This window comes from Pseudoalteromonas sp. SR44-8 (genome assembly GCF_014163635.1).
Classification (GTDB): domain Bacteria; phylum Pseudomonadota; class Gammaproteobacteria; order Enterobacterales; family Alteromonadaceae; genus Pseudoalteromonas; species Pseudoalteromonas rhizosphaerae.
Genome location: NZ_JACJDS010000008.1, coordinates 57,672 through 159,665 on the forward strand (window position 1 = coordinate 57,672; position 101,994 = coordinate 159,665).

The following is a 101,994-nucleotide window of genomic DNA, read 5'->3' on the forward strand; positions in this document are numbered from 1 at the left end:
TGGTCATTTTGAATGTGTGCCAAGTTTTTGTTGATCAGAACCTGTTGCTGAGTCTTTTTTTACCTATGTCATTGTTGTGGTGTGTATTGGTTATATCGCCGTTAGGGCAGCTAGAGAGGCAAACAAATACTATTGAAATTATGGCTTATAGCAAGCAATCACCGCTATTACAAAGTATGGCTAGTTTCAGTGCTGGTTGGGGATTGTTAGCCTTTGCCTGTATAGGAAGTATTGCGCGGTTTGTAGTCATAGCTGAGTGGTTGTTGCTGGTGCAATTGTTTGTGGCTATTTCGTTTATGGTTTCGTTGGCCTATTTTTGCGGTACATTTACGCAGTCAAAACGAATGTTTGAAGTTGTGTTTCTAGTCATTTGGTACATAGGACCTCTGCAAGGTGGACTATATTTAGACTTTTTAGGGGTGAACAGTCAAGCGAGTTGGGATGCAGGAATGCCTTATTACTTTTTGGGTATTGCAGTTGGGTTATTAATGCTAACGGTAAGTATTAGACAGACGCGTTGACTTCTATAGCGAGGTAATGGGAGGGTTGCAATCAATACCTTGCTTTTATTTAGCAAAAGCTGGCTTTGGGTCATTTGCGCTAAAAGCTTAAGTTATTAAGTTAGTTAAATTTTTTTATAAGCAAAAGTAACTCAGCGGTTGCGCTGGCATCAGCGAGTGCTCGGTGATGGCTTGTCAGGTTTAAGTCAAAATGCGCACTGAGGTTACCTAAAGAGTATGATTTTAAACCAGGAAACGCTTTGCGAGATTCAACCACAGTACATAATTTGGGCATTTTAAAGTGGATACCTGCCATTTCACATTCTTTACGAATAAAGCCGTAATCAAAGTTTACATTGTGAGCCACAAAAATAGTGCCTTTTAGTTTATTAAGTAAAGTCTCAGCTATTTCAGTAAAGCGTGGTGCAGTTGCTACCATTGCGTCATTAATACCGGTTAAAGACACTATAAACTTAGGAATGCGCATTTGCGGGTTGATAAGTGTTGACCAAGTATCAATTACTTTGCTGTGTTGCATTTTAACTATGCCAATTTCGGTGATCCGATTGCCGCCTTTTAAACTACCAGTGGTTTCAATGTCGACCACGCTGTAAATACGATTGGGATCATTAACCCATTTTACGGCCGCAATGTGTACATTGAATCCATTATTTTTGAGGCAATCAATCGTTGTTAGCTGATTACGTCTTAATTTATCACCTGGGGCTTTTACTTCTTCAAAATGGAGTTTATTACCATTTAGCACCATCAAATCAGGGTAACCATCTTTAAGCTGCATAAAGCGCATGGTCATATTCTTTAAGTGACTTTTTAGCGCTGCTAATGAGCTATTTAAAATCAGCACTTCTAATGGTTGTAATAGCTCGCTATGCCAGCGAAACAGCCCATTAGCTTGCTCAAAATAACGGGCGGCACTTTTACAAACGTGTTTTAGTAAATCATCCGGTGTTTGCCAGTTTGCTAGTAGTGCTTCAATTTGTTGGTGTTGGGTATGATAAAAGCAGTCGGTTCTCAATGATTGTGGAAACATATCAAACTCATTGCAAGGTGGGGTGGGAGTATCTATATAAAGCTCGCGCCAAAAAACTAAACCAAAAAGGCTCTGCCAAAGCGTATTTTCGGTATAAAAAACAGTTAACCCTTGTTGAGTGTAGTGTTCTGTAACACCTTGCTCTACATCGTTTCGATAAACTTCGTCAATTTCAATAACACATTGCGTATCGGCGAGCATTGCACTTAAGCGAGAGCGAGTTTGCTTGTTAAATTTACGCATTAAAAAGTCATCAGCAAAATACAGTAAATCATCAGTGAGCGGATCTTCGATGATGGTTTCAAGCTGGATTTTTACCCACTCTTTATTACCTTGGCGGTATTGCTCGCGTATTTGTAATTCAGTTGCTTCAGCGCTATTTTCACAGGCATTTAAAAGTGTAAAACACAGCTCAATATTATATTTTTTTAGTTGTTGGTGAAGTCGTAAAAGGAGCTTGTTTTTAAGGTTGACTGCTAATGTACCTTCGGCCGGTTGATTAATAAGCTCAATAGCTAAAGCTTGATATTCGTCATCACTTTGCGCGCTTTTAAATGCCATGCGATAACGATTTAGCGCGTAGTTAGATTGCGCCTCTTCACGTGTATCAAAGCGAGCTAAACTTACTGTATGGTTTTCTCGTGTGGTTCTTAGGCCCAAATCACGCAGTACAAAGCTATTTTGATGGTTAATATCACCAGTGCTTAAGCGGCCTATGTATAGAAATTCAAAGTATTCATACACAGCAAAGCGGTTATTAATAACAAACTGGTTATAAAGGCAGGTTAAATGTTCCGGCTTAGTAGCAAAAAAATCGCAAGTCTGTGCTACCAGTTGTGCTTTAGTGACGCTTTTTTTAATACTAGGTTGGATATCGAAAGGCGCGAGTAGTGCTAGCAATACGGGTTTAGTTAGATGTGCGAGTACGTGTTGATAGTCGGTGTAATTTGGATGACTAATGAGCTGTGCTGTTTTTAGCTCTTCGAGTGCCAGTGCAGGGCTGTCTATTTCATTATAATTAAGCGTGGTGATTGCTACGAGTAAAGGTTTACGAGAATAAATGCGTGCCAGCATGCACTGGCCTTGCTCAGTAAGTCGGTTTACTTTATTAATGAAATCGACGTGTTTTTGCTCTAATAAGTGTCTGCATTGAGTGTCGATAAATGTTATTAGCTCTTTAAAGTGGGCTAAATAATATTTTTCGGGTAATTCTTTTTTCATAACACACACCGTAACTGTATAAAAAAACAGTATCTAGCATTTGCTTTAAGTAATCAAGAGTCGGTTAGTTGTTTTAGAATATCAGCCATAACTTGATTGTTATATTGATGGACGATGCGTTGACTCTTAAAAAGCTGTGGTAATTCAATTAACAAAACGACGATGATTAAAAATACGCCAAAGCTATAAATAGTGAGTATGCCAATTAGCATCAGCGTTAAATTCACCGCACCACGTTGAAATTTACCTAAGTAAAAGTGGTGTAAACCTGCGGCAAAAAACCAATTCAGTACCGCATAAGTATCAGGGTCTTTAACGAGACGCTTTTCTTGCTGGTAAAATAGTTTACGCTGTTCAGGGGACAATGCATTTACTTCTGAACGAAGCTGCTCTTCTTGAGCATTTAGTTGTTCTGATGTCATGGCATTAATAAGCCTCAAGGAAGTGGATCGGATTTTACGGTTACACAGTCGGGGTTATTGCAACGCCGTATTCTTTTTACGCCAATAAACAGACCTTTCACTAGCCCATATTTAGTAATTGCTTGATGAGTAAACTCTGAGCAGGAAGGACTGAAATTACAACTAATATTAAAATGTGCCTTAGCGCCGCCATTTTTTTGATAGCGGCGAATTGCACTAAGCGTCATTGCTTTAAGCACGGTTTCTGCCTAACGTTAAGATCACAGCTTCGCGTGACCAAAATAGCAAAAAACGTTTGCTTTCGATAACCTGAAATACCAGTTGCCAGCCATTTTGTGCTTCATCATTAAGTGTTGCTTCTAGCCTTTTAAGTGGTAACCCGCTCGAACCTAGCAGCAATGTGCCACAGCCACCCTCAACAACATGCAATACTTTATATTCATTAAAATTAGACATCGAGTTTCCTGTAGTTTGTTTTTTTGATAGATAATTCTGTGATTTTAAAAGTGATACCTGAGACTAACCAGATATGATTTTCAACCTAATATAGCTGATTTTTTTCGCATTTACTTAAAAAGCAGCTGTTTTTCGATTTTTTTCGCAACTTTTTTCTAAGCCGATTTATCAACGCTAGGACAGTTACTTAGGGTCACTTAGCTCTCTTCATTTTAGCCTATTCACAGTTTGTCAACCTTGAATTATCAGTTCCATTACTTTAACCTTTATTTTTATTGAACGTTCAATTAATAAAAATATGCCTAAAGTTGGAATGGAACCTGTCCGTCGTCAGCAGCTAATTGACGCTACTATTAGTTCGGTTGCTGAATTTGGCTTACAAGCAACAACCATTAATAGTATCAGTAAAAAAGCAGGATTATCGTCGGGCATTATTAGTCATTATTTTGGTGGTAAGCAGGGCTTGATAGAGGCCACTGTGCGTTATTTATTAACCAATCTAAAACACGAGCTGATCAAACAAGTAACGCCAACAACGACCCCTGAGCAAAGGTTAATGCTGATAATAGAAGCTAACTTTGCCAGATTACAACAGCGCAGCGATACCACTAAAACTTGGTTAAGCTTTTGGGCGCAATCGATGCACGATGTTCAGTTGCATCGCTTACAGAACGTAAATAGCCGACGACTTCTTAGTAATTTAGTCAGCTCATTTAAACAATTGATGGGTGATGATGAAGCCAAACTTGCAGCGCAATTATGTGCGGCAATGATCGATGGCTTATGGTTAAGAGCGGTACTAAGTAAGTCTGATCAAGATCAATTTGCACATTGTGAACAGCTAGCAAAAAACTTTGTATGTTCACTTATCAAACAGTATGGAGCTTAATGTGACAACACCTGTTTATCAAAACTTTATCAATGGTCACTTTTTAAAAAATCAAAGTGGCGAAACATTTGCAGTTAAAAACCCAGCAACAGATGACGTAATTTATTATGTAGAAGTGGCAGATGCGTTTATTCAAAATGCGGCTATTCAAAGTGCTAAACAAGGATTTGCTGCATGGTCAACTATGAGTCCGATTGAACGTAGTCGTATCTTACTAAAAGCGGTTGCATTATTGCGCGAGCGTAATGATTTACTTGCAAAAATAGAAGTGCTAGATACCGGTAAACCATGGCAAGAAGCCGAGTGTGTTGATGTGCAAACTGGCGCTGATGTAATCGAGTATTTTGCAGGGCTAGCACCTGCCCAAGTTGGCCAGCAGCAAATGGTTGGCGAAGATTTTTATTATACCCGTAAAGAGCCGTTAGGGATTTGTGCCGGAATTGGTGCGTGGAACTACCCGCTGCAAATCGCTTGTTGGAAATCCGGCCCAGCTTTGGCTGCCGGAAATGCATTTATTTTTAAACCTTCTGAAGAAACGCCACTTGGCGCAATTAAGCTTGCCGAAATATTCATCGAAGCGGGTGTACCAGCGGGTGTGTTTAACGTGGTGCAAGGTGCAGCAGAAGTCGGCCAGTGGTTAACACAATCAGCTGACATTGAGAAAGTATCGTTTACCGGCGAAGTAGGCACAGGTAAAAAAGTAGTTGCTAGTGCTGCGGGTTCATTAAAAGATGTCACCATGGAACTTGGTGGTAAATCACCACTGCTAGTATTTGATGATGCCGATATTTCACAGGCAGTAAGTGCTGCAATGTTAGGTAATTTTTATACGCAAGGTGAAATTTGCACTAACTGCACCCGTATTTATGTACACAAAAATGTTTATCAGCAATTTATTGATGAGCTTAAAACACGCACTGAAGAAAATATTATAGCGGGCGATCCACTCGATCCTAACGTTAACTTTGGCGCATTAATTTCCAAAAAGCATCAACAATTAGTGATGAGCTATATCGATAAAGGCATCAGCGAAGGTGCAACGTTATTAACGGGTGGTAAAACACTTAGCCCAGCCTCTGCACCCAACGGTTACTTTGTTGCACCGACGGTATTTATTGATTGCACTGATGATATGACGATCGTCAAAGAAGAAATCTTTGGTCCCGTAATGAGCGTATTAACGTTTGATGACGAAGATGATGTAATTCACCGTGCTAACGATACTCACTTAGGCCTTGCTGCAGGCGTGTTTACCAAAGATATTAAGCGCGCACACCGTGTTATTCATCAGCTGCAAGCAGGTATTTGTTGGATCAACAGCTACGGCAATTCGCCAGCAGAAATGCCTGTGGGCGGTTATAAGCAGTCAGGTATCGGTCGTGAAAATGGCATTGAAACACTTGATCATTACACCCAAACTAAATCGATTTATGTCGGTATGACTAATATAGAGAGCCCATTTTAATGACTGCACTAACGTATGATTACATCATAGTGGGTGCAGGGTCGGCGGGCTGTGTACTGGCTAATCGTTTATCCGAAGATAGCCGCAACCGCGTTTTATTATTAGAGACTGGCGGCAGCGATAAAAGCATTTTCATTAAAATGCCTACCGCGCTATCAATTCCGATGAATTCAGATAAATACGCGTGGCAGTTTCATAGTGAAGCTGAACCGCATCTAGATGATCGTCAAATGCACTGCCCGCGTGGCAAAGTGTTAGGTGGCTCATCATCTATCAATGGCATGGTGTATGTACGTGGCCATGCTAAAGACTTTGATGAATGGCAACAACATGGTGCACAAGGGTGGGATTATCAATCCTGTTTACCGTATTTTCAAAAAGCAGAATCATTCTATTTAGGTAAAAACGATTATCGTGGTGATAGCGGCCCTTTGGGTGTGAACAACGGTAACGAAATGGCGAACCCGCTTTATAAAGCCTTTATCAAAGCGGGCCAGCAAGCCGGATATGCAGCCACTGACGATTATAACGCAGCGCAGCAAGAGGGTTTTGGTCCAATGCACATGACCGTTAAAGACGGTGTGCGCAGCTCTGCAAGTCGTGAATATTTAGACCCAGTGAAGTCACGTAAAAACTTAGTTATTGTTACTGGTGCGTTGGCTGAAAAGGTGTTGCTTGAAGGCAAAAAAGCCGTTGGTGTGCAGTACAAAGTTAATGGCGATATTGTTAAAGCAAAGGCCAGTAAAGACGTTATTTTAAGTGCCGGTCCGATTGGTTCACCGCATTTATTGCAACTTTCTGGTATTGGCGACAGCGAAATACTTAAAGCAGCGGGTATCGAGGTTAAGCACCATTTACCCGGGGTTGGGCAAAACCTGCAAGATCACTTGGAGTTTTATTTCCAGTATAAGTGTAAGCAGCCAATTACCTTAAACGGCAAGCTTGGCCTTATTTCAAAGGGCCTTATTGGCGCGCGTTGGTTATTAAACCGCAGCGGTCTTGGGGCGACTAATCATTTTGAATCTTGTGCATTTATTCGCTCAAAACCGGGGGTTGAGTGGCCTGATATTCAATATCACTTTTTACCTGCGGCAATTCGTTATGACGGTAAAAGTGCTTTTGATGGCCATGGTTTTCAGGTCCATGTAGGGCATAACAAGCCTAAAAGCCGCGGTGCAGTAACAATTAAATCGGCTGATCCAACGGTTGCACCTAAGATCCAATTTAACTATTTACAGCATCAAGATGATATTGAAGGGTTTAGAGCCTGTGTGCGTTTAACGCGTGAAATCATTGAGCAAAGTGCGTTTGATGATTACCGCGATGGCGAAATCCAACCAGGTAAAGAGATTCAAACCGATGAACAAATAGATGCTTTTGTACGTCAGGCAGTTGAGAGTGCTTACCATCCTTCATGTTCATGCAAAATGGGTGAAGATGAACTGGCAGTCGTAAACTCAAACACTCAAGTACATGGCATTGAGGGACTTCATGTGGTGGATTCATCAATCTTCCCAACAGTTCCTAACGGAAATTTAAATGCGCCAACCATTATGGTGGCAGAAAAAGCGGCTGATCTAATTTTAGGTAAGCCACCACTTAGTAAATCGCAAGCAAAGGTTGCTGTTGAGTCTCAATGGCAAACTGTGCAGCGTAGTTCGGAGATTTAATAAAGTCACCTGCAGCATACTTTGTGCTGTGGGGCTTGCAGTGGCGCGCATCATAAGTTGTTTGTGGTGCGTTAATGCGAGGCTAAAAACACGGAGACGTAATGATGTATTTTCATTTATTTTGGGGAGGGAATTATGACCTTATGGCTTAGCGCAGGCATTATTTTCACCCTACTAGCAATTGTTGCAATTTTAGTAAAATGGGGCAATGTAAAGTGTGTTGGCGTCACACCGGTAAGAACATTTACCTTTATCGCCATCTTATTTACATCAGGCTTAGATGTTGGCTTGATCATGTTTCCACTCACTGAGTTTGCAGGTTATGCAGACATAAAAGCAAGCCCAGAGTACGCGTTTGCCAATCCACTAGCTATCGAGTTTGGTTATTGGGGCTTTCTGATCTGGGGATTCTATTTCCTTACGTGCTTTTATTTCTGTGTAATAGAACCTAAAGTGAAATTTTTCGAAATTCCTTGGGTTAAATTAATCAATAATGTAGTTATTATTGGTACTTGTGCCTTCACCGCTTTCTTATTGCTCTCTAACCTACCTTGGTATTTACCTAGTCTTGGTGATGGTGAGTCGATTATTCCGTCATTTTATTTAATTGTATTCGCAGCTATTTGCTTTGCGGTGTATTCAAGCACCGATATTAAATATGTACGTTTTCTAAGTATTTCAACTACCTGGTTATTTATAGCACTAATTGGTTTTATGTGGCTTGGCGCATTTATGGGCGAAAATGGCCAAGTGTCAGATTTTACAAATAATTTAACGTTAATTGGTAGTTACTTTGGCAATATCAATCAGTTTGTACTGCCACTCAATGATTACCATGAGTTTTATTTATTTTGGTGGTTTGCGTGGAGTATTATGATTGGTCAATTCACTTCACGTTTTGTCGGTGGATTAAAAACCTATCAAGTATTGGGGGCAATGTTAATTTTCCCTTCAATCCCAATCGCAATTTGGTTTGGCGTGCTTTATCAGTATCACGAAGCAGGCATTGATACACAAGGGATCAAAAATATAGCAATGGTATTTGTTGGCGTAGTGTTTGTGATCAACTCGCTTGATTCACTGATCCGTTTATACACCGACAATATGGGTATGACGGTTAAACGTTTAGGTAAATTTAAATATATTGCGCTAAATGTTGTCGCTCTTTCATTATTAACCCTATTATTTAAGCAGAACTTTCTACAAATCCAGTGGGTCGGAGTGTTAGTGATTGGTTTGTTCTTTGCGTGTGCAGCCTATATTGCCTATAGCAAAGTTAAAACTGTGAGTAACATTGATAGTTCGCCGAAAGACAACAAAATTGACTACACAAAAATTGAATCAGCTAGCTAGATATTAGCTTATACAGTAGCGAAGGAATTAACATGACAACACAAAAAACATTATTAGCAGTCGCATTACCGTTTGCACTTTTTTCAACCTCAGTATTGGCTGATTGGTCAGCAACCGTAACCGGCGCATCAGATTATACCTTTAATGGTGTGAGCCAAACGCAAAACGACCCAGCGTTACAAGGTAGCCTTGATTATTCATTTGGCGAGTCAGGCATGTATGCTGGCACGTGGGCGTCAAACGTTGACTTTGGTGACGACACAAATATTGAATGGGATGCTTACTTCGGTCGCTATGCGCAGTTAAATGAAGCGCTCAGTATTGATTACGGCCTTGCGTATTACAGTTACCATGGGCAAAGCAACTCAAGCGATGGTAACTACTTTGAAGCCTACACTAAATTTGGTTACGCAAGTGAGTTAGGGCAAACAGAGCTTAACTTTTGGTATAGCTGGGATTATTTTGGTACCGGCGCAGGTCATGTGATTTCTATGGTTGCACACACCATTGAACTTGCACCTAATCACGCACTGCGTGCCAGCTTTGATATTTCAAATTCACTCGATGGCGATAAGTTTGCATGGGATACCGATGGTAAATCGTATAACCACTATCGTCTTGCTTATCAAACAAGTTTAGCGGGTTTTGATATTGAGGTAGCGGGCGAGAACACCAGCCTAGATATTGATACTGCAGATGAGCGTATTGTATTGTCTATAGGCCGTACATTCTCACTATAAGTGTTTTAAATTATTTTATTTAAACAGCAAAACGGCCATTAAAAAAATGGCCGTTTTTTATTTGTTATCCTCTTCAATATACCTAAGTATATCGCCTGGTTGACACTCTAGATGCTCACATATGGCATCAAGGGTACTAAAGCGCACAGCCTTCGCTCTGCCAGCTTTTAATACTGATAAATTCTGTGGTGTAATACCAATGGCTTCAGCCAGCTCGCTTGATTTCATTTTACGTGTTGCTAGCATGACATCTAAATCTATTATTATCGGCATCAAATCACAAGCTCTTGTTCTTGTTGTAATTGGTGTGCTTGTTTCATTACCCAAGCTATTACGTAAATTATAAGCCCAGCGAGTAACCCTATAATGTCGGTATCGCTGATGAATATAATACGGGTAAGCTCGTCGCTCGTTATAGTATTGATTAAGGTCACAAGCAAAGCAGGATAAATGGCAGTAATCACAAATTGTAGAAGTAACACACCACCGAGCCATGTGAAGCAACTAATATTTTTAGCGCTAAAAAACAGTCCCTTGCGATAAAGCGAAAACAAACGAAGTAAAATAATATTTATTATGATAAATGGCAGGACTTGGATTAAACCGAGCCAAACTAAAGCATTATAGTGATTTTCTGTTAATTGTTTAGCTGCGTTGCTCCATGAGCCATTGACTTCAAGACCTATCCACATATGAGCGCTACCTTCGACGCCTAAATTTAGCTCTGAGCTAGTGAATAACACCATACTTAGGGTGATCAATATAGTGAATAAGCTGAGTAATAGTAAGGTTAAAATGATATTGCTCATCCAAATTATTTTCTTCATTGTTATAAGCTGCTTGACGTTAATTGAGTTAATAATACCTCATAATGAGGCTTTAATTCAGTTCCATTTAGCGTATCGCCATGGTGTTTTCCAGATGCGATATATAATTGCTTTTGACTGGATGCAGCATGTTTGAATAAAGACTTTGCCAATGATATTGGTGTTTGTGTATCATTTTCACCCGTTATAATTAGCAGCGGTGATTTATATTGTTTTACAATTTTAAGGTTATCAAACTCAAGTAAGCCATCAGAGTAGTTAATAGTGATAAAAGGTTTTGCGTACCAAGGAACTCTAGTGTCGGTCATTTCTTGAACATTAGTAATACTGCCTTCGAGTACTAAGCCATCAATGTTTCTTTTCGTTGTGACATAGCCTGCTATTACGCTTCCTAAAGAGTGTCCATGCAAAATAATTGGTTTGTTGTTAATGCGAGGATTCTGTTTTACGTAATCAAATATACTAAGTGCATCTTGCTTTAGGTTACTAACGGTAGGTGAGCCATCACTTTTTCCATAGCCACGATGATCAAACATCACTATATTTGTTTGTAGTGGCAATAGTGCCTCTAAGGGTTGTTTTGCAGCAATATCAACTCTGAACTGATTTCCCCCAAAGTAGACTATAGTGGCTTTAGCGTTTGCGACGGTTATAAGAGTTCCGCGAAGTTTAATGCCATCAAACGCTGTAATCTCAATAGGGTTTAAATTTGCTGTATTATTAATATTCTGGAGTATGGTTAGATCAATCCCCTGATCTGGTTTAATAAAGTGTGACTCCTTAACTTCTATTGTTGTACATGCCGTTAGGATCAACAGGGTCATCGATAGCAAGAGGTTTAAACAGAGAGCTTTCATTTTAGTTCCTTTAAGTTAAAAAACTAAGATGCCATTAAAATGAACTTTAAACAATAAAAAATTATTGTTTTTCGATAATTTAAAATGCTGTTTATGAGTTTATTCTTCAGCAGCTAGAACTACCATGGGCAAATACTTTTAAATGGGCTGGGCGCCAATCACATGCGCTAAACTTTATTAACGACGAAGTTCAATTCAATGATTGGCCTTAATTACTATAAGTACCTAGCGGTTAAGTGATTTGCTCCCGCCATAGCTGTCGCATAGAGACTCATTAATACAAGCAGAGTTAAGCTGTCACCGTGGTCAAACATATAGTTTGCTAGGCCCATATTTAATCCAAACGTTAAGCATAAAATTACACTTAGTAAGTTTATGTTTTTGCAAATATTACCGATCGCAAAGCTAAGTAGTAAACCAGCAGCACAGGCTAACGAGTAACTTAAAGCATTAACTAGTAACAACTCTTGGTTAGCAAGAGTAAGCGCAGCTGCTGTGCTAAAACACAGTAAAGCTACGAGTGCTGCTAATTTTAAAACACTGTAACTAAGTGCGACTTTTGCGCTGTAGCTAGTGTTGTAAATTGGTAGGGTAAATAACAGCTCCCATGAGTTTTGCTTTTGTACTTTGCTCCATAAACTTAATGTAACAATCGCGAATAAATTCAGCGTTAAAACAAAAATGGCCTGCTCAGTGATATTATAAAATAGATTCGCCACTACACCGAAAAAACATAAAAGTGTAATTAAAATAAGGTATTGAGAGAGTCCAGAGCCAACAAAGTAGCTAAGAGGGAATAACCCTTTATTAATTGAGCTGCCGTAATTTGATAAAAAACCACTGGGAACTGGCGACCAACCAGATTGCAGACCATTACGATAATTTAGTAATGAATCGGGGCGCCATTTGTACGCAGATGTAAAGCTTTTATGAAATAACACGATAGCAATAAAAGCAACGACGTTAACGGGTATTAGCCAAACTGGCAGTTGCTCAATAAGCACACACACTAACGTAGCTATAAAGAAGCTGAAATAGCAAACAGAGGTAAATAAATGGCTGAATGAGCGATTTAAAAACCAGATAATAATGCCAACAAGATTGGCCATCGTGAGCGTTGCTAATAGATTGATATTGCCCGCAATTATGATACTCAAGATAGAAATTAAGTTACTCAATATAATGAATACTTTACCTTGAAACATCACATGTTTACGGTAACCAACAACTAAACTCTGCCATTCAGTGGCTTGCAAGCGAATACTTTGCCAAGCTATCGCGCTGTACATACAAATAATTGAAAACATGATCATTAGTCCGATCAGATCTTCAATACCTGTAGCTATAAGGCATAGTAATGTCGTTATAATTGCAGCGATGAAATAACTGGCACAGCCGACGTCTTTTAACCAAAAACTGACAGCACCTTGATACCATGGACATTTACTGGCTTGCATCATCCATGTAACTCCACAAACAGCTGTTCAAGAGACAGTGTATTGATTGCTAGAGCACCAACAACAGTTTCACCTGTATAGCCATAAATAATGGCACAATTTTGCTGCCTGTTAAGTACCTTGTATGCACTGAGATCAATCGTCGACTCTTTAAAGCTGACTTTTCTAACGGTGTCGCGAATGACATCTAATTCGTCGAGTAACAGTAACTCGCCTTGTTTTATAAGTGCAATGTGGCTGGCGACGCGCTCTATGTCAGAGGTGATATGTGATGAAAATAAAATTCCGGAGCCCGAATCTATTGCTAAATCGAAAAGATCACTCATAAATTCGCGTCTAGCAATTGGGTCTAAGCTCGCCACCGGCTCGTCTAAAATAAGTAGCTGGGGTCTGTAGGCCATGGCCATAATAAGGGCCAAAGTTTGACGCTGGCCGATTGAGAGATCATTAATCGCATCCTTGCTATTCAATTCAAAGCGCGCGAGCCATTTTGCTTCTAATTGCATATCCCAATTTGGGTAAAAACTGCGATGTAATGCCAAAGCGTCAGCAATTTTAAAACCTTCATAACCAAACGTTTGCTGGGCGACATAACCAATTTTTTGTTTACTGCTGGCACTTAATTGATGACTTAATTCACCTAATGCTTGTACTTCACCCTCATCAGGCTTTACTAAACCCAGCGCGCTACGTAATAAGGTTGTTTTACCTGCACCATTTTTACCTAATAAACCAATCACCATGCCAGGCTCAACATTAAGGTTGATGTTGTTTAATATCAGACGTTGGTTGTAATGTTTAGAGACATTTTTATAGCTAAGAAGTGGTTGTGTCATTGTTATAATTCCCACCGTTTTTTTATTAGTTCGGTTAAAGTCGGTTGTGGCACATCGAGTTGTTTGGCTTGCTGAATAAGTTGATCGATAGCTTTAAAAAGTAAGCTCTCTTGTTGATCGGTTTGTTGTGCTGTTTTTTGTGCGACACGGGTTGCTTGGCCACGGCGTCGTTCTAACCAACCTTGATCCACTAATTGACCAATCGCTCTGGAAACTGTCATAGGATTAACAGCAAAGTGATCCGCTATTTTTCTCACGGACGGAAGCTCTTCACCTGCAGCTATTTGCTCACCTACAATTAAACGCACAATTTGTTCATGTAATTGCTTATAAATGGGATCGCCACTATTGGGGTTGACATTAATAAATTCTAGCATTACTCTTTCTCTACTGTATTAATACATTAATACACCGATACACTAAGTAATAAGTTATCACATTAAGTGTAAAATGCAAACAAGGGAAAAGTGATGAAAAGCATATCAAATTGTTTTAATAGACTGATAATTAAAGTGATGATGCCAATTTTAATGGTTGCATCAACTGCGTCATACGCAGAAAATAATCAAAATAACCAACCAAAACTGACGCCATGCTATATGGAAGGGCTGTCTGATCGATTGATGTGTGGCAGTATTGCTCAACCATTGTCAGATGATCCAAGCGAAGGGGAGATTGATATCCACTTTGCAGTTATACCTGCAATCAAGCCCAGTCATCCTGATGAAGCGGTACTTGGTTTTGCCGGTGGCCCGGGACAAGGGGCTATAGATTTAGCGAGAATATTTGACCATAACTTACGTTTTGCTCGCGAAACTCGTGACATAGTCTTGGTTGACCAGCGTGGCACGGGTTATTCACATCAATTGCAATGTGAAAGTGATGACCTAAAAACCCAGTTTGCTTTTAATGATGTGATTGCCGATCTTCAAGCCATGGGAGCAGAAGATACGCAAAAATGTAAAGCAAAGCTCAATATTGATTTGAGCAATTTTACTACGCCTGTTGCGGCAAAGGATTTTGAAGCTGTGCGTGTTGCTCTTGGTTATAAAGGCTTTCATTTATATGGGGTGTCATACGGCACACGTATAGCGCAAGAATACATGCGCCAATTTCCTAATGCTGTTTTAACGAGTACCTTAGATGGCGTTGTGCCAATGCAGCAAAGTCTGGCTGCCATAGGCGGAGCGGTTGATGGTTCACTGGCTGCATTATTCAAGCGCTGCGAAACTGATGCTTTATGCGCAGCCCAATACCCTAACTTAGCAAATAACTTTAATTCATTGCTTACGAGGCTTGAACAACAGCCTGTACAAACACAGGTTAGACACCCACGCACCAATGACCTTATTGATTTTACAATCACTAAAATGAAGCTTTACAGTGCGATACGATTTGCGCTTTACGGCCATGCACAACGTGCGATTGTACCAATGGTTATTGAAAAAGCACTAAGGGGTGACTATTCACCATTGGCTGGCATGATGGCGAATGTTGATTTAACACAATCTTTAGCAATGGGTATGCATAACGCCATCGTTTGTGGTGAAGATTGGCCACGCTTAACAACGCAAACCCGCGCTCAGTACAGTAAAACTTATATGGGCAAAGCAATGATTGCGGGGTTGGATATAGCGTGCCCAATTCTGAATGTAAAAGCCGTTGACGAAACATTTTATCAGCCGCTAAAAACCAGTACGCCAACGTTACTTCTTTCTGGTGGACGCGATCCTGCTACACCTGCAAGTTGGGCCGAGCTTGCGATGGTTGAGATGACAAATGCCACCCACTTAGTTGCACCGACTGCCACCCATGGCATTGGCTCACAAACCTGTGCGCCGAAAATCATTGCCAAGTTTATCGACCAGCAAAGTATGCAAGACATTGACAAAACCTGTATTAATGATGCAAATGACAAACCGTTTTTTATGAATATTAACGGCGTAGCCGTTGCCAATAGCCACCCAGCTGATGCAGCTAACAAGGAGTAAGTGATGATTAAAGTAACCAACCTAAATAAGAAGATTGGCGATGTTAATGCGCTAAATGGTTTAAGTTTTACTGCACAGGACGGCAAGATAACAGGCCTCCTAGGGCCAAATGGCGCAGGTAAAACCACTTGTTTACGCACCGTATTTGGATTGTTAAAGGCTGATAGCGGAAATGCTGAAATTGACGGCATTGATGTTGCCAAAGAGCCGATGGTAGCAAAGCAAAAACTAGGATTGTTTCCTGATCCGTGCGGCTTGTATGAGCGATTAACACCAAGGGAATACATTACTTTTTTTGCCCAGCTCAGTGGTCTCAATGCCAGTGATGCAAAACAAGCGACAATAGATGTGATAAATAAATTAGCTATGAATGATATTGCCGATCGCCGTTGCCAAGGCTTTTCGCAAGGCCAACGGATGAAAACCGCCTTAGCACAAGCCGTGGTTCATAACCCATCAAACATTATTTTAGATGAACCAACCCGTGGGCTTGATGTAATGAGTACCCGCATATTAAGAGAGCTGTTGCTGTTATTAAAGGCGCAAGGGCACTGCGTGTTATTTTCATCGCATGTTATGCAAGAAGTTGCAGCGTTATGTGATCACGTGGTGATCATGGCCAATGGTCAAGTGATTGCACAAGGTTCAGTGGCTGAGCTGTGTGAACATGCAGGTAAAGAGACATTAGAAGAAGCATTTGTCGCCTTAATTGGTAGTGATGAGGGGATTGCAGCATGATTAATTTATTAACAGTGTTATTTAAAAAAGAAGTGATGGATGCCAGCCGTGATAAACGCTCGATAATGGCGGGGCTGTATTATGCGATAGGTGCACCAATTGGTGTGTGCTTATTAATGAGTGTTTTGCTACAGCAATTAGCATCGCCTGAAGCACTAAAAATTAATATTGAAAATAGCGATAGTGCACCAGGACTTATTGCTCACCTTAATAGTCGTGATATTTTTGCCAGTACTGATGCTAATGAGCGTAAAGATATTACTTTATCAATCAGTGATGACTATCAACAAAAAATGAGCGAAGGGCGCCCAGCTACGGTAACGCTAATTGCAGATAAATCTGATGATAAGTTGCGTAAACATATCAACCAAGTTGAAAAAGCAATAGCATTGTACAGCTCTGAAATAGCGAGCCTGAGATTAGTCTCTCGTGGTGTGGATCCGAGTTTGATGCGTGCAATCGCGATTGAAGTACATGATCAAGCTACACCAGATTCAAAAGGTGGCATGATTTTGGGTATTGTCGTATTAACACTTATTTTAGCTTTATTTTACGCGGCGATGAATTTGGCAATTGATACCAGTGCGGGTGAGCGAGAGCGTAATTCTTTATCGTTATTGTTGAGTCATCCATTACATAGTTTACATATTGTGCTTGCTAAAATAGGCGCTATCACCACGTTTTCGATGTTAGGTTTAGTGGTAATTTTAGTTGTCTCTAAGTTTTCGTATGCAATGGTGCCGTGGCAGCAAATGGGCTTTAGCATCACTATTACCCCTGCGTTTATGTTATTTAGTATCGCAATATGCCTACCTATCGCGTTGATGTCGGCAAGCTTACAAGTGTTTGTGTCTTTTATGGCTAAGTCATTTAAAGAAGCGCAATCTTACGTCACTATGGTGTTATTTATCCCAATGGCGTTAAGCATGATAACTACTTATGATATTGCGACAGATAAGGTGCAGTGGTTGCCGATAGCAGCACAGCAGTTTGCATTAATGGAATTTATTAAAGGTAATCCCATTCCTATTCCGCAGTTACTGCTATCAACAGTGATCACACTGGTATTATGTGTAGCCTTTAGTTTTTTAAGCGCACGTATGCTGAAAAGTGAAAAAGTGGTATTTGGCTTGTAAGCTATTGAGTTGGAAATGAATCAGCGACCTAAAAGGCCGCTGATTTATTTTTGAGGGATAACTGAGCTGTTTAGAAGCAGAGTAAGTTATTAATAGCATTTTAAACAAGCAGCTTGGATAAAGTTTATAGCGTACCGTTGGATATAAACTTAGTAATTAGTTGTTGTTTCTTAAATAGAATTGCCACTGTTGCAAAGCAACACCTTGATATTAAGCCCTTATGAAACCGTAAGCTCTGCATTTTGAGGCGGTTTGGGTATCAGTGTTACGCAGCGAGATTTATAATGTCTCGCTGTACTCAGTCATGATCTGTTCAACCCAGTTAGCGATACGCTCATCACTGTGTTCGTATTGGCTGTCTTCATCAAGGGCTAAACCAACGAAGTGTTTGCCATCTTCGGTGAGTGCCTTAGAGGCTTCAAACTCATACGTGCTGTCGTTCGGCCACAATCCTAATAAAGTATATTGTTGGCTACTTATTTCATCATGTAACATACCAAGTGCATCTTGAAACCATTGACCATAACCTTGTTGATCGCCCATGCCAAATAAAGCGATGGTTTTGCCATTGAGATCAACATCTTTAATGTCGTCCCAAATCGACTCCCAATCTTCTTGTAACTCGCCAAAATCCCATGTGGAGATACCAAAGATGATAAAGTCGTAATTTTCTGCATTTTTTAATGGTTCATCTTTGATGTTATGTAGGCTGACAATGTCTTGACCGATAATATCGCGAATTTTTTCTGCTGCTATTTCTGTATAGCATGTGGTAGAACCATAAAATAAACCAATTTGCATCGTATTTATCACTGTGTATTTGCCTGATATGATAGGCTGAAGTTTACCGTAAGGTATTATTAATTGATACCTTGATAACTATGAGAATAACTGTGACCACGTTACCTGATCATGAGTCATTAGACTCAGCCATTACAGATCACGACGAACTACTCGGTAATAGTGATTATCTTGAATCTTTTTTAGATAACCTCTATTTAGAACAACACGTAAGCGATAACACTTTATCTGCGTATCGCAGCGACTTGGATAAATTTTGCCACTTTTTAAAAGGTCAAGATTTGCTCACCGTCAGTGGCCAAGATATTGAAAGCTATTTAGCGCATCGTGTTGATTTAGGTTTAAAGCCTCGCAGTACGGCGCGCAGTATTAGCGCGTTAAAGCGCTTTTACCAATACTTTGTACGTGAAAAACACATTACTGATTCGCCAATGGTAAATATTGCTCAGCCTAAAGCGGGCCTATCATTGCCGAAAACGTTGTCAGAAAATGAAGTAGAAGCACTTTTGGCGGCGCCTAATGTTGAAGAGCCGATGGGCTTGCGCGACAAAGCTATGTTAGAGCTATTATATGCAACGGGTTTACGGGTTAGCGAGTTAGTTGGGTTGCGTATTGAACAAATTAATTTGCGCCAAGCAGTGGTGTTTGTTAAAGGTAAAGGTAATAAAGAGCGTTTGGTGCCGCTTGGCGAAGAGGCTATGTATTGGCTCGAGCAATTTTTAAAAGTGGGGCGCGCGCAAATGATCAAACATGCCACTGATTTTGTGTTTCCGTCAAAGCGTGGAGTCGGTATGACTCGACAAACTTTTTGGCATCGTATTAAACACTATGCTATTTTGGCAGCAGTTGAATCGCCTTTATCGCCCCATACGTTGCGCCATGCGTTCGCAACACACTTACTAAATCATGGTGCTGACCTAAGGGTTGTACAGATGATGTTAGGGCATAGTGATTTATCAACCACACAAATTTATACCCATGTAGCTAATGAACGGTTAAAATTGGTACATCAACAACATCATCCGCGCGCTTAGTGAGAATTTTTTCGTACTTCGGCGGTCTGAGTAGTTAAGAATTATCAGGATATAAGAGAACATTATGAAAAAGTTAGTATTAGCCGGTGCGATATTAGGCACCAGTATAAGTGCGTTTGCCAATGGCGTTGCAGCCATTCCTGATGCCAACGATCCAATCGTGACTAAGTTTGCAGAGCTAGGTGTTACTGTTAAGCAAATTAGCCCAAGCCCAGTGGCCGGTTTAAAAGAGTTGATCACTGATAAAGGCGTGCTGTATGCAAGCGCAGATGGTCAATACTTAATGCAAGGCACCTTGATTGATTTAAATAACCGTAACAATCTAACCGAGCAAGCGCTTAATGGCGTTCGTAAAGAAGGCCTAGCGCAATACGAAGACTCAATGATTGTTTACAAAGCTAAAAATGAGAAACATAGCATAACTGTGTTTACTGATATTAGCTGTGGTTATTGCCGTAAGTTACACCGCGAGCTTGATGATTTACTTGATGCGGGTATTACCGTTAAGTATTTAGCGTTTCCACGTGGTGGTTTACAAGGCTCAGGCTATGCAGATCTAATGAATGTTTGGTGTGCTAAAGATCAACAAGAAGCAATGACAGCAGCAAAATCGGGCGCTGATACAAAAGTAATGGCCGGTTGTCATGCCCCAGTTGCAGAACATTATCAGCTTGGTCAAAGTTTTGGTATTAGCGGTACACCAGCAATTATTTTAGAAGATGGTACGATGATCCCAGGTTATCAGCCTGCGGCCGCATTAGCTGCTGCGTTGGACGCTAATAAATCGTCATAGTATTATGCTTTTTATAAAAAGGCCGTTAAGGCCTTTTTTTGTCTTTATTCCTTAATCTAAAAGTACCGCGCCTGCATGAAAAAATTAATTGTTGCTCGTGATCATCATGATGATTCACACCTGCCAAGTTATTTGCACCCTGTTATTAAACAAATTTATGCCAGCCGCCAAGTTAATCATGCCGATGAGCTAAATAATAGCGCAGCCACTTTACATGACTTCAAATTATTTAAAGACATAGATAAAGCCACCGCTTTACTTCAACATGCTCTGCGAGCGCAAAGTAAAGTGCTGATCGTGGGTGATTTTGATGCCGATGGCGCAACCAGCACCGCTACCTTAATGCAAGGCTTAGCGATGTTTGGTTTTGCTCATTTAGACTATTTAGTGCCAGACAGATTCAGCTTAGGCTATGGTTTAAGTCCCGCGTTGGCCGAGCAAATAGTCACTATGGCACCAGATCTAGTGATCACTGTTGATAATGGTATTTCCTGTATTGCTGGCATCGCAATTGTAAAAGCCGCGGGTATTAAAGTGCTGGTTACCGATCACCACTTGCAAGGCGAACAACTACCCAATGCTGACGCTATCGTTAACCCTAATCGCCATGATTGTGAGTTTCCATCAAAATCAATCGCAGGAGTCGGGGTTGCATTTTATTTATTGATTGCGCTTAGAAGTGCATTGCGTGATGTTGGTCATTTTGCGCAGCAACCACCGCCTAACTTAGCCGATCTGCTTGATATTGTAGCGCTAGGTACGGTTGCTGATGTGGTGGCACTGGATGCCAATAATCGCACCTTAGTTCACCAAGGTCTAGCGCGAATTCGTAGCGGCAAAACACGCCCAGGTATTACAGCGCTGATTGAGGTCGCTAATCGTAACGCAGCGCGTTTAAGCGCCAGTGATTTTGGTTTTTCGCTTGCACCACGCTTAAATGCCGCTGGGCGTTTAGATGATATGAGTTTAGGCATAGCTTGCTTACTTGCTACTGATATCAATCAAGCGCGACGCATAGCCGCTGAGCTGGATAGTTTAAACCATGAGCGTCGAGAGATAGAGCAGGGCATGCAACTTGAAGCACAAGCCGTGCTAGATAAGCTTGCTTTTAGCGATGAACAAACACCTGATGCTATCTGTTTATATCAAGAAGACTGGCATCAAGGTGTGATCGGTATTTTAGCGGGACGTTTAAAAGAGAAATACCACCGCCCAACAGTAATTTTTGCTGGTGGCGACAACGGTGAAATAAAGGGCTCTTGCCGCTCGATTGAAGGCTTGCACATGCGTGACTTGCTTGAGCGCTTAAATACCTTGCATCCACATTTGATCAGTAAATTTGGTGGTCATGCTATGGCGGCCGGTCTGAGCATTAATGAGCAGCACTTTAGTGAGTTTAAACGTGAGTTTGAGCAGGCGGTAAGTGGGCAGTTAAGTGAAGAGCATAAACGCTGTATTATCTTAACCGATGGCGAGCTTGCTGATGACTGCTTTAGCATGGAGTTTGCAAATGTACTCAAACAAGCAGGGCCATGGGGGCAGCAATTTCCAGAACCCGTGTTTGAACACACTTTTGAACTCGTACAGCAGCGCATTGTTGGTGAAAAGCACTTAAAGCTGGTATTAAAACACCGTTCAGGGCGTTTGGTTGATGCTATTGCCTTCGGTATTGATGTGCGCGAGTGGCCTGATACTGAAGCGCGCTTGGTGAAATTGGCCTATCAGCTCGATATCAATGAGTTTAGAGGTAAATTTTCATTACAGTTAATTGTCCGTGAGCTGCAAAAAGTAGCTTAAAAAATATCTATTATCGATGCATAAAGTACTAATAAAACGCACGGTTTTTTGTTAAAATCGGGCGTTTTATTATTTAAAGCGAAATTTAAATAATTATTAGCATAATTTTACCTGGCGATTAGCCGCGTAAACCAGCCATTTTGGAGTAATGTACATGTTTGAAGTGAATCCTGTGATTAATCAAATCAAGGAAATTCGCGAACGTACTGAACTGCTTCGGGGGTACCTTTGACTACGCTCTTAAACAAGAACGTTTAGAAGAAGTTAACGCCGAACTTGAAGATTCAGCCGTATGGAATGAGCCCGAGCGAGCACAAGCACTAGGTCGTGAAAAGTCAGCATTAGAAGCGGTTGTTGAAACTATCGATAATCTAGTAACTGGTACTGACGATGTTGAAGGGTTGCTTGAACTTGCAGTTGAAGCAGAAGATGAAGAGACCTTCAATGAAGCACAAAGCGAACTGACAGACCTCAACGAACAGCTTGAAGGTTTAGAATTTCGTCGCATGTTCTCTGGCGCACATGACGCAAATGATGCTTACCTTGATTTACAATCAGGCTCAGGCGGTACAGAAGCTCAAGACTGGTGTAACATGTTATTACGCATGTATTTACGCTGGGGTGAAGCCAAAGGCTTTAAAGTTGAACTGGTAGAGGCCACTGACGGTGATGTTGCCGGTATTAAAGGCGCAACCGTGCGCTTTGTTGGTGAATACGCGTATGGCTGGTTACGTACAGAAACTGGGGTTCATCGTTTAGTACGTAAAAGCCCATTTGATTCAAGTGGCCGTCGTCATACCTCGTTTGCTTCTGCATTTGTTTATCCAGAAGTTGACGATAATATTGAGATTGATATTAATCCGGCTGATTTACGTATCGACGTATACCGTGCATCAGGCGCGGGTGGTCAGCACGTAAATACCACAGAATCTGCGGTACGTATTACCCACGTACCGACAAATACGGTAGTGCAGTGTCAGAACGAACGCTCTCAACATAAAAATAAAGCACAAGCGATGAAGCAGTTAAAAGCGAAGTTATTTGAGCTTGAGCTACAGCAGCAAAATGCTGAAAAGCAAACCCAAGAAGATGCCAAATCTGACATCGGCTGGGGCAGTCAAATACGTTCATACGTACTTGATGATGCGCGCATTAAAGATTTACGTACCGGCGTTGAAAACCGTAATACCCAATCGGTACTTGACGGCAATTTAGATAAATTTATTGAAGCCAGCTTAAAATCTGGCCTATAACCACCAAGCTAAAAAAGAGCTAAAAAATGACTGATCAAATCCAAGACGAAAATAAGTTAATCGCTGAGCGTCGTGGCAAATTAGACGCTATTCGCGCCAATTGCCCTGCTAACGGTCATCCAAATCAATTCCGTCGTGAGCATTACACGGCAGACTTACAGGCCGAGTTTGGTGATAAGAGTAAAGAAGAATTAGTAGAGCTTAACCATGTTGTGTCTATCGCGGGTCGTATCCTAGCTAAACGCGGACCATTCTTTGTAATTCAAGACATGAAAGGTCGTGTGCAAGCGTATGCATCAAAAGATGTCCAAAAAGATCTGAAAGAAAAATACGGTCAATTAGACACTGGCGATATCATTGGTGTTAAAGGCGCGCTTAATAAATCAGGTAAAGGCGATTTATACGTAGAAATGACAGAGTATCAATTACTGACTAAGTCACTACGTCCACTTCCTGAAAAATTCCATGGCTTATCTGATCAAGAAACTAAATATCGCCAACGTTATGTTGATTTGATCACTAATGAAGCAACCCGTGAAACGTTCCGTATTCGTTCACAAGTAGTTGAAGGTATTCGTCGCTTCTTAGCAGATCGTGACTTTATGGAAGTTGAAACGCCAATGCTACAGGTTATCCCTGGTGGTGCATCTGCGCGTCCATTCGTGACTCATCACAATGCCCTTGATATCGATATGTACTTACGTATTGCACCAGAGCTTTACTTAAAACGTTTAGTGGTAGGTGGTTTTGACCGCGTATTTGAAATTAACCGTAACTTCCGTAACGAAGGGTTATCAACGCGTCACAACCCAGAATTCACTATGATCGAATTCTACCAAGCCTACGCTGATTACATCGACCTGATGAACATCACCGAAGACATGTTGCGTACTGTTGCAACTAACGTATTGGGCAGCCCAATCGTTGTTAATACGACTAAAAACGAGAACGGCGAAGTGGTTGACTCAGTAGAGTATGACTTTGGCCAACCGTTTACCCGTTTAAGTATGGCGGATGCGATTTTAAAATATAATCCTGAGTTTGATGCTGCAGTATTCAATGATCCAGAAAATCACTTTGACGAATTAAAAGCGTACGCAAAGCAAGTGCACGTTAAAATTCCTGAAAATTGTGTTTGGGGCCCAGGTAAGTTCTTATGTGAAATCTTTGAAGAAACAGCAGAGCACATGCTTATTCAACCGACTTTCATCACCGGTTACCCGTGGGAAGTATCACCACTTGCTCGTCGTAACGATGAAAACCCATTTGTTACTGACCGTTTTGAATTCTTTGTTGGTGGCCGTGAGCTTGCAAATGGTTTCTCTGAGCTTAATGATGCACAAGATCAAGCTGAGCGCTTTACTCGCCAAGTGGAAGAAAAAGACGCCGGCGATGATGAAGCAATGCACTACGACGAAGATTACATTCGCGCGCTAGAGTATGGCCTTCCGCCTACGGCAGGTGAGGGGATTGGTATCGACCGTTTAGTGATGCTATTTACTGACTCATCAACAATTAAAGATGTTATCTTGTTCCCGCATATGCGCCCACAAGCTGACTAATGCTATGTTAGATTAAGTTGATATTATAAACGCCGCTTTAATAGCGGCGTTTTTGTGTCTGTAGCGGGTCCCGTCAATGGAAATTATACTGGCAATAATAAAATTTTAATTTTAACGTATTGAATTATGTGAAAATAAAAATTAATTATATAAAATCATCAAAATGAACAAGCATTATTTCTAAATTTAGCTAAACTATTGACTGAAAAAACAGCATAAAGCATGGTTTTTTAAACTCACGTCAATCTAAAGGACTTATATAAACGGATTTTATATGAAAGATAATAAACCTGATTCACCCTCTGAAGTACTCAGTATTGAATTACAACGAGAAACCTATTATCGAGCATGTATTGCTGAATTTCAGCAATTAGGCTACCAAGATCAATATCTCGAACAATTAACTGACGAATTAGTGCCTGTTCTCGGTGTATCCGCTGATATTAAAACCTCTTAATTTGATTAACGATTAAACAAAGTTGACTCTTTTTTGGCTGTTATGGGTGTTCTCTAACCATACAGTTACTTTAAACAAGAAAAGTGTTTGACATATTTTCTGAAATCTTTATTATACGCCCCACAAGACGGAGAGGTGGCCGAGTGGCCGAAGGCGCTCCCCTGCTAAGGGAGTATAGGGTTTGTAGCTCTATCGAGGGTTCGAATCCCTCCTTCTCCGCCATTTATTTTATAAATGGTTATCTTGTAAAGTAAAGAATGGGCGCATAGCTCAGCTGGATAGAGTACTCGGCTACGAACCGAGCGGTCGGAGGTTCGAATCCTCCTGCGCCCACCATCCTTTACACACTCTGCTTAGAGTTTAAATAAGCAAGTAAAAGTGATTGGTTTAGTAAACCAAGCGGTCGGAGGTTCACTCTTTGAAGATACGTCCTGCGCCCACCATCATTTACTTATTAGTAAGAAACTCGAATTAGAGTATAAAAAAGTGGGCGCATAGCTCAGCTGGATAGAGTACTCGGCTACGAACCGAGCGGTCGGAGGTTCGAATCCTCCTGCGCCCACCACTTTTTATTTACTACTGAGAGTTATATTAGTTATTGCATACTAATATGTCAGAGAAGACATTAAAATCAAAATAGAATGTGGGCGCATAGCTCAGCTGGATAGAGTACTCGGCTACGAACCGAGCGGTCGGAGGTTCGAATCCTCCTGCGCCCACCACTTTCTATTAGTGTTAATTTATAAAGAGCCCGACACATGGTCGGTTTTTTTATTTTTAAAATTCGTAATAAGCTTTGTTATTAATTAGCTTAATGCGTCAGTCAAAGTAAGACTTTAAAATCAAAATAGAATGTGGGCGCATAGCTCAGCTGGATAGAGTACTCGGCTACGAACCGAGCGGTCGGAGGTTCGAATCCTCCTGCGCCCACCACTTTCTATTTAAAGGTAACCGACGAGAGTCGGTTTTTTTATGTCTGAAATTTGCCTCATACTTAAAAGTATAAAACCACCAACCGATCGGTCAGAGGTTCACTCTTTGAAGATACGTCCTGCGCTCACCACTTTCTATTACTATTAAAGTTAATAGAAGATAACCGACGAGCGTCGGTTTTTTTATGCCTGAAATTTGCTGTAGGCTCGGGTTTATCCCGCGCTTTTTAAAGTTGATACCACCAACCGAGCGGTCGGAGGTTCACTCTTTGAAGATACGTCCTGCGCCCACCACTTTCTATTACTATTAAAGTTAATAGAAGATAACCGACGAGAGTCGGTTTTTTTATGCCTGAAATTTGCCTCATACTTAAAAGTATAAACCACCAACCGATCGGTCAGAGGTTCACTCTTTGAAGATACGTCCTGCGCTCACCACTTTCTATTACTATTAAAGTTAATAGAAGATAACCGACGAGAGTCGGTTTTTTTATGCCTGAAATTTAATAGATCAAGTGTCAATGAGGTTTGCTTTGAGATATGACAATTGTATGAACTTTTTATGGAGGCCGTTTTTATAGGATAATTTCATTTATTATATGCCTGTTATTTTATCTCATTATGAGTTTTACGATGATCTCTAGAAGACAATTTATTATTAGTGCCAGTACACTCGCTTTTATGGGGCTTTCTCGTAGTACTTTTGGCAAAGTACCATTTCTTGACGTGAGTGAGCATTTAAGTGCCTATGGTCCGTTAGTGACTGATCCTAACAAGTTACTCGATTTACCAGCAGGGTTTAGCTATCAAGTTCTATCAAAACTGGGTGATAAAATGGATGATGGCTTTACAGTGCCAGATAAAGCCGATGGTATGGGCTGTATTGCCCTTGATGATGAGCGGGTTGCATTAGTCAGAAACCATGAATTAAAACCAACTGATTTAGCAAAAGCAGATGTTAGCTTACAAACGCATAAAACGTCATTTGCTTATGACACTACTGCGCAAGGTGTTGCTTTGCCAGGAGGCACAAGTCATATTATTTATAATTTAAAAACCGGTAAAAAAGAGCAAGAATATTTGTCACTCACTGGCACGATCCGCAATTGTGCAGGTGGTATTACCCCATGGGGTAGTTGGCTTACTTGCGAAGAGACTGTTCTGACTAAAGCGGATGGCTTTAATAAAGATCACGGCTATATTTTTGAGATACCAGCCAACGCTAAAGGACTAGTAAACCCTGAGCCTCTCAAGGCAATGGGGCGGTTTAACCACGAAGCAGCTGCTGTTGATCCAACAACCGGTATTGTTTATCTGACAGAAGATAAAGGCGATAGTTTATTTTATCGTTTTATTCCTAATGAATACGGTAAGTTGAGTAAAGGCGGTAAACTTCAAGCTATGATGATTAAAGCACAGCCACAGTTTGATACTCGTAATTGGGTTACAGGGGTCATGCCTTTACAACACAATATGGCCGTTGAATGGGTTGATTTGGCGCAACCTGAAAGTCCAAAAGACGATTTAAGAATACGCGGTCACAAACAAGGCGCTGCACTTTTCGCTCGTGGTGAAGGGATACATTGGGGTGAAAAAGAACTTTATTTTTGTTGCACTAATGGTGGTCAAAAGCAGCTTGGTCAAGTGATGAAGTATCAACCATCAGCATTTGAAGGAACAGATAAAGAACATCTAGCTCCAGGACACGTTCAACTATTTGTAGAAAGCACAGATAAGTCGTTATTTAACTTTGGTGATAATCTCACTGTTGCACCTAACGGGCACTTGATCGTTTGTGAAGATCAGTATACCGACGTGGTTGATAACCATTTACGTGGCGTAACACCTAGTGGTGATGTATATAATTTTGCCCGCTTAACAGCGCAAACCGAGTTGGCGGGAGCTTGTTTTTCTGCTGATGGCAACACCTTATTTGTTAATGTGTATTCACCAACAAAAACATTAGCGATCACAGGACCATGGCAGAGTTTTAAAGGCTAACTGGTGATTATTTAATGCTTATATACAAGTGCACTATGGCTATTTAGTAGTGCTAAGTGAGTTAATTTAAAATGCAGCCTTGCTGATCCGCTTCATACCTTAAAGTATAAACCGGATCAGCAAAGTGTTTAGCTCAATTATTAGTAACAATAACCAAACTAAAATAACAGGCTGAAGTTTAGGCGCAGGGTACGCGGCTCAATCGGGTGGAAGTGATGATCTTCAACGCCTTCAATAGGTTCGCCAGCTAAGCGTGACGTGTAAAAGTAGTCAATATCGTGATCCGTACTATCAAATATATTTAATAGCTCAAGGCTCACTTTCCAATGCGTTTGTTGATAACTTACTAAACCATTTACGACTGTAAGCGGCTCTGAGCGTTTATCGCCATCACTACTGAGTATACGTTTGCCAATGTGGCGTACGCGCAGTGAAGACTGCCACTGCTGGGTAATATGCCAATTAATGCCAGTACTGGCAACCACAGGCACTGCGCCTTCAATTCGATCGTCATTTGAATCGATATCTAAGCGTGAATGTGTAAATGAGGCCTCGGCGTCTAAACTCAAGGCATCATTAAGCCAATAATACGCACTGAGCTCTAAACCGTAACGTTTTGATGCATCACTGGCTTCAGTGTTACCCGCATCACCCACAAATAATAATTCAGAATCTAAGCTTAGCCACCATAATGCCGCTGATAAATTAAACCGTTGTTGATCAAAGTAGCGTAAACCCAGCTCTGCGCCATTGCTTTGCACCAGTAAATCAACCTTATCAGCAGACTCAAGTGTCACAGGATCTTGTTTAATGGTCGCTCCACGCGCATCATTTGAATGATACGACTGCCCCCAGTTGGCATAACCGGCTAGGTTGTCATTAAACAGGTAATTTAAGCTGGCTTTAAAGCTAACCAAATCATCATCTGCACTGCCTGAATTAATACTGTTATTGCTATCAACATCTGCGTCAAAGTAATCATAACGCACGCCAAATGTTGCTTCGAGTGCTTGGCTTAAATTTACTTGTGATTGCCAATAGGCTGAGTAGCTGGCTTCGTCTACAGCATCTTCACGCACAGTACTTAAGCGTTGGCGCTGCTTGGTATTGTATAAACCAACTTGATCAATATCATCGCGGCGATATTCCACACCAGCTGTATGCTGGATTAGCATATCTGCAAGAGTATCAGCAAATTGATAACTCAGTGCGCCACCACTAATTGTCCGGCTATCGACTTGTTGGAACTGATCGCCATGAATAGGATCATTTAAAAAGTAAGAGAAGTTAGAAAACAAGTCCATGTCGTAGTTGATCACATAGGCATTGGCTTTAATGTGCTGGTCTTGCCAATTTGCCGATAAACTATAGCGACTAGAGCTGCCGCCTACGGTCGTATCGAGTGAACCTAGCGCACTGATAATACCTTGGTCTACAGCCCGTTGTGGAATTTGATCTGCGGAATTCCAGCTGTTGTCATAAGCCATTGCCGTGACAGATAAATCGCCATCCCATGCTTTACCTACATAGCGTACTAGGGCATTTTTTTTATCTACATCTTCATTGATATCTTGCCAAGGGCCATCATAACCTTGCCACTCACTGGCAATAATAATTTTCCCGTTAGCAATTCCAATTGAGCCTAATGCCATCACGCGTTGGTAATTGTCTTTGCCAATTGTAAAGTCAAGTTGTTGATGTTTTGGATTATCAGCTAGATTAAATTCAGCACTGCCAGCGGTCGAAAAGTCACCTTGAGCGGCGCCATACGCACCTTTTTGATAATCTATAGTCGAAATTGTTTCAGGAATAATAAAGTTAAGGTCGGTGTAGCCTTGACCATGCCCATGGCTGCGCATATTAATTGGCATACCATCAATGCTGGTGGCAAAGTCAGTACCATGATCGAGATTAAAACCGCGAATAAAATATTGATTAGCTTTACCTGAGCCGCTGTGCTGTGTGACGGCCATACCTGGGATCAGTTCTAGCATTTCTGCGCTACGTAACATTGGACGGTTTTCTATTTCACCTTGGCCAATTACGCCACTTGATGCACTAATAGCCTCACCAATAAGTCCCGTGCGGTGTCCGTATATGGTAATTTCTTCAATGTTTGCAAGTACATTGGTAGAGCAAAACAAGCTACCAGATAGAATTAAAAAAGTGCGCATTATCATTTCCTTATAAATAGGTCGAAATGTTTATATTTAATACAATTACGTTTTACGATGTTAATCGGATGCAAATATTTGCTTGCTGTGGAAAATATGTTATTTTCAATAAAATATTCCAAAAATAAAAATCATAAGGAATTTAATTTTGATTGTAATGAAACTGAAAAAAGCGGGGCTGAATGTTTTCAGTGTGAGCTTAGTAACTGGGCTTTTTGGCTGTCAGAGTCAGCCACAGCAAGAGACTGTTGCATCGTTACAAGAGCAACATGAGAAGTTCTATCAACAGGTGATGTTGGCTGCGCCTGTCTTACCGGCTGATTTAACAAATATTCCTATGCAGGCGCATTTAGTTGGTAATCGTGTTGCGCAATCGCACTATAAAACGGCGGCGCAGGTTAATTACAGTCAGTTAGGATGGCAGCAACGCGTGGCAGCAGATTGGCACTATTTTGATATTCCGACATCGCAGGGTAAGTTGTTAGTAATTGATTACCAACAGCAAGGTAACCACCTGGCGTATCGTTATTTAGCAAATGGTACCCAGAATGATTTATATGAGCCATGGAGTTCATCTAAAATTCAAGCTTTTAGCGGTGCAATTGCAAAAGTACGGCAAATAAACCCAGAGCTTGGTGCAGATGCGCTAATAGGTGATAGCAATGTTGCTGATTTGATCACTAGTATTAATAGCTACGAGCATTTTGGCAGCGCTGATGGAAACTCTAATGCAATAGCGAGCTACTTTATTAATGTTGCTGGGCGTGATTATTTAAGTAATTTATTTGCAGATAATTGGCTAAAGCTTAATGATTCTCGCATTATGTTTAAAGGTGCTTATGCTACAGAGATTTTTACTCCTAGCACGATTCGTTGGCAAAGTACTGATAGTGATGTTATTGCTAGCAATATCGCTTATTTTACTGTTAATACCGATGATCCTGCTTATTTAGACTACCGGTGTGATGGCTGTGGTTTAACTGGTAATAAAGCCATGACAACTTTGGCTCAAGCTGAGTGGTTAAAACGTTTAGCAAGCCACACTCGAGAGCCCTTAACTCAGCAGCCTTTACTACAAGCACAAGACATTGATGTGCTATTTAATGGCACCGGCAATACGGATAAAACCGCTAAAGTGGGTGGTATGATGCAAGGGCTCAGTCAAATGATCACTGACTCTTTAGCGCAAGCGCTTGCACCAGACGATACTCGCCCAGCAAAACAAATTTTAGACGAGTTAACGCAGGGGCAATGGCGAGTTTGGCAAAAAATAGGTTGGGGTCCAAGCGAAACACGCTCAACCACAGAAACTGTCATGTTGGCTCATGTTTACTTACCGTTTATTCAAGGTGGACGCGAATTTACCTTAGCGGCACAAAATAGTGTGCCAGGTGCAAGTGAAAAAAACTTAGCCGTGGTTGGCTTAAAAATGCAGGCTAATTTTACGCATGCATTTAAACAGCTACTGATACCGCAAAAGCAATAATAAGTAGCACACAGCACGACTTACCAAGCAAATTGATAATAGGGAACCCACGAATGCGACATACATTTATCGCCCTGAGTATTTCATTAGCAAGTATTATTACCATGGCACCCGTCATTGCGGCGGATAACACGTGGCAATCAGATGTCATCGGCGTCACTCAATCTCAATTAACCCCGCAGCACTGGTTAAGCCAAGTGACAGATAAAACTCTGATGAGTGCAGCGCAAATCGCGGCATTTAATAAACAATTGATTGCTGACAATGAACATATTGTCGATCCACTCGATTTTGCCTCTCAGCTAACTCGTGAGCAGTTAAAGGCATATATACTCAGTATTAGTGCGGTACCAAAAAGCCCGCGTTTTTACCCTAATGGCGTGGCATTAAGTAATAAGCATTTTGCAAAATATCTAGCCAATTTGAATTTAGACGCTGTGACAGATAATAATCAAGTTAGTTATGCCATGGTGGTAAAGCGCTCAGTCCTGCGTACTTTTCCAACGTCGGACCGAGTATTAAATAGTGGCTTAGATAATGACTTAGATCGTTTTCAAGAAAGCGGATTGTTCCCCGGTGATACAGTGGCTATTTTGCATGAAAGTGCCGATAAGAAATGGTTACTTGTGCGCGCTTATAACTATCTAGCATGGGCGCCCAAAGCTGATATTGCGATATCGAATAAAAGCACACTTCGTGAATTTAAAAATAACGATGACTTTTTATTGATAACTGGCGCAAAAGTAAATACCGCTTACGTGCCTAATGATACCACTACATCGCAAGTGCAATTGGACATGGGCGTTCGTCTGCCTTTAATGCCGGCAGATAAAACCCCTCATTTATTAAATGGCCAAAACACCTACGCTAATTATGTTGTGCAACTGCCAACCCGCGGGGAACAAGGTCAGTTAGTTATTAAGCCTGCCTTGATCAGTCGCAGCAGTGATGTGCATTTAGGGTATTTACCTTACACCCAACAGCATTTAATAAAACAAGGGTTTAAATTTTTAGGCGAACGCTACGGTTGGGGACACGACTATAATGGCCGAGACTGCACTGGTTTTGTTGGCGAAATATATAAATCATTTGGTCTATTAATGCCGCGTAATTCAGGTCAGCAGGGGAAGGGAGAGTATGGAACAAATCACCGTTTTGATAAAACCAGCAATGAAAGCGATAAATTAGCGGTAGTTAATAACATGCAAGTGGGCGATTTAATTTATATACCAGGCCATGTAATGATGTACTTAGGTGAACAAGACGGTCAACCGTATGTGATCCATGATGTTAAAGGGTTGGGTTATAACAAGGCTGATGGTAGTTTTTATTCAAGTTCACTTAATGGGGTATCGGTAACGCCTTTATTGCCACTGCGTTTATCGCAAACTCAGAGCTATTTAGACCGTACTTATAATATTAAGCGTATTCGCTAGGAGTTAAAAATGAAGATTACGGCGATACGTTTTGCCAAACTTAAAGTGCCATTAGTTACGCCGTTCAAAACAGCGCTGCGTGAAGTGAGCTATATTGAAGACTTAGTGGTGTTAATTGAAACCGATAAAGGCGAAATTGGCTATGGTGCTGCGGCGTCTACGCCAGTAATAACCGGCGATACTCACCAAAGTATCCTTAGCGTTATTAAACAATTTATAGCGCCAAAACTAATTGGTATGGAAATCGAAAACCTCAATCAAATTTGCCAAGTGATCCAATCAAGTGTGGTGGCAAATTACAGCGCTAAAGCCGCACTCGAGCTGGCTGTTTATGACTTGTGGGGTAAATTATATCAAGCGCCGCTGTATAAATTGCTCGGCGGTGGTAGTCAAACATTACGAACTGATATCACTATTAGCGTTGATAATATTGATAAAATGCTCAGTGATTGTGCTGTGGCTGTAGCGCAAGGTTTTGATATTTTAAAAGTAAAAATTGGCAATGATTTACAGCAAGATATCGAACGAGTGAAGGCGATTTATCAAGGTTTTGGCCAGCAAACGCAAATTCGTTTGGATGTAAATCAGGGCTGGAATGCTAAACAAACGGTGTTTGCTTTACAGCAATTAGAAAGCCACAATGTTGAATTAGAACTTGTTGAACAGCCAGTGAAAAGTGATGATTTTAAAGGTTTAAAGTATATTACTGAGCGGGTAAATACGCCGATCATGGCTGACGAAAGTGCCTTTTCGCCCAAGCAAGTAATTCAATTATTAGAGCAAAATGCTGTTGATATTATCAATATCAAAGTCATGAAAACGGGTGGCTTAAGTCGTGCTATTGAAATTGCCAATATTACTGCACAGTATCAAGCTGATTGTATGATCGGTTGCATGTTAGAAGGCAGTATTGCCGTTGCAGGTGCGGCGCATTTAGCGTCTGCAAAAGCCCAGCAGATCAGTAAAATAGACTTAGACGGTCCAGCGCTTGGCCAATATGATCCGGTGCAAGGCGGTGTGGAATTTAATGGCCCAGCGATCACGTTAAGTGATGGTCCTGGCTTGGGGATTAAAAGTATCGACACATTACAACCGATAAACGATGGAATTTGGCCGTTATGAAAAAAATAATAATAACATTAATCACCACAGCAGCCCTCAGCGGCTGTGCAAATAGTGCAAATAGTGCAAGTACATCAGCAGCTGCAAGTGCTGCAGTTATCCCACAGCAAAGCCAACAGTTAGTGGTGGTGGTTGCAGATGATTGGCAAGCCATTGCCGCACAATTGTATCGATTTGAGCGTGTTGCAGGACAATGGCAACAACAAGGCCAAGGTCACAGTGTGGTACTTGGGCGCACCGGTCTTGCGTGGGGTATTGGTTTACACCCAGCTCAAGCGGGCGAACAAAAACAAGAAGGCGATGGTAAAGCTCCCGCTGGTATTTTTGAACTCGGCACCGCGTTTGGTTATTTAGATTCATTAAAAACCAATATGACCTACCAAGGCATGACTGCTGACGACTATTGTGTTGATGTCAAAGGTTCGCCATTTTATAACCAGCTAGTTAATAAGTCAGTGGTAGGAGAGGCTGCTGTCAAAGACTCGTCTGAGTGGATGCGCCGTGATATTTACAGCCAAGATAACCTTTACAAAAAAGGCTTAGTGGTTAAGCACAATAGTCAAAATGTTGATGGTGCAGGCAGTTGTATCTTTATGCATTTATGGCGCGCAGAAAATAAACCAACTGCCGGTTGTACTGCAATGACTGAGCAGAATATGGATACCTTGTTAGCTTGGTTAGATGAACAGAAAAAACCATTATTAGTGAGCTTGCCTAGCTCACAATATCAACAAAAACAATTGCTTTGGAAGTTACCAGCGATTAAATAGTACGTGTACAGCCACGCGATCGCGTGGCTTTACAAAGTAAATAATAAAATTGTTTTCTTTTTATTAATTTAATGGAATAATATATTCCATTAATTGGTTTGAAATTGGGATAATAAATGAGTGCACAATACACCTTGCTAGATTGGCTCGTATTCGCAAGCTACGGAGCAATTTTATTACTCAGTGGTTGGTGGTTTAACCGTAAGCGCGCCAACTCAAGTAAAGACTTCTTTTTAGGCGGTAATAGTATGCCGACCTGGATGGTGGCTATTTCGGTATTAGCTACTTCACAGTCTGCTGCCACTTTTATTGGTGGACCTGATCAGGGTTATCAAGGTGATTTATCGTATTTAGCGACGAACATTGGCGCATTCATAGCTGCATTTATTGTTTCTATTTTTCTGATCCCTAAGTTTTATCAACAAAAAGTGTACACCGTTTATGAACTGCTTGAAAAGCGCATAGGGCCAAAAGCTAAACGCCGCAGCGGCTTAATGTATTTATTTGGCCGAGTGTTCGCCAGTGGCGCACGTCTATATATGGCCGCGATTGCAGTAGCGATGATTTTATACGGTAATATAGCCGCAGAAAGTGTGATTATAGCGACTTTGTTATTAGCACTTGCGGGTTTGTTGTATACCGTATTTGGTGGTATTCGCAGTGTGATTTATTCTGATGTGCTGCAAAGTGTCGTATATGTCAGTGCTGCGATTGCCGTTATCTGGTGTTTGTTGGTACTGATCCCCGCTGATTTTTCAACTATTTTAGCAACCTTAAATGAGCCAACCCCCGGTGCTGATTCAAAGCTGGCGATTTTCAAATTTGATTTAGATTTTGGCCCAAGTGGGGTGTTCAATATGGCGTCGGTATTAACCGGCTTTGTATTACTTAACATTGCCGCCTTTGGTCTTGATCAAGATATGACACAGCGTCTACTGACGTGTAAGAGTGACAAAGAAGGCAGTAAAGCATTACTACTTTCTATCGTGATGGTTATTCCCGTGATGTTGGTATTTATCTTTATTGGTTTATTACTTTATATCGTTTATCAGCAGCCAGCATTAATGAACAGTGACGGTGCGCAAGTCGTACAAGAATTTAATGGTGAAAAAATCACTATTTTTATGTACTACGTACTTAATGAGGCTCCTGCTGGTGTTAAAGGTTTAGTTAGCGTCGGTATCATTGCCGCGGCCATTTCAACATTAAACTCCGGTTTAAGCTCGATGTCGTCGGTCATTGTACAAGATTTATATCGACCTTATTTAGCAGCTAAAAATAAGCAAGTTGCCGATAACCATTTTGTTAAAGCTGGGCGTATTGGCATGGCGGTTGTGAGCCTATCATTAGCATTAATGGCCATAGTTTGTTATTTCTGGCAGCAATACAGTGATATGCCGCTTCTTAAGTTTGCGCTGAGTGTCATGGTGTTTTCGTACAGTGGTTTACTGGGCGTGTATTTTACAACACTCTTTACTAAACGTGGCAGTGAAGGCTCAGTATTGGCGGCGTTAATTGTCGGCTTTATGATCACTTTATTCATGCAACCATATATCATTGATTGGTTATTGCCAGCAGCAGATCGCTTCTATTTAGGCTTTACTTGGCAGTTATGTATTGGTACTGCGTTGTCGACTTTAGTGTGTTGTTTAGGTAAACCTCAACTTGCCCAGCGCGGCCAGTCAGCTGTAGGAGCTCAATAGGCATGAACATTGACTATATACTTGCTATTGATGGCGGGGGCACCAAAACGCTGGCGAAATTAGTGAATTTACATAGCGCTGAAGAATTTACTGCGCAGGCTGGTGCAGCCTCAGTTTATAACGATTTTAATACGGCGCTTACTAGTTTACAGCAAGTGATCACTAGCGTATGTGCACAAAGTGGCGCTAAGCATAGCCAAATTTTGGCGGTAATGGGACTTGCGGGCGGCTCGTCTAAAGTGTTGGCTGAGCGAGTAACTGCAAGCTTACAGCTAGACTGTGATATTAAATTTGCGCAATTGAGTATTGTAAGTGATGCAATCACCTCATTATATGGTGCAAATCTAGGTCAGCCAGTTGCAATGTTAGCGTTAGGAACGGGCGCTGTAGCAGCAAGATTATCCGCTGATGGAGAAACAAAATTAATTGGCGGCTGGGGTTTTTCGGTTGATGATTTTGGCGGTGGTGCGCGCCTAGGGTTAAGTGCTGTGCAATGCTTGTTAGATGAAATAGATCGCTTTGAGCAACCTAAAAGCCTGCTAACGCAACAGCTGAGTGAACAGGTTGGCCGTGAGCGAGAACAAATATCAAGTTGGTTAATGAAGGCCAAAGCGTTAGATTATGCGCGTTTTAGCCCTTTAATCTTTAGTTTAAAAACACAGTGTATAATAGCCGATACGGTGCTTAGTGAGCATGTTCGACAAGTCGAGAGATTGATTGAAAAATGTCGTGGTCAGAGCCAGTTACCAGTCATAATTATTGGCGGTTTAGCGGACGTAACCATTGCATTATTAAATGAAAATACACAACTGAATTTATCTCCCCGTCAAGGGGATTCGTTAGCCGGTGCGGTGATTTTAGCCAGCGACCGCATTAAACAAATTGAATACACAAGGATTACACAATGAGCCCTGAGTCTAATTTTAATCAGCAGCGTGCACTTTTAGAAGAGCTGAACGGGATTGTGTCAGAAGGACAAAACTTAGATACGTTGGATATAGATTTACTCGATAGTCGCGAAATTTTAACCAAAATAAATTTGGAAGATCAAAAAGTTGCCGCTGCTGTAAAGTTAGTGATCCCAGAGATAGCCAAAGCGGTCGATCATATTGTAACGGCATTTAAGCAAGGCGGTCGTTTAATTTATATTGGTGCCGGCACCAGTGGTCGCTTAGGTATTTTAGATGCTGTGGAATGCGCGCCAACTTACAGTGTCAGCGATCAACAAGTAATGGGAATAATTGCGGGTGGCGAAACGGCTTTTAAAAAAGCAGTTGAAGGTGCCGAAGATAGCTTAAAATTAGGCGTAGAAGATCTTAAAGCCGTTAATCTACAGGCTAAAGATGTCGTGGTAGGGATTGCCGCTAGTGGCCGTACACCTTATGTGCGAGCAGCCATTGAGTATGCAAAATCAATAGGATGTATCACCGTTGGAGTAACCTGTAATCCTAACTCCGCGGTAATGAAACTACCTGATATTGGCATTTGCCCGGTAGTTGGCGCTGAAGCGGTAACTGGTTCAACACGTATGAAATCGGGTACTGCACAAAAGTTAGTATTAAATATGCTCAGCACAGCCAGTATGATCCGCACCGGTAAAGTATATAAAAACTTGATGGTTGATGTGAATGCCAGCAATGAAAAGCTGCATGCTCGTGCGATCCGCATCGTAATGCAAGCAACCGATTGCACTCATCAGCAAGGAGTCGATGCGCTTGCCCAAGCAAAACAAAGTGCTAAATTGGCTATTTTAATCATCTTAACAGGCAAAGATGCCGCCCAAGCTGAGCAAATGTTAACCCAAGCGGATGGTTTTTTACGAAAAGCGGTGGAACTATAAATGTTAATTAGATTATTGGTTATATTACAATGCCTAATTTTTAGCGCATGCGCCCACAACAGCACTGACGATGCAATCTTAACTGATACACCGCAAGTAAATTTAAGTGTTGGCGCTTTACAATATCAGCAGTACCTACCACAACTTGAGGGCAAACGAGTTGGCTTAGTCGTTAATCAAACTTCACAAGTTAATGACACCCATATAGTCGACTTACTGCGTGATAAAGGCGTGAATGTTACTAAAATATTTGCCCCTGAACATGGTTTTCGTGGCGACCACGATGCCGGCGCGCATGTAAAAAGTACGGTGGATACAAAGACCGGTATTGATGTGGTGTCTATTTACGGCAGTAATAAAAAGCCAGATACCACTGTATTAAGCGAATTAGACGTGATTATTTTTGATATTCAAGATGTTGGTGTGCGTTTTTACACTTATATCAGCTCAATGCATTACATGATGGAAGCTGCTGCTGAGAATAACATTGATTTTATTGTACTTGATAGGCCAAACCCGAATATTGCTTATGTTGATGGGCCAGTTTTAGATTTAAAATTTCAGTCTTTCGTTGGCATGCATGAAATTCCTGTATTACATGGTATGACAGTGGGTGAGCTGGCAAAAATGATCAAAGGTGAAGGGTGGATAAATAAAGCTTCGTCACTAAACTTGACGGTTGTTCCTGTGGCGCATTATCGCCGCGATATGACGTATAGTTTACCTGTTCAGCCAAGCCCTAATTTACCAAATGATCAGTCAATTGCGTTGTATCCATCATTATGCTTTTTTGAAGCAACACCAATTACAATTGGCCGTGGTACAGACTTTCCATTTCAAGTGATAGGTTATTCACCGATTGCGTTAGGGGAGTTTAGTTTTACTCCGCGCGCTATTGAGGGAGCATCAATGAACCCTAAATTTAAAGGGATAGAGGTGCAAGGTCTTGATTTACGCGACAGTACAATCAAAGGACTAGATTTAAGTTTATTTATTACAGCCTACAAAACTTTTACGCAAAACGAGCAAACGTTCTTTGAACGTGCAGGCTTTATGGATAAACTTGCAGGCACTGATAAGCTGCGTTTAGCTATCGAAGCCGGCCAAACAGAGCTGCAAATCAAACAAAGCTGGCAACAAGATCTAGCTCGCTTTAAACAGCAACGCGCAGCATATTTGTTATATCAATAAGACTATTTTCATTTATAAACCTTTAAAACGCAGCTTAGGCTGCGTTTTTTTATTGCGCTTAGAAAAGTTCAACTGTATGTTCTATAAATAAAATTTAAAGGAATAATAATGAAAAAAGACATTTGGTATAAAAAGCCGGAAATGATAGTTGCTTTTTCAGCGTTATTGATAAGCGTTGTTACAACAATAATAGGTATTTACTCAACGATGATTGATCGCTCTTATGCAAGGGCTTCGGTTTGGCCGAGAGTTGAGTTGTATAGGAGTTTTTCACCTAAGGATGGGCTATTTAGTTACGGTATAATGAATAACGGCACAGGTCCGGCAATTATTAAATATGCCAAAGTAACCTATAATGAGAAGCCCATTAAGAAATGGTCTGATTTTATAGCTGCAACGAACTTAGTTCAATCACATATCGGTACACGTATTCTACCAAGTCAAGCGAATTTTAGTGCGGTTTCCATAAAAGATAAGGCTTATTTAACAGAAATTCTTAAAATGGATGAACAGGTTGCAATCGAGCTGTGCTATTGCTCTATTTATGACGAATGTTGGCTGGTTGATAGAAGTAATCAACCAATAGAAATAGCACAATGTGAAATTAGCGACGAACAGCGATTTATGCAGTAATACGCGTATTTTTGGAATAAAAAAGGCCACAATTGTGGCCTTACCATGGATGGGGAAATAAGCGCCCATTGAGCGCTTACTTTAATCCATAAGATTAAAACTTAAAGTTAACTGATAACTGCAAGCTACGTGGATTGTAGTAGCTACGCGATTCACCAAATTTCTCTTCAAGTACATACGGGTTTTTGTTATAACCTGTTTGACGATTAAATACGTTGAAGAGATCAGCACGAAATTGTAGTTCCATATCACCAGAGAACTTAAAGTTTTGCGTATAGTTTAAGTCAAGTTGCCAATGGCTAGCAGTGCGACGACTACCAGCAGACTCTGCATAGCGGCTAATATGGCTTGTAGGGTAGCCATATGTTGTTCCATCCCATGCTTCCCATGCTTTACCTGATTGGAATACGAAGTACGCCCCTAAGTTAGCTTCCCAAGGAAGAGTATAGTAACCGTATACTTTTAACAGGTGAGGTTTATCACCTGAGAGTGTGCCATAACGGTTATCCCATGAATAACGACCACGGCCATCACCATAGTAAGATGAACCAATAAAGTTATTCGCATCATTGCTTGTTGTGGTGTTATCTTGGTCAAAGTTGCCATAGTAGTGACTCCATACATATGAAGCGTTTACGTAGCTATTCTCACCCAAGTATTCGGCTTCAATACTCGCTTCCCAGTATTTGGTTTCGCCGCCATCAACCTCTGCAATTACATAAGACGAACCACCAATTTCGTCACGAATATCAGCTAAGTTAGCTACATATAAGCCTTTATCTGCAATGTGTTGTGGTACACCTTCGGCATCAACACCTGAGTAATCAGTTAGGCGCGCATTGTTTGGCATATCCTCCCAAAAGTGCATGCCTTTACGGTGACGAACATGGGCACGTAATACTAAGTCAGAACCAACATACTTAGTGGTTCCGATAGTAAATTCGTTAATACGACGTGGTTTCATATCATCTTGGAATACTTTACCAGATGAACCTTTTCTAGGTGAAGAGGATAAAATATTACCGGCTTCATCGAGTAATAACTCAATTTCGGCACGAGTGTTTCGATCCCATGATGCTGCGCGAGATAATGAACTTGCTTCAGGATTATAAATCGCAAAGTTTGCAAATACGGAATCCTCATCAGAATAAGTCCATGTTGCACCTAAACGAGGTTGTAGCATATCTTTCCAGTCGGTTTGGTACATTTGGTACTTGTGACCGGGGGCAACTTCATAACCGGAAATAGTACCTGATTTAGCTTTTAAGCCTTGACCATACCAAGTGTCTTGGCTTATTAATAGACCTAAGTTATAAGTCCAGTCTCCATGTTCAATCGTGTCGTTTATTTCAAAGTTTAAACTGCGAGTTTTAGAGTTTATCCCTGAAACAGTATTGCCGCCTTCTGTTGCTAAACTCATCTGTTGTACATGGGCTCGGTAAACGGCATCAGCGGGGTCAAAACCTTCGGTGTCTGCATCTGCATCGACTAAACCACCTAAATAAGAAATACGTCCCCAACCATTAGATAGGCGCGTTAGTTGTTCTTCGCCTTCTTCCCATTTAGCACCAAAATGGAGTATATGATAAGTATCGGCCCAATCAAATTCATGCTCTAAGTTTATTTCAAAAGAATCTCTGTAGAAGTTTTGATTATCATAAGTTGCGTATGCACCAACACCGCCACCGCCTTTCATCACTGCGTCTTCAAGATAGCCATAGGTATTAATTAATGCATTTGCGCCAGCATTATATGCGGCGATTTGTGCTTCGCTAAATCCTTCATCTGGGTCATAACTTCTTAAGCTTGGGACAGAGAAATAACCCATTTGAGCTAAGTCATCAATACCAAGTTGGCTTGATAAAGAAGGGATTACACTCAATGGTGTATCAGGTTGTGAGGCTGTTTCTAATTCAAACTTACTATATTGGAACGAAAGTGTGGTTGCTGATCCTAAAATCCATGAACCATCTAAAGTAAAGATATCCTGATCAGCTTTACTACCGACAGATACAGTGTCCATCTCGTAAGCATCAATCGAATCACCTTTAACTTCTTTATCTGAGGTACGTTGTGAGATATTTATCAAAATATCATCAGTTGGTGCCCAGGTTAATTTACCAAAGTATTCTTCGCGGATACTCTCATAATCTTTTACTTCGCCATAGGCTGTGTTTTTGTTTGCTTTGGTCGCTTCAGGACGGTAATAAGAGGTATAAAAATATAATGTATCTTCAATCAGTGGACCGCTTAAACTTGCGGTTAACCAATTTTTATCAAGTTCAAAGCTCTCTGCACCTACTGGCGTTGCAACAAAGGTTTTTGGTTGTATTTTGTATTCTATATTACCGTGAAACTCATCCGTACCAGATTTTGATACTGTGTCAATTGAAAAGCCACCAGAACGATTAAAGCCAACCGCTTTTGCACCACCTCTGTCCATAGTAACAAAGGCAACATCGTGTGTTGATGGCTCTGAAGCTAAGTTTCCATACATCGGCAATGACACATTAACACCATCAAAGCCATATGAGTTATCAACACCTGATCCACCAGCTGATGGGCCCAACGTTGAATTTGCCGAAAGTTCTATACCAGGGACAAGCTTTAAAAGGTCTCGGTAATCTTGACCTACAGGGACATTATTAATTCCCTCTTCACCTAATGAGTTTGTGAGTGCTGATTTACCTTGTCGAAATAATTTACTGCCTGTCACTGTAATTACTTCAACATTATCTTTTTTACCGCCAAGAACAACATTAGCACTTGAGGTTTGCTCTAGCAGTACATCAACAGTTATTGTTTGTGTAACGCCGCTGCTGTCTTCAAAGGTCAGCTCATAAGTGCCTGGTTTTAGTTGCGGGAGATCATAACTGCCATCTTCACGGGTTACCACCGTACGCGCTTTTGGCATGACGTTACTACGTGCAGTAATGGTAATACCCGCTAGTGGTTGGTTTGCTTGCTCGGTTTTTACCTTACCTTTAATGCTACCGTTTAAATTCGCGAATGCAGGAGCACTTGCTAGCGAGGCTGCTATTATAGCGGTGGTTATTGCAGTTTTTGGCACTCGCAGAGCGCGATGTGTGGCCTGCGCTAACGAGCTTATAGTGAAGGTTGGTACCTGTTTTTTCATTGTTTTCCCCGTCCTTATTATAATTAACTTATAGCTCTGAACTTTGTTGATTCCCCAAACAGAGTTATAAACTTTGATCAATTGTTGCTATTCCATTAAACATGCGTTGCTATTAATGGTCAAGAATAAGTTCTTCCTTATTTGCGTTGAATTTATAAATAAAATATATAAAAACTGGTTTCGTTATATTTTTTGTCAATATAAGCGTAAGGCTGGGGGAGTGTTTTCGCGATTTTTAGCGCAGTTAATCATATTTAATATATTGAAATGACATGTTTTTGTGTTTTTCATTCTAAAGAAGGGGGATTTTTTATTGAGTTGGAACAATACTGTTGGAGTTACAATAATAATTATTGTTTATGAACTAAAAAATTTTGGTTGGCATGGAATAAATAAATAATTTATAAATTAGCAAACGAGAGATAGGTTATTTATTGCACGGCTGTTGTTAAAGTGGTTTTTATAATAAGAAAGGCCACAATAGTGGCCTTAATTCTTTAGGATGTCGTTGGTTAGTGATTTCTAAATTCACCAACAACGTCATTTGAATGCTCTAGTAATTTACGACCTTGACGACTCGATTGCGTTAAAGCGATAAATAGAATATCAATAACAAAGTCTTGCGCAGTACGGGCAAGTATCGATGATAAACGGACTGACTCTTCTTCTGCCACAGAGTAAAGCCTAACATTGGCTTGATCAGCAACAGGATTACTACCAAATTTAGTGACAGAGATCACGTAACTGTCGTTCTTCTTAGCCTGCTTTACCACTTCAGCAATTTCTCTGGTGACACCCGATTCACTGATCGCAATAACTAAGTCGCCTTTTGCAAAGGTTGATACATAGGCGAGCTGCGCATGACCATCAGGTTCAGCTATGGCAGGCATGCCTAACTTTTGCAACTTATAGGAGAAGTCTTTAGCCACCAGAGCTGAGCCCCCTAAGCCACAAATTAAAATTCGTTTAGCTGATTTTAACAAGCTAACAGCTTGTTCAATGGCTAGCGCTTCATTGAGGTTTTTTGTTTCAGTAAGCACAGCAAGTTTACTACTGAGTAGCTTTTCTGCTATTTGCTCTAGTGAATCACTTAAGGTGATTTTACCATGCAGTTTTGGTTCTGATGTTTCATCATTGAGTGCATCAATGACAGCCAGCTTAAATGCTGGAAAGCCTTTGTAGCCCAGTTTTTGCGAAAATTTTACAACGCTTGACTGGCTCACGCCGACAACTTTAGCCAGCTCTACAGACGAAAGATTACGAATAGCATTAGCTGAGTTCAATGTGAAGTCGGCTAGCTTAGCTTCGCTGCTCGATAGGGACTGACGTAAGGCTTTAATTTTTACAAATGTAGACATACTACCCGCTTATTTTTATATTTGGCGTATTTATAGCATTAATCGAAATAAATTTGTACTTATTCTAGGTTCAAATGTAACCATCTTTGTTTTTACTCTTGTTCCTTGGCGTACAAAAAATAAATTATTCCCAATAGCCGCAATTAAGTTTTGGAATATTGTTTAAGAATAATTGGAATAATATAGTTTTAATTATCTAATTTTACAACACCAATAGTACGAACTAACAGATTTATTTGCTAGTCGCTTGGGCACTGTTTTATGGTGGGATAAAATATCTTTATTTAATGTTCTTGTTGAAATAAATTATTTACAAATCATTTTACTGTGATAGGGTTTGGTTTATACAACTCAAATCGAGTTGTCCAAACTATAATAACAATATGAGAACTGGGTTTATTTAATGTATTGTTTACTAAAAGCACATACCGCTAATCGTGGTTTTGGAATTGCGCTTATTTACTTTGATCAGCAATGAGAAGGCTATGACGTTTTTATCTTGGTTTAAAAAACTTTGTTTAGTTACAACTGCCGCACTTTTGACTAGTTGCGCTTCAACACCTTACGAGTTTACACAATCTGCCAATTACAGTCATCGTGTTAAGTTTTTAGTCATGCATTACACCGCTATTGATTATGAAAAATCGATGCGTGCTTTAGTCGATGAAGGTGGTTTAAGTGCTCATTATTTATTACCAGAGTTAAATGATCCTAGCTACCCTGAGGATGAATTAAAAGTAATTCAACTAGTTGATGAACATGATAGGGCGTGGCATGCCGGGACAAGCTTTTGGCAAGGCCGCGAAGATTTAAATGATCAATCAATTGGTATCGAAATTGTTAACGTACCAAGCTGTCACTATCCTGAAGTTAAATCTGATGAGCAAATGGAAAATGACGCCTCAAAACTGTGTATTTTCCCCGATTTTGACGCTAAACAAATAGCGTTATTGATCGAGCTCAGTAAAGGTATTTTAGCCCGTAATCCTGATATTGGCCCAACTCAAGTTGTAGGCCACTCCGATATAGCGCCTACACGAAAAAACGATCCAGGTCCGCGCTTTCCATGGTATCAATTGTACCAAGCTGGTATTGGTGCATGGTATGACAGTGACACGGTTGATAAATATTGGCAGCAATTTAGTTTAGTTAAACCATCCATTAGTTTAATGCAAAAAGCGTTACGTGGTTATGGTTATGATGTACACGTGACTAATCAACTTGATCCACAAACCCTTGATACATTAAGTGCCTTTCAAATGCACTTTTTACCTTGGCATGTAAGCGGTAATGCAGATGCGCGCAGCGCTGCGGTATTGTTTGCTTTGATGGAGAAGTACTTTCCGAAAAAAGCAGCTAAGTTAATGTTGCAATATCAACAACAGCAACTTGCCCCAGAACCGATTATTAAGCCTTTAGCAAATGCGCAGGTTGTGCTGCAGGTACCAAATCCTAATCCAAGTTCTCGGGCACTGGTTAATGACCGTGGTACATTTAAAGCTTATAAAGGCCGAGGCGAAATTATCATTGAAAATAACACCGCAACGAGCGCGGATATTTTTATCAATGGTGAAAAAATAAATATTGCTCAGCCACTTATGGCAAATAATAGCTACAAATACAGCTTATCTAAACGGACTCACAACGGCACAAATACGTTCAAGGTTGAAAATGTGCAGCCTGAAGGGGCTAATTTAACATTACGTTTTTCTTACCCAACTTTAGTAACTAAGCCCGTAAAGTCAGTGCAGTTTAATAACGTGGATAAATTGATCAACGAAGAAGTCGCGGCAGGATTTCCCGGTGCCGTACTGGCAGTGATCAAAGATGGTAAGTTAATTAAATTAAGCCACTATGGAGATGCTAAAAAATACCTTGCTGATGGCTCATTATTAGAGCAGCCACAGCAGATGAAAAGCGATACATTATTTGATATTGCCTCTAATTCAAAAATGTTTGCCACAAATTTAGCGTTAATGAAATTAGCCAGTGAAGGTAAAGTTGATGTAGAAAAACCGCTATTTTATTACTTACCTGAGTTTCGTGGGGCGGGCCGTGAGCAGCGGTTAGTCAAAGATTTACTGACCCACAGTGCAGGTTATCCAGCGGTAGTTGATTTTCATCGTAAAGATAATAAGTTTGGTGAGCGATTCTTTTCACAAAATAGCTTACGTACTAAAAACTTATTACTGACAGGCGTGCCATTTGTTGCGGGTCGTAGCGTTAAACATTTATATTCAGATATTGATTACATGTTACTCGGTGTATTAGTGGAGCGACTTTCCGGGCAGTCGCTGGATAATTATGTTGAAGGGCAAATTTATCAACCGCTTGGTTTAACCCACACCGTTTATAATCCATTGCAAAAGGGCTTTATAAAAAACCAAATAGCTGCCACTGAGTTAATGGGAAACACTCGTGACGGACGGATCAGCTTTGATAATGTTCGTACCGACGTTTTACAAGGACAAGTACATGACGAAAAAGCATTTTATTCCTTAGGTGGGGTCGCAGGTCACGCAGGACTTTTTAGTACAGGTCAAGACTTAGCTGTGCTTGCGCAGTTATTGCTGAATCGCGGTGGCTATGGTGATAAGCAAATATTTACCCCGCAAGTATTAGAGCAATTCATTGCCCCGCAAGCCAGCGATGAAAGTTATGGTTTAGGTTGGCGTCGTGCCGGTAACGGTGCTTTACAATGGCATTTTGGCCCGTACGCGAGCCCACAAGCGTATGGTCACACTGGCTGGACGGGCACGGTTACTGTGATTGATCCCGCTTATGACTTGGCGATAATTTTGCTTACCAATGCTCGCCATACCCCGATTGAAGGGAATGAAACAGATTATGAATTTATGGGGAGAAAGTTTGAAACCGGTAAATATGGCTCAATTGTTTCGCTAATTTATGAAGCAATATTAAATAAGCATTGATCTAAATGGCAGTGTTCAGCTTATCGCTAATCGATTTAAGTTGTGTTTATTGACGAACAGATTAAGCTAATGAGTTTGTTCCAGCCTTTATAACAAAGGCCTGATAATAATTAGAGTGAGTCATAGACTCACCACAAAAAAGGTTACAGTATGTCTTGGTATTCAATTTTACCGCCACTAATTGCGATTTTGATCGTATTTTGGCGCAAAGAAGTCATTATGGCGCTACTTGTCGCTGTTGCTTCTTCAGAGTTTTTGCTGGCCTTGCAAGGTAACGGTAATACACTTTTTAATACATTTATAAATACCATAGAGCGCGTGGTGAGCGTAGCAAGTTCGCCAGGTAATAGTCGTATCCTAATTTTTAGTATCTTAATCGGTGCATTACTTGCTTACATACGCGAATCGGGCGGTGTGGCTGCAACAGTAAATGTGTTGATGAACAAAGGTGTGGCAAAGAGCAAACGCCAAGTAGGTTATTTAACCATGTTTTCAGGCATTGCGGTGTTTATAGAATCTAACTTAAGTGTACTGACTGCGGGTATTTTATCGCGGGGTTTATTCGATAAATTTAAAATGAGCCGTGCTCGCTTAGCGTACATTATTGATAGTACCAGTGCTCCTGTGTGTATTTTGATTTTACTTAATGGTTGGGGGGCATACATACTTGGCTTGCTTGGTAATTATGAACTGTCAGAGTCGGCAGTCTCGGTGTTATGGGGCAGCATAGGCTATAACTTTTACGCCATCATCACCTTACTCATTGTGTTTTACACTATCTCGTTTGATAAAGTACACGGCCCGCTTAAAAAGGCTGAAGAGCAATTAGAGCACCAAAAAACAGAGCTGCAAGAAGAAGTAACAGGCACTAAAGCACGTTATATGCTGGTTCCTTTACTTACTTTAATAGGTAGCATGGTCGGCTTTATGTATTGGTCAGGTAATGGTGATATTGCCAGCGGCAGTGGCTCTAAGTCGGTATTGTATGCAACTATTTTAGCTTGCGTTGTCGCCTACTTATTAATGGTAAGCTCTCGTCAATTTACTCACCATAAACTGGTTGATATTGGCTTTAAAGGCATGGGTGAGTTATTACCGTTAGTCGCGATTGTATTACTATCATTGACTCTCGGCGCCAGTTTAAAAGATTTAGGTACTGGCACTTTTGTTGCGGGTTTAGTGGGTGATTACTTACCTATTTACTTAGTCGTACCAGTGTTGTTTGTAACCGGTGCGGTGATCTCTTTCACAACAGGCACCTCATGGGGTACATTTGCAATACTTATCCCGATTGGTGTGCCATTAATTCAAGCGCTTGGTTTACCGCCGTCATTAGTGATTGCGGCAATTTTAGGTGGCGGCGTATTTGGCGACCATTGCTCGCCAATATCAGATACCAGTGCGGTGTCAGCTATTGCCTCCGGCTGTGACTTGCTTACTCACGTTAAAACACAAATGCCGTATGCATTATTCGCGGGTGGCTTAACGTTTGTAGCTTACCTAGTTACGAGCATTATTGTGTTGTAAAGAGTTAGCGAGCTTGCGAGAGTAAAGTTAGCTAGTCAGCGAAAAGCCTGCAAATATGCAGGCTTTTTAGTTTATAGTGCAGCAATAGAACAGCAGCTATTGATGGATTAACTTTTTATATTTGGCAGGGGGTATTTGTAAAATAGCGTTGAACTCATTGTTTAGGTGAGATTGATCGGAAAACCCGCACTCAAGGGCGAGTTGTGCCAAGCTTAGCTGTGGGTTTGCTTTTATAAGTTGTCTGGCTTGCCTGACTCTGTAAATACGTGCTAGGTGTTTGGCAGTGATGCCACAGGTGTTTTTAACGTAGCACTCTAATTGCCGCTTACCTTTAGGAGTGTGCTCGTAAGCAGTACTTAGTGGGGTAAGATTGATTATTTTATGGATCAGTTTTTGTGTGTGCTCAATAGCCTAATGGTGTATTTTTGGTGCATTGAGGTGCGCCGACAACAAATCAATAAACGAATCTAAGTTAGCATATTGGTCAAGCGCCTGTGCTAAACCTGTTAAGGTTGCAGGCGCCACAAGCGAATGATTTACCTTTTGTAAATGGGCAAGTCCAGTGGGTTTAAACCGGATCCCACAAAAAACGGAGTCAGCAGTAAACGTTATTTTTGCTGACTGTGTTGATATGGTTTGCATGAAATAGGGGAATTTAATGGTTTTCCAGCTAAATTAAGACGCCCAGATAGCAAAAATATAACGCCTTTTGCGCCATCGCAGGGGAGCCAACTCTCCCCTGAAGATTGGGCGCTTGCAAACCAAACTGCTTGTACATAATCAGCGATATCGCCCGTTGGGCTGTAAATAGTTTATCGTTCATTAAACTCGACTGTCGGTTTAAACATTTTCACCATACGATTCCAGCTATTTATAGCATTAATTGCTACGGTGAGGGTAACTAAACTTGGTTGATCAAATAATGCTGAAAGTGTTTGGTAAAAGTCATCATCAATGTTCTGTGACAAAGTCAACTTCTCGCAAAGCGCTAATGCAGCACGTTCTTTATCGTTATAAAGTGGCGTGTCTTGCCACGCATTGAGGGCAATAATGCGGTTAATGCTCTCGCCATACTCCAGTGCTTGTTTGCTATGCATGGCTAAACAATACGCGCATTGGTTTAACTGTGACGCTCTTAGTTTTAGCAGCTCCCAAATTGTCACTCCAAAGGTAGCCTCGACTTTCTGTTTGATCAGTGCTTCTTGATCAATCAAGTAGGTCATTAACTCGGGTTCGATATTAACGTAATTCGCTCTTTTCATAATAGTTCCAAATCGATAAATAACTATTAGCTAGTTTATTGACGGATAAATAAAAAGAATTGTAAAAAAACGACTTTTTGATTTGTTTCTAATGTAGTCGTACCTCGCTAAAGACTTGTCATACTATTACACAATAATAAAACGGTATAAGTCGCTGATATATTAATTTACACCCTAAAATTAGCGAATTTCAATACTAATTTAGCTCTTAAGCTTTAAAAATCTCACGTCGATAATGACTGTAGTTTACTTTTATTTAACAATTAGCTTTATTTGTAATATAAATGATCCTAATATAAGTGCGCAAACGATAATTATTAACTGTTTGTACCTAAGTGCAGGATTTGCATTTTACACAACACCATTCAAGGAATGGCATAAATTGGAGCAAAAGAATGAGCGTTATGACAACACTGATACAACGGAAAAAGACTTTGTTTTTACTTCTGTTATCTACTTGTAGCTTTGCTACATTGGCAGAAAATTGTACAACTATGCCCACCTCAGGTGAGGTTTACTCTGTAATTAACCGTGGCTCTAGCTTGGCATTAGATGTAAATACGTCTGATACTAGTGGCGCACCGGATGTAATTAGCTATCAATATTGGGGGGGGACAAACCAGAAGTTTGCTTTTACTAAAGGCAGTGATGGTTACTGGACTATTCGTTCGCAACATAATAACCAAGTACTTGATGTACTCAACTCGTCACAGTCTAATGGTGCTAATATTGTGGTGTATGACGATTGGCAAGGTGACAATCAACGTTGGCAGCTGAAGTTGTCTTCATCGGGAGGCTTTAATATTGTTAATAAACTTACGCAAAAGTCATTAACTGTGGCGGGTTCGCAAAACGGTGCCAATGTGTATCAAAATGATGATGCGGGTGGCAGTTCACAGCGCTGGTATATTAACCCTGTTTCAGGTAGTTGTGGTAGCAGTAGTGGTGGCGGCCAAACAACAGCTGGTTTAATTGGTTTTGCAGCACAACCAGGCAGCGATGGTCTGGCGACCACCACAGGTGGCGGTAATGTATCACCGACGATTGTTACTAGCTGCAGTGCTTTAACAGCCGCATTAAACTCAACATCAACAGCGGTTATTCAAGTTCCTGACAATACAACGATTAACTGCCATACGGCAAACCGAACTGTTGCAGCATGTCCACTCGATTGTGGCACATGGGGCGATTACGGTAAAACCTGGTATCGCTTACCGGTTGGTAACCAAAGTTGTAGTGAATTAGGTAGCAGCTCCAACAACACGGTTAACGTTACACGTAATGACTCTCGTCTTCGTGTTCGCTCAAATAAAACCCTTGAAGGATTGGGGAAAAACTCAAAAATTATCGGCGCAAGCTTAGTGATCAGTAATGATCGAAATATCATCATACGTAATATTTTACTTGAAGATATTAACCCTGCATTAGTTGAAGCGGGGGATGCTATTTCTGTTGATGACAGTAGCCACATCTGGATTGATCATATGGCGTTTAATAAAATTAGTGACGGTTATATTGATATTGGCAATAGCCAAAATGTCACTTTAAGCTGGAACCGCTTTTATGGTTATAATACGCAAGTGTGTGCTAACCAACATTGGTACACTCATTTATTCAAAAACTCACAAGTCACAGCGCATCATAACTTTTGGGACACTGCAGCAGGGCGCAACCCTAAAGTAGATGGTTATAATTCACGTGTACACATGTTTAATAACTATTGGAAAAATATTACTTATTTTGCAATTAGCGCAGGTAATGGCGCTGAAGTATTAGTTGAAAACAATTACTTTGAAAACAGTGCAAAACCACATTGGAACCAAGGCTCAGGCTACTTTAGCGCGTCAGGAAATGTGTATACTGGCGTATCAGCAACTGATCAGTATCGCGACAATGGCGCTAACATCTTTAACGATATTCAGTTATACCCATACAGTTTAGACAATGCCAATAGCTTAGGCAGTCAAGTTGACGGCGGTACAGGGCCGCAGTAATACATCCAAACCATCTAAAAATGCAAAAAGCCCTCAATTAGAGGGCTTCATCACATTGCGTGTATTAATCGTTAGATTTTACTATTAGGCACGATACGGTAAATTCCCATACCATCAATACCCAGATATAAATCGCCATTAGGGTGGGTTGCAATACTGCGCACGCGGCCAGCACCTTCAAATAGCTTGCTGTGACCCGTTACTTTATTACCATCAAGTTCAACCAATACTAAGTGTGCAAACTTCATAGCGCCAACAAGCACATGACCTTGCCACTGCGGGTATTTGCTGCTTGTAACAAACTCCATCCCAGAAGGGGCGATAGACGGCACCCACACCCAATCGGGTTGTTGCATACCTTCGCGGCTTGTTTCATCAGTAATTTTGGTACCAATGTAATTGATGCCATGAGTTACTTCTGGCCAGCCGTAGTTAGCACCCGCTTTAATAATATTGATTTCATCACCACCGCGAGGACCGTGTTCATGACTCCAAATTGCCCCCGTTTCTGGATGCATAGCCATGCCTTGCGGGTTTCTATGGCCGTAAGAGTAAATGCTCTTACGTGCATTTGGCTGGTTTACAAATGGGTTTGATTCAGGGATTGAGCCATCGCTATTAATACGGTGAATTTTTCCTGCATCATACTCTAAGCTTTGTGGGTGAACATCACGCGCGCCGCGATCACCAATCGAAAAGTACAAGTAACCGTCTTTATCAAATTCAATACGCGAGCCGTAATGTTTGCTGGTTGTGGTGTTTGGCGTGCCGTCGAACAGCAGCTGCGAGTCGACTAGTACCATATCTTTTAAGCGCGCACGCATAATGGATGTATTGTAGCCTTCTTCATCGCCTTCATAACCTGAGTAAGAAAAGTAGATCCAGCCATTATCTTTAAAGTTAGGATCAAGCTCGATATCTAATAAGCCGCCTTGACCTTCCGCATGCATGTTAGGCAGCCCTGCAATTTTTTGTTCTAGCAGTTTGCCATTACGAATTAGCCTAAGCTCACCAGCGCGGTCTGTTACTAATAAATCTTTCCCGTTAAGCCACGCCATTCCCCAAGGAATATTTACCCCTTGAGCAACTAATTCAAGCTGATACTTATCAGCGCTTTTAGCGACAGGGATTTCTTGTTCCGCTTGCTGCGCACACGCCTGCAAGGTAGATAAACTGACCATAGCAATAGCTAAACTGGTGTAAAAAGACGTCTTCATGATGACTCCAATTTTTTAAACACGATGTAAATAGAGTAGCGTGTTAATAGTTTAATTGTTATTAACATTTACTAAAGTGCGATTAGTAACAGAAAAAATGAGATAGGAGGGAGTATAGAGGGGTTCAGCAAGTTGCTACTTATACTTTGCGTTGTACTGGGGATGTATTGAAGTTAGAAATAGAATATATTAACAATTTTTACAATCGTATAGGGATTTACCGTGTCAGCTCAGAGCAACTTTCAAAACAATGTAATCGAAAAAATAACAAAACAAAATGCATTGGCAGCCGCATTAGGCACAGTCTTTTGGTGTATACCCATTTTAGTGCTGTGGGTATTTATTTATGAATTAAAGCCAGCAGCAGGCGCTGTTATGCTATGGCTCAGCGGCGCGTTAATAGGTTTAGCTGTTAGGTTTCATGGTCGTGGCTATGAACGATTATTCTCTGTAATAGGTTTTGTGTCTCATGCGTGTATTGTTTTACTCGCATGGGATTTTCAAATAGTGGTCGGCGGCAATGTGCTGTCCGTTATTTTGATTGGCGTTTATGTACTCGGCGCCTGGAGCGCTGCCTATCTATCACGTATCAACATCTCAATGCATGACTATAAAGCATTTGATGCTTATTTTGCGTGCCCTGATTATCTACAACAAAAAAAGTTAAAAAACAGGTGGTTTGTTGTTCTACCTTTGTTGCTAGTGCTGACTTTTGTGGTTGGTTATATTGTTGCCATTGCGGTGCTCATTTTTCAAGAGGTACAGTACATGGAAAATGAAAAAAATCAGCAAGCAGCGCGTGCAGCCGAGTTTCGCGATAAGCACATTGATACCAGTGATGAAGCGCTCGCTGCAATAAGCCAGCATAAAGCACTTACTTATGCTTTTGCTTACTATTCAGGTAGGCAGTTTGATGTTCAAGGGCGCTACTTAGGTAATTACCCGCAAGATAGCTATCAAGCGCAATTAATACTGCGTTATTTAGCAGAGCAAAAAAGCAACCCGCGCGCTCAATTTATACTAGGAAAAATACTCGATAGTAAAACAGGTGACGCACTTATCACGCAAGCAGAAGAGGGCGGCGATACCTTTGCAAGGCTTTACAGTATTTATGAATTTGGTTGTTATATGGACGCTAAAAAAGGCAGGCAGTTACTCACCAGCTTTGCTAAAAATATTGAAGAACAATCAGTAAAAATTGATATCTATGGCATGCTCAGCGATGATTTTAACGACCACTGCCAAGTGTTAGACGACACTGAATTTGATTATCGTTATATAAAAGATTACCAGTTTAAACAGTAGGTCGCCCTTTAGGGCAAAAAGTGAATATCACCACCGAAAGCACAGAGGCGCTTCGCGCTGCACAGAGGTTAAATAGTGGATGTAGGAGATGGCTTTAGCCACGAAGGGTTTAACAGCAGTGATAAGTTAACCTGCGTAGGCGCCAAGCTTGCTGGCGCGCGAGGTTTGGTTGGCTAAAGTGCAACGATAAAACCAATGGGGGCGTTTAAATTGTAGGTCGCCCTTTAGGGCGAGAAAGTGAATATCACCACCGAGAGCACAGAGGGGCTTCGCTACACAGAGGTTAAATATTGGAAGTAGGTGATGGCTTTAGCCACGAAGGATTTAACACCAGTGATAAGTTCACCACCGTAGGCGCTAAGCTTGCTGGCGCGTGTAACTTTTGGTCATTGCTTGCTAACTTGTCGCTTTCAAACTCGCTAACTGTTTAAACAAACCTTATTCAAGGTTTTGTCGCGCTGGCACGACAGCAAAATCGGGGGGCGCTGCTGCCTTTGGGCTTAACCAGCGACGGGAATCACGCTATTTCCTTCAAAGCATAATTGATGTGAATGTAAGCGCCGTTTTTTCGCCAACTTTCACATCCATGTACGCTCTCCAGTTTGACTATCCATGGTCTCTCGTTCATAGCTGCGCTTTTGACCTATGGCGAAGTCACGCTTTATCGCGCATTGCCTAAATGGCTGTACTTAGGATTTGTCGGGAACAAAATCCAGCCTTGCGCGATATTACTCATCAACTACTTATTTTCAGGGCGTGATGACGGGGAGGGTGTTAAACGTGAGATTGGTATTTGGTCTTGGCAAGATGCAAGACCTGTGCATTTGACCCTTTGCATTCCTTCATGAAGCAAGGTCTCTTTGAGTTTTGTTATACCTCAAGATACCAATAACGTGCCTTTATACATTTGCATTTGGCAATGAAAAGCATATTCACCCACTTTAAGTGCTGGCAGCTCAACAGTGTTATTCTCACCCATAGCGAGCGTTTTACTGATATCGAGTGAAGGAAACACCACTGTTTCGGCGCATGGGGCACTGTCTTGTCGATTAAACGTCAGCGTTACTTTTTTACCAGCAGCCACTTTAATATGGGCAGGGGAATAAACCCCGTTATTAACCACTATCGTTATTTTGTTGTTATTACTTTGCACTTGCTTAGGTTTGTATAGCCAAAACCAGTAAATAATAACCGCAATTAACAACGCGCCGAGTATATTGATCATCAACATAATGCTACTCCTATTTATAAAATTACGATTTACTGGGTTTAAAAAAGCGCAGGCGATTGGCGTTTGTGACCACAGTTAGTGATGACAGCGCCATAGCAGCACCTGCAACGACCGGATTGAGTAATATACCAAAGAATGGATATAACAGCCCCGCAGCAATTGGAATACCTGCCACATTGTAAATAAATGCACCAAATAAATTTTGCTTGATATTGACTATAGTGGCGCTACTAACTGCAATGGCATCGCCAAGACTCTGTAATGAACCACGCATTAAGGTGATATCAGCGCTCTCAATCGCCACATCGGTGCCAGTGCCAATAGCAAACCCAACATCGGCCTGTGCCAGTGCCGGCGCATCGTTTATACCATCACCCGTCATACCGACTATTTCACCTTTAGCTTGGCGTTTAGTTACTTCACTGGCTTTGTCATCAGGCATTACTTGGGCAATAAAGTCCTTAATACCGACTTTGTTAGCGACGGCTTTGGCGGTAGCTTGGTTATCGCCGGTCAGCATAACAACATGGATACCTTTGTTTTGTAGACGTTTAATGGCCTCTGCTGAATCGTCTTTTATCGGATCGGCTACCGCTATAATGGCTTGTAGTTGGGTATCAATGGCAAAATACATTGGCGTTTTAGCGGCGCTGGCTAATTGCTCAGCTTGCTCTTTTGCCTCTGCAATACTGATATTATGTTGGCTCATAAGCGCTTCATTGCCAAACAATAAAGTTTGTCCATCAAATGTGCTTGTAACACCTTGCCCCGTGACGGCGTTAAAATCGCTGATTTTTTCAACTGTGATATCTTCATTTTCAGCATAACTTACAATAGCTTGCGCTAAAGGATGCTCAGAGCCGCTTTCAAGACTAGCAGCAAGCTTAAGGACGTGTACTTTATCGCTGTCATTAAAATTAATGATATCGGTAACGGTGGGGTTACCTTCGGTGATCGTGCCGGTTTTATCTAAAATCATGGTGGTTATTTTAGAGGTGGTTTGCAGCGCTTCTCCATTACGGATAAGTATTCCCGATTCAGCGGCTTTACCTATCCCAACCATAATTGACATAGGGGTTGCTAAACCCAGCGCACACGGACAGGCAATGATAAGCACCGTAGTCACAGCCACTACCGCATAAGCAATGCTCGGCTCGGGGCCAAAATTAAGCCAAGCAAGGCCCGCGAGCACCGCAATAATAATTACGGTAGGAACAAATACGCCGGATATTACATCGGCTAAACGCCCTATGGAGGGTTTAGAATTTTGTGCACGTTTAACCATATTAATAATATTGGCAAGTGTGGTTTCGCTACCAATATGGGTGGCTTTAAATAGCAACGTGCCACTTTTATTAATACTGCCTGCAACAACAGTATCGCCCTCACTTTTGTTGACTGGCATTGGCTCACCTGTGAGCATTGACTCATCCACTGAGCTGCTACCTTCAATGACTTCACCATCCACGGGGATTTTTTCACCGGGGCGTACGCGTACATTATCGTCTTTTAATACCTCACTAATAGCTATGTCTTGCTCTTTGTTATCACGCACTACCCGAGCGGTTTTTGGTTGTAAACCGATTAAGCGTTTTATCGCCTCAGATGTGCGGCCACGGGCTTTTACTTCAAAGGCAAGGCCCAAGCTAATTAAACCGATGATCATCGCCGAGGCTTCAAAATAAACATGCCTGGCCACCTCGGGTAATACGCTTGGCGCAATTACTACCACCATAGAATACAACCACGCGGTACCTGTGCCCAACGCAATCAGTGTATCCATATTGGCGGTGTGGTTTTTAAATGACTGCCATGCGCCGTTGTAAAACTGTTTACCCGCAATGGCCATAACCACTAAAGTGACTATACCAACAATAAACCAGCCAATGCGCTGTGTATTGGTGGTGACACTCATATCAAAAATAAGCCCATACAGCATAAGCGGAGCGCCAACGCCTAGTGCCAATACCATATTACGCATTAGCTTCTTATAGTGCGCGTTATCGGTTTTGGCTTTTTCATCTAGCGCGTCTTGCTCCGACTCGCTATTCATTGGCTTAGCCTTGTAGCCAATATTTTCGACTGCTTCAATCAGCTCTGCTGATGGTGCATTGCCTTCAACCTGCACACTGCGATCAGCAAAATTCATTTCAACACGCTGCGCACCAGATACACTTTTTAGCGCTTTTTCTATTTTTGCAACGCAGCTCCCACAGCTAGCGCCTTCAATCATAAAATTTTGCACTGTGTCTTTGCTATTACTCATTGTGCTTCCTCAGAATTAACTTGCTCGTTAAGGGGATCTACAAAGGTTTCAATTAAACTACATATATCGGCACTTACAGCACCATCGCTTGAGTTTTCCCACTGTCTTACCGCTGCTTGCATACGCGTTCTTAGTTTGAGTGTTTCTTGAAATAACCGCTCTGTTTCTGCGAGTCGTTTAGTTATTAATTTTCGTGTCAGTGGGCAAGGGCAATTGCCTTGCTCCGACTGAGCAACTATTTGCTGAATATCTTTAATAGAAAAACCGAGTTGTCGCGCACTGATAATAAATTTTAAGCGTTGTTGATCGTCAGCGGTATACACCTGATAGCCATTGCTTTCGCTGCGAATGGGGTTAAGTAACTTTATACGAGTGTAATGGCGCACTGTATCTTGGGTCACCCCCATAGTTTTAGCTAACTGTTTAACATACATAACTTAACTCCATCGTTATTCAATAATGGCATGATAAACGTATGTGCAACACACAGGTCAACCGCTATTTTAAACTAGGCTGTTTGTTGTTTTGATTTACATATAAAAGTTTTAACGCTTATCAATAGAAGTACTTGAAGGATGCAACAGTAACTATATGGTTAATGTTGATATATGCATGAGCCAGATATTTCGTAGCTGCTTAAGTTCACTATAGTTTAGTTTGCCTCACTACGCGACTTTTAAGTGCGACACTGTATTACGCTGCGCGTTGTACTGATGGCTGTTAAAGCACTTTCTAGGGTTGCTGTAATGGCGACGCGCAAGCGCTAATAAGGTGGCTAAACTTTGTGTAGGAGCTGGCTTTAGCCACGAAGGGTTTAACACCAGTGATAAGTTCACCACCGTAGGCGCTAAGCTTGCTGGCGCGCGAGGTTTGGTTGGCTAAAGTGCAACGATAAAATCAATGGGGCGTTTAAATTGTAGGTCGCCCTTTAGGGCGAAAAAGTGAATATCACCACCGAGAGCACAGAGGGGCTTCGCTACACAGAGGTTAAATATTGGAAGTAGGAGCTGGCTTTAGCCACGAAGGGTTTAATACCAGTGATAAGTTCACCAGCGTAGGCGCTAAGCTTGCTGGCGCGCGTGGTTTGGTTGGCTAAAGTGCAACGATAAAACCAATGGGGGCGTTTAAATTTTAGGTCGCCCTTTAGGGCGAAAAAGTGAATATCACCACCGAGAGCACAGAGGCGCTTCGCTACACAGAGGTTAAATATTGGAAGTAGGAGCTGGCTTTAGCCACGAAGGCTTTAACACCAGTGATAAGTTCATCACCGTAGGCGCTAAGCTTGCTGGCGCGCGAGGTTTGGTTGGCTAAAGTGCAACGATAAAACCAATGGGGGCGTTTAAATTGTAGGTCGCCCTTTAGGGCGAAAAAGTGAATATCACCACCGAGGGCACAGAGGCGCTTTGCTACACAGAGGTTAAATATTGGAAGTAGGAGCTGGCTTTAGCCACGAAGGGTTTAACTCCAATGTAAGGGTTAACCACCGTAGGCGCTGAGCTTGCTTGCGCGCGTGGTTTGGTTGGCTAAAGTGCAACGATAAAACCAATGGGGGCGTTTAAATTGTAGGTCGTCCTTTAGGGTGAAAAAGTGAATATCACCACCGAGAGCACAGAGGCGCTTCGCTACACAGAGGTTAAATATTGAAGTAGAAGATGGCTTTAGCCACGAAGGGTTTAACACCATTGATAAGTTCACCACCGTAGGCGCTAAGCTTGCTGGCGCGCGTGGTTTGGTTGGCTAAAGTGCAACGATAAAATCAATGGGGCGTTTAAATTGTAGGTCGTCCTTTAGGGCGAAAAAGTGAATATCACCACCGAGAGCACAGAGGGGCTTCGCTACACAGAGGTTAAATATTGGAAGTAGGAGCTGGCTTTAGCCGCGATATTTTCCATCCGAGCATCACGCTTATCCTTCAAAACATAATTGATGTGAACGTAAACGGCGAAGATAGGCCAACTTTCACATCCATGTACGCTCCCCAGTTCGGCCATCCGTGGCCTCTCGTTCAAAGCCACGCTTTTCACCCATGGCGAAGTCACGGCTTTCATTTCATCTATGAAATGAATTACTCATCAATTACTTCTTTTCAAGGCGTGATGACGGGGGAAGGGTGTTAAACGTGAGATCGCTTTTCGGTCTTGGCAAGATGCAAAGTGCTGCCGCATTGGTTCCCTTTAATCTAGGGATTGAGTTGGGTTTGACCGCGAGAAGCGCCTTAGGTAGGCTATTGATATAAAATCAATTTGAATTGTTAAGATGAAAGATAATAGAAATATAAAAATTATAGATTTAGCTTCTAAAAACTGGGGGGGTGTAACTACGATTACCTTCTTTGTTTACAGTGTTTTTTGTTATTTTTGGACAATTACTTACTTTAATAGTTGGGATGTTTTTGCTTTTGATTATTTATCAAATACTGATATATATAACTTTACTATAGTATCTAGCGGTCTTCCTTTTTCATTAATACTCATTCTGTTGACACTATTAATGTTTAAAGCGACAAAAGATATTTCTTATGTACTAAAAAGAAAGGTGCGTGCCGAGGGGATTATCTATAGTGACAGGCAAAATGAGTGTGAAGAAGAACCCAATCTACTTTTTGTCAATGCTCTATCTATTATGATTTTAGTGTTAGCGGCATACGCTACTTATAATTATCACGTAAAATCTATTTCATCTAAAATTGAGTTAGCTAAATACAAGATTACAATTAAAAATCGACATGATGTTATGTGTGGCCATATTATCAGTAATGTTGGTGAGAATTTAGTTGTATGGGATTTTAGCTCTGATAATATTGTAGCTGTAAGCAAGAGCGCAGTTGAAAGTTATAGTGAGTTGAAATTGGCTTCTCCTCCGTTTGAATACAAATTGGTATACCCCGATGGTACTTTAACACCTCTTAAACATGGCTGGACTTCACCACCCCCAAGAAATATAAGAATAGAAACTGAAGATAGTAAGAAAGCGTTTCAAGAATGGAAAAATAGTTTCCTAAAGCAATGCTCTAGCTCAGGCAGAACAAATAAATAAGACACCTTTTCTTGTTTTATTCTTTGCTGTTCAACCCAGTATAAAAATAGAGTCAAATATCTTGCTACATAATTCTATTTAGCTGAGCATGTACCCTCAGTATTATAGTCATTAATACTGAGAACTTTTACAAAGTATTATGAAGCAAGTGATTATCCCCTGCACATCTTTACCCCATCCCCTGCATGTTTAAGCGCTATGATCTGGCCTTGGCTGTTGTGGGCCATGGCGAGCATGTCGCCTTTCATTATATTGCTCTCTACGGCGTGTTTGGTTTTTAAGTTATTCAATAGCGAGTCTTTTATTTGAATGAGCACTTCGCTGTGGCAGCTGGCGATGTACCAGTCGTTATCAACTTTTACCAATTGCCCGTATTCAATATAGCGCTGTTGGTGCAGGCGTAGGTCTGCGGCGAGTTTGTCGTCGAGTTGTTGTTTTTGGCTTTTTATTTCACTTGAATAACTGCCCGCATTATCTACTTGGTGTACTTCTATAAAGTGGTAACTGCTTTGCTGTACGGCAAAGGTGTTGTTAAGTGTGTGTTGTTGTTCTGTGTTGTTATCTGTGGTATTAAAAACGGTAAAGCCCAGTACTACTAGAGCACAGGCGAGGCCGGTCATTTGCAGGGGTAATAAAAATCGAGTCGGCTTTTTATTAGCTTTTTGATTCGGCATTTGCGTAAACAATGCCTGTTGTTCTGGCGTCAGTGTGTGGCGTTTTTTACGCTCACTAAAATGCTGGTTAAGTTGCTGCTCAAACTGTTCGTTATGCTTGTTCATGGTAGCCTCCTAATAATGTTTTTAAGTTTTGTTTTGCATAACGTAGCCGCGTTTTTACGGTTTCATGATTGCTTTGGGTGATCTGTTGTATGTCTTCAAGCGAAAAGCCTTCTTGCTGTAAGCTGAGCGCTTCGCGTTGTACAAAGCTTAGTTGCATTAAAGCGTGGTTAAAGGCTTCGTAATCAAAGCTTTGCTGAGTATTAGGTGCTGCAATTGCAGTATCGTCTGCTAATTCTACAAAACGCTGTTGTTTGCGAAACTCATCGATTAACGCATTACGGGCAAGGCGGAACAACCAGGCTTTCGGGTTGTCTTGCGGTTGATAATAATGGCGTTTTTCCATCACTTTTAACCATGTTTGTTGGCTTATATCAAAGGCGAGTTGCTCATTACTTTGCGTGACTAAGTAATGATACAAATCGTTGCCAAACAAGGTAACGAGTTTAGTTAAGTGGCGATTGTCGCCACTTTTTGCGTAGTCAGCCAAGTAGTCGTTACTGGGCTGACTAATAAACCATGACTTTAAGCTTGTAAGCATAGGCACCCTTATCCGTTAATGAGCTTTTATTGCGTTTGGTCTAACTTAAAATCAAGTTGTACACTTTGCCCCGTTTGCATTTGTGCTACGCCATCAATCACTTTTGGGCGGTATTTCCAGCGTTTTATTGCCCGTAGTGCTTCACGGTCGAAAATGCGTTTTGGTTCTGCGTTTGTTACTTGTGCATCTATTACTTCACCGGTTTGAGATACATTAAAGCTTAATTGTACCCAGCCTTCAATGCCTTCTCGTGCGGCAATGGGCGGGTATTTAGGATTTATACGTACTATGGGGGTCGCATCACCGGTTGGTCGCTGTAAGTTAGCTTTTATATCGCCACCTATTTTATCAATACTTATATCTGGCGTTATTGCGGTTGTTACTATATTAGTATCAGTACTTGGCGGTGTACGCGGCGGCACTTTAGGCGGCGTTTGCATTTTAGGTGGCGGCGGCAAGGTTTGCTTGTGCTGCACTTTAGAATCTTCTGGTGCTTGGAATATTTCTACAATGATGCTGTCATCAATAAAGCTTGGCGCGCGTTGCTCGCCACTAATTAAGTACTGCATAAATGCAAATGCCGCAAAGGTCATGGCTGCACCACCAACAATGGCCGTTGATGTTTTTAAAGCATGATTAGTGTGTGGTAAAGCTACTGTTTGCATAAGCAAATCCTCGATAAGTTAAGTGGTATTCATCACTAAAACGTGCGCTAGATTAAAAAGGGGTGAAATATTTTTAAAAAGTTTCGTGTTTGCTTATGGGCATTGGTTACAATGGCGGCTGTGAATTTTGGTTTTTATTTTATTAGGCAGTTATGCAACTTATTCAAATTGATAAAGCTCGTTATCGTAAGCATTTAAACCGCGTTATTATCGGCTGCGGCTTGGCGTTGGCTATTGGCAGTTTAGCAATCTCACAACTACTAATCGCGTTATTCCCTGATGAAAGTGGCAGTCATTTTCATTGGAATTTAATAGGTGTAGTTATTACTAGCCTAACAATTGGCTGGGCGCTGAATAAATACCGCACGCATGATTATATGACCGAAGTGGTGTATGTGTGGGAACTCAAACAAGCATTGAATAAAATCACCCGTAAAATGGCAAAATTAAAAGCGGCGGGGCGAGAGGGGAATCCTCAAGCATTGTTAGCAATTCATTATAGTTATGCGGGCTCGCGGTTATTATGGCAACTAGACGATAACACTATCACCATGGATGAATTAGCTATTAAGCAAGCTGAGCTTGATAATGTGGCGGCTAAGTTTAATGTGACGTTAAACGTTGATGATTATGATGATGTTATTTTAAAGCAATTTTAGTTGCTTTTTTGTTTCTAGAATGTGTAAAGTAGCATTCGCTTTATAATAAAAAACTTAAAAGGAACTTCAATGACATTAAACAAGCTTTGCCTAGGTGCTTTGCTAACGATTTGTACTTTTTCATCTAATGCAAACGATGTTAATTTTTCAATCGGTGGCGGCTACCCTTACTTTGTTATACCAGAGGTATCATTATCAGCAGCACAAGGTACACAGCGCTGGTATGCTAACTATAAAATAGGCTTAGATGATGGTTTTTCTGTCGGGTTTGAACATGCGCTAACGAGCGATAAAAAGCATGCTTTAGGCTTAGTTGTTGGCGCCATTGGTGCACAAGATGATGGTCGTGAGTGTCCGGATGCTGATGATAAAGACATTGGTGAGACATTTGGTAATATTTTTGGCTGTGCGCTATCAGGTATGTTTGATACAGAAACGACCAACGGTGTAGGCGTGAGTTATAGTTACCTTTTTAGTGGTTTAAATGAAGGCGGTTGGCGCGTTCGTTTTGAATTAGGCTACGGTGAAGGCAGCAACAGTAATGAAAAACGCGCTGATGGTGGCGTGAGTATTAGTTACGAATTTTAATAATTGCATTAGCTTATATAGGCTTTAGTGATAAATTAAAGCCTACCTCTACCTTGTAATACATAGTGAGTCATCTGATGTAACTGGTTATTTAATTCCTCTTACTAGCACCGCAAATTCCAACCCTACTTGGTAAATACTACCTGAAAATAGACAACCCACTTGATGGTCGAGCCAGACTTATACCTCTATGCAGCTGTGATTAGTTAGTTGTAAAATCACATTTCATTCAGTTAAATGTAAACGCAGTGGGTGGTGTTTACGTATCACGATGATCAATACGTAATGATGTTAGATAGGAATCATATGAATAAAATTAACCACAGAAAACTATTAAACAGTAAATGGACGGCAGTTTCCCCCGTCAATAAAGAAAAGCATTTTATGATTACGGAAATGGAGTTTGACGAAGAGGGCGTTGTTATCAGCTGTGTTATTGAAGCGGTGATGTCAAAGCGTTCGATGGAAATAAATTGGCATGATTTAAAAGATCAACAGCGCTGGTTACAAGGTTGGAAGTAACCTAGGTATGCAGGTTTTAATTTTATTGGTATCTTATGAATGCATGTTGATGCTAGTGGATGAAATTTAATCATGAAAAAAATACTGATCGTTTGTTTAGGTAATATTTGCCGCTCACCGACTGCGGAGGCGGTGTTAAAGGCTAAAGCATTACAACGTGGATCACAGTTTGAAATTGACTCAGCGGGTACCGCAGGCTACCACATTGGTAATCCCCCCGATAAACGCTCGCAAGCGGCGGCACTTAAACGTGGCTATAGCTTTGAGGGGATACGTTCACGACAAGTCAACGCTCATGACTTTGAGTACTTTGATTTGATCCTCGCTGCAGATAAAGCCAATTTAGCTGATCTAACTGCACTTTGTCCGGCGCATTTGCAGTATAAGCTGTCGTTATTTTTAGCTTATGGAACCTGCGTTGATGAGATCCCCGACCCTTATTATGGTGGCGAAAATGGTTTTGAACAGGTACTTGATTTAATCGAGGATGCCAGTGACAAAATACTCGATACCTTACAAAAATAGCCCAGTCATGTTGGGCTTAAAACGTGTTTATAAACAGTATTACAAACACTGATGTTATTAGTAATTACGTGTATTTACCTGCCAATTTTAAAGTCTAGCTGCACTTGAGCTTTTGCAACCACTGCTTTTCCGTCTTCAAACTTAGGGGCATAACGCCACTTTTCCATTGCTTTAATGGCTTCTTGTTCAAATGCTTCACCACCTTCAGATTTAATGATGGTGATATTTTTTACAAAGCCAGCGGTGTTAACGTCAAATTCCATTTGCACTGAACCATCTTGCCTAAACCTTGCTTTACTATCTGGGTAGTTAGGTTCTTGACGATAAAGTGGGGTTTGTTGCTGGTTTTCTTGCCACGGCACCATTTTAGCTATAGCTAAACAATGTTTGGTCGCTTCGTCACTTTTACCTGTTTTTTCATAAAGGTGAACTAATTTAGAGTGAGCACTAAGCTCTGTTTCATGATCGAAGCTAAGCGCATCATCAAATACACTTACAACTCGATTTAAACGCTCAATCGCTTTAGAATATTGTCTTTTACCTTCTGCAAAAGCGGCAACTAAAAAGTCAGCTTTGATCCGCTCTACTGAGTTCTCAGGTAAGTTTTGGCTGTAAAACTCGTCTGCCTCAAGTAGGTAACGTTTGGCTTGGTTGTATTTCTTCCCTTGAAAGCCATACGCTAATCCTTGTGCAGCAGCCAGTTTCATATCTGCTACTAATTTTGGGACTTTTTGGACTGCAGCGATTTCAATAACTTGTTTGTATAGGGCGTCGGCTCTATTTACCGAATCAGTATTGGTTGCCATACCAAGCAATGCATCGATGAGTTCAATGCTACTTGCTGGATGATTAGCCGCTAAAATAGTGTAAGCCTGCTCAAACAAGGTAAAACGTTTTTGTTTGTTTTCTGCAGGGTATTGATGAAGCTCATTAGCATAGTTTATGGCTAAATTTGCAGTGTTATCTGATTTATCTCCATAGATTTGCTTACCTAGCAAATAGGCTTGTTCAGCTTTATCTTCTGCGCCTTTGCCTTGTTGCTGTGCATTAAGGTATTGCTGGTAAACTATTTTAAATTGACTATGTATAGATTCATCGGCGTGGCTATAACCAGAATAGGCGATGGTAAGACAAAGTAGTAGAGAGGAGGCTTTCATAATGTTCCTTATTATTATGTTTAATTAAATTATACCAAATAGGTACAACCATGTCATTGATTTAGAGTATCGGGTAAGAATTTTGTTTTTGGTGGGGTGGAATTGTCGATTTAGCGCAGGGCAATGCTTGAATTGCGAGTAACTGCCTCAATATAGTTATTACTCATTGCGGTGTTGTATTATTTTCAATGCAGTTTATTTTTGTGATATTATCACGTTTGCATTATCGCATTACTTTTTAATTTTGGATTTGTCGTGGCGCAAGTAAGAGCTAGAGTCCAGCTAAATGTTGGCAAAAACAGTGATATACCCGCAGAAATCGTGTCATTTAGCGATTTAAAAGATGGCCAAGAGCATGTTGCTTTGGTGTTTAATCGTGCTGATAGCGAGCAGTCTGTGCCGCTTATTCGTATGCATTCTGAATGTTTAACCGGTGATGTATTTCATTCATCACGGTGTGATTGTGGTGAACAACTCAACGAATGTATTGAAATGATGCATCAACAAGGTGGTATTTTACTTTATTTACGCCAAGAAGGGCGTGGTATTGGTTTATACAATAAAATTGACGCCTATGTATTGCAATCACAAGGTATGAATACCTATGAAGCAAATAATCATTTGGGCTTTGCTGATGACTTACGTGACTTTTCTGACGCGGTATTAATGCTAGAAGCGATGGGGTTGGCTCATGTAAAGCTGATGACCAATAATCCTAAAAAGCTTAATGCCTTGAAAGATGCAGGTATTGAAGTTGAATCAGTGGTTGGCACGCATGCACACATTAAAGCTGGTTTAGCGGGCAATAAAGCATACCTAGAGACGAAAATTAAGCATGGTGCGCATATGTTAGATATAAAGAAGATTAAAAAACCGTAATTTTAAGCTGTCGTCTATGTAATCCCATCCAACGCCGAGTTATACTCGGCGTGTTTTGTTGTTAATTTAAGAGCAAGTATGTCAATTGAATTACGAGTATTTAAGGCCGATGCAGGGCTGAAATGGTTTAAAGCAGGCTGGCTTATTTTTAAAACTCAGCCTTTTACCTTTATTTTTATGCACTTATTTATAGGTATTATTGGTTTACTATCGCTATTTTTACCTTTCTTACAAATTATAGCAGCCATCGCCACGCCGTTTTTAACTGCGGGGTTTTATCAAGCGGTGATCACCAAACAGCAAGGCGGCAAAATTATGTTGGCCGATATCCTAAAACCGTTTACCGCCAAGGGTAATCGCATGGGGCTGCTACGTTTAGCGCTCTATCAAATGGCGGCCGGTGTATTGATGGCTTTGCTAGCTGGGGGTTTATTTTCCGAAGCGATTGCGATTATGAGTAATCCGAATGTCGATCCTAACATTGCCTTGCAGCAAGTAATTGATAGCATCTCGATGGCAAATGTTGCGCTGTTTTTAATTGCGTTATCGGTGTATTTAACGGCTTTTTCTTATGCGGTGCCGTTGGTTTATTTTAATCAACAAAAACGTATTTTTGAGGTGCTAAAAAGTTCATTTATGGTGTTTTACCACAACATGGCACCATTGAGTGTATATGGGGCAATTATTGCAGGCTTGATGATGCTTTCAATGTTTTTATCATTCTTGCCGCTGTTGGTTTTAATGCCAATTTGCTACATTAGCTTTTTTGTTTCTTATCAAGCTATTTTTATGCCGATCGTACCGCCTGCAGAGGCAGAGCCTGTTGCGCCGCAGCATAATGATCAAAGCGGTCGTTTTGACGCATAATGGCTGAAGAAATGGATGAAGCATTACAAAAGAAGTTAAAAAATTATGTACTTTGGTTACTCGGGCGCCAAGAATATTCGCGTCGAGAGTTAACCCAAAAATTACAGCAAAAAGAGGCGACGCCTGAATTTATCGAAGCTTTATTAGATTGGTGTGAAGAGCACAATTTTATAAATGAGCAGCGTTATGTTGAAGGTTTTGTACGTCGCCACATTGCTAAAAAACATGGCTTAAAACGTATTCAAAGCGAAGCCATGGGCAAAAGGATTGACCGAGCACTGTTAGAAAGTGTGATTGAATCATTCGAAATTGATTGGTTTGGGTTAGCGCAGGATGCGTATTTAAAGAAGTATTCAAATTCACAGGACGACTTCGATCACAAAGAAAAAGCTAAGCGCGTGCGCTACTTAATGTATCGAGGGTTCAGTTACGAACAAATAGATTTTGCAATGCAAGCACAGTAAAAATGGGTGAGACGTTCACATGCAGCACATGACTACCGCACAGATCAGGCAACAGTTTTTAGATTTTTTTGCCTCTAAACAACACCAAATTGTTCCATCAAGCTCGCTTATTCCGGGTAACGATGCGACGTTATTATTTAATAACGCCGGCATGGTGCAATTTAAAGATGTATTTTTAGGCGCCGAAAGCCGCCCTTATAACCGCGCAACTAGCTCACAACGTTGTGTGCGTGCCGGTGGTAAGCATAACGATTTAGAAAATGTAGGCTACACAGCACGCCACCATACATTTTTCGAAATGTTAGGTAACTTCAGCTTTGGTGATTACTTTAAGCAAGACGCGATTAAGTTTGCGTGGGAGTTTTTGACTGACGTTGTAAAACTGCCGAAAGAAAAACTGCTCGTTACTATCTACCATGATGATGAAGAAGCATTTGGTTATTGGGCTAACGAAATTGGTTTGCCTGAAGATCGCATTATTCGTATTGCTACTTCAGATAACTTCTGGTCAATGGGTGATACTGGCCCGTGTGGTCCATGTTCTGAAATTTTTTATGATCATGGCGAAGAAATTTGGGGCGGACCTCCTGGCTCACCTGAAGAAGATGGCGACCGCTTCATTGAAATTTGGAATCTGGTATTTATGCAGTATAACCGTCAAAGCGACGGTACGATGGAGCCGCTTCCTAAGCAGTCTGTTGATACAGGTATGGGTCTTGAGCGCATTGCTGCAATTTTACAAGGCGTGCATTCAAACTACGAAATCGATTTATTCCAAGGCTTAATTAAAGCTGCTGCAGAAGTTACCAATGCACAAGATATGGATGATAAATCACTGCGCGTAGTGGCGGATCATATTCGTTCATGTGCGTTTTTAATTTCTGATGGGGTTATGCCATCAAACGAAGGCCGTGGTTATGTACTGCGTCGTATCATTCGTCGTGCAGTTCGCCACGGTAACAAGCTTGGCGCACAAGGTTCGTTCTTCTATAAGTTAGTTGCTGCGCTAATCGAACAAATGGGTCAAGCGTATCCAGAGCTTGCAAAACAGCAAGAAATCATCGAAAAAGTACTGCGCATTGAAGAAGAGCAGTTTGGCAAAACTCTTGAGCGTGGTTTAGCTATTTTAGAAGAAAGCCTGACTGATTTAACTGGCGATGTGATCCCAGGTGAATTAGTATTCAAATTATATGACACCTATGGTTTCCCTGCCGATTTAACCGCAGATGTAGCGCGTGAGCGCTTTATGACGATTGATGAGCAAGGCTTCCAAGAGTGCATGGCTGTACAGCGTAAAACTGCACAACAAGCTGGTAAATTTGGTGCTGACTATAACCAGCAATTAAAGTCTGACAAACACACTGACTTTAAAGGCTATGACGCAACGCACTATAGTGGCACTGTGATTGAAATGTTCGCGCAAGGTGAAGCTGTATCAGTACTTGAAGATGGCCAACAAGGCATTGTGGTACTAGATCGCACACCGTTTTACGCTGAATCTGGTGGCCAAGTTGGTGACACCGGCACATTAACGGTAGCTGGCGGTGAGTTTACAGTAACTAACACCACTAAACTTGGTAATGCATTCGCGCACCACGGAACAGTGATGGGCCGCATTGGTGTGAATGATAAAGTTGACGCAAACATTGATGATGCGCGCCGTGATCGTGTTAAAAAGAATCATACAGCGACGCATATTTTACACGAAGCACTACGTCAGTTATTGGGCGATCATGTGTCGCAAAAAGGTTCACTCGTAGACCCTGAACGTTTACGTTTTGACTTCTCGCATTTTGAAGCAGTCACGAAAGCTGAACTACGTGAAATTGAGCGAGTTGTGAATGACGAGATCCGTCGTAACTTTGCGCTAAATACTGAGCTGATGGCAATCGATGCCGCCAAAGAAAAAGGCGCAATGGCGTTATTTGGTGAGAAGTACGATGATGAAGTTCGCGTAGTGACTATTGGTGATTACTCTATAGAACTGTGTGGCGGTACTCACGTAAATCGTGCTGGTGATATCGGTTTATTCAAAATAGTTTCTGAGAGCGGTATTGCTGCCGGTGTGCGTCGTATTGAAGCGGTAACGGGTGCTGATGCAATTGCTTATGTAAGTGAGCAAGAGCAACACCTAAACGACGTAGCGGCTCTTGTTAAAGGCGACAGCGCATCAGTACTTGAAAAAGTAACAGCCTTGCTTGAAAAGTCAAAAGGGCTTGAAAAACAAATAGCACAGCTAAGCGACAAGCTAGCCAGTGCTGCGGGTGCATCATTAATTGATTCAATTGTTGAAATTAACGGTGTTAAATTACTTGTGGCAAACGTTGAAGGCACTGAATCAAAAGCCTTACGCGGCATGGTTGATGACCTTAAAAACAAGATTGGCTCAGGTGTTATTGCACTTGGTGTTGCTGATGGCGACAAAGTAAGCTTAATTGCTGGTGTGACTAAAGACTTAACTGGCAAAGTGAAAGCCGGTGAGCTGGTAAATCACATGGCATCACAAGTTGGTGGTAAAGGCGGCGGTCGTCCTGATATGGCGCAAGCTGGTGGCTCTGAGCCGCAAAACTTAACTGCAGCACTTGATAGCGTAACCGCTTGGTTAACTGAGCGTACTTAATAGCTCAGTACGTAAAGTTGATTTAACACTTTAGGAGGCTCAATTGAGTCTCCTAAAGTGTTTATTCTAAATCTGCTTTAACAACTAAGTCACGTCCTAAATTTATGGCTAAAACGGCATACCCTACTAAATACACACTACCGCATTTTTTATTGCCACTGGATTTACCTTAATTACGAAAAAACTCTGAACCATCTCCATAAATTCTTTACAGCGATGATAAAACTAATTTTTATTGAAACTTTTTCTCGATAACTGCATCCAAATAGTTAAGATTAATCATAACTTTGAAAAAATAGGCTATGCTTATATCGACTACCGTTATAGTGCACAGAAAAGATTTTAGTAACTACTTGAAGTATTAGATGACAGCCACCATTATATTAACAGTAAAGAGATTTCTGTTGGTTGCTCAGTTGCTAAAGTCGCCATTGAGGCAGTGAGTATGAAATCATATCCTAGTGTAGTAAGTTTGTTTTTATACATTAACGTAAACACGTATCAAGATCTGATATTAAAATATTAGTTTGAATAGATGAAACATACTTAGAATTGGCAATAGGCGCATTATAAAGAGTTTTTTTAACAGAAAATGAATCGATTTAGAGTTTTTACTTACTATTAAGGCTTATTTTCTTTAATATACAGACGCGGAATCTTTTAATTTATTGGAATACGGGAGCAAGAGAATGCTAATACTAACTCGTCGAGTAGGTGAAACCCTAATGATTGGTGACGAAGTAACTGTCACTGTACTAGGTGTTAAAGGAAATCAAGTACGTATTGGTGTTAATGCACCTAAAGACGTTTCGGTACACCGTGAAGAAATTTACATGCGTATTCAAGCTGAAAAGTCTAACCCGAATCCGGGCAATGCTTAATCAATTTAATTGATATGAAAGAGCCACTATTTAGTGGCTCTTTTTTTTATGTATTCAATAATCTCATCACTCAGTACGCTGTTTGAAACGTACTGCATGCCGCGACGACTTTTTAAAATAATACCGCGAACAGTAAAAATTACTTCATCGATATCTTGCCATGCTAGCTGATAGCTTTTATGTGGGTTTTCGCTTTTAAAACCGCTTTCATCAATAGTTAACGTTGCCTCAGAGCCTGATGCTCGACTAAGCATTTGCCGCGTTACCCACCAAGGCCTGCGATAATAAAAAGCAACACATTCAAGTACTGCGGCCATGATCAAGAAATTTCCTAAATAGTGTTTTTCTAACCAATAAATAGCTGTAAGTCCTAAACTAACCAATAAGACTAAAAAAACATATTTCGGCTTTGCTTGTGCGCTGTAAGGCAGAGACTCATCAAAACATTCGTAAAAGTAGGGTTTATCTAATGTATAAGTGGTACTAAATGACATGATTTACAAATTCAGAATTACTGTGCGGTTATTTTAGCAAGCTTAGTCGAAAAAAGCCGTTCTTTTAAATGTTCATTTGTTTGTTACTATGAGAGCTTAAGATCTATTTGCGTGACAGGGGATGGTGATGTTTAGTTTAATTGGTTTGACTTGGGCGCTGTCCAGTAATGCGTTTTTGGTGATGGGGGATATGCCATATACTCCAATTGATGAAATGAATTTAGCGCCAACAGGGGCTTTGGGTAAAAAAATAAAAACGACTGAGCATGCTTTTTTGATCCATGTTGGCGATATGAAATCAGGTTCTGAGCCTTGTAAAAATGAGTTGCTTGAGAAGAATAAACAGTTACTTACTTCTTTAACTACGCAGCCATTTATTTACACCCCCGGTGACAATGAATGGGCTGATTGCGACCGAAAAAATCTAATTCCTCGTTATGATGAATTAGAGCGCCTGGTATATTTAAAAACCTTGATGTTTGATGATAAATATCTTGAAAAAGCCAATACCTTAGTTGATTTTCAGCAACAGCCTAGCATGCACGAAAATGCGCGTTGGCGCCTTGCTGATGTAGAGTTTATCACGCTGCATATTGCAGGCACCCACAATGGCCGTCGAGAGGTGTTAAAAAGTGATAAACAACTTGCTTATCAACAAGCTGACACAAGAGACGCCAACAACCTTAATTGGTTAGCGCAAGCAAATCCAACAGCCAAAGGTTATGTGATTGCTTTTCAGGCAGATATTTACACCCATCAAACAGTACAACCGGCATGCAGTAAAACTCAGCCAGAACAGTGTGATGGTTTTAAAGTGTATCGCGATGCTTTGGCGGAATTTGCAAACACAGTAAAAAAGCCGGTATTAGTGATCCACGGTGATACAGGCCCTTATTGTCAGCAACCATTATCCGAAAATTTAACGCGGCTCAATGTACCCGGTGATTTTATGTTTAGTGACATTGCCAAAGTGAGTTTGGTGCAACAAGATACAGATGTAACTTGGCAGATCAACAGTTTAAAAAGTGGTAAACCACTCAAGCGGATCTGCCGTTAATTTTCGGCTAAGCCGGCATCTGTCATCAAGTTTTCAAGTTCGTCTTGCAGCTCAAAAAGCTCTGGCTCAATATAACTTAAATCACAATCGCCTTTTAACGCGGTTTCCAGTGCTTCAGCAAGTGTTTTTAGCTTGGGTACGCCAGTGTAGCAGCAAGCACCGTGAAATTTATGAATAATACTTAGCACATGTTCGCAATCTTGGCTGGCGGTCGCTTCTTCAAGTAATCGCAGAGTTTCTGGCACACTGAGCAACAACATATTAAGCATTTCAAGCGCCAGTTCGTTTTTACCGCCGGCACGTTGCAGTGCTAATGGCCAATCTAGTGATGAGCTAACAAAAGGAGGCTCACTAGCAATCAGGTCATTACGGCTTTTGTCACGTCGCAGCGGTGATTGCGGGCTATGATCACTAATAATCTGTTTCAACATATCTTCATCAATAGGTTTAGTTAAATAGCCTTTAAAACCATCGGTAATAAGTTGCTCTTTTTCGCCCGCTAAGGCATGCGCTGTGACAGCAATAATAGGAGTATCTTCGTTTAAGGATGATTCTAGGATCAGTTTACAGGCGGTAATACCGTCCATAATTGGCATTTGAATATCCATAAAAATAATGTCGTATTTATGGCTTTTGCTCAAACTATAGGCTTGTGAGCCATTATGAGCGGTATCAATAGTTTCAATTTGCTCTTCTAGTAAAGTACAAATTAACTTTAAATTGGCATCATTATCATCAACGACTAATACTTTTAGTGGTAATAATTTCTCGTCATTTTCTTCAATATTATGCACGGGATGATCGAGTCGATAAGGTGCTGCAAGCACTTCACAGAGCTTGCGATGGTTGAGCGGTTTACTTAAACACGCATCTGCACCACAGCCAATATAAGCTTCGCGCATATTGTGCGATACCGAATTAAGCATTAAATACAGATAGTCAGTCGATTCACGGACTGCTTTGATATAGCTTTTTAAGCGTTGCATTTCGTCAACTGCGGCAACATGGCCGATAATACAAATATCGTAATTAAACTCTTTATTTAACTCTTGTAAAAAAGTTTCTTGATCAAAGCACGCTGTGACCTTTGTTTGCCACTCGGTGAGTAAAGATAGCACTGCATGATGGGTATGTTCATGGGGTTCTAGGTATAAAATACGTTTATTTGCGAGAGATTTACTTGGCAAGTCGCTATTATAAATATGGCTTGGTAGTCTAAATACGCCATTAAAAGTAAAGCAGGTACCATTACCCGGCGCTGAGTTTAAAGTAATACGGCCACCCATGGTTTCAACTATGTGCTTGGTAATAATTAAGCCAAGGCCTGTGCCACCAAATTTACGGGTAATGCTTGAATCAGCTTGGCCAAAAGGAGTGAACAAAGCATCTTGTTTATCCATTGGAATGCCAACGCCAGTATCGGTTACTGACACTAACACTGAGGTACGTTCTTCATCAAGTAAACGATGGCCAACATCAATTTTAATTGAGCCTTTTTCAGTAAACTTAATTGCATTACTAATCAAGTTGATCAGGACTTGCTTAAACCTGGTTGGATCACCTGTTATGTTGTCAGGCACTAGTGAGTTGATATAAATCGATAGCTCTAATTGTTTTTCATGCGCACTAGGTGCCAGTAGTGTAAGTACTTCGTTTATTGTGTCTCGTAGTTGAAATTGAATGGACTCAAGTTCCATAGCGCCCGCTTCAAGCTTTGAAAAATCTAAAATATCGCTGATGATAGTCATTAAACTATTGGCTGATAGTTCGATGGTATCGAGGTAATCTTTTTGGTGTTTATTAAGCGGTGTTTTATGTAATTGACGAGTAAAGCCAATGACACCATTGAGTGGTGTGCGTAATTCGTGACTCATTTTCGCTAAAAAGTCCGATTTTACGCGGTTGGCGTCTTGGGCATCGGTTTTAGCAATACTGAGCTGAATATTCTGTGTTTCGTATAATTCTAACGACTCGCGCAAGTCACTGGTTGCCTGATCGATGTGCTTTTGCATTTCATCTTTTTGCATCACCATAGTATCAGAAATGGTGTTTAGCCCTTGGCGTAATAACTCAAACTCGCCCATCATCGGAGCGGTTAGGCCGGTTTCTCTTTTCCCTTCGATTAATTTGTCAGTAGCCAGTACTAACTTATTTAATGGGGTCATAAACATATGGCTAAGCCTGATGGCTAAAATAGCCGCTAACACTAAGGCTAAAATAATCACGATACCGCTGACTAATAATGCTTGTTGCTGACCAATAATCGCTTGGTCTTTGTTGAGCTGAATCACCACAGTGCCAAGAGATGTTTGAAACGCTGCATTATTCCATTGAGCGTCTGGCGTTGAGTGATTGATGATCGGCGTAAAAAATGTAATTAGGTGATCGCTGGGCAGTACCTTGGTGTTTTTTCCTGCTTGCAAGTATTCATTGTGCAGTAGATCATCAAAGTCACGGTGATAGTTACTGGTTAATACCAGTTCATTATGCTCGTCAAAAATTGCGATGGTTTTAATTGCTGGAGAGTGTTTATTATGCGCATGGCTGATCAAACGGTTTAGTAGCTGTTTATTTTTTGCTAATAATGGCTGCTCAATGGCAATCGACAGTGGCTCTGAGATAGTCGCACCTTGCTGATATAAAATTTCATCAAGCTCAATGTAACGATTTATTGTAAAATAGCCGCCAAGTAGTAATCCGATAATCACTGTGGGAATAAGTGTTAGCGTTAAAACTGAGTCGCGCAAACCAAGTTTAGTCATAAGTGAACGTTGTTATCATTATTAGTTAGTTAAAGAGTATATACTTATAAGCTAGTAATCAATCACCCTCGTAGAATCAATATTTAAGGTGTTGCCCGATGGCGCAGTTTTTCCAAGCAAAAAAGAAAACCCTTTCTGGGCAGTCGTTAACTTTAGCCATTTCAGGAATGGATCATCAAGGTCGGGGGATTGCCAAGCATAATAATAAAGTGTGCTTTGTTAACGGTGCACTGACAGGTGAAACGGTTAAGGCCAAACTAACCGAAGATAAAGCTCGTTATAGCGCGGCTAAAACGATAAAAGTTGAGCAGGCCAGTGAAGCACGGGTTAAACCGTTTTGCGAACATTATCAACAATGTGGTGGTTGCCAATTACAGCATTTGCGACTTGATCAACAATTAGTTGAAAAGCAAGTGGCGGTGAGCCAGCTGTTTTCAAAGTTTGCCAAGCTTGATGCAATGAACTGGCAAGCCCCGTTATTGAGCGAGCCGACGCACTACCGTCGCAGTGCGCGGTTAGCGGTGATGTTTGATAAAACCGCAAAAAAAATGCGGGTTGGTTATCGCGCGCAAGGTTCTAAACAAATTGTCAGTGTGCAGCAGTGTGCAGTACTGAGTGACGATTTTGCCGCAATTTTTACTGTTTTTGATCAGTTATTAAACCAATATGGCGAACTTCGCAGTGTTAGCCATATACAATTATGCCAAGCAGATGAGCAAAATTTTGTGGTGATCCGCCACACTAAAAGCATCAGTGATAAGCTAAAAGCAACTGTTGAGCAGCAGGGGCTTGACCATCAGTGGCAAATAATATGGCAAGGAGATACTCAGCAAATTAATCACAGCCATTTACCTATGCCGTTTTATAGCTTACCTGAACTTGGACTAAAATTTACGTTTGGGCTGGAAAACTTTATTCAAGTCAATGCGCAGGTAAATCAAGCTATGCTTTCTCAAGCGGTTGACTGGCTGAATTTAAAAGGGGACGAACAGGTACTAGACCTATTTTGTGGGATTGGTAACTTCGCTTTAGCGCTGGCAAACAACGCAAAAAGTGTAATTGGTGTTGAAGGAGTGGCTTCTGCGGTTGCAATGGCGGCGCAAAATGCGCAAACTAACCATATAGCCAATGCTCATTTTCATTGTTTTGATTTAACACAAACAATGCAGCAAGCTCCGTGGTTTAGTAAAGAGTTGAATGTATTAGTACTGGACCCTTCACGTACCGGTGCCTTAGCTATTTTAGAGCAACTGCCTCTGAAGCAATTTAAAACGATTTTATATGTATCTTGCGACCCTGTGACTTTAGCCCGTGACAGCGCAATTATTACGCAAGCTGCATTTTCACTTGAAAAAATAGGGCTAATGAATATGTTTCCACACACGGGGCATATCGAAACGATGGCGTTATTTCAACGGAGGTAGAGCGCATTATGGTAGCTACTCGGCAATCACACCAACACGACAAACCGGGTGATTTTAGCACACGACTTGGTTTACTTAACTTAACGCAAGAAAAGCGCGAACTATTAAGTAAAGCGAATACCCTTTGCGCTGAACTGCATAATCATCAGCAACAAAATATTGCCATGGAAATGGTCGAAATTTTGGTGGAAATGAATCTCGATGCAGACACCCTCGCTACCGCATATATTACGCCGAGTTTTTTGGCTAATCTAATCGACATCGATACAGTAAGCGATGTGATGGGGAGCCATGTGGCAACTCTGCTAACGGGTGTTGCACAAATGGCTACTATTAGCACTTTGGCTCATCAAGGTACTGGCACCGTTCAAGTTGATAATATACGCCGTATGTTATTGGCGATGGTTGAAGATGTGCGCGCTGTGGTTATTAAACTTGCTGAGCAGGTATGTCATTTACGAGAGGTTAAAAACGCCAACGAAGAAGAGCGGGTGATTGCTGCAAAAGAAACCGCTGATATCTTTGCGCCACTTGCTAACCGGTTAGGGATTGGGCAATTAAAGTGGGAGCTGGAAGATCTATCGTTTCGCTATTTGCACCCTGATGTGTATAAAAATATTGCCAAGCAATTGGATGATAAGCGCCTAGGTCGCGAAGCTTATATGGTAGATATGGTTGAGCAAGTTAAAACTAAACTGGCTCAAGCAGGTATTAAAGGCGAGGTATATGGTCGGCCAAAACATATCTACAGTATTTACAAAAAAATGGCGCAAAAGAATTACGAGTTTGACCAGTTATTTGATATTCGCGCCATGCGTATTGTGGTGGATGAATTGCAAGATTGTTACGGTGCGCTGGGGATCGTACACACCAATTGGCGCCATTTAAATAAAGAATTTGATGATTATATTGCCACCCCTAAACAAAATGGTTATCAATCTATTCATACCGTAGTATTTGGCCCAGAAGGCAAAACGGTTGAAATTCAAATTCGTACCCACGCGATGCACCAAGATGCTGAGCTCGGAGTCGCTGCGCACTGGATGTATAAAGAAGGGGCGTTACCTGGGCGTGGTTCTGGGTATGAGCAAAAAATTAGCTGGTTGCGTAAATTATTGCAATGGCAAGAAGAAGTGGTTGATGGCAGCGATTTAGCCGAAGAGCTAAAAAATCAAGTGGTCGAAGATCGGGTGTATATTTTCACCCCTCGTGGCGATATTTTTGATTTACCGCTGGGCGCAACACCACTGGATTTTGCTTATTATATTCACTCAAATGTCGGTCATCGTTGTATTGGTGCAAAAGTATTTGGCAAAATTGTGCCTTTTACCCATCAATTACACACTGGCGATCAGGTTGAAATTTTAACCCAAAAACAACCGAATCCTAGCCGCGATTGGTTAAATCCATCACTGGGATATATTAAATCATCCCGCGCGAGAGCGAAAATACACCACTGGTTTAAACAACTCGATCGCGATAAAAATCTCAGTGCTGGTAAAGAAATTCTAGATAACGAATTGCAAAAGCTCGATTTGACCTACAAAAACTTAGAGCCGGCTATTATTCGCTATAACTTTAAAGAGTTAGATGACTTAATGGTTGCGATTGGCGCCGGCGATGTGCGTTTAAATCAGTTGCTGAATTTTATCACGGATCGCTCTGATGACGAGCCCGTCATCCGCTTTAAGAACCCGACTAAAATCAGCGGTGATAAAAATGGTATCGTGGTTGATGGGGTTGGTAGTTTAATGAGCCATGTGGCTAAATGTTGCCGCCCAGTTCCTGGTGAGTCAATAATCGGTTATATCACGCAAGGGCGTGGCATAGGTGTGCATAGGACTGATTGTGATTCTTTTAATAATCTAAGAACACAACATCCTGAGCGTGTTATTGCGGTTAGTTGGTCAGACGAAATTAACGGCTCTTATGCTCTGTGTATTAAAATTGAAGCAAGTGACAGAGCTGGGCTTATACGTGATATTAGTTCGGTACTGGCCAATGAAAAAGTTAATGTGCTGAATATGAATATGGAAACCGTAGACGACCGCCAATTAGCGTTGTTTACCATGCAAGTGGAAGTACATGATTTATCAAGTACCAATCGATTACTATCAAAATTAGATCAAATCGAAGGCGTGCATGAAGCAAAACGTAGTCATTAGGAATGTAAATGAACCAGACAACTAATACCTCGACGAATACCTTAACTGAGTTATTAGCCATTATGGCTAAATTACGTGATCCAGCAACAGGCTGCCCGTGGGATTTAAAGCAAGACTTTACATCCATCGTACCGCATACCTTAGAAGAAGCATACGAGGTAGCCGATTGCATTGAAAAAGGTGATTTCGGTGAGCTCAAAAATGAACTGGGTGATTTACTCTTTCAAGTGATTTTTTATGCGCAATTGGCACAAGAGCAAGGGTTATTTGATTTTAATGATGTAATGGCTGGGCTAAATAATAAGTTAGTGCGTCGCCATCCACATGTATTTGCCGATCAGCAAGGGCTGACTGAACAACAACTCAGTGAGCAGTGGCAAACCATAAAAGCACAGGAGCGGGCAGCAAAAGCTGAACCGCAGAGCGACACATTATGGCAAGATATACCTGCAAATCTGCCTAGTTTGAGTAAAGCCAAAAAAATTCAGCAGCGGGTTGCAGGATTAGGCTTTGATTGGCCTAGTTATCATGGTGCATTAGATAAAGTGGCTGAAGAAGTTGATGAAGTAAAAGAAGCGCTCGCGGTTGATCCATTTTCAGCACACAGCGCAGAAGAAATCGGCGATTTATTGTTTGCTACAGTTAATGTAGCACGGCATATTAAACGTGACCCAGAGCAATTATTACGTAGCGCCAACGATAAGTTTTCAGCGCGATTTGAAAAAGTACAAGCCTATTTATGTGAGCGTGGGCAATCGCTTGATACAGCAACCCTTGCTGAAATGGATGCCGCATGGGATGCGATAAAAAAGCAGCAGTAAATAATGCGAAACGCTGAGTGCGTTTTTTGTGCAGAGAATTACTAACTTTCGCTGGATTGATGGCAGTGCCTTTGCTATAATTTCGCCCCGTCTTGATTCTATATTTTTCCTTTTAATTCCTGATATTCTAGGGTTCGCATGAGTACAAAATTTATCTTCGTTACCGGCGGGGTTGTTTCCTCGTTGGGTAAAGGTATTGCAGCAGCATCGTTGGCAGCTATTTTAGAGGCCCGTGGTTTAAATGTTACCATTTTAAAGCTGGATCCTTATATCAACGTTGACCCAGGCACAATGAGCCCAATTCAACATGGTGAAGTATTTGTCACCGAAGACGGCGCTGAAACCGATCTTGATTTAGGTCACTATGAACGTTTCATCCGTACCAAAATGACAAGCCGTAACAACTTCACACAAGGTCGTGTATATGAAGATGTGCTGCGTCGTGAGCGTCGTGGTGAGTACCTTGGTGCAACAATTCAGGTTATTCCACATATTACCAACGATATTAAGCAACGTGTTTATGACGGTGCTGAAGGCCATGATGTGGCACTCGTTGAAATTGGTGGAACGGTTGGTGATATTGAGTCACAACCATTCTTAGAAGCAATTCGTCAGCTTGGCACAGAGATTGGCCGTGAGCGCGCATTGTTTATTCACTTAACGTTAGTGCCATTCTTAGGCCCTGCGGGTGAAGTGAAAACCAAACCAACACAGCATTCTGTTAAAGAGTTACGCTCGATTGGTATTCAACCAGATATTCTTATCTGTCGTTCAGATCGTAAATTACCAAATAACGAACGTGCAAAGATTGCTCTTTTCACTAACGTTGAAGAAAAAGCGGTTATTTCATTACCAGATGTAGACAGCATTTATAAAATTCCTGCGCTATTAAAATCGCAAGAGCTTGATAACTTTGTATGTCGTCGCTTCCATCTTGATTGCCCTGAAGCTGATTTAGTTGAGTGGGAACAAGTGTTATACCAAGAGTCAAACCCAACGGGTGAAGTGACTATCGGTATGGTTGGTAAATACATTGAACTACCTGATGCCTATAAATCTGTAAACGAAGCACTTAAACATGCAGGTCTTAAAAATCGTTTAACAGTAAACATTCAATATGTTGATTCACAAGATGTTGAAAGTAAAGGTACTGAGTTACTAGCTAACCTTGATGCTATTTTAGTTCCTGGTGGTTTTGGTGGTCGCGGTGTTGAAGGTAAAATTTTAGCGGCAAAATATGCCCGTGAAAATAAAGTACCTTACCTTGGTATCTGTTTAGGTATGCAAGTTGCGCTAATTGAGTATGCACGTAATGTTGCAGGCTTATTAGATGCAAACTCAACCGAGTTTAATGCTAACTCGTCAAGCCCTGTGGTTGGTTTGATCACCGAATGGTTAGATGCGGAAGGCAACATTGAAACACGTAGCGAAAAATCTGATTTAGGTGGCACTATGCGTTTAGGCGCACAAAAATGTCATTTAACACCAGGCTCAAAAGTACGTGAAGTATATGGTAGTGATGAGATTGTTGAACGTCATCGTCATCGTTACGAAGTAAACAATAATTTTGTTGAACAGCTTGAAAAAGCTGGCTTGAGTTTCACTGGTTTATCGGAAGATAAGAAGCTAGTTGAAATCATCGAGAATAAAGATCACCCGTGGTTTATTGCGGCTCAATTCCACCCGGAATTCACCTCAACACCGCGTGATGGTCATCCGCTATTTGAAGGGTTTGTTGCCGCTGCGCATATTCATCAAAAAGCGTCATCGTAATATGAATAAGCCGTGCACTATGCACGGCTTATTTGTTTTCAAAGCCGACGGCATTAAGGAAAATTAATAAAGTCGGAGTAGACTCACCATTTTGGGAAAAGAGGAATCAAGATGTCAAATATCGTAAAAGTGATCGGTCGCGAAATTATGGATTCGCGTGGTAACCCAACTGTAGAAGCTGATGTTCATTTAGCTGACGGTTCATGGGGCCGCGCTGCTGCACCATCAGGTGCATCAACAGGTACTCGCGAAGCACTAGAATTACGTGATGGTGATAAAGCACGTTACTTAGGTAAAGGTGTATTAAAAGCGGTTGGTTTTATTAATAATGAAATCGCGACAGCCTTAGCTGGCCAAAATGCACTAGAGCAAAGCACTGTTGACCAAGTAATGCTAGATTTAGATGGTACCGAAAATAAAGAAAAATTAGGTGCAAATGCAATCTTAGCAGTGTCATTAGCAACTGCAAAAGCTGCTGCACAATCTAAAAAAGTAGAGCTTTATGAGCACATTGCTGACTTAAACGGTACACCAGGTGTTTATTCTATGCCGTTACCAATGATGAACATCATCAATGGTGGTGAGCATGCTGATAACTCAGTTGATATTCAAGAATTCATGATCCAGCCAGTTGGCGCTGCCAACTTCCGTGAAGCGCTTCGCATGGGTGCAGAAATATTCCACAGCCTTGCCAAAGTACTTAAAGCTGATGGTCATTCAACCGCAGTGGGTGATGAAGGTGGTTTTGCACCAAACCTTGCCTCTAACGAAGCGGCACTTGCAGCAATCAAAGTTGCTGTTGCTAATGCAGGCTACGAGTTAGGCAAAGACATTACTCTAGCACTTGATTGTGCTGCGTCTGAGTTTTACGACAAAGAAGCAAATATCTACGACCTTAAAGGCGAAGGTAAAAAATTCACGTCAGAAGAGTTTAACTACTTCTTAAAAGATCTAACTGAACAGTACCCAATCGTGTCTATCGAAGATGGCCTTGATGAGTCTGATTGGGACGGCTTTGCACACCAAACAAAATTACTTGGCGATAAGATCCAATTAGTTGGTGACGATTTATTCGTTACAAACACTAAGATCTTAAAGCGTGGTATCGACAACGGTATTGCTAACTCAATCTTAATCAAGTTTAACCAAATTGGTTCACTAACTGAAACGTTAGCTGCAATCAAAATGGCTAAAGACGCTGGTTTCACTGCTGTTATTTCTCATCGCTCAGGCGAAACTGAAGATTCAACGATTGCTGATTTAGCAGTGGGTACTGCAGCTGGTCAAATCAAAACAGGTTCATTGAGCCGTTCTGATCGTGTAGCTAAGTACAACCAATTGCTACGTATTGAAGAGCAATTAGGCGCTAAAGCACCTTTTAATGGTCTTAAAGAAGTTAAAGGTCAGTAATTCTTTTATAAGAAGCTGATTTAAACTTTTGAAAAATCCTCGCAAATGCGGGGATTTTTTTGTTTTGTTAGATGATATTTTATGCAATAAGGTTGTAGGTGTGTAAAGTTTAAATTTAATAGGGGTTTAAGGTTCTTTTTTTGTTGTTTAATTGTTATTTTATTGGTGTAAAAAATAACAGTTAGCAGATTATGAAAAATAACAAGATTACTCATCTACTTAATGCAAAGTATCATGGTGAGCTCCCACCACAACAAAGAATTTTAGATTTTGCTCTTACAGATTCCGAATTTGTCTATCATTGGTTATGTCATGTTGTGTCATGCTCAAGCTGTCCACAAGAACTCGCAATTGTTTTGTGTTTAGCTAAGCACCATGAAATTAAAGCGCTTCAGATATTGACTCATTTTTGGCCAAAGAGAATAGTTAACCATGATACAGTTGATAGTTTTGCAAAGCATTTATCGAGTATGCCTAATGTTATAAGGCAATATGCAGAACCTGATTTGATAAATTTGTGGTCTAGCTTAATTACCCCAGCAGTGCCTCAATCTAGTGGGCAATCAACACCCGTGACGATAATAGAAAGTATGCTAACGGAAGAATTGGCCAACGAGATAATTAAGTTTGCTGCGAAGAGTTTAAGTTTAGCTGCTGTCTATGCAGAGGCGTCTACTAGACAGAGAGTTGCAGATATTAGGGATAACGAGCAACTTATAACGCAATTACCTGTAGGTGATATTTCGGTTGCTATACTACAGCGCCTCATGTGCTCTGATGACTATACTGATTTAGCTTATGCTGAACCTATGGTGGTTTACCGTTATGTTAAAGGCCAACAATATAAGTGGCACTATGATTTTATAACTCCCTCAAACGAAGATGCTAAAAATGAGCTAAATTTTTTCGGGCAAAGGCAACGTACACGTATTATTAATTTAAATGAGGGGTTTGGCGGCGGAGAAACGGCCTTTAAAGATTGGAATATAAGCGTAAAAGCTAAACAAGGGCAAATTATTAAGTTCAATAATATGTTTGATAATAAAGTGGACAAAAAGTCAGTACATAGCGGTAAACCAGTGTTATCGGGGGAAAAATGGATATGTACGCTGTGGATGCGAGAGAAGCCATTTTGGCTACGCGCATCTATATGGCATAAAGATTAACATTTAACGGATGATCACAGCTGAAATTGCTGCTTCAAAATCTGCCCTGTAAAGCTGGTTTTTAAATAAAAACCACGGGGTAGGGTTTTAATAATTTGCCCGTTTGGACCGATTGCATCGGTGACTATTCTGCTGTTAGCTGCTTTTGGGCGAATTTGCATCGCATCCCCTAAATGCCCTGAGATCTCATCAATACGTCCCAGTGCAATCAACTCCATTTGCTCTTCCCAGTCTCGCTGTAACTGCGCATCTTGCTCAGCGGAGGGTTGCCATAAAAAGCCACTGCCAATGGTCCTATCAAATGGCACAATGTCTCGCTCGCCTAGAATGGGTAGCCACAAGACATGATTGAGTTTTTTACGCACATTACTTTGCTGCCATGTCATACCTGTGACATTCAATAACGGTGTCACAGACACAAAAGTGGTCTCTAATGGTTTGCCTTTATATGAGATTGGTAACGTTTTAAGTTCAATCCCGAGCTCTTCAAAATCAGGGGTTGGTTTGGAACCTGCCGTTGCACCTAATGCATATTCAATCAATTGTCCCGTCCAGCCTTTTTCCTTTAATAAATGCTCAGGTGTTTTAAACTGATAATGACTTGCTAATTGGCCTAATGTCAGCCCTGAAATGTTGCTAACACGTTGCATTAATTCATTGATTGAATGTGGTTTTATCGGTTTCATAGCGAGTTATTTGGTTGTATAAATTCACTACTCATGATAGCAAAAGAGTTTAACCGTGGATATCTTTGCGTTTGGGTGTTTTTTGTTCAGTGATAGTTTGCTGTGTTTTTAGGCAAGGTGAAACTTGCTGACTTTAAGCTTAATGTATTGAATTTAATGGTTTTTAACTGTTAAATTTGCAAAGCCTTTAAGCTGTGTTGAAAACTTGTTGGGATAAATACATAACTATGAACAATGTTATCCACAGAAACTGTGGAAAAGGCAAGTTATTGGATCTGTTATTGTGGATTTGTTTGCAAAATGAGCTGCATAAACTAAAGTTATGCACAAGCTGTGAGTAAGATGCGTAAAACTCTGAATATTGTTTGCCGTATTGCAGGTAATGTGGAACAATCATTAAAAATCGACTTACAAATGAGGCACTAAGGTGATTGATGCCGAAGGTTTTCGTGCCAATGTCGGAATTGTAATTTGCAATAATCAGGGACAGGTCTTTTGGGCCAGACGTTATGGTCAGCATTCTTGGCAGTTTCCTCAAGGTGGTGTTGATAGTGGCGAAACAGCAGAGCAGACCATGTTTCGTGAATTACACGAAGAAGTCGGCTTGCGTCCTGAAGATGTAGAAATTGTCGCAAGTTCAAAACATTGGTTACGTTATAAATTGCCCAAGCGTTTGATCCGCCGAGACTCCAGTCCGGTGTGTATTGGGCAAAAGCAAAAATGGTTTTTATTGAAACTGCGTTGTAAAGACGAAGACGTCAACTTACTAAAAACACATCATCCGGAATTTGATGATTGGCGGTGGGTAAGTTATTGGTATCCGGTAAGGCAAGTTGTATCGTTTAAACGCGATGTTTATCGCCGTGTTATGAAAGAATTCGCACCCTTTGCGATGCCTTTTAATAAACGTGAACAGTCCAAAGATACTTGGCGCCATAAAGGTAAATAATATAAAGGAGCAGTATTATGCTGGCTACACTCAGAGCTATTGCCGAGTCCGTTTCGCAACAAGCGAGTTTGGATAGTGCGCTAGCATGTTTTGTTGAAATGGTGAAAGATGCCATGAAAACTGAGTGCTGCTCCATTTATTTTGCTGATTACAGTCAAGATAATTTTGTATTAATGGCAACCAGAGGGCTTAATCCCGCAGCCGTGGGTAAGTTTAGAATCGGTTTTACCGAAGGTTTAGTTGGCTTAGTAGCACAACGAGAAGAACCTATTAATATTGCCTTTGCCAAGTCTCACCCCCGTTTTAAACTCTCTCCTGAAGTGGACGAAGAAGGCTTCAACGCATTTTTGTCTGTGCCTGTAGTTCATCAAAAAAAAGTACTGGGCGTTATTGTTGTACAACAGAAAATTGCCCGTGTATTTAGTCAAGATGAAGAGTCTTTTTTAATTACGTTATCTGCGCAACTAGCGTCGCAATTAGCCCATGCAGAAATCAAAGAAGTTCTTCGCCAAGATGAGTTTTCTCATCAGACCTCGGTGCTAAAAGGGGTTTCTAGCGCGCCAGGAATTGCGATAGGGCAGGCGTTTGTTATTCTGCCGAAACTTGACTTTAAATCGATAGAATTAAAAAAAGACGATAACTGTATTGAGCAACGCCGCTTATTTACTCAAGCTGTTGCTGCAACCCGCAAAGAATTTAACACCTTGTCGATGACTCTTAGCGATTCCATCCCTAAAGAAGCGTTGGCAGTATTTGAGGTGTATCAGCAACTACTGGATGCAAAAAGTTTAGGGCAGAATGTTGAAGCACAGCTGCAAGAGGGCTGGTGTGCAAAAAGTGCATTGAAAATAGTGATCGAACGATTGATCTCCCAATTCAATGCCATGCAGGATCCTTATATCAAAGAGCGTGCGGTTGATGTTAAAGATATCGGCCTGCGCGTACTGCATCACCTCGTAAATACTGAACACGCAGTAAAAAGTTATCCTAAAGATACAGTACTGATCGCTAATACTTTAACCCCAGCCATGCTTGCAGAAGTGCCTAAAGGCCATTTAGTTGGCGTGGTGAGTGTTAACGGTGCGGCAAATAGTCATGCGTCAATTTTAACCCGTGCCATGGGGATCCCTGCAATTTGGGGTATTGAAGATTTACCGTTATTGCAGTTTGATGGTAAACCAATGATTTTAGATGCATACGCAGGGCGATTATATATTTCGCCTTCGCAAATGCTACAAGATGAGTATTTACAATTACAGCACCAAGAAAGTCTATTAAACGACAAGTTTGTGGCTGAGCAAGAATGCGATGCAGTGACATTAGATGGCGAGCATATTAGCTTGTTGCTCAATGCTGGTTTGGAACTCAATACTGAAAAAGCTAACACCAAAGTCTGTGATGGCGTTGGCTTATACCGAACTGAAGCCTGGTTTATGCAAAAAGGCCAGTTTCCATCACAAATAGAACAAGAGAATTGGTATCGCGAAGTATTAGCCAGTTATCATCCAGAACCTGTAGTGATGCGTACGCTTGATATTGGTGGTGATAAAGCACTTGATTACTTTGATATTACTGAAGAAAACCCATTTTTAGGCTGGCGGGGTATTCGTGTCACATTGGACCACCCAGAGATCTTTTTAGATCAGCTCAAAGCCATGGTTAGAGCAAATATTGGTTTAGGTAATTTAAAAATTATGCTGCCAATGATAAGCGGTACCGAAGAGGTTGATGAATCTTTAGCGTTGTTAGAGCAAGCCTATTTTGAACTGGAAGAAAAATACCCAGAGCAAGCCATTGAACGCCCAGAGATTGGCGTAATGTTAGAAGTCCCTTCAAGTGTATTTATGCTCCCTGAATGGTCTAAAAAAGTAGATTTTTGTTCTGTGGGTAGTAACGATTTGACGCAATACTTACTTGCCGTCGATCGTTCTAATGCGCGTGTTGCTGATTTATTTAATCCCTATCATCCTGCGGTATTAAGAGTACTGCAAAAAGTTGCAAAAGAGTGTCAGCAATATGAAATGTCCTTTAGTTTATGTGGTGAATTAGGTGGCGATCCTGAAGGTGCAATACTGCTGATTGCGATGGGTTATCGACGCTTGAGTATGAACTACTCATCATTAAGTAAAGTTAAATGGGTATTAAGACGTTTAAAAGCCAGCGATATGGAAGCATTACTGGCGGAGTGTTTAGCACAATCTACTGCAAAACAAGTGCTTAGGTTAACGCGTAATTTTATGATTGAGCATCAACTTGGTGAATTATTTTATACCCCAAATCAGGCTTCTTAGTAGCCTAAACGAGTGCTGTAAAGATTCGATATAATCGATTAGTATATGCATATAATAAATTCAATTTTATAAGAGTGTACGATGCATGATTTAGTTATCCTGATTATCAGCTGCGCGCTATTAGGTTGTGTGGTTGGTTTTTTAGCTGGGTTATTAGGCATTGGCGGCGGATTAATTATTGTGCCAGTACTGAGTTCATTATTAGTGCATTTTAATGTTGTTGCGGTTGATCATGTACTGGTTATTGCTATTGCTACCTCGCTTGCCTCTATTTTATTCACTTCAACGTCATCTGCATTAGCGCACCATAAGAATCAAAATGTGCCATGGGAAATTGCGCCTTGGGTTATGTCTGGCGTTGGACTTGGTGCTCTGATCAGTGGTTTTGCCGCGAGTTTAATTCCAGAACAGTTATTACGCATCGTTTTTGCTGTTAGTGTGGTGTTTATTGCTGCTCGTATGGTGTTGTCTGCTCGTAATAAACCTGTCGCGGTCAAACCTATGCCAAGAGGCCCAATTATTGGCGCTATTAGTGCAGTGATGGGCGGATTATCAGGTTTGATTGGTATTGGTGGCGGCGCATTGATTGTGCCGCTACTACATTATTTTTCAGTTGATATTAAAAAAGCCATAGGCTGCGCGGCAGCATGTGGCATTGTGATTGCGTTATTTGGCTCTGTGGGGTATATCAGCGCTGGTTGGCAAGTAACCGATTTACAACATGGCTTTGCAGGTTTTGTGTATTTACCAGCATTATTAGGTATAGTAATAACTTCGTGGTTTATGGCACCAATTGGAGCCAAAGCAACGCATTATTTACCTGTTTCAACGATAAAAAAAGTGTTCGCGGTGTTACTGGTTATTATCGCGCTTCAAATGGTTTTTAGTTAAGGTTTAATTTTTATGGCTCTTGAATTTCCAGACATCAATCCGATTATTTTCTCTGTCGGTCCTCTCAGCGTACGTTGGTACGGTTTAATGTATTTAATTGGTTTTGCTTTTGCGATGTGGTGGGCAAATAGGCAAGCGGCTAAACCTAACTCGGGGTGGACAAAAGAAGAGGTCAGTGATTTACTGTTCTACGGTATGTTGGGAGTCATTCTGGGTGGTCGGATTGGCTATGTACTGTTTTATCAATTTAGTTATTTTTTAGAAAATCCACTGTATTTATTTAGAATCGATCAAGGTGGTATGTCTTTCCACGGTGGCACTTTAGGGGTGATAACCGCTATTTGTGTGTTTGCCTGGACACGTAAAAAACAGTTACTTGCAGTGGGGGATTTTGTTGCTCCGCTAGTGCCGGTTGGCCTTTTAGCAGGGCGTATTGGTAACTTTATTAACGGCGAATTATGGGGCAGAACTACCGATGTACCATGGGCTATGGTATTCCCAACTGGTGGTCCACTGGCGCGTCACCCATCACAGTTGTATGAGGCATTTTTAGAAGGCCTAGTGCTGTTTATTATTCTGTATGTGTTTACAAAAAAGCCACGTCCAGCGGGCAGCGTAGGCGGATTATTTTTACTAGGCTACGGGGTATTTAGATTTTGCGTTGAGTACGTACGTGAACCCGATGCGCATTTAGGTTTATTTGGCGGCTTTATTTCAATGGGGCAAATATTGTCATTGCCGATGGTCATCGCAGGCCTAGGTTTGATAATATGGGCGTATAAAAAGCCACAGCCAGCTGTTGCCAGCAAAGCTTAATAAAAGAAGTTAACAATGAAACAATATTTAGAATTATGTCAGCGCATCGTTGATGAAGGCGTATGGGTTGAAAATAAACGTACAGGAACTCGTTGCTTAACGGTTATCAATGCCGAGCTTGAGTATGATGTGGCAAATAATAAGTTCCCAATGATCACTACCCGTAAAAGTTACTACAAGGCGGCGATAGCTGAATTGTTAGGTTATTTACGTGGTTATAGTAGCGCTGCGCAATTTCGTGACATAGGTTGCATGACTTGGGATGCTAATGCCAATGAAAACCAAGCATGGTTAAATAATCCGAACCGCCAAGGTGAGGATGACATGGGCCGAGTATATGGCGTACAAGCTCGTGATTGGCAACGCCCTGATGGCACTGCGTTAGATCAGTTGAAAAAAGTCATTGATAATTTAAAAAATGGTGTGGATGACAGAGGCGAGATCATCACTTTTTATAATCCGGGTGAATTTGAGTTAGGGTGTTTGCGCCCATGTATGCACACGCATACTTTTTCGCTTCTTGGCGATACGCTTTATTTAACCTCGTATCAGCGTAGTTGTGATGTGCCACTTGGTTTGAACTTCAATCAAATTCAATGTTTTGTATTGCTTGCACTGGTCGCGCAGATCACTGGCCACAAAGCAGGTAAGGCCTATCATAAAATCGTTAATGCCCATATTTATGAGAACCAACTGGAATTAATGCGCGATGTGCAGTTACAGCGTGAGCCATTTGCATCACCTACGTTGACGATTAATCCAAATATTAAATCACTCGAAGATATCGAAACGTGGGTCACCCGTGATGACTTTGAGGTAAATGGCTATCAATGCCACGATGCAATTAAATACCCGTTTTCAGTGTAACAATTAATAAGCATCATAGTTTTAAGGAGAGAATAATGAAAGCAGTGATCCCAGTTGCAGGACTTGGCACCCGTATGTTGCCAGCTACTAAAGCTATTCCAAAAGAGATGTTACCGATTGTAGATAAACCCTTGATTCAATATGTAGTTAATGAAGCGGTTGCTGCGGGTATTAAAGAAATTGTATTAGTGACTCACTCTAGTAAAAACTCTATTGAAAACCATTTTGATACCAGCTTTGAGTTAGAAGCAACGCTAGAGAAGCGGGTTAAACGTCAGTTACTTGCTGAAGTACAAGCTATTTGTCCAAAAGATGTGACAATTATTCACGTTCGCCAAGGTGAAGCAAAAGGGTTAGGGCACGCAATAAACTGCGCTGCGCCGATTATTGGTAACGAACCGTTTGTGGTTATTTTACCAGACGTAATTATTGATGACGTTGAAAGCGATCTTCAAAAAGATAATTTAGCTGAAATGATTACTCGCTTTAATGCAAACGGCGAAAGCCAAATAATGGTTGAGCCTGTGCCTATGCAGGATGTTGATAAGTTTGGTGTGGTCGATTTAGGCGACGTAAAGCTTGAACAAGGGCAAAGCGCAGCGATCCTTAATATGGTTGAAAAACCTCCTGTGCATAGCGCACCATCAAATTTGGCTGTGGTAGGTCGTTATGTGCTAAGTAAAAATATTTGGCCATTACTTGCAAAAACTCCCGCAGGCGCCGGCGACGAAATTCAGTTAACAGACGCAATTGCTATGTTGATGGAAAAAGAATCTGTTGCTGCTTATGCGATAAAAGGGCGTAGTCATGATTGTGGTAGTAAGTTGGGCTATTTAAAAGCTACTATTGAATTTGCACTGCGTCGTGATGAATTTAAAGATGAACTAAGTGATTTTATTAAAACCTTAGTTTAAGCTCATTTATTGAGCCTAACTTATAAAAGTGCCTTAGTGGCACTTTTTTATTGCTTAAAAATCCTGAAACTGGCACTGACTTTGCTTATAATATGGCATTATTTATTTTTGATGCTAACAGATGATGTGTTTTAAAAAGCAAGCTTGGTATACCACAGTGTTGGTTACAGCAACTGTCTGGCTTAGTGGGTGCAGTAGTATTAATGCTAACTCGGTGGAACAGCAGCCTGCATTAATTTCTGATCAACAAGTCAAAGAGTATGTTCAGCAATGGCACTCGCAACAAGAGAGTATTACTCGTTTAGCTGCGATGGAGGAAGACTTGCAACTATTAATAATGGCACTTTCCTCTCAAACTGATATTGCAGAAAACCCAGCGATGCTTCGCGATGATAATGTTACGGTGGCTCATTATGCTGAAAAAAAACAGACCCCTGATACTGCTAACTCCTCAAAAAAGATCGAAAATCGCCCCCAGCCACTGTATAACAATTCACTGCCAGGCGCGCAACTTGGGCTGTATTTAAAACCGCAAAGAGTGAGAACGCAAATAACAAAGTTACAGCAGCAATATCCACAGGCATTTAGCCAATTAGATTTTGTAATGACTGAGCGTCAAAATAAAGGTGTTACCATGTATGGGTTACGAGTTGGGCCATTTCAAAATTATACTGAGGCCAATCTATTTTGTTCTTTAGCGCAAAGTTTAGGCCAAAAATGCCTGAGTGCTCCGTTTGTTGGTGAGCCACTTTAACTAAGCCAGTTATTTATCTGATTTTTATGTAATTAATCTTAAAGTAATTGTTCTAATTGCCGATAAATCTTATGATAGGGGCTCTTTATGGTAATGCCCCATTTTTATAAGGATTTAATATGAAACGATCTCTTGCTATTATTAGCGCTTTTTCTTTAATTCACTCTTTTCCTACATTAGCGACAAGCGCTGACTTTTCTGCAACAGTTAAAGTACAAAACACTGTTGTTTTAAGTAAGGGGGAAGATCTTAGTTTTGGTACTATACGTGCTGTAGCACAAGCTGATGGCGTCAAATTTGCGACACTGACAATTAACCCCAACCCTAATGCAGCAATTAAAACCACTAAAAATGATGACGGAGATGCTTTAATTTCAGTCATTGAAGAAGGTTCACCTGCTACTTTTACAGTGTCAGATGTAGTACCTAATGCGGCACTTACTATTACTAAACCAGGCACAGGAAGGCTTGAATCTGCATCAAAAGGAGCGGGTGAGCCGCAATTCTCAATTGATGGTTGGAAGTTCTTTATTACTAGTGGACCAAACATAAACACGGCTTATGACGAGACAACGCCAAACTTAATCGCCAGTGAAAAAGGTGAAGTTGAATTTGCTATTGGTGCCACATTGTCTACAGATAACTTAGTAACAACAGTACCTTACAAAGATGTTGAATACACAGGTACTTTCCAAATCGAAGTCGCTTATTAAATCGCTTCTAGTGCGACTTTTACCTTATGCAGTGGCTGTAAGTATTTTAATTTACAGCCCTAACCATTTCGCAAATACCATAGAGCAACAGTCGCTTGATTTTGGCACGTTAGTCATACCAAGTAACAGTAATGTTAGTTCCGTGATAATCAAAGCGAACGGTGACATAAATACTATGGGTAAAATTTATGTACTAGAGAAAGGACGACCTGCTGAGCTATTACTAACCGATTTCCCTGCACATACAGAATTAACTATGCAATTAGTTAATTCTGTAACCTTACAGCACAACGCACAGGGTAGCAGCAGCGCCGATTTTGAAGTACGTCTTAATGGCTTTCCAAAATCTACCATCACTGATGATTTAGGTGAGGCGAAAGTGTTTATAGGCGGCACATTAATAACAAAACCTAGTAGTAAAAGCTATTCCGATGGCGACTACTCCTCAACTACTAACCTAGAAATTTCGATTGACTACTAAGGACTGAGATGTTCAATAAATTAACAGTGATGTGTGTGCTACTAACAGCATTTTTTAGCCAAATGGCCTTGGCAAACTTATTGATTTCACCTACCCGTGTTACTTTTGATGAACGCCAGCGTAGTGCTAAAGTCACGGTGATCAATAATTCTGATGAACAACGTACGTACCGAGTAGTCTGGAGTGAAAAACAAGCTTTACCAGGTGGGGGTTATAATAATTTAGCGCAAGTGACCGAAAACAGTTTATCGCCAATGACACGTTTATCCCCTAAGCAAGTGACCTTAGCAGCAGGTGAAAAACAAACCGTTAAAATTGCTATTCGGAAGCCAAAAGGTTTGCAGCAAGGCGAATACCGCTCGCACTTATTATTTCAAGCTCTACCTAACGAAAATAAAGAGCAAAAATCAGGAATACAGATCAACATGATTATGAGCTTTAGTATTCCCGTTGTTTACCGTGAGCAGCCAGAACAACCTAATGTTACGATCACTCAGGCAAAGATTATAAAAAATGCCAATCAGACCAAGCCAAAAATTCAAGTTCAACTGCAACGACATAACAACTTTAGTAGTTATGGAAAACTCAGCGCTTATATAAAAACAGCATCAGGCGAGAATGAGAAAGTGGCTGAAATTAGCAATTTAAGCCTGTATCCAGAAGTTGATACTACCATTGCAACACTGAGCCTATTTAAAGATAAACAGCTGCCAACACAGGGCAGTATTTTCCTAGATTATCAAGGTGCTGAAGAATATAAAGGGGTTGATTTTGCTTCATACACACTCGCTATTGGGAAATAATCTTAAGCGTTATTAAGCGAATAAAGTGATCCGTATATTTACTCTTGGGCTTTTATTTTTAAGCTCAATGAGTTTTGCTAGTGCTGTGCAAACTGCTGATGTGTTGCGCACACTTAAAGCTATTCAAACTAAATTAAATCAACCGCACCCGAAAGTGAGTGCACAGCAGCCCGTTATAGCCGAACACAGGCAACCTGCAGCACAGCGCATTGCCGCCGGTGAATTTTTACTCTTTTCGCTGCACTTAAACGGTGAATATCTTGGTGAAGCATTTGCGATTAAAAGCGAACAAGGTGTGTTATTGGGGTTATCGGGTTTAGTCGAAATATTACAACTGGCTATTAATGTTGATATTGCAAATGGCACCGCTTCAGGTTGGTTTATCAATGAAGCAAACTTATTTACACTAAATGCTACTGAACCTAAACAATTAATTTTTAATAATCAAGTCGTTACGCTATCTTCGCAGCAACTACTAATTGATGATGATATTTATATTGATGCGGCCGTTTTACAGCGCGCCTTCTCAGTTGCTATTATCCCTGATTATGCGAATTTAACGCTAGAGCTTACAACGGAGCAATTGTTTCCTGTTGCTGCGCAACAACAAAGGCAAAAGCGTTTGTTTAACAACCAGCGTAAAGGGGATAACCAACCTACACAACCTTGGAAGGCTAGTCCCTATCAGGCGGTTTCAATGCCAGTGGCTGATTTACAGCTAAATTATCGTCGTGATAATGATAGCAGCCGTACAAGTTATTCATTATTAGGCGCACAAGATTTTGCGTACCTTTCAGCAGAATATTTTTTAGCAGGACGTGAACAAGATTTATTGACTGACTCTCGGCTGACATTCTCTAAACAAGATGTTAATAACAGCTTACTCGGTGTTTTTGCAGCCAGCGAGTTGGAGTTTGGTGATATCACTGCAACGCAAGTAGGTAGTCGTTATAACGGTCAATATGGCCGTGGTTTTAAGTTTTCAAATTATCAGTTAGATCGCAAAATAGATAACAATCGGATTAATCTCACAGGTGCTATCCAGCCCGGTTGGGATGTTGAGCTTTATCGTAATGGCATTTTAATTGAACAACAGTTAAGCCTTGCAGATGGCCGTTATATATTTGATAGTATTGATTTACTGTATGGTGAAAATAACTTTGAGTTGATCTTTTATGGTCCGCAAGGGCAAGTTGAACGCAAAACAGAATATTACTTTATTGACGGTAATCAATTGGCGCAAGGAGAAGCTGCATACGAAATATCAGTATCAGAACAAGGTAAACAATTACTAGGAAGTGAAAGTAATTCACAACAAAGTGGCTGGTTAGCGGCAGGGCGATACGAACGTGGTTTGACTGATAATATCGCGATTTACACCGGGGCTATGGCGCAAAAGCGTGAGGACGATGAGTTTTATCAATTTGCTTTTGGTACCAATATCAACCTGTTTGAAAGACTGTTGGTTAATTTAGACTACGAGCAAAATAACCAACAACAAAATGAATTAGAACTCACAGCAAGAACTCAACTGGCCGATCAATCACTGCTGTTTACCGTTACAGATCGCTCGGATCAACAGCAAGACTTGCAAAGTTATCAATTCGATATGTCGGGTGAGTTGATGCAAAATCGTTATGGTCGCCTTAATTATCAAAACAACTATTTATTACAGCATTCAAGCTCAGGTCGCGACCTACAACAAGCCTATAATCGTTTTAATTATAGTTATTCAGGCTTCTCTGTGAACAACCTATTGCAATGGCAAAATGTAAATGAGCAAAGCAAAGTATATGGGGCAACCCGTGTGCAAGGACGAATAGGGCGTTTATATAGCCGTTTTGGTTTTGATTATTTATTATCGCCAGACAGTGATATTTTAAGTTACCAAGCTGAATTTAATCGCAGTATTACTGCAAAGTTACAAGCCGAGCTCACACTTAAAAATACCCTAAATGAGAATATCCAATCAGCGGACTTGGGCCTTAATTGGCAAAATGATGATTTTAATTTAAGCAGCACCATTAACTACGACAGTAATGATAATTGGCTTTTTAGTTTATATAGCCGTTTTAGTTTTGGTTATGACGCTGAAAATAACCGCGCCTTTATGTCAAACCGCAGTCTAACCAGTACCGGTAGTCTACTGGTTAAAGTATTTTTAGATCAAAATAACAACGGCATTATGGATCCTGACGAGCAAGGTGTTGCTGGTATAAAAGTAAAAGGGCTGCAAAATTATCGCCAAGCAATAACCGATGAAAATGGCATTGCATTGTTAACCTCAATGCCAGCTAATCGCACCACAGATATTGTGCTCGATAGAGACAGCTTCCCCGATCCGTTTTTTGTGCCTGCCAATGAGGGCTTTTCAATCACGCCAAGAGCAGGATTTATTGAATACATGGATTACCCGCTAAATAACGCCAGCGAAATTGAAGGGGTGGTGTATCAGCAGCAAGGGGAGCACACTTATGTGCAGCCTTATGCAAAAATAACCCTATTAGATCAAAACGATAAAGAAGTTGCCAACACCCAAGCGGCTTATGATGGCTATTATTTGTTTACCGACCTACGGCCAGGGCAGTATCGGGCTGTGGTTGACGATAGCTTTAAAGAACGTAAAGCATTAAAAAACACCCAGCAAGTAACAGTTGATTTATCAGCAAAAGGGGATGTGTTGGTTGGGGTTGATTTTACTTTAAAATCACTCGAAGAAGTGTCGGGGACTATTGTTAATGCGGGGAATTTTTCATCGTTAATGATGTTAAAGGCATACTTACGTTTGATAAGCCCGCGCTTAAAATTACAACAGCAAGACGTGTTTTATATTCATGACCAACAGCAAAGTAAGTACATACTCGCCTTAGCATACGCTAAGCAAGTACAGCCTGAATTTACGGATCTTTGTCAGTCATTAATAAAACAAAGATTGAAGTGTGATATTGAACAACGAACAATACTTCATTAAAGGAATAGCAATGAATATCAAACAATCGTTTAGTGTAATTCAATCAGCCGTATTAATAATGAGTTTAATTATATTATCTGGCTGTACCAGCACGACGGATAGCGCGCAAAAAAGTACCAGCAGCACAGCTGAAACTAATCATGAAACCTATGTGCAGATCACGCAACAAGAGCTACAACAGTTACAAACTAGCTCTACACAGTGGCAAGCAATTAAACCCGATCTCGAACGGTTATTACTGATTGAAAGTGATTTGAATTTATTGATAGCACAGTTAACCGCGATAGCAAATGATGACGAGAATACAGGTAATAAGATCCATTCATCTGCTGCCTTGGCATCACAGCAAGTACCGTTAGATAGGCCTGCGCAATCTATAGCAACACAGTCAAACATAACTAACAACGCGCTTTTTGCGCTGCAAATTATTGCGGTCACTCAACAATCGCAATTAGCTCCAAGCTGGCAAACAATTCAACAAAAAGTACCGAGTTTATTGTCAGATAAATTTACCACCAATGTCGAAACTGCTCAGGTAAAAGGCATGACTTATTACCGCTTAAAAATCGGGGCATACCAATATCAAAAAAACGCCCAAGCTGATTGTGATAAATTAAAGCTACAACAGCTCAACTGCATGGTGACTCACTACACCGATAACCCAATAAAATTATAAATAGGCATAATACTTGCTTTGTTATTGCCATGTTTAGTGAGGATGGCAATTATGCGCCTTTTGTTATGTTTATTATTGCTGAGTCTAACTGCGTGTAGTTTAACGCAAGAAAAACCGCCAGCACCAAGTACCAATGCCCCAAAAGCAACAATGGCACCTTATACTGTGCATCAGTATGTGAGCGACTTGAGTAGTCAATTGAGCCATGTGCAAGGGCCGTTTAAAAGCTCTGCACGGATTGCCGTTACTAGCTTTTACTTAGCCAACGCGCTAGATAGTGAGCTGGCACAAGGGCAGGGCGCTGGGCTGAGTCAGCAAATTCAAGAAAGCTTACTTACTCAGTTTACCCAACTTGGCTATAACACTATTGAATATCGCCTTGAAAAACACCTTAATTTAGCCAGCAACGCAGATGGTATATTAAGTCGCGACATTAGCAAATTACGCCAACGTCAGAATATTGACTTTGTTATCACGGGTACCTTAACACGGCAACAACATGCCTATATAGTTAACGCCCGTATGGTAAATACGCAAGATAGCCGCGTTGTATCTGCCGCCAGTACAGAGATCCCCATAAATGTGATGTGGGGCGATGAAAAAATACAACAGCGCGACGGTTATATTTACCGCAGCGAATACTAATTAGGAGCTCTCATGAAACGCTTAATATTAACTTTATGTTTGCCACTGGGTTTTGGTTGCGCGCAAATGATGGAACCGGGCAAAACAGCACAAACTGATAACTCTGCGCAGTTAGAGGGTGATCAAAGAATGGTTGCTGCTCCTGGGCAAAATAATACATTTTATCAGAACAATATTCCAGTGATGAACGATAGCAGCCAAGTCACAGTCCCAACACGTAAAAATATTAATCATTATGTACGTGGCATAATGCAAGATATGGCTGAAAATTTACAATACGTAAATACCAAAACGCCGCTGGCCGTATCAAGCTTTATTTTTTTAGATGATGATTACAACGACGGCACATTGTTAGGTAATCAAATCGCCGAAAGTTTTATGCACGAGCTACACAGTTTTGGTGTACCGGTGATCGACTTTAAAACCACCGACTACATGCGTGTTACTCCCTCTGGCGACTTTGTATTTAGTCGCGATTATTTAGAGCTAAGTAAAGATCAAAACTTCAACTACGTACTGGCGGGCACTATGGTAAATCACCAAGGTGGTGTATTAGTCAATGCCCGAATTATTGGTTTAACAAGTAAGGCAGTAGTTGGCTCTGCACAAGGGTTTATTCCGCAATCCGTTGTTGATGCACTCGACAGTAGCTATCGCACTGATGGCGTAATGCTAAAACAAGTGAGTAAGTGAGGCCAATGATGAGTAAGCTAATCCACAGCGCTAAATTATTAACCGTAGGGGGTGTGATCAGCATTCTCAGCGCATGCAGTATGACCAATAATACGGCTGAGCCTGTACAAAGTACGACTAGCCGATATGACCTTACTCAAATGCTAAAACAAGTACAAATGAATAGTGCCGAGCCACTTGATAACTCAGCGCAGTTTAGTCCTAACAAACACCATAAAACACTGGTTAATTATGTAGAGCAAATGGCGTTAGACTTAGTCGACACAATGCAAACAGAGCTTGATACCTCGATTGCCGTTACTTCATTTGTAGATTTAGATGCCAGCCTTAATAACAGCAGCCAATTAGGCAACCAGTTATCAGAGAGTTTTATTCATCAACTGCAAAAATTTGGTTATGGTATTGTTGACTTTAAAACCACCGACCAAATAACTATGAACCCACGCGGTGACTTTGTATTTTCACGCGATATAGAGCAGTTAGCGGATCAACGCATCGCCAGTCATGTGTTATCAGGCACCTTGATCTACCGCAGCAACGGTGTTGAAGTAAACGCCCGTATTATTGATATCACCAGCAAACGCGTAGTTGCCAGTAGCAACAAAATACTGCCTTATTACGTACTCAACAACGCCGATATTCACCTACAACGCGCGAGTATTAACTAGCATCGTTATAAAATCCATTTAACTGCTTGATTGTAAATAGGATAAACCGTTATAATTTTGCTATCAGCTATCAGCTATCAGCTATCAGCTATCAGCTATCA

89 protein-coding genes and 5 tRNA genes (1 of these 94 cut by a window edge) are annotated in these 101,994 nt (G+C 41.0%); 67 read left to right on the top strand and 27 right to left on the bottom strand.

Annotated features, from left to right (window positions below; translation table 11 throughout):
• Window positions 1-521 carry the final stretch of a hypothetical protein gene (locus H5183_RS05525; RefSeq protein WP_149981755.1) on the top strand. 1,000 nt of this gene lie to the left of the window's left edge, so only the last 521 of its 1,521 coding nucleotides appear in the window; its start codon lies off the left edge, out of view; it ends in the stop codon at window positions 519-521.
• 100 nt (window positions 522-621) lie between these two features.
• Here the strand turns inward: H5183_RS05525 and H5183_RS05530 are convergent, their stop codons facing one another.
• From H5183_RS05530 to H5183_RS05545, 4 genes are read right to left on the bottom strand one after another with little or no spacing between them, the layout of a single operon-like run.
• A complete protein-coding gene (locus tag H5183_RS05530; RefSeq protein ID WP_182731141.1) occupies window positions 622-2,772 on the bottom strand; it encodes an exonuclease domain-containing protein in 2,151 nt (716 codons plus the stop codon).
• Window positions 2,773-2,825: 53 nt separating this feature from the next.
• A complete protein-coding gene (locus H5183_RS05535; RefSeq protein ID WP_145240800.1) occupies window positions 2,826-3,194 on the bottom strand; it encodes a TM2 domain-containing protein in 369 nt (122 codons plus the stop codon).
• Between the two features lie 14 nt (window positions 3,195-3,208).
• Window positions 3,209-3,421 (bottom strand): membrane protein insertion efficiency factor YidD, encoded by a 213-nt coding sequence (yidD, locus tag H5183_RS05540; RefSeq protein ID WP_220491300.1) that lies wholly within the window; start codon window positions 3,419-3,421, stop codon window positions 3,209-3,211.
• A gap of 4 nt (window positions 3,422-3,425) precedes the next feature.
• Window positions 3,426-3,650: a DUF4177 domain-containing protein gene (locus tag H5183_RS05545; RefSeq protein WP_145240804.1), complete on the bottom strand. Its 225-nt coding sequence runs from the start codon at window positions 3,648-3,650 to the stop codon at window positions 3,426-3,428.
• Between the two features lie 298 nt (window positions 3,651-3,948).
• Between H5183_RS05545 and betI the strand changes: the two genes are divergently transcribed.
• The 5 genes from betI (at window position 3,949) to H5183_RS05570 (ending at window position 9,767) form a co-directional block, all read left to right on the top strand.
• On the top strand, window positions 3,949-4,539 hold the full coding sequence (betI, locus tag H5183_RS05550) for a transcriptional regulator BetI (protein ID WP_145240806.1): 591 nt from the start codon (window positions 3,949-3,951) through the stop codon (window positions 4,537-4,539).
• A 1-nt stretch (window position 4,540) separates the two neighbouring features.
• The gene (betB, locus tag H5183_RS05555) at window positions 4,541-6,004 is read left to right on the top strand and encodes a betaine-aldehyde dehydrogenase (RefSeq protein WP_145240808.1); all 1,464 of its coding nucleotides are present in this window, start codon (window positions 4,541-4,543) and stop codon (window positions 6,002-6,004) included.
• Window positions 6,004-7,674: a choline dehydrogenase gene (gene betA, locus H5183_RS05560; RefSeq protein ID WP_182731142.1), complete on the top strand. Its 1,671-nt coding sequence runs from the start codon at window positions 6,004-6,006 to the stop codon at window positions 7,672-7,674. The genes betB and betA overlap by 1 nt, the downstream gene beginning before the upstream one ends.
• Window positions 7,675-7,809: 135 nt before the next feature.
• On the top strand, window positions 7,810-9,027 hold the full coding sequence (locus H5183_RS05565) for a BCCT family transporter (RefSeq protein ID WP_182731143.1): 1,218 nt from the start codon (window positions 7,810-7,812) through the stop codon (window positions 9,025-9,027).
• Between the two features lie 32 nt (window positions 9,028-9,059).
• The gene (locus tag H5183_RS05570; protein ID WP_145240814.1) at window positions 9,060-9,767 is read left to right on the top strand and encodes a TorF family putative porin; all 708 of its coding nucleotides are present in this window, start codon (window positions 9,060-9,062) and stop codon (window positions 9,765-9,767) included.
• Between the two features lie 57 nt (window positions 9,768-9,824).
• Here H5183_RS05570 and H5183_RS05575 read toward each other — a convergent pair whose 3' ends face one another.
• The 6 genes from H5183_RS05575 to H5183_RS05600 form a co-directional block, all read right to left on the bottom strand.
• Window positions 9,825-10,040, bottom strand: a complete 216-nt coding sequence (locus H5183_RS05575; RefSeq protein ID WP_182731144.1) for a helix-turn-helix transcriptional regulator — start codon at window positions 10,038-10,040, stop codon at window positions 9,825-9,827.
• Complete coding sequence (locus H5183_RS05580; RefSeq protein WP_182731145.1) at window positions 10,040-10,594, bottom strand: DUF2975 domain-containing protein; 555 nt, start codon at window positions 10,592-10,594, stop codon at window positions 10,040-10,042. The genes H5183_RS05575 and H5183_RS05580 overlap by 1 nt, the downstream gene beginning before the upstream one ends.
• Before the next feature lie 2 nt (window positions 10,595-10,596).
• The gene (locus H5183_RS05585; protein WP_182731146.1) at window positions 10,597-11,451 is read right to left on the bottom strand and encodes an alpha/beta hydrolase; all 855 of its coding nucleotides are present in this window, start codon (window positions 11,449-11,451) and stop codon (window positions 10,597-10,599) included.
• 215 nt (window positions 11,452-11,666) lie between these two features.
• Window positions 11,667-12,911 carry a hypothetical protein gene (locus H5183_RS05590; RefSeq protein WP_182731147.1) on the bottom strand — a complete coding sequence of 415 codons (1,245 nt, stop codon included), beginning with the start codon at window positions 12,909-12,911 and terminating at the stop codon, window positions 11,667-11,669.
• Complete coding sequence (locus H5183_RS05595) at window positions 12,908-13,744, bottom strand: ABC transporter ATP-binding protein (RefSeq protein ID WP_182731148.1); 837 nt, start codon at window positions 13,742-13,744, stop codon at window positions 12,908-12,910. The genes H5183_RS05590 and H5183_RS05595 overlap by 4 nt, the downstream gene beginning before the upstream one ends.
• 2 nt (window positions 13,745-13,746) lie before the next feature.
• Window positions 13,747-14,121 carry a GntR family transcriptional regulator gene (locus H5183_RS05600; protein ID WP_145240826.1) on the bottom strand — a complete coding sequence of 125 codons (375 nt, stop codon included), beginning with the start codon at window positions 14,119-14,121 and terminating at the stop codon, window positions 13,747-13,749.
• Between the two features lie 93 nt (window positions 14,122-14,214).
• Here H5183_RS05600 and H5183_RS05605 point away from each other — a divergent pair, with 93 nt between their 5' ends.
• Genes H5183_RS05605 through H5183_RS05615 form a run of 3 tightly spaced genes read left to right on the top strand, consistent with a single transcriptional unit; the run spans window position 14,215 to window position 17,609 of the window.
• The gene (locus H5183_RS05605; RefSeq protein WP_182731149.1) at window positions 14,215-15,735 is read left to right on the top strand and encodes an alpha/beta hydrolase; all 1,521 of its coding nucleotides are present in this window, start codon (window positions 14,215-14,217) and stop codon (window positions 15,733-15,735) included.
• Between the two features lie 3 nt (window positions 15,736-15,738).
• Window positions 15,739-16,473, top strand: coding sequence for an ATP-binding cassette domain-containing protein (locus H5183_RS05610; RefSeq protein WP_145240830.1), 735 nt, complete (start codon window positions 15,739-15,741; stop codon window positions 16,471-16,473).
• Entirely contained in the window at window positions 16,470-17,609 is a 1,140-nt protein-coding gene (locus tag H5183_RS05615; RefSeq protein ID WP_182731150.1) for an ABC transporter permease, read from the top strand. Before H5183_RS05610 ends, H5183_RS05615 begins: the two co-directional genes overlap by 4 nt.
• A 279-nt stretch (window positions 17,610-17,888) precedes the next feature.
• Here the strand turns inward: H5183_RS05615 and fldB are convergent, their stop codons facing one another.
• A complete protein-coding gene (gene fldB, locus H5183_RS05620) occupies window positions 17,889-18,410 on the bottom strand; it encodes a flavodoxin FldB (protein ID WP_149981789.1) in 522 nt (173 codons plus the stop codon).
• Between the two features lie 80 nt (window positions 18,411-18,490).
• Here fldB and xerD point away from each other — a divergent pair, with 80 nt between their 5' ends.
• The 12 genes from xerD (at window position 18,491) to H5183_RS05680 (ending at window position 28,239) form a co-directional block, all read left to right on the top strand.
• On the top strand, window positions 18,491-19,444 hold the full coding sequence (gene xerD / locus H5183_RS05625; protein ID WP_220491296.1) for a site-specific tyrosine recombinase XerD: 954 nt from the start codon (window positions 18,491-18,493) through the stop codon (window positions 19,442-19,444).
• 64 nt (window positions 19,445-19,508) lie between these two features.
• Window positions 19,509-20,237, top strand: coding sequence for a bifunctional protein-disulfide isomerase/oxidoreductase DsbC (dsbC, locus tag H5183_RS05630; RefSeq protein WP_182731151.1), 729 nt, complete (start codon window positions 19,509-19,511; stop codon window positions 20,235-20,237).
• A gap of 75 nt (window positions 20,238-20,312) precedes the next feature.
• Window positions 20,313-22,034, top strand: a complete 1,722-nt coding sequence (recJ, locus tag H5183_RS05635) for a single-stranded-DNA-specific exonuclease RecJ (protein WP_182731152.1) — start codon at window positions 20,313-20,315, stop codon at window positions 22,032-22,034.
• Window positions 22,035-22,188: 154 nt separating this feature from the next.
• Window positions 22,189-23,287 (top strand): peptide chain release factor 2 gene (prfB, locus tag H5183_RS05640; RefSeq protein WP_145240838.1). Its coding sequence is split into 2 segments (ribosomal slippage): window positions 22,189-22,263 and window positions 22,265-23,287, totalling 1,098 coding nucleotides; the frame shifts between segments, so codons are not numbered across the junction.
• Window positions 23,288-23,313: 26 nt separating this feature from the next.
• Window positions 23,314-24,849, top strand: coding sequence for a lysine--tRNA ligase (gene lysS, locus H5183_RS05645; protein ID WP_182718004.1), 1,536 nt, complete (start codon window positions 23,314-23,316; stop codon window positions 24,847-24,849).
• A 274-nt stretch (window positions 24,850-25,123) separates the two neighbouring features.
• Window positions 25,124-25,306: a hypothetical protein gene (locus tag H5183_RS05650; protein WP_145240843.1), complete on the top strand. Its 183-nt coding sequence runs from the start codon at window positions 25,124-25,126 to the stop codon at window positions 25,304-25,306.
• A gap of 129 nt (window positions 25,307-25,435) precedes the next feature.
• Window positions 25,436-25,528, top strand: a tRNA-Ser gene (locus tag H5183_RS05655).
• Window positions 25,529-25,565: 37 nt separating this feature from the next.
• Window positions 25,566-25,642 (top strand) — tRNA-Arg (locus H5183_RS05660).
• Between the two features lie 152 nt (window positions 25,643-25,794).
• Window positions 25,795-25,871, top strand: a tRNA-Arg gene (locus tag H5183_RS05665).
• Window positions 25,872-25,951: 80 nt separating this feature from the next.
• Window positions 25,952-26,028 (top strand) — tRNA-Arg (locus tag H5183_RS05670).
• A 134-nt stretch (window positions 26,029-26,162) separates the two neighbouring features.
• Window positions 26,163-26,239: transfer RNA gene (locus tag H5183_RS05675), tRNA-Arg, on the top strand.
• A gap of 632 nt (window positions 26,240-26,871) precedes the next feature.
• Window positions 26,872-28,239, top strand: coding sequence for an alkaline phosphatase PhoX (locus H5183_RS05680; protein WP_182731153.1), 1,368 nt, complete (start codon window positions 26,872-26,874; stop codon window positions 28,237-28,239).
• A 158-nt stretch (window positions 28,240-28,397) separates the two neighbouring features.
• Here H5183_RS05680 and H5183_RS05685 read toward each other — a convergent pair whose 3' ends face one another.
• Entirely contained in the window at window positions 28,398-30,413 is a 2,016-nt protein-coding gene (locus H5183_RS05685) for a TonB-dependent receptor (RefSeq protein ID WP_182731154.1), read from the bottom strand.
• 148 nt (window positions 30,414-30,561) lie between these two features.
• On the opposite strand from H5183_RS05685, the gene H5183_RS05690 reads away from it, so the two are divergent.
• The 9 genes from H5183_RS05690 (at window position 30,562) to H5183_RS05730 (ending at window position 40,594) form a co-directional block, all read left to right on the top strand.
• Window positions 30,562-31,899, top strand: a complete 1,338-nt coding sequence (locus H5183_RS05690) for a hypothetical protein (protein WP_182731155.1) — start codon at window positions 30,562-30,564, stop codon at window positions 31,897-31,899.
• Window positions 31,900-31,952: 53 nt separating this feature from the next.
• The gene (locus H5183_RS05695) at window positions 31,953-33,335 is read left to right on the top strand and encodes an NlpC/P60 family protein (protein ID WP_182731156.1); all 1,383 of its coding nucleotides are present in this window, start codon (window positions 31,953-31,955) and stop codon (window positions 33,333-33,335) included.
• A gap of 9 nt (window positions 33,336-33,344) precedes the next feature.
• The gene (locus H5183_RS05700; protein WP_145240853.1) at window positions 33,345-34,457 is read left to right on the top strand and encodes a dipeptide epimerase; all 1,113 of its coding nucleotides are present in this window, start codon (window positions 33,345-33,347) and stop codon (window positions 34,455-34,457) included.
• Window positions 34,454-35,227, top strand: a complete 774-nt coding sequence (locus H5183_RS05705; RefSeq protein WP_182731157.1) for a L,D-transpeptidase — start codon at window positions 34,454-34,456, stop codon at window positions 35,225-35,227. The genes H5183_RS05700 and H5183_RS05705 overlap by 4 nt, the downstream gene beginning before the upstream one ends.
• A gap of 116 nt (window positions 35,228-35,343) precedes the next feature.
• Window positions 35,344-36,930, top strand: a complete 1,587-nt coding sequence (locus H5183_RS05710; RefSeq protein WP_182718009.1) for a sodium:solute symporter — start codon at window positions 35,344-35,346, stop codon at window positions 36,928-36,930.
• A 2-nt stretch (window positions 36,931-36,932) separates the two neighbouring features.
• A complete protein-coding gene (locus H5183_RS05715) occupies window positions 36,933-37,838 on the top strand; it encodes a BadF/BadG/BcrA/BcrD ATPase family protein (protein ID WP_145240859.1) in 906 nt (301 codons plus the stop codon).
• A complete protein-coding gene (murQ, locus tag H5183_RS05720) occupies window positions 37,835-38,770 on the top strand; it encodes an N-acetylmuramic acid 6-phosphate etherase (protein ID WP_145240861.1) in 936 nt (311 codons plus the stop codon). Before H5183_RS05715 ends, murQ begins: the two co-directional genes overlap by 4 nt.
• A complete protein-coding gene (locus tag H5183_RS05725; protein ID WP_182731158.1) occupies window positions 38,771-39,961 on the top strand; it encodes an exo-beta-N-acetylmuramidase NamZ domain-containing protein in 1,191 nt (396 codons plus the stop codon).
• A gap of 108 nt (window positions 39,962-40,069) precedes the next feature.
• Window positions 40,070-40,594, top strand: coding sequence for a hypothetical protein (locus H5183_RS05730; RefSeq protein WP_182731159.1), 525 nt, complete (start codon window positions 40,070-40,072; stop codon window positions 40,592-40,594).
• Between the two features lie 94 nt (window positions 40,595-40,688).
• On the opposite strand, the gene H5183_RS05735 is transcribed toward H5183_RS05730, so the two are convergent.
• Window positions 40,689-43,730, bottom strand: a complete 3,042-nt coding sequence (locus H5183_RS05735; RefSeq protein ID WP_182731160.1) for a TonB-dependent receptor — start codon at window positions 43,728-43,730, stop codon at window positions 40,689-40,691.
• A gap of 512 nt (window positions 43,731-44,242) precedes the next feature.
• On the bottom strand, window positions 44,243-45,088 hold the full coding sequence (locus tag H5183_RS05740) for a MurR/RpiR family transcriptional regulator (RefSeq protein ID WP_145240869.1): 846 nt from the start codon (window positions 45,086-45,088) through the stop codon (window positions 44,243-44,245).
• A gap of 485 nt (window positions 45,089-45,573) precedes the next feature.
• Between H5183_RS05740 and pbp4b the strand changes: the two genes are divergently transcribed.
• Both pbp4b and H5183_RS05750 read left to right on the top strand, forming a co-directional pair.
• Window positions 45,574-48,021 carry a penicillin binding protein PBP4B gene (gene pbp4b / locus H5183_RS05745; protein ID WP_182731161.1) on the top strand — a complete coding sequence of 816 codons (2,448 nt, stop codon included), beginning with the start codon at window positions 45,574-45,576 and terminating at the stop codon, window positions 48,019-48,021.
• A 150-nt stretch (window positions 48,022-48,171) separates the two neighbouring features.
• Window positions 48,172-49,548 carry a Na+/H+ antiporter NhaC family protein gene (locus H5183_RS05750; RefSeq protein WP_182731162.1) on the top strand — a complete coding sequence of 459 codons (1,377 nt, stop codon included), beginning with the start codon at window positions 48,172-48,174 and terminating at the stop codon, window positions 49,546-49,548.
• Window positions 49,549-49,644: 96 nt separating this feature from the next.
• Here H5183_RS05750 and H5183_RS22010 read toward each other — a convergent pair whose 3' ends face one another.
• Both H5183_RS22010 and H5183_RS05760 read right to left on the bottom strand, forming a co-directional pair.
• Window positions 49,645-49,956 carry a helix-turn-helix domain-containing protein gene (locus tag H5183_RS22010; RefSeq protein WP_182718041.1) on the bottom strand — a complete coding sequence of 104 codons (312 nt, stop codon included), beginning with the start codon at window positions 49,954-49,956 and terminating at the stop codon, window positions 49,645-49,647.
• A gap of 404 nt (window positions 49,957-50,360) precedes the next feature.
• Window positions 50,361-50,810, bottom strand: coding sequence for a carboxymuconolactone decarboxylase family protein (locus tag H5183_RS05760; protein ID WP_145240875.1), 450 nt, complete (start codon window positions 50,808-50,810; stop codon window positions 50,361-50,363).
• 404 nt (window positions 50,811-51,214) lie between these two features.
• Here H5183_RS05760 and H5183_RS05765 point away from each other — a divergent pair, with 404 nt between their 5' ends.
• Window positions 51,215-52,804 carry an RICIN domain-containing protein gene (locus H5183_RS05765; protein ID WP_246175538.1) on the top strand — a complete coding sequence of 530 codons (1,590 nt, stop codon included), beginning with the start codon at window positions 51,215-51,217 and terminating at the stop codon, window positions 52,802-52,804.
• Window positions 52,805-52,875: 71 nt separating this feature from the next.
• On the opposite strand, the gene H5183_RS05770 is transcribed toward H5183_RS05765, so the two are convergent.
• The gene (locus tag H5183_RS05770; protein ID WP_182731163.1) at window positions 52,876-54,021 is read right to left on the bottom strand and encodes a PQQ-dependent sugar dehydrogenase; all 1,146 of its coding nucleotides are present in this window, start codon (window positions 54,019-54,021) and stop codon (window positions 52,876-52,878) included.
• Window positions 54,022-54,243: 222 nt separating this feature from the next.
• Between H5183_RS05770 and H5183_RS05775 the strand changes: the two genes are divergently transcribed.
• Together H5183_RS05775 and H5183_RS05780 are read left to right on the top strand one after the other, a co-directional pair.
• The gene (locus H5183_RS05775; RefSeq protein WP_182731164.1) at window positions 54,244-55,326 is read left to right on the top strand and encodes a hypothetical protein; all 1,083 of its coding nucleotides are present in this window, start codon (window positions 54,244-54,246) and stop codon (window positions 55,324-55,326) included.
• 290 nt (window positions 55,327-55,616) lie between these two features.
• Window positions 55,617-55,757 carry a hypothetical protein gene (locus tag H5183_RS05780; protein ID WP_182731165.1) on the top strand — a complete coding sequence of 47 codons (141 nt, stop codon included), beginning with the start codon at window positions 55,617-55,619 and terminating at the stop codon, window positions 55,755-55,757.
• 446 nt (window positions 55,758-56,203) lie between these two features.
• Here H5183_RS05780 and H5183_RS05785 read toward each other — a convergent pair whose 3' ends face one another.
• The 3 genes from H5183_RS05785 to H5183_RS05795 are packed head-to-tail and all read right to left on the bottom strand — an operon-like array spanning window position 56,204 to window position 59,257.
• A complete protein-coding gene (locus tag H5183_RS05785; RefSeq protein ID WP_182731166.1) occupies window positions 56,204-56,557 on the bottom strand; it encodes a cupredoxin domain-containing protein in 354 nt (117 codons plus the stop codon).
• 22 nt (window positions 56,558-56,579) lie between these two features.
• A complete protein-coding gene (locus tag H5183_RS05790) occupies window positions 56,580-58,823 on the bottom strand; it encodes a heavy metal translocating P-type ATPase (protein WP_182731167.1) in 2,244 nt (747 codons plus the stop codon).
• Window positions 58,820-59,257 (bottom strand): MerR family transcriptional regulator, encoded by a 438-nt coding sequence (locus H5183_RS05795; protein ID WP_182731168.1) that lies wholly within the window; start codon window positions 59,255-59,257, stop codon window positions 58,820-58,822. The genes H5183_RS05790 and H5183_RS05795 overlap by 4 nt, the downstream gene beginning before the upstream one ends.
• A gap of 1,822 nt (window positions 59,258-61,079) precedes the next feature.
• Between H5183_RS05795 and H5183_RS05800 the strand changes: the two genes are divergently transcribed.
• Complete coding sequence (locus H5183_RS05800) at window positions 61,080-61,859, top strand: hypothetical protein (RefSeq protein ID WP_182731169.1); 780 nt, start codon at window positions 61,080-61,082, stop codon at window positions 61,857-61,859.
• Between the two features lie 152 nt (window positions 61,860-62,011).
• On the opposite strand, the gene H5183_RS05805 is transcribed toward H5183_RS05800, so the two are convergent.
• Genes H5183_RS05805 through H5183_RS05815 form a run of 3 tightly spaced genes read right to left on the bottom strand, consistent with a single transcriptional unit; the run spans window position 62,012 to window position 63,841 of the window.
• Window positions 62,012-62,638, bottom strand: a complete 627-nt coding sequence (locus tag H5183_RS05805; protein ID WP_182731170.1) for a hypothetical protein — start codon at window positions 62,636-62,638, stop codon at window positions 62,012-62,014.
• Window positions 62,625-63,176 carry an RNA polymerase sigma factor gene (locus H5183_RS05810; protein ID WP_182731171.1) on the bottom strand — a complete coding sequence of 184 codons (552 nt, stop codon included), beginning with the start codon at window positions 63,174-63,176 and terminating at the stop codon, window positions 62,625-62,627. The genes H5183_RS05805 and H5183_RS05810 overlap by 14 nt, the downstream gene beginning before the upstream one ends.
• A 26-nt stretch (window positions 63,177-63,202) precedes the next feature.
• Window positions 63,203-63,841: an energy transducer TonB gene (locus H5183_RS05815; protein ID WP_182731172.1), complete on the bottom strand. Its 639-nt coding sequence runs from the start codon at window positions 63,839-63,841 to the stop codon at window positions 63,203-63,205.
• Window positions 63,842-63,993: 152 nt separating this feature from the next.
• Here H5183_RS05815 and H5183_RS05820 point away from each other — a divergent pair, with 152 nt between their 5' ends.
• From H5183_RS05820 to H5183_RS05835, 4 genes are all read left to right on the top strand, one after another.
• Entirely contained in the window at window positions 63,994-64,500 is a 507-nt protein-coding gene (locus tag H5183_RS05820) for a DUF3087 domain-containing protein (protein WP_182731173.1), read from the top strand.
• 69 nt (window positions 64,501-64,569) lie between these two features.
• Entirely contained in the window at window positions 64,570-65,088 is a 519-nt protein-coding gene (locus H5183_RS05825; protein WP_182731174.1) for a hypothetical protein, read from the top strand.
• A 306-nt stretch (window positions 65,089-65,394) separates the two neighbouring features.
• Entirely contained in the window at window positions 65,395-65,610 is a 216-nt protein-coding gene (locus H5183_RS05830) for a TIGR02450 family Trp-rich protein (protein ID WP_145240894.1), read from the top strand.
• Window positions 65,611-65,682: 72 nt separating this feature from the next.
• Complete coding sequence (locus H5183_RS05835) at window positions 65,683-66,135, top strand: low molecular weight protein-tyrosine-phosphatase (RefSeq protein WP_145240896.1); 453 nt, start codon at window positions 65,683-65,685, stop codon at window positions 66,133-66,135.
• Window positions 66,136-66,209: 74 nt separating this feature from the next.
• Here the strand turns inward: H5183_RS05835 and H5183_RS05840 are convergent, their stop codons facing one another.
• Window positions 66,210-67,292 carry an energy transducer TonB gene (locus tag H5183_RS05840; RefSeq protein WP_182731175.1) on the bottom strand — a complete coding sequence of 361 codons (1,083 nt, stop codon included), beginning with the start codon at window positions 67,290-67,292 and terminating at the stop codon, window positions 66,210-66,212.
• A gap of 255 nt (window positions 67,293-67,547) precedes the next feature.
• Between H5183_RS05840 and ribA the strand changes: the two genes are divergently transcribed.
• The 5 genes from ribA (at window position 67,548) to csrA (ending at window position 73,003) form a co-directional block, all read left to right on the top strand.
• Window positions 67,548-68,171 carry a GTP cyclohydrolase II gene (ribA, locus tag H5183_RS05845; RefSeq protein WP_145240900.1) on the top strand — a complete coding sequence of 208 codons (624 nt, stop codon included), beginning with the start codon at window positions 67,548-67,550 and terminating at the stop codon, window positions 68,169-68,171.
• 78 nt (window positions 68,172-68,249) lie between these two features.
• A complete protein-coding gene (locus H5183_RS05850) occupies window positions 68,250-69,038 on the top strand; it encodes a BPSS1780 family membrane protein (RefSeq protein ID WP_145240902.1) in 789 nt (262 codons plus the stop codon).
• A gap of 11 nt (window positions 69,039-69,049) precedes the next feature.
• On the top strand, window positions 69,050-69,502 hold the full coding sequence (locus tag H5183_RS05855; RefSeq protein ID WP_182718042.1) for a regulatory protein RecX: 453 nt from the start codon (window positions 69,050-69,052) through the stop codon (window positions 69,500-69,502).
• Window positions 69,503-69,521: 19 nt separating this feature from the next.
• Window positions 69,522-72,122: an alanine--tRNA ligase gene (alaS, locus tag H5183_RS05860; RefSeq protein ID WP_182731176.1), complete on the top strand. Its 2,601-nt coding sequence runs from the start codon at window positions 69,522-69,524 to the stop codon at window positions 72,120-72,122.
• 689 nt (window positions 72,123-72,811) lie between these two features.
• Window positions 72,812-73,003 (top strand): carbon storage regulator CsrA, encoded by a 192-nt coding sequence (gene csrA, locus H5183_RS05865; RefSeq protein ID WP_004587515.1) that lies wholly within the window; start codon window positions 72,812-72,814, stop codon window positions 73,001-73,003.
• 26 nt (window positions 73,004-73,029) lie between these two features.
• Here the strand turns inward: csrA and H5183_RS05870 are convergent, their stop codons facing one another.
• Window positions 73,030-73,497, bottom strand: coding sequence for a YcxB family protein (locus H5183_RS05870; RefSeq protein WP_145240906.1), 468 nt, complete (start codon window positions 73,495-73,497; stop codon window positions 73,030-73,032).
• Between the two features lie 127 nt (window positions 73,498-73,624).
• Here H5183_RS05870 and H5183_RS05875 point away from each other — a divergent pair, with 127 nt between their 5' ends.
• Window positions 73,625-74,554 (top strand): hypothetical protein, encoded by a 930-nt coding sequence (locus tag H5183_RS05875; protein ID WP_182731177.1) that lies wholly within the window; start codon window positions 73,625-73,627, stop codon window positions 74,552-74,554.
• Here the strand turns inward: H5183_RS05875 and barA are convergent.
• Complete coding sequence (gene barA / locus H5183_RS05880; RefSeq protein ID WP_145240910.1) at window positions 74,551-77,316, bottom strand: two-component sensor histidine kinase BarA; 2,766 nt, start codon at window positions 77,314-77,316, stop codon at window positions 74,551-74,553. The genes H5183_RS05875 and barA overlap by 4 nt on opposite strands.
• Before the next feature lie 98 nt (window positions 77,317-77,414).
• On the opposite strand from barA, the gene rlmD reads away from it, so the two are divergent.
• From rlmD to H5183_RS05910, 6 genes are all read left to right on the top strand, one after another.
• Window positions 77,415-78,740 (top strand): 23S rRNA (uracil(1939)-C(5))-methyltransferase RlmD, encoded by a 1,326-nt coding sequence (gene rlmD, locus H5183_RS05885; protein ID WP_182731178.1) that lies wholly within the window; start codon window positions 77,415-77,417, stop codon window positions 78,738-78,740.
• Window positions 78,741-78,748: 8 nt separating this feature from the next.
• Window positions 78,749-80,905, top strand: coding sequence for a GTP diphosphokinase (relA, locus tag H5183_RS05890; protein WP_182731179.1), 2,157 nt, complete (start codon window positions 78,749-78,751; stop codon window positions 80,903-80,905).
• An 8-nt stretch (window positions 80,906-80,913) separates the two neighbouring features.
• Window positions 80,914-81,726: a nucleoside triphosphate pyrophosphohydrolase gene (gene mazG / locus H5183_RS05895; RefSeq protein ID WP_182731180.1), complete on the top strand. Its 813-nt coding sequence runs from the start codon at window positions 80,914-80,916 to the stop codon at window positions 81,724-81,726.
• 138 nt (window positions 81,727-81,864) lie between these two features.
• A complete protein-coding gene (locus H5183_RS05900; RefSeq protein ID WP_145240916.1) occupies window positions 81,865-83,499 on the top strand; it encodes a CTP synthase in 1,635 nt (544 codons plus the stop codon).
• Between the two features lie 111 nt (window positions 83,500-83,610).
• Window positions 83,611-84,909 (top strand): phosphopyruvate hydratase, encoded by a 1,299-nt coding sequence (eno, locus tag H5183_RS05905; protein WP_145240917.1) that lies wholly within the window; start codon window positions 83,611-83,613, stop codon window positions 84,907-84,909.
• Between the two features lie 191 nt (window positions 84,910-85,100).
• Window positions 85,101-86,075 carry a 2OG-Fe(II) oxygenase gene (locus H5183_RS05910; RefSeq protein ID WP_145240918.1) on the top strand — a complete coding sequence of 325 codons (975 nt, stop codon included), beginning with the start codon at window positions 85,101-85,103 and terminating at the stop codon, window positions 86,073-86,075.
• A 14-nt stretch (window positions 86,076-86,089) separates the two neighbouring features.
• Here the strand turns inward: H5183_RS05910 and mutH are convergent, their stop codons facing one another.
• On the bottom strand, window positions 86,090-86,761 hold the full coding sequence (gene mutH / locus H5183_RS05915) for a DNA mismatch repair endonuclease MutH (protein WP_145240919.1): 672 nt from the start codon (window positions 86,759-86,761) through the stop codon (window positions 86,090-86,092).
• Between the two features lie 427 nt (window positions 86,762-87,188).
• Between mutH and rppH the strand changes: the two genes are divergently transcribed.
• From rppH to H5183_RS05990, 15 genes are all read left to right on the top strand, one after another.
• A complete protein-coding gene (gene rppH / locus H5183_RS05920) occupies window positions 87,189-87,710 on the top strand; it encodes an RNA pyrophosphohydrolase (protein WP_145240920.1) in 522 nt (173 codons plus the stop codon).
• 17 nt (window positions 87,711-87,727) lie between these two features.
• Complete coding sequence (gene ptsP / locus H5183_RS05925; RefSeq protein WP_145240921.1) at window positions 87,728-90,001, top strand: phosphoenolpyruvate--protein phosphotransferase; 2,274 nt, start codon at window positions 87,728-87,730, stop codon at window positions 89,999-90,001.
• An 81-nt stretch (window positions 90,002-90,082) separates the two neighbouring features.
• The gene (locus tag H5183_RS05930; RefSeq protein WP_145240922.1) at window positions 90,083-90,892 is read left to right on the top strand and encodes a sulfite exporter TauE/SafE family protein; all 810 of its coding nucleotides are present in this window, start codon (window positions 90,083-90,085) and stop codon (window positions 90,890-90,892) included.
• Between the two features lie 12 nt (window positions 90,893-90,904).
• Window positions 90,905-91,708, top strand: a complete 804-nt coding sequence (gene lgt, locus H5183_RS05935) for a prolipoprotein diacylglyceryl transferase (RefSeq protein ID WP_145240923.1) — start codon at window positions 90,905-90,907, stop codon at window positions 91,706-91,708.
• A gap of 15 nt (window positions 91,709-91,723) precedes the next feature.
• The gene (locus tag H5183_RS05940) at window positions 91,724-92,575 is read left to right on the top strand and encodes a thymidylate synthase (protein WP_145240924.1); all 852 of its coding nucleotides are present in this window, start codon (window positions 91,724-91,726) and stop codon (window positions 92,573-92,575) included.
• A gap of 35 nt (window positions 92,576-92,610) precedes the next feature.
• Window positions 92,611-93,489, top strand: a complete 879-nt coding sequence (galU, locus tag H5183_RS05945; RefSeq protein ID WP_145240925.1) for a UTP--glucose-1-phosphate uridylyltransferase GalU — start codon at window positions 92,611-92,613, stop codon at window positions 93,487-93,489.
• Window positions 93,490-93,610: 121 nt separating this feature from the next.
• Window positions 93,611-94,243, top strand: a complete 633-nt coding sequence (locus H5183_RS05950) for an SPOR domain-containing protein (protein WP_259397111.1) — start codon at window positions 93,611-93,613, stop codon at window positions 94,241-94,243.
• A gap of 119 nt (window positions 94,244-94,362) precedes the next feature.
• The gene (locus tag H5183_RS05955) at window positions 94,363-94,956 is read left to right on the top strand and encodes a DUF4402 domain-containing protein (RefSeq protein WP_145240927.1); all 594 of its coding nucleotides are present in this window, start codon (window positions 94,363-94,365) and stop codon (window positions 94,954-94,956) included.
• 10 nt (window positions 94,957-94,966) lie between these two features.
• The gene (locus tag H5183_RS05960; protein ID WP_182731181.1) at window positions 94,967-95,437 is read left to right on the top strand and encodes a DUF4402 domain-containing protein; all 471 of its coding nucleotides are present in this window, start codon (window positions 94,967-94,969) and stop codon (window positions 95,435-95,437) included.
• An 8-nt stretch (window positions 95,438-95,445) separates the two neighbouring features.
• Complete coding sequence (locus H5183_RS05965; RefSeq protein ID WP_182731182.1) at window positions 95,446-96,240, top strand: molecular chaperone; 795 nt, start codon at window positions 95,446-95,448, stop codon at window positions 96,238-96,240.
• A 25-nt stretch (window positions 96,241-96,265) separates the two neighbouring features.
• Entirely contained in the window at window positions 96,266-99,211 is a 2,946-nt protein-coding gene (locus tag H5183_RS05970) for a hypothetical protein (RefSeq protein ID WP_182731183.1), read from the top strand.
• Window positions 99,212-99,221: 10 nt separating this feature from the next.
• Window positions 99,222-99,887, top strand: coding sequence for an SPOR domain-containing protein (locus H5183_RS05975; protein ID WP_182731184.1), 666 nt, complete (start codon window positions 99,222-99,224; stop codon window positions 99,885-99,887).
• Window positions 99,888-99,938: 51 nt separating this feature from the next.
• Entirely contained in the window at window positions 99,939-100,532 is a 594-nt protein-coding gene (locus H5183_RS05980) for a FlgO family outer membrane protein (protein WP_145240937.1), read from the top strand.
• A gap of 12 nt (window positions 100,533-100,544) precedes the next feature.
• Window positions 100,545-101,225, top strand: a complete 681-nt coding sequence (locus H5183_RS05985; protein ID WP_145240939.1) for a FlgO family outer membrane protein — start codon at window positions 100,545-100,547, stop codon at window positions 101,223-101,225.
• Between the two features lie 8 nt (window positions 101,226-101,233).
• Complete coding sequence (locus H5183_RS05990) at window positions 101,234-101,893, top strand: FlgO family outer membrane protein (protein WP_145240951.1); 660 nt, start codon at window positions 101,234-101,236, stop codon at window positions 101,891-101,893.
• Window positions 101,894-101,994: the final 101 nt, after the last annotated feature.

Excerpts from the sequence above, each read along its gene's own strand:
- fldB (WP_149981789.1), bottom strand. The coding sequence starts at position 18,410 with ATGCAAATTGGTTTATTTTATGGTTCTACCACATGCTATACAGAAATA.
- lgt (WP_145240923.1), top strand. The coding sequence starts at position 90,905 with ATGGCTCTTGAATTTCCAGACATCAATCCGATTATTTTCTCTGTCGGT.
- H5183_RS05735 (WP_182731160.1), bottom strand. The coding sequence starts at position 43,730 with ATGAAAAAACAGGTACCAACCTTCACTATAAGCTCGTTAGCGCAGGCC.
- H5183_RS05975 (WP_182731184.1), top strand. The coding sequence starts at position 99,222 with ATGAATATCAAACAATCGTTTAGTGTAATTCAATCAGCCGTATTAATA.
- H5183_RS05835 (WP_145240896.1), top strand. The coding sequence starts at position 65,683 with ATGAAAAAAATACTGATCGTTTGTTTAGGTAATATTTGCCGCTCACCG.
- H5183_RS05535 (WP_145240800.1), bottom strand. The coding sequence starts at position 3,194 with ATGACATCAGAACAACTAAATGCTCAAGAAGAGCAGCTTCGTTCAGAA.
- H5183_RS05965 (WP_182731182.1), top strand. The coding sequence starts at position 95,446 with ATGTTCAATAAATTAACAGTGATGTGTGTGCTACTAACAGCATTTTTT.
- pbp4b (WP_182731161.1), top strand. The coding sequence starts at position 45,574 with ATGACGTTTTTATCTTGGTTTAAAAAACTTTGTTTAGTTACAACTGCC.
- recJ (WP_182731152.1), top strand. The coding sequence starts at position 20,313 with ATGAAAAAATTAATTGTTGCTCGTGATCATCATGATGATTCACACCTG.
- H5183_RS05580 (WP_182731145.1), bottom strand. The coding sequence starts at position 10,594 with ATGAAGAAAATAATTTGGATGAGCAATATCATTTTAACCTTACTATTA.
- yidD (WP_220491300.1), bottom strand. The coding sequence starts at position 3,421 with ATGACGCTTAGTGCAATTCGCCGCTATCAAAAAAATGGCGGCGCTAAG.
- H5183_RS05790 (WP_182731167.1), bottom strand. The coding sequence starts at position 58,823 with ATGAGTAATAGCAAAGACACAGTGCAAAATTTTATGATTGAAGGCGCT.
- H5183_RS05940 (WP_145240924.1), top strand. The coding sequence starts at position 91,724 with ATGAAACAATATTTAGAATTATGTCAGCGCATCGTTGATGAAGGCGTA.
- H5183_RS05930 (WP_145240922.1), top strand. The coding sequence starts at position 90,083 with ATGCATGATTTAGTTATCCTGATTATCAGCTGCGCGCTATTAGGTTGT.
- rlmD (WP_182731178.1), top strand. The coding sequence starts at position 77,415 with ATGGCGCAGTTTTTCCAAGCAAAAAAGAAAACCCTTTCTGGGCAGTCG.
- relA (WP_182731179.1), top strand. The coding sequence starts at position 78,749 with ATGGTAGCTACTCGGCAATCACACCAACACGACAAACCGGGTGATTTT.
- dsbC (WP_182731151.1), top strand. The coding sequence starts at position 19,509 with ATGAAAAAGTTAGTATTAGCCGGTGCGATATTAGGCACCAGTATAAGT.
- H5183_RS05785 (WP_182731166.1), bottom strand. The coding sequence starts at position 56,557 with ATGTTGATGATCAATATACTCGGCGCGTTGTTAATTGCGGTTATTATT.
- H5183_RS05590 (WP_182731147.1), bottom strand. The coding sequence starts at position 12,911 with ATGATGCAAGCCAGTAAATGTCCATGGTATCAAGGTGCTGTCAGTTTT.
- H5183_RS05765 (WP_246175538.1), top strand. The coding sequence starts at position 51,215 with ATGACAACACTGATACAACGGAAAAAGACTTTGTTTTTACTTCTGTTA.
- H5183_RS05875 (WP_182731177.1), top strand. The coding sequence starts at position 73,625 with ATGTTTAGTTTAATTGGTTTGACTTGGGCGCTGTCCAGTAATGCGTTT.
- H5183_RS05685 (WP_182731154.1), bottom strand. The coding sequence starts at position 30,413 with ATGCGCACTTTTTTAATTCTATCTGGTAGCTTGTTTTGCTCTACCAAT.
- H5183_RS05715 (WP_145240859.1), top strand. The coding sequence starts at position 36,933 with ATGAACATTGACTATATACTTGCTATTGATGGCGGGGGCACCAAAACG.
- H5183_RS05830 (WP_145240894.1), top strand. The coding sequence starts at position 65,395 with ATGAATAAAATTAACCACAGAAAACTATTAAACAGTAAATGGACGGCA.
- H5183_RS05750 (WP_182731162.1), top strand. The coding sequence starts at position 48,172 with ATGTCTTGGTATTCAATTTTACCGCCACTAATTGCGATTTTGATCGTA.
- csrA (WP_004587515.1), top strand. The coding sequence starts at position 72,812 with ATGCTAATACTAACTCGTCGAGTAGGTGAAACCCTAATGATTGGTGAC.
- H5183_RS05815 (WP_182731172.1), bottom strand. The coding sequence starts at position 63,841 with ATGCAAACAGTAGCTTTACCACACACTAATCATGCTTTAAAAACATCA.
- H5183_RS05800 (WP_182731169.1), top strand. The coding sequence starts at position 61,080 with ATGAAAGATAATAGAAATATAAAAATTATAGATTTAGCTTCTAAAAAC.
- H5183_RS05850 (WP_145240902.1), top strand. The coding sequence starts at position 68,250 with ATGTCAATTGAATTACGAGTATTTAAGGCCGATGCAGGGCTGAAATGG.
- H5183_RS05810 (WP_182731171.1), bottom strand. The coding sequence starts at position 63,176 with ATGCTTACAAGCTTAAAGTCATGGTTTATTAGTCAGCCCAGTAACGAC.
- ptsP (WP_145240921.1), top strand. The coding sequence starts at position 87,728 with ATGCTGGCTACACTCAGAGCTATTGCCGAGTCCGTTTCGCAACAAGCG.
- H5183_RS05955 (WP_145240927.1), top strand. The coding sequence starts at position 94,363 with ATGAAACGATCTCTTGCTATTATTAGCGCTTTTTCTTTAATTCACTCT.
- H5183_RS05530 (WP_182731141.1), bottom strand. The coding sequence starts at position 2,772 with ATGAAAAAAGAATTACCCGAAAAATATTATTTAGCCCACTTTAAAGAG.
- H5183_RS05585 (WP_182731146.1), bottom strand. The coding sequence starts at position 11,451 with ATGAAAGCTCTCTGTTTAAACCTCTTGCTATCGATGACCCTGTTGATC.
- H5183_RS05760 (WP_145240875.1), bottom strand. The coding sequence starts at position 50,810 with ATGAAAAGAGCGAATTACGTTAATATCGAACCCGAGTTAATGACCTAC.
- betA (WP_182731142.1), top strand. The coding sequence starts at position 6,004 with ATGACTGCACTAACGTATGATTACATCATAGTGGGTGCAGGGTCGGCG.
- H5183_RS05950 (WP_259397111.1), top strand. The coding sequence starts at position 93,611 with ATGATGTGTTTTAAAAAGCAAGCTTGGTATACCACAGTGTTGGTTACA.
- H5183_RS05595 (WP_182731148.1), bottom strand. The coding sequence starts at position 13,744 with ATGACACAACCACTTCTTAGCTATAAAAATGTCTCTAAACATTACAAC.
- H5183_RS05570 (WP_145240814.1), top strand. The coding sequence starts at position 9,060 with ATGACAACACAAAAAACATTATTAGCAGTCGCATTACCGTTTGCACTT.
- H5183_RS05605 (WP_182731149.1), top strand. The coding sequence starts at position 14,215 with ATGAAAAGCATATCAAATTGTTTTAATAGACTGATAATTAAAGTGATG.
- eno (WP_145240917.1), top strand. The coding sequence starts at position 83,611 with ATGTCAAATATCGTAAAAGTGATCGGTCGCGAAATTATGGATTCGCGT.
- barA (WP_145240910.1), bottom strand. The coding sequence starts at position 77,316 with ATGACTAAACTTGGTTTGCGCGACTCAGTTTTAACGCTAACACTTATT.
- H5183_RS05700 (WP_145240853.1), top strand. The coding sequence starts at position 33,345 with ATGAAGATTACGGCGATACGTTTTGCCAAACTTAAAGTGCCATTAGTT.
- H5183_RS05725 (WP_182731158.1), top strand. The coding sequence starts at position 38,771 with ATGTTAATTAGATTATTGGTTATATTACAATGCCTAATTTTTAGCGCA.
- H5183_RS05820 (WP_182731173.1), top strand. The coding sequence starts at position 63,994 with ATGCAACTTATTCAAATTGATAAAGCTCGTTATCGTAAGCATTTAAAC.
- H5183_RS05615 (WP_182731150.1), top strand. The coding sequence starts at position 16,470 with ATGATTAATTTATTAACAGTGTTATTTAAAAAAGAAGTGATGGATGCC.
- mutH (WP_145240919.1), bottom strand. The coding sequence starts at position 86,761 with ATGAAACCGATAAAACCACATTCAATCAATGAATTAATGCAACGTGTT.
- H5183_RS05980 (WP_145240937.1), top strand. The coding sequence starts at position 99,939 with ATGCGCCTTTTGTTATGTTTATTATTGCTGAGTCTAACTGCGTGTAGT.
- H5183_RS05990 (WP_145240951.1), top strand. The coding sequence starts at position 101,234 with ATGAGTAAGCTAATCCACAGCGCTAAATTATTAACCGTAGGGGGTGTG.
- betI (WP_145240806.1), top strand. The coding sequence starts at position 3,949 with ATGCCTAAAGTTGGAATGGAACCTGTCCGTCGTCAGCAGCTAATTGAC.
- H5183_RS05855 (WP_182718042.1), top strand. The coding sequence starts at position 69,050 with ATGGATGAAGCATTACAAAAGAAGTTAAAAAATTATGTACTTTGGTTA.
- H5183_RS05695 (WP_182731156.1), top strand. The coding sequence starts at position 31,953 with ATGCGACATACATTTATCGCCCTGAGTATTTCATTAGCAAGTATTATT.
- H5183_RS05710 (WP_182718009.1), top strand. The coding sequence starts at position 35,344 with ATGAGTGCACAATACACCTTGCTAGATTGGCTCGTATTCGCAAGCTAC.
- H5183_RS05575 (WP_182731144.1), bottom strand. The coding sequence starts at position 10,040 with ATGCCGATAATAATAGATTTAGATGTCATGCTAGCAACACGTAAAATG.
- H5183_RS05770 (WP_182731163.1), bottom strand. The coding sequence starts at position 54,021 with ATGAAGACGTCTTTTTACACCAGTTTAGCTATTGCTATGGTCAGTTTA.
- alaS (WP_182731176.1), top strand. The coding sequence starts at position 69,522 with ATGCAGCACATGACTACCGCACAGATCAGGCAACAGTTTTTAGATTTT.
- H5183_RS05840 (WP_182731175.1), bottom strand. The coding sequence starts at position 67,292 with ATGAAAGCCTCCTCTCTACTACTTTGTCTTACCATCGCCTATTCTGGT.
- H5183_RS05610 (WP_145240830.1), top strand. The coding sequence starts at position 15,739 with ATGATTAAAGTAACCAACCTAAATAAGAAGATTGGCGATGTTAATGCG.
- H5183_RS05740 (WP_145240869.1), bottom strand. The coding sequence starts at position 45,088 with ATGTCTACATTTGTAAAAATTAAAGCCTTACGTCAGTCCCTATCGAGC.
- mazG (WP_182731180.1), top strand. The coding sequence starts at position 80,914 with ATGAACCAGACAACTAATACCTCGACGAATACCTTAACTGAGTTATTA.
- H5183_RS05985 (WP_145240939.1), top strand. The coding sequence starts at position 100,545 with ATGAAACGCTTAATATTAACTTTATGTTTGCCACTGGGTTTTGGTTGC.
- H5183_RS05805 (WP_182731170.1), bottom strand. The coding sequence starts at position 62,638 with ATGAACAAGCATAACGAACAGTTTGAGCAGCAACTTAACCAGCATTTT.
- H5183_RS05545 (WP_145240804.1), bottom strand. The coding sequence starts at position 3,650 with ATGTCTAATTTTAATGAATATAAAGTATTGCATGTTGTTGAGGGTGGC.
- galU (WP_145240925.1), top strand. The coding sequence starts at position 92,611 with ATGAAAGCAGTGATCCCAGTTGCAGGACTTGGCACCCGTATGTTGCCA.
- H5183_RS05650 (WP_145240843.1), top strand. The coding sequence starts at position 25,124 with ATGAAAGATAATAAACCTGATTCACCCTCTGAAGTACTCAGTATTGAA.
- H5183_RS05910 (WP_145240918.1), top strand. The coding sequence starts at position 85,101 with ATGAAAAATAACAAGATTACTCATCTACTTAATGCAAAGTATCATGGT.
- H5183_RS05795 (WP_182731168.1), bottom strand. The coding sequence starts at position 59,257 with ATGTATGTTAAACAGTTAGCTAAAACTATGGGGGTGACCCAAGATACA.
- H5183_RS05870 (WP_145240906.1), bottom strand. The coding sequence starts at position 73,497 with ATGTCATTTAGTACCACTTATACATTAGATAAACCCTACTTTTACGAA.
- murQ (WP_145240861.1), top strand. The coding sequence starts at position 37,835 with ATGAGCCCTGAGTCTAATTTTAATCAGCAGCGTGCACTTTTAGAAGAG.
- H5183_RS05705 (WP_182731157.1), top strand. The coding sequence starts at position 34,454 with ATGAAAAAAATAATAATAACATTAATCACCACAGCAGCCCTCAGCGGC.
- lysS (WP_182718004.1), top strand. The coding sequence starts at position 23,314 with ATGACTGATCAAATCCAAGACGAAAATAAGTTAATCGCTGAGCGTCGT.
- H5183_RS05900 (WP_145240916.1), top strand. The coding sequence starts at position 81,865 with ATGAGTACAAAATTTATCTTCGTTACCGGCGGGGTTGTTTCCTCGTTG.
- xerD (WP_220491296.1), top strand. The coding sequence starts at position 18,491 with ATGAGAATAACTGTGACCACGTTACCTGATCATGAGTCATTAGACTCA.
- H5183_RS05825 (WP_182731174.1), top strand. The coding sequence starts at position 64,570 with ATGACATTAAACAAGCTTTGCCTAGGTGCTTTGCTAACGATTTGTACT.
- H5183_RS05730 (WP_182731159.1), top strand. The coding sequence starts at position 40,070 with ATGAAAAAAGACATTTGGTATAAAAAGCCGGAAATGATAGTTGCTTTT.
- H5183_RS05600 (WP_145240826.1), bottom strand. The coding sequence starts at position 14,121 with ATGCTAGAATTTATTAATGTCAACCCCAATAGTGGCGATCCCATTTAT.
- H5183_RS05565 (WP_182731143.1), top strand. The coding sequence starts at position 7,810 with ATGACCTTATGGCTTAGCGCAGGCATTATTTTCACCCTACTAGCAATT.
- H5183_RS05680 (WP_182731153.1), top strand. The coding sequence starts at position 26,872 with ATGATCTCTAGAAGACAATTTATTATTAGTGCCAGTACACTCGCTTTT.